This is a genomic window from Streptomyces sp. NPDC059649 (assembly GCF_042734445.1).
Lineage (GTDB): Bacteria > Actinomycetota > Actinomycetes > Streptomycetales > Streptomycetaceae > Streptomyces.
The window spans coordinates 1-109,891 of sequence record NZ_JBHWDV010000028.1; the positions used below are offsets into that span (position 1 = coordinate 1).

94 protein-coding genes, 3 pseudogenes and 1 riboswitch are annotated in these 109,891 nt (G+C 71.7%); of the genes and pseudogenes, 60 read left to right on the plus strand and 37 right to left on the minus strand.

Annotated elements, in window-relative coordinates; translation table 11 throughout:
- The 7 genes from ACFV1J_RS25580 to ACFV1J_RS25610 all read left to right on the plus strand — a co-directional run.
- A partial coding sequence (locus ACFV1J_RS25580; RefSeq protein WP_385861675.1) for an ATP/GTP-binding protein occupies positions 1 to 455 on the plus strand: 455 nt, incomplete at its 5' end.
- A 92-nt stretch (positions 456 to 547) separates the two neighbouring features.
- A complete protein-coding gene (locus ACFV1J_RS25585) occupies positions 548 to 1,168 on the plus strand; it encodes an L-threonylcarbamoyladenylate synthase (RefSeq protein WP_385861676.1) in 621 nt (206 codons plus the stop codon).
- Positions 1,169 to 1,253: 85 nt separating this feature from the next.
- Positions 1,254 to 2,075, plus strand: a complete 822-nt coding sequence (locus ACFV1J_RS25590; protein WP_385861678.1) for a VOC family protein — start codon at positions 1,254 to 1,256, stop codon at positions 2,073 to 2,075.
- Between the two features lie 132 nt (positions 2,076 to 2,207).
- On the plus strand, positions 2,208 to 3,764 hold the full coding sequence (locus ACFV1J_RS25595) for a GMC family oxidoreductase (protein ID WP_385861679.1): 1,557 nt from the start codon (positions 2,208 to 2,210) through the stop codon (positions 3,762 to 3,764).
- 202 nt (positions 3,765 to 3,966) lie between these two features.
- Positions 3,967 to 5,985, plus strand: coding sequence for a LodA/GoxA family CTQ-dependent oxidase (locus ACFV1J_RS25600; protein ID WP_385861681.1), 2,019 nt, complete (start codon positions 3,967 to 3,969; stop codon positions 5,983 to 5,985).
- Positions 5,982 to 7,145 carry an FAD-dependent monooxygenase gene (locus tag ACFV1J_RS25605; protein ID WP_385861683.1) on the plus strand — a complete coding sequence of 388 codons (1,164 nt, stop codon included), beginning with the start codon at positions 5,982 to 5,984 and terminating at the stop codon, positions 7,143 to 7,145. The genes ACFV1J_RS25600 and ACFV1J_RS25605 overlap by 4 nt, the downstream gene beginning before the upstream one ends.
- Entirely contained in the window at positions 7,142 to 7,861 is a 720-nt protein-coding gene (locus ACFV1J_RS25610) for a hypothetical protein (protein WP_385861685.1), read from the plus strand. Before ACFV1J_RS25605 ends, ACFV1J_RS25610 begins: the two co-directional genes overlap by 4 nt.
- 70 nt (positions 7,862 to 7,931) lie before the next feature.
- Here the strand turns inward: ACFV1J_RS25610 and eccCb are convergent, their stop codons facing one another.
- The 5 genes from eccCb to ACFV1J_RS25635 all read right to left on the minus strand — a co-directional run bounded on the left by eccCb (position 7,932) and on the right by ACFV1J_RS25635 (position 15,363).
- Positions 7,932 to 12,281 carry a type VII secretion protein EccCb gene (gene eccCb, locus ACFV1J_RS25615; RefSeq protein WP_385861687.1) on the minus strand — a complete coding sequence of 1,450 codons (4,350 nt, stop codon included), beginning with the start codon at positions 12,279 to 12,281 and terminating at the stop codon, positions 7,932 to 7,934.
- A gap of 51 nt (positions 12,282 to 12,332) precedes the next feature.
- Positions 12,333 to 12,824, minus strand: a complete 492-nt coding sequence (locus tag ACFV1J_RS25620; RefSeq protein WP_385861689.1) for a hypothetical protein — start codon at positions 12,822 to 12,824, stop codon at positions 12,333 to 12,335.
- Positions 12,825 to 12,851: 27 nt separating this feature from the next.
- A complete protein-coding gene (locus tag ACFV1J_RS25625) occupies positions 12,852 to 13,121 on the minus strand; it encodes a hypothetical protein (RefSeq protein WP_385861690.1) in 270 nt (89 codons plus the stop codon).
- A gap of 167 nt (positions 13,122 to 13,288) precedes the next feature.
- On the minus strand, positions 13,289 to 13,978 hold the full coding sequence (locus tag ACFV1J_RS25630) for an LPXTG cell wall anchor domain-containing protein (protein WP_385861692.1): 690 nt from the start codon (positions 13,976 to 13,978) through the stop codon (positions 13,289 to 13,291).
- Positions 13,979 to 14,391: 413 nt separating this feature from the next.
- Positions 14,392 to 15,363 carry a helix-turn-helix transcriptional regulator gene (locus tag ACFV1J_RS25635; RefSeq protein ID WP_385861694.1) on the minus strand — a complete coding sequence of 324 codons (972 nt, stop codon included), beginning with the start codon at positions 15,361 to 15,363 and terminating at the stop codon, positions 14,392 to 14,394.
- Between the two features lie 124 nt (positions 15,364 to 15,487).
- On the opposite strand from ACFV1J_RS25635, the gene ACFV1J_RS25640 reads away from it, so the two are divergent.
- On the plus strand, positions 15,488 to 15,895 hold the full coding sequence (locus ACFV1J_RS25640; RefSeq protein ID WP_385861696.1) for a DUF3224 domain-containing protein: 408 nt from the start codon (positions 15,488 to 15,490) through the stop codon (positions 15,893 to 15,895).
- A 272-nt stretch (positions 15,896 to 16,167) separates the two neighbouring features.
- The gene (locus ACFV1J_RS25645) at positions 16,168 to 17,094 is read left to right on the plus strand and encodes an SMP-30/gluconolactonase/LRE family protein (RefSeq protein ID WP_385861697.1); all 927 of its coding nucleotides are present in this window, start codon (positions 16,168 to 16,170) and stop codon (positions 17,092 to 17,094) included.
- 235 nt (positions 17,095 to 17,329) lie between these two features.
- Here ACFV1J_RS25645 and ACFV1J_RS25650 read toward each other — a convergent pair whose 3' ends face one another.
- Complete coding sequence (locus ACFV1J_RS25650) at positions 17,330 to 17,719, minus strand: DUF5997 family protein (RefSeq protein ID WP_385861699.1); 390 nt, start codon at positions 17,717 to 17,719, stop codon at positions 17,330 to 17,332.
- Between the two features lie 59 nt (positions 17,720 to 17,778).
- Here ACFV1J_RS25650 and ACFV1J_RS25655 point away from each other — a divergent pair, with 59 nt between their 5' ends.
- On the plus strand, positions 17,779 to 18,591 hold the full coding sequence (locus ACFV1J_RS25655; protein WP_385861701.1) for a LysR family transcriptional regulator substrate-binding protein: 813 nt from the start codon (positions 17,779 to 17,781) through the stop codon (positions 18,589 to 18,591).
- 204 nt (positions 18,592 to 18,795) lie between these two features.
- Positions 18,796 to 20,367 (plus strand): esterase/lipase family protein, encoded by a 1,572-nt coding sequence (locus ACFV1J_RS25660; RefSeq protein ID WP_385861703.1) that lies wholly within the window; start codon positions 18,796 to 18,798, stop codon positions 20,365 to 20,367.
- Here the strand turns inward: ACFV1J_RS25660 and ACFV1J_RS25665 are convergent.
- The 3 genes from ACFV1J_RS25665 to ACFV1J_RS25675 all read right to left on the minus strand — a co-directional run bounded on the left by ACFV1J_RS25665 (position 20,360) and on the right by ACFV1J_RS25675 (position 22,634).
- Positions 20,360 to 20,923 (minus strand): glycoside hydrolase family 25 protein, encoded by a 564-nt coding sequence (locus tag ACFV1J_RS25665; RefSeq protein WP_385861704.1) that lies wholly within the window; start codon positions 20,921 to 20,923, stop codon positions 20,360 to 20,362. The genes ACFV1J_RS25660 and ACFV1J_RS25665 overlap by 8 nt on opposite strands.
- Positions 20,924 to 21,008: 85 nt before the next feature.
- Positions 21,009 to 21,827 carry a DUF6424 family protein gene (locus tag ACFV1J_RS25670; protein WP_385861706.1) on the minus strand — a complete coding sequence of 273 codons (819 nt, stop codon included), beginning with the start codon at positions 21,825 to 21,827 and terminating at the stop codon, positions 21,009 to 21,011.
- A gap of 228 nt (positions 21,828 to 22,055) precedes the next feature.
- Positions 22,056 to 22,634 (minus strand): hypothetical protein, encoded by a 579-nt coding sequence (locus ACFV1J_RS25675; protein WP_385861708.1) that lies wholly within the window; start codon positions 22,632 to 22,634, stop codon positions 22,056 to 22,058.
- 326 nt (positions 22,635 to 22,960) lie between these two features.
- Between ACFV1J_RS25675 and ggt the strand changes: the two genes are divergently transcribed.
- Positions 22,961 to 24,847 carry a gamma-glutamyltransferase gene (ggt, locus tag ACFV1J_RS25680; RefSeq protein ID WP_385861709.1) on the plus strand — a complete coding sequence of 629 codons (1,887 nt, stop codon included), beginning with the start codon at positions 22,961 to 22,963 and terminating at the stop codon, positions 24,845 to 24,847.
- A 151-nt stretch (positions 24,848 to 24,998) separates the two neighbouring features.
- On the opposite strand, the gene ACFV1J_RS25685 is transcribed toward ggt, so the two are convergent.
- Positions 24,999 to 26,129: an NADH:flavin oxidoreductase gene (locus ACFV1J_RS25685; protein WP_385861711.1), complete on the minus strand. Its 1,131-nt coding sequence runs from the start codon at positions 26,127 to 26,129 to the stop codon at positions 24,999 to 25,001.
- A 322-nt stretch (positions 26,130 to 26,451) separates the two neighbouring features.
- On the opposite strand from ACFV1J_RS25685, the gene ACFV1J_RS25690 reads away from it, so the two are divergent.
- The 4 genes from ACFV1J_RS25690 (at position 26,452) to ACFV1J_RS25705 (ending at position 30,480) form a co-directional block, all read left to right on the plus strand.
- Positions 26,452 to 27,096: a Type-2Aa cytolytic delta-endotoxin gene (locus ACFV1J_RS25690; protein WP_385861713.1), complete on the plus strand. Its 645-nt coding sequence runs from the start codon at positions 26,452 to 26,454 to the stop codon at positions 27,094 to 27,096.
- A 221-nt stretch (positions 27,097 to 27,317) separates the two neighbouring features.
- Complete coding sequence (locus ACFV1J_RS25695) at positions 27,318 to 28,079, plus strand: MerR family transcriptional regulator (RefSeq protein ID WP_385861714.1); 762 nt, start codon at positions 27,318 to 27,320, stop codon at positions 28,077 to 28,079.
- A gap of 237 nt (positions 28,080 to 28,316) precedes the next feature.
- Complete coding sequence (locus tag ACFV1J_RS25700; protein WP_385861715.1) at positions 28,317 to 28,700, plus strand: hypothetical protein; 384 nt, start codon at positions 28,317 to 28,319, stop codon at positions 28,698 to 28,700.
- Positions 28,701 to 28,851: 151 nt separating this feature from the next.
- Positions 28,852 to 30,480, plus strand: coding sequence for an amidase (locus tag ACFV1J_RS25705; protein ID WP_385861717.1), 1,629 nt, complete (start codon positions 28,852 to 28,854; stop codon positions 30,478 to 30,480).
- On the opposite strand, the gene ACFV1J_RS25710 is transcribed toward ACFV1J_RS25705, so the two are convergent.
- The gene (locus ACFV1J_RS25710; RefSeq protein ID WP_385861718.1) at positions 30,441 to 30,929 is read right to left on the minus strand and encodes a hypothetical protein; all 489 of its coding nucleotides are present in this window, start codon (positions 30,927 to 30,929) and stop codon (positions 30,441 to 30,443) included. The two genes, ACFV1J_RS25705 and ACFV1J_RS25710, sit on opposite strands and share 40 nt — an antisense overlap.
- A gap of 117 nt (positions 30,930 to 31,046) precedes the next feature.
- On the opposite strand from ACFV1J_RS25710, the gene ACFV1J_RS25715 reads away from it, so the two are divergent.
- The 3 genes from ACFV1J_RS25715 to ACFV1J_RS25725 all read left to right on the plus strand — a co-directional run bounded on the left by ACFV1J_RS25715 (position 31,047) and on the right by ACFV1J_RS25725 (position 36,343).
- Positions 31,047 to 31,412, plus strand: coding sequence for a MerR family transcriptional regulator (locus tag ACFV1J_RS25715; protein ID WP_385861720.1), 366 nt, complete (start codon positions 31,047 to 31,049; stop codon positions 31,410 to 31,412).
- Positions 31,413 to 31,547: 135 nt separating this feature from the next.
- The gene (locus ACFV1J_RS25720) at positions 31,548 to 33,359 is read left to right on the plus strand and encodes an HSP90 family protein (protein WP_385861722.1); all 1,812 of its coding nucleotides are present in this window, start codon (positions 31,548 to 31,550) and stop codon (positions 33,357 to 33,359) included.
- Positions 33,356 to 36,343 carry a tetratricopeptide repeat protein gene (locus tag ACFV1J_RS25725; RefSeq protein ID WP_385861724.1) on the plus strand — a complete coding sequence of 996 codons (2,988 nt, stop codon included), beginning with the start codon at positions 33,356 to 33,358 and terminating at the stop codon, positions 36,341 to 36,343. Before ACFV1J_RS25720 ends, ACFV1J_RS25725 begins: the two co-directional genes overlap by 4 nt.
- Positions 36,344 to 36,356: 13 nt before the next feature.
- Here ACFV1J_RS25725 and ACFV1J_RS25730 read toward each other — a convergent pair whose 3' ends face one another.
- Positions 36,357 to 37,085: a hypothetical protein gene (locus ACFV1J_RS25730; RefSeq protein ID WP_385861726.1), complete on the minus strand. Its 729-nt coding sequence runs from the start codon at positions 37,083 to 37,085 to the stop codon at positions 36,357 to 36,359.
- A gap of 605 nt (positions 37,086 to 37,690) precedes the next feature.
- Between ACFV1J_RS25730 and ACFV1J_RS25735 the strand changes: the two are divergent.
- Positions 37,691 to 38,353, plus strand: a pseudogene (locus ACFV1J_RS25735) (ATP-binding protein); the annotation flags it as partial.
- On the opposite strand, the gene ACFV1J_RS25740 reads toward ACFV1J_RS25735, so the two are convergent.
- Complete coding sequence (locus ACFV1J_RS25740; protein WP_385861728.1) at positions 38,346 to 38,843, minus strand: hypothetical protein; 498 nt, start codon at positions 38,841 to 38,843, stop codon at positions 38,346 to 38,348. The pseudogene ACFV1J_RS25735 and the gene ACFV1J_RS25740 overlap by 8 nt on opposite strands.
- A gap of 143 nt (positions 38,844 to 38,986) precedes the next feature.
- Between ACFV1J_RS25740 and ACFV1J_RS25745 the strand changes: the two genes are divergently transcribed.
- The 3 genes from ACFV1J_RS25745 (at position 38,987) to ACFV1J_RS25755 (ending at position 42,227) form a co-directional block, all read left to right on the plus strand.
- A complete protein-coding gene (locus ACFV1J_RS25745; protein WP_385861729.1) occupies positions 38,987 to 39,565 on the plus strand; it encodes a PadR family transcriptional regulator in 579 nt (192 codons plus the stop codon).
- A gap of 40 nt (positions 39,566 to 39,605) precedes the next feature.
- Complete coding sequence (locus ACFV1J_RS25750) at positions 39,606 to 41,330, plus strand: acyl-CoA dehydrogenase family protein (protein ID WP_385861732.1); 1,725 nt, start codon at positions 39,606 to 39,608, stop codon at positions 41,328 to 41,330.
- A gap of 153 nt (positions 41,331 to 41,483) precedes the next feature.
- The gene (locus ACFV1J_RS25755) at positions 41,484 to 42,227 is read left to right on the plus strand and encodes a class I SAM-dependent methyltransferase (protein ID WP_385861734.1); all 744 of its coding nucleotides are present in this window, start codon (positions 41,484 to 41,486) and stop codon (positions 42,225 to 42,227) included.
- Here ACFV1J_RS25755 and ACFV1J_RS25760 read toward each other — a convergent pair.
- Complete coding sequence (locus tag ACFV1J_RS25760; RefSeq protein ID WP_385861736.1) at positions 42,221 to 42,787, minus strand: GNAT family N-acetyltransferase; 567 nt, start codon at positions 42,785 to 42,787, stop codon at positions 42,221 to 42,223. The two genes, ACFV1J_RS25755 and ACFV1J_RS25760, sit on opposite strands and share 7 nt — an antisense overlap.
- 109 nt (positions 42,788 to 42,896) lie before the next feature.
- On the minus strand, positions 42,897 to 44,024 hold the full coding sequence (locus ACFV1J_RS25765) for an isochorismate synthase MenF (RefSeq protein ID WP_385861738.1): 1,128 nt from the start codon (positions 44,022 to 44,024) through the stop codon (positions 42,897 to 42,899).
- A 250-nt stretch (positions 44,025 to 44,274) separates the two neighbouring features.
- On the opposite strand from ACFV1J_RS25765, the gene ACFV1J_RS25770 reads away from it, so the two are divergent.
- Positions 44,275 to 44,808, plus strand: a complete 534-nt coding sequence (locus ACFV1J_RS25770) for an isochorismatase family protein (RefSeq protein ID WP_385861741.1) — start codon at positions 44,275 to 44,277, stop codon at positions 44,806 to 44,808.
- A 28-nt stretch (positions 44,809 to 44,836) separates the two neighbouring features.
- Here the strand turns inward: ACFV1J_RS25770 and ACFV1J_RS25775 are convergent, their stop codons facing one another.
- The gene (locus ACFV1J_RS25775) at positions 44,837 to 48,961 is read right to left on the minus strand and encodes a CHAT domain-containing protein (RefSeq protein ID WP_385861745.1); all 4,125 of its coding nucleotides are present in this window, start codon (positions 48,959 to 48,961) and stop codon (positions 44,837 to 44,839) included.
- Positions 48,962 to 49,169: 208 nt separating this feature from the next.
- Between ACFV1J_RS25775 and ACFV1J_RS25780 the strand changes: the two genes are divergently transcribed.
- Both ACFV1J_RS25780 and ACFV1J_RS25785 read left to right on the plus strand, forming a co-directional pair.
- On the plus strand, positions 49,170 to 49,583 hold the full coding sequence (locus tag ACFV1J_RS25780) for a hypothetical protein (protein ID WP_385861748.1): 414 nt from the start codon (positions 49,170 to 49,172) through the stop codon (positions 49,581 to 49,583).
- Positions 49,584 to 49,585: 2 nt separating this feature from the next.
- Entirely contained in the window at positions 49,586 to 50,548 is a 963-nt protein-coding gene (locus ACFV1J_RS25785) for a hypothetical protein (RefSeq protein ID WP_385861749.1), read from the plus strand.
- Between the two features lie 48 nt (positions 50,549 to 50,596).
- On the opposite strand, the gene ACFV1J_RS25790 is transcribed toward ACFV1J_RS25785, so the two are convergent.
- Positions 50,597 to 52,108: a glycosyltransferase family 39 protein gene (locus ACFV1J_RS25790; protein ID WP_385861751.1), complete on the minus strand. Its 1,512-nt coding sequence runs from the start codon at positions 52,106 to 52,108 to the stop codon at positions 50,597 to 50,599.
- 309 nt (positions 52,109 to 52,417) lie between these two features.
- Here ACFV1J_RS25790 and ACFV1J_RS25795 point away from each other — a divergent pair, with 309 nt between their 5' ends.
- Both ACFV1J_RS25795 and ACFV1J_RS25800 read left to right on the plus strand, forming a co-directional pair.
- Positions 52,418 to 53,281, plus strand: a complete 864-nt coding sequence (locus tag ACFV1J_RS25795) for a DUF4190 domain-containing protein (RefSeq protein WP_385861752.1) — start codon at positions 52,418 to 52,420, stop codon at positions 53,279 to 53,281.
- 190 nt (positions 53,282 to 53,471) lie between these two features.
- A complete protein-coding gene (locus ACFV1J_RS25800) occupies positions 53,472 to 54,104 on the plus strand; it encodes a DUF1524 domain-containing protein (RefSeq protein WP_385861754.1) in 633 nt (210 codons plus the stop codon).
- A 103-nt stretch (positions 54,105 to 54,207) separates the two neighbouring features.
- Here ACFV1J_RS25800 and ACFV1J_RS25805 read toward each other — a convergent pair whose 3' ends face one another.
- On the minus strand, positions 54,208 to 54,621 hold the full coding sequence (locus tag ACFV1J_RS25805) for a MerR family transcriptional regulator (protein ID WP_385861844.1): 414 nt from the start codon (positions 54,619 to 54,621) through the stop codon (positions 54,208 to 54,210).
- 87 nt (positions 54,622 to 54,708) lie between these two features.
- Between ACFV1J_RS25805 and ACFV1J_RS25810 the strand changes: the two genes are divergently transcribed.
- Positions 54,709 to 55,656, plus strand: coding sequence for an SDR family NAD(P)-dependent oxidoreductase (locus tag ACFV1J_RS25810; RefSeq protein WP_385861756.1), 948 nt, complete (start codon positions 54,709 to 54,711; stop codon positions 55,654 to 55,656).
- 249 nt (positions 55,657 to 55,905) lie between these two features.
- On the plus strand, positions 55,906 to 56,916 hold the full coding sequence (locus ACFV1J_RS25815; protein WP_385861758.1) for a hypothetical protein: 1,011 nt from the start codon (positions 55,906 to 55,908) through the stop codon (positions 56,914 to 56,916).
- A 96-nt stretch (positions 56,917 to 57,012) separates the two neighbouring features.
- On the opposite strand, the gene ACFV1J_RS25820 is transcribed toward ACFV1J_RS25815, so the two are convergent.
- Positions 57,013 to 58,347 (minus strand): alpha/beta fold hydrolase, encoded by a 1,335-nt coding sequence (locus ACFV1J_RS25820; protein WP_385861760.1) that lies wholly within the window; start codon positions 58,345 to 58,347, stop codon positions 57,013 to 57,015.
- 119 nt (positions 58,348 to 58,466) lie between these two features.
- Between ACFV1J_RS25820 and ACFV1J_RS25825 the strand changes: the two genes are divergently transcribed.
- From ACFV1J_RS25825 to ACFV1J_RS25835, 3 genes are all read left to right on the plus strand, one after another.
- Positions 58,467 to 59,042, plus strand: a complete 576-nt coding sequence (locus ACFV1J_RS25825; protein WP_385861762.1) for a TetR-like C-terminal domain-containing protein — start codon at positions 58,467 to 58,469, stop codon at positions 59,040 to 59,042.
- A gap of 75 nt (positions 59,043 to 59,117) precedes the next feature.
- Positions 59,118 to 59,561: a helix-turn-helix transcriptional regulator gene (locus ACFV1J_RS25830; protein WP_385861765.1), complete on the plus strand. Its 444-nt coding sequence runs from the start codon at positions 59,118 to 59,120 to the stop codon at positions 59,559 to 59,561.
- A gap of 10 nt (positions 59,562 to 59,571) precedes the next feature.
- Positions 59,572 to 59,982 (plus strand): VOC family protein, encoded by a 411-nt coding sequence (locus ACFV1J_RS25835; protein WP_385861767.1) that lies wholly within the window; start codon positions 59,572 to 59,574, stop codon positions 59,980 to 59,982.
- 115 nt (positions 59,983 to 60,097) lie between these two features.
- On the opposite strand, the gene ACFV1J_RS25840 is transcribed toward ACFV1J_RS25835, so the two are convergent.
- The gene (locus ACFV1J_RS25840) at positions 60,098 to 61,207 is read right to left on the minus strand and encodes a HoxN/HupN/NixA family nickel/cobalt transporter (protein WP_385861846.1); all 1,110 of its coding nucleotides are present in this window, start codon (positions 61,205 to 61,207) and stop codon (positions 60,098 to 60,100) included.
- Between the two features lie 30 nt (positions 61,208 to 61,237).
- A riboswitch (cobalamin riboswitch) is annotated at positions 61,238 to 61,461 on the minus strand.
- 81 nt (positions 61,462 to 61,542) lie between these two features.
- Between ACFV1J_RS25840 and ACFV1J_RS25845 the strand changes: the two genes are divergently transcribed.
- Both ACFV1J_RS25845 and ACFV1J_RS25850 read left to right on the plus strand, forming a co-directional pair.
- A complete protein-coding gene (locus tag ACFV1J_RS25845) occupies positions 61,543 to 61,941 on the plus strand; it encodes an ArsR/SmtB family transcription factor (protein ID WP_385861768.1) in 399 nt (132 codons plus the stop codon).
- A 30-nt stretch (positions 61,942 to 61,971) separates the two neighbouring features.
- Positions 61,972 to 62,351, plus strand: a pseudogene (locus ACFV1J_RS25850) (transposase).
- Between the two features lie 15 nt (positions 62,352 to 62,366).
- Here the strand turns inward: ACFV1J_RS25850 and ACFV1J_RS25855 are convergent.
- Both ACFV1J_RS25855 and ACFV1J_RS25860 read right to left on the minus strand, forming a co-directional pair.
- Complete coding sequence (locus ACFV1J_RS25855) at positions 62,367 to 63,920, minus strand: DHA2 family efflux MFS transporter permease subunit (RefSeq protein WP_385861771.1); 1,554 nt, start codon at positions 63,918 to 63,920, stop codon at positions 62,367 to 62,369.
- A 29-nt stretch (positions 63,921 to 63,949) separates the two neighbouring features.
- Positions 63,950 to 64,546: an NADPH-dependent FMN reductase gene (locus ACFV1J_RS25860; protein WP_083109323.1), complete on the minus strand. Its 597-nt coding sequence runs from the start codon at positions 64,544 to 64,546 to the stop codon at positions 63,950 to 63,952.
- Positions 64,547 to 64,664: 118 nt separating this feature from the next.
- On the opposite strand from ACFV1J_RS25860, the gene ACFV1J_RS25865 reads away from it, so the two are divergent.
- Complete coding sequence (locus ACFV1J_RS25865; protein ID WP_385861773.1) at positions 64,665 to 65,399, plus strand: TetR/AcrR family transcriptional regulator; 735 nt, start codon at positions 64,665 to 64,667, stop codon at positions 65,397 to 65,399.
- 180 nt (positions 65,400 to 65,579) lie between these two features.
- Here the strand turns inward: ACFV1J_RS25865 and ACFV1J_RS25870 are convergent, their stop codons facing one another.
- The 5 genes from ACFV1J_RS25870 to ACFV1J_RS25890 all read right to left on the minus strand — a co-directional run bounded on the left by ACFV1J_RS25870 (position 65,580) and on the right by ACFV1J_RS25890 (position 72,525).
- Positions 65,580 to 66,458, minus strand: a complete 879-nt coding sequence (locus tag ACFV1J_RS25870; protein ID WP_385861776.1) for a carbohydrate ABC transporter permease — start codon at positions 66,456 to 66,458, stop codon at positions 65,580 to 65,582.
- Positions 66,455 to 67,861: an ABC transporter permease subunit gene (locus ACFV1J_RS25875; RefSeq protein ID WP_385861778.1), complete on the minus strand. Its 1,407-nt coding sequence runs from the start codon at positions 67,859 to 67,861 to the stop codon at positions 66,455 to 66,457. Before ACFV1J_RS25875 ends, ACFV1J_RS25870 begins: the two co-directional genes overlap by 4 nt.
- Before the next feature lie 17 nt (positions 67,862 to 67,878).
- Positions 67,879 to 69,213, minus strand: a complete 1,335-nt coding sequence (locus ACFV1J_RS25880) for an ABC transporter substrate-binding protein (RefSeq protein WP_385861780.1) — start codon at positions 69,211 to 69,213, stop codon at positions 67,879 to 67,881.
- 54 nt (positions 69,214 to 69,267) lie between these two features.
- The gene (locus ACFV1J_RS25885) at positions 69,268 to 71,040 is read right to left on the minus strand and encodes a glycoside hydrolase family 13 protein (protein ID WP_385861783.1); all 1,773 of its coding nucleotides are present in this window, start codon (positions 71,038 to 71,040) and stop codon (positions 69,268 to 69,270) included.
- A 213-nt stretch (positions 71,041 to 71,253) separates the two neighbouring features.
- The gene (locus ACFV1J_RS25890) at positions 71,254 to 72,525 is read right to left on the minus strand and encodes an ABC transporter substrate-binding protein (protein WP_385861784.1); all 1,272 of its coding nucleotides are present in this window, start codon (positions 72,523 to 72,525) and stop codon (positions 71,254 to 71,256) included.
- Between the two features lie 172 nt (positions 72,526 to 72,697).
- Here ACFV1J_RS25890 and ACFV1J_RS25895 point away from each other — a divergent pair.
- Positions 72,698 to 72,919: pseudogene (locus ACFV1J_RS25895) on the plus strand (PadR family transcriptional regulator); the annotation flags it as partial.
- Here ACFV1J_RS25895 and ACFV1J_RS25900 read toward each other — a convergent pair.
- On the minus strand, positions 72,898 to 72,987 hold the full coding sequence (locus tag ACFV1J_RS25900; RefSeq protein ID WP_385861848.1) for a hypothetical protein: 90 nt from the start codon (positions 72,985 to 72,987) through the stop codon (positions 72,898 to 72,900). The pseudogene ACFV1J_RS25895 and the gene ACFV1J_RS25900 sit on opposite strands and share 22 nt — an antisense overlap.
- On the opposite strand from ACFV1J_RS25900, the gene ACFV1J_RS25905 reads away from it, so the two are divergent.
- From ACFV1J_RS25905 to ACFV1J_RS25920, 4 genes are all read left to right on the plus strand, one after another.
- Positions 72,986 to 73,204, plus strand: a complete 219-nt coding sequence (locus ACFV1J_RS25905) for a hypothetical protein (protein ID WP_385861850.1) — start codon at positions 72,986 to 72,988, stop codon at positions 73,202 to 73,204. The genes ACFV1J_RS25900 and ACFV1J_RS25905 overlap by 2 nt on opposite strands.
- The gene (locus ACFV1J_RS25910; RefSeq protein ID WP_385861786.1) at positions 73,201 to 73,962 is read left to right on the plus strand and encodes an ABC transporter ATP-binding protein; all 762 of its coding nucleotides are present in this window, start codon (positions 73,201 to 73,203) and stop codon (positions 73,960 to 73,962) included. Before ACFV1J_RS25905 ends, ACFV1J_RS25910 begins: the two co-directional genes overlap by 4 nt.
- A 3-nt stretch (positions 73,963 to 73,965) precedes the next feature.
- On the plus strand, positions 73,966 to 76,287 hold the full coding sequence (locus ACFV1J_RS25915) for an ABC transporter permease (RefSeq protein ID WP_385861788.1): 2,322 nt from the start codon (positions 73,966 to 73,968) through the stop codon (positions 76,285 to 76,287).
- 102 nt (positions 76,288 to 76,389) lie between these two features.
- On the plus strand, positions 76,390 to 77,322 hold the full coding sequence (locus ACFV1J_RS25920; RefSeq protein ID WP_385861790.1) for a type II CAAX prenyl endopeptidase Rce1 family protein: 933 nt from the start codon (positions 76,390 to 76,392) through the stop codon (positions 77,320 to 77,322).
- Positions 77,323 to 77,572: 250 nt separating this feature from the next.
- Here ACFV1J_RS25920 and ACFV1J_RS25925 read toward each other — a convergent pair whose 3' ends face one another.
- Positions 77,573 to 78,154: a TetR family transcriptional regulator gene (locus ACFV1J_RS25925; protein WP_385861792.1), complete on the minus strand. Its 582-nt coding sequence runs from the start codon at positions 78,152 to 78,154 to the stop codon at positions 77,573 to 77,575.
- 133 nt (positions 78,155 to 78,287) lie between these two features.
- Between ACFV1J_RS25925 and ACFV1J_RS25930 the strand changes: the two genes are divergently transcribed.
- From ACFV1J_RS25930 to ACFV1J_RS25955, 6 genes are all read left to right on the plus strand, one after another.
- On the plus strand, positions 78,288 to 78,518 hold the full coding sequence (locus ACFV1J_RS25930; protein WP_385861793.1) for a hypothetical protein: 231 nt from the start codon (positions 78,288 to 78,290) through the stop codon (positions 78,516 to 78,518).
- A 488-nt stretch (positions 78,519 to 79,006) separates the two neighbouring features.
- Positions 79,007 to 79,894, plus strand: coding sequence for an alkaline phosphatase family protein (locus tag ACFV1J_RS25935; RefSeq protein WP_385861795.1), 888 nt, complete (start codon positions 79,007 to 79,009; stop codon positions 79,892 to 79,894).
- Positions 79,895 to 79,899: 5 nt separating this feature from the next.
- Positions 79,900 to 81,348 carry an MFS transporter gene (locus tag ACFV1J_RS25940; RefSeq protein ID WP_385861797.1) on the plus strand — a complete coding sequence of 483 codons (1,449 nt, stop codon included), beginning with the start codon at positions 79,900 to 79,902 and terminating at the stop codon, positions 81,346 to 81,348.
- Complete coding sequence (locus ACFV1J_RS25945; protein ID WP_385861799.1) at positions 81,345 to 82,376, plus strand: TolB-like translocation protein; 1,032 nt, start codon at positions 81,345 to 81,347, stop codon at positions 82,374 to 82,376. Before ACFV1J_RS25940 ends, ACFV1J_RS25945 begins: the two co-directional genes overlap by 4 nt.
- A 96-nt stretch (positions 82,377 to 82,472) precedes the next feature.
- The gene (locus ACFV1J_RS25950; RefSeq protein ID WP_385861800.1) at positions 82,473 to 83,192 is read left to right on the plus strand and encodes a TetR/AcrR family transcriptional regulator; all 720 of its coding nucleotides are present in this window, start codon (positions 82,473 to 82,475) and stop codon (positions 83,190 to 83,192) included.
- Positions 83,193 to 83,236: 44 nt separating this feature from the next.
- On the plus strand, positions 83,237 to 84,454 hold the full coding sequence (locus tag ACFV1J_RS25955) for an acyltransferase (protein WP_385861802.1): 1,218 nt from the start codon (positions 83,237 to 83,239) through the stop codon (positions 84,452 to 84,454).
- A 112-nt stretch (positions 84,455 to 84,566) separates the two neighbouring features.
- On the opposite strand, the gene ACFV1J_RS25960 is transcribed toward ACFV1J_RS25955, so the two are convergent.
- Positions 84,567 to 85,928 (minus strand): aldehyde dehydrogenase family protein, encoded by a 1,362-nt coding sequence (locus tag ACFV1J_RS25960; RefSeq protein ID WP_385861804.1) that lies wholly within the window; start codon positions 85,926 to 85,928, stop codon positions 84,567 to 84,569.
- 64 nt (positions 85,929 to 85,992) lie between these two features.
- Here ACFV1J_RS25960 and ACFV1J_RS25965 point away from each other — a divergent pair, with 64 nt between their 5' ends.
- A complete protein-coding gene (locus ACFV1J_RS25965) occupies positions 85,993 to 86,685 on the plus strand; it encodes a TetR/AcrR family transcriptional regulator (RefSeq protein ID WP_385861805.1) in 693 nt (230 codons plus the stop codon).
- 133 nt (positions 86,686 to 86,818) lie between these two features.
- Positions 86,819 to 87,622 carry a maleylpyruvate isomerase family mycothiol-dependent enzyme gene (locus ACFV1J_RS25970; RefSeq protein WP_385861807.1) on the plus strand — a complete coding sequence of 268 codons (804 nt, stop codon included), beginning with the start codon at positions 86,819 to 86,821 and terminating at the stop codon, positions 87,620 to 87,622.
- 88 nt (positions 87,623 to 87,710) lie between these two features.
- Here the strand turns inward: ACFV1J_RS25970 and ACFV1J_RS25975 are convergent, their stop codons facing one another.
- Both ACFV1J_RS25975 and ACFV1J_RS25980 read right to left on the minus strand, forming a co-directional pair.
- Positions 87,711 to 90,092, minus strand: coding sequence for a collagenase (locus tag ACFV1J_RS25975; RefSeq protein WP_385861808.1), 2,382 nt, complete (start codon positions 90,090 to 90,092; stop codon positions 87,711 to 87,713).
- Between the two features lie 203 nt (positions 90,093 to 90,295).
- The gene (locus ACFV1J_RS25980; RefSeq protein WP_385861810.1) at positions 90,296 to 91,261 is read right to left on the minus strand and encodes a LysR family transcriptional regulator; all 966 of its coding nucleotides are present in this window, start codon (positions 91,259 to 91,261) and stop codon (positions 90,296 to 90,298) included.
- Positions 91,262 to 91,365: 104 nt separating this feature from the next.
- On the opposite strand from ACFV1J_RS25980, the gene ACFV1J_RS25985 reads away from it, so the two are divergent.
- The gene (locus ACFV1J_RS25985) at positions 91,366 to 92,574 is read left to right on the plus strand and encodes a M6 family metalloprotease domain-containing protein (RefSeq protein WP_385861813.1); all 1,209 of its coding nucleotides are present in this window, start codon (positions 91,366 to 91,368) and stop codon (positions 92,572 to 92,574) included.
- A 73-nt stretch (positions 92,575 to 92,647) separates the two neighbouring features.
- On the opposite strand, the gene ACFV1J_RS25990 is transcribed toward ACFV1J_RS25985, so the two are convergent.
- The 5 genes from ACFV1J_RS25990 to ACFV1J_RS26010 form a co-directional block, all read right to left on the minus strand.
- Positions 92,648 to 93,676, minus strand: a complete 1,029-nt coding sequence (locus ACFV1J_RS25990) for an ABC transporter ATP-binding protein (protein WP_385861815.1) — start codon at positions 93,674 to 93,676, stop codon at positions 92,648 to 92,650.
- Positions 93,673 to 94,737, minus strand: coding sequence for an ABC transporter ATP-binding protein (locus ACFV1J_RS25995; protein ID WP_385861820.1), 1,065 nt, complete (start codon positions 94,735 to 94,737; stop codon positions 93,673 to 93,675). Before ACFV1J_RS25995 ends, ACFV1J_RS25990 begins: the two co-directional genes overlap by 4 nt.
- The gene (locus ACFV1J_RS26000) at positions 94,737 to 95,723 is read right to left on the minus strand and encodes an ABC transporter permease (RefSeq protein WP_385861821.1); all 987 of its coding nucleotides are present in this window, start codon (positions 95,721 to 95,723) and stop codon (positions 94,737 to 94,739) included. The genes ACFV1J_RS25995 and ACFV1J_RS26000 overlap by 1 nt, the downstream gene beginning before the upstream one ends.
- Positions 95,720 to 96,526 carry an ABC transporter permease gene (locus ACFV1J_RS26005; RefSeq protein WP_385861852.1) on the minus strand — a complete coding sequence of 269 codons (807 nt, stop codon included), beginning with the start codon at positions 96,524 to 96,526 and terminating at the stop codon, positions 95,720 to 95,722. The genes ACFV1J_RS26000 and ACFV1J_RS26005 overlap by 4 nt, the downstream gene beginning before the upstream one ends.
- Positions 96,527 to 96,690: 164 nt before the next feature.
- Complete coding sequence (locus tag ACFV1J_RS26010) at positions 96,691 to 98,436, minus strand: ABC transporter substrate-binding protein (RefSeq protein WP_385861823.1); 1,746 nt, start codon at positions 98,434 to 98,436, stop codon at positions 96,691 to 96,693.
- A 214-nt stretch (positions 98,437 to 98,650) separates the two neighbouring features.
- Here ACFV1J_RS26010 and ACFV1J_RS26015 point away from each other — a divergent pair, with 214 nt between their 5' ends.
- The 10 genes from ACFV1J_RS26015 to ACFV1J_RS26060 form a co-directional block, all read left to right on the plus strand.
- Entirely contained in the window at positions 98,651 to 100,021 is a 1,371-nt protein-coding gene (locus tag ACFV1J_RS26015; RefSeq protein WP_385861825.1) for an aminopeptidase P family protein, read from the plus strand.
- A gap of 101 nt (positions 100,022 to 100,122) precedes the next feature.
- Complete coding sequence (locus ACFV1J_RS26020) at positions 100,123 to 101,283, plus strand: NAD(P)/FAD-dependent oxidoreductase (protein ID WP_385861828.1); 1,161 nt, start codon at positions 100,123 to 100,125, stop codon at positions 101,281 to 101,283.
- 57 nt (positions 101,284 to 101,340) lie between these two features.
- Positions 101,341 to 101,661, plus strand: a complete 321-nt coding sequence (locus ACFV1J_RS26025; RefSeq protein WP_385861830.1) for a (2Fe-2S)-binding protein — start codon at positions 101,341 to 101,343, stop codon at positions 101,659 to 101,661.
- Positions 101,642 to 103,147 (plus strand): NAD(P)/FAD-dependent oxidoreductase, encoded by a 1,506-nt coding sequence (locus ACFV1J_RS26030; RefSeq protein ID WP_385861831.1) that lies wholly within the window; start codon positions 101,642 to 101,644, stop codon positions 103,145 to 103,147. Before ACFV1J_RS26025 ends, ACFV1J_RS26030 begins: the two co-directional genes overlap by 20 nt.
- Before the next feature lie 126 nt (positions 103,148 to 103,273).
- Positions 103,274 to 104,194: a dihydrodipicolinate synthase family protein gene (locus ACFV1J_RS26035; protein WP_385861834.1), complete on the plus strand. Its 921-nt coding sequence runs from the start codon at positions 103,274 to 103,276 to the stop codon at positions 104,192 to 104,194.
- Positions 104,195 to 104,206: 12 nt separating this feature from the next.
- Positions 104,207 to 105,211, plus strand: a complete 1,005-nt coding sequence (locus tag ACFV1J_RS26040; RefSeq protein ID WP_385861836.1) for a proline racemase family protein — start codon at positions 104,207 to 104,209, stop codon at positions 105,209 to 105,211.
- Positions 105,208 to 106,590, plus strand: coding sequence for an aldehyde dehydrogenase family protein (locus tag ACFV1J_RS26045; RefSeq protein WP_385861837.1), 1,383 nt, complete (start codon positions 105,208 to 105,210; stop codon positions 106,588 to 106,590). The genes ACFV1J_RS26040 and ACFV1J_RS26045 overlap by 4 nt, the downstream gene beginning before the upstream one ends.
- 83 nt (positions 106,591 to 106,673) lie before the next feature.
- Positions 106,674 to 107,390: a GntR family transcriptional regulator gene (locus ACFV1J_RS26050; RefSeq protein ID WP_385861839.1), complete on the plus strand. Its 717-nt coding sequence runs from the start codon at positions 106,674 to 106,676 to the stop codon at positions 107,388 to 107,390.
- Positions 107,391 to 107,560: 170 nt separating this feature from the next.
- Entirely contained in the window at positions 107,561 to 108,826 is a 1,266-nt protein-coding gene (locus ACFV1J_RS26055; protein WP_385861841.1) for an alpha/beta fold hydrolase, read from the plus strand.
- Between the two features lie 208 nt (positions 108,827 to 109,034).
- Positions 109,035 to 109,891: hypothetical protein (locus tag ACFV1J_RS26060; RefSeq protein WP_385861842.1), on the plus strand; the 857-nt coding region annotated here is incomplete at its 3' end.

Sequence of the window (109,891 nt, forward strand, 5' to 3'; positions counted from 1 at the left end):
CCGCCGCGGGCGTCGGCGTCGACGACCTCCACGGCATCGAGGACAAATCGGCGACCACCGTGGCGATGGACTTCGGCCGGATCACCCTCAGCGACGCCGGAGTGGTGCTCTACCTCTTCGGTACCCCGGGCCAGGAACGCTTCTGGTTCATGTGGGACGACCTGCTGGCGGGCGCGCTCGGGGCGATCGTCCTGGTCGACACCCGGCGGCTGGACCGCAGCTTCCCGGCCGTCGACTTCTTCGAGAACCGCGGACTGCCGTTCGTCGTGGGCGCCAACTGCTTCCACGGCGAGCAGCCGTACAGCGCCGAGCAGATCCGGGCGGCCCTGCACCTGAAGGATCCGGCCACGCCGCTCCTCATGCTCGACGCCCGCTCCCACGAGGACGTCCGCGGCGCCCTGCTGTCACTGCTGGACGTGCTCATCGCCGAAGCGGAACCGGCCCGGTCGGTCTGACACCACGGCGCGGGGCGGCCGGCCGTGACCCGGCCGCCCCGGCATCGCCCGGCCACCCCGGCGGCACGTCGCCGATCACCTAGACTCGGCGGATGGCGAAGTACTTCGATGTCCATCCCGAAAACCCCCAGCGACGCACCCTCACCACCATCGCGGACAGCATCCGCTCCGGCGCTCTCGTCGCCTATCCGACGGACTCCTGCTACGCGCTGGGATGCCAGCTGGGCAGTCGGGACGGCATGAGCCGGATCCGGTCGATCCGCAACCTCGACGAGCGCCACCACTTCACCCTGCTGTGCCAGAACTTCGCCCAGCTCGGGCAGTTCGTGCACGTCGACAATGACGTCTTCCGCGCCATCAAGGCCGCGACGCCCGGGAGTTACACCTTCATCCTCCCGGCGACCCGGGAGGTCCCGCGGCAGCTGCAGCACCCGAAGAAGAAGACCGTCGGGGTCCGGATCCCCGACCACGTCGTCGCCCAGTCGCTGCTCGCCGAACTCGGCGAACCCCTGCTCTCCAGCACCCTGCTGCTGCCCGACGAGGAGGAGCCGATGACGCAGGGCTGGGAGATCAAGGAACGCCTCGACCACGTGGTGGACGCCGTGGTCGACTCCGGCGACTGCGGCACCGAACCGACCACGGTCATCGACTTCTCCGGCGGCGAACCCGAGATCGTACGCCGCGGCGCGGGCGACACCACACGGTTCGAGTAACCACCCGGCGGGCGCCGCACTCCGTTCGGCGCGCGGACCTCCCCCCGCGCGCCTAGCGTGAAAGTCGGAAGGAGTGAGGCACACCATGAGTGATTTCCCCGAAGGCGCCCCCTGCTGGGCGGACGCCATGTGCAAGGACGTCGAAGGCGCCAAGAGCTTCTACGGCGAGGTCCTCGGCTGGACCTTCGGCGAGGCGGCCAGCGAGTTCGGCAATTACACCCAGGCGTATTCCGACGGCAAGGCGGTCGCGGCCGTGGTCCCGCCGATGCCCGGTGGCGACGACGTGCCGTCCGCCTGGTGCCTGTATTTCGCGGCCCCTGACGTGGCGCACACCGCAGAGAAGATCAAGGGCGCCGGCGGCACCCTCCTCATGGAGCCGATGCAGGTCGGCTCATTCGGCTCGATGGTGCTCGCCAAGGAGCCCAGCGGTGCCGTCTTCGGCGTCTGGCAGGCCGGCGAACACCACGGATTCGAGAAGGTCGCCGAACCCGGTGCGTACTGCTGGGCCGAGGTGTTCACCCGCGCCCCGGAAAAGGCCGACGCCTTCCTGACGGCGGTGTTCCCGTATTCCGCGAGGAAGATCGAACCCGGTGACGACCCCGAGGCCCAGGGCATGGACTTCAAGGTCTTCAGCCTCGGTGGTTCCGGAAATCCGGTACTCGGCCGGATGAAAATGGGTGACGAATTCCCGGCCGAGATCCCCTCCTACATCCAGGTCTATTTCGCCGTCCCGAACTGCGACGACGCGGTCGCCACGGCGAAGAGGCTCGGCGGCCGGCTGCACTTCGGCCCCATGGACACCCCCTTCGGCCGCTTCGCCGCCCTCACCGACCCCCAGGGCGCGGCCTTCGCCGTCATCGACACCACCACGAAGGCCGGCGAGATGCCGCGGATGAGCGACGCCTAGCGGACACCCCCCGGAGACGGACACCCCCGAAGACGGACACCCCGCCGGATATGGCCGGTTTCCCGGTGTGGAGGACCGGCCGATGCGGCTTGGGTGGGGGCTCCACCACCGCGTTGGGGAGGGGACGGGACGGTGTACGACTACATCATCGTGGGTGCCGGGTCGGCGGGGTGCGTACTGGCAGCCCGGCTCAGCGAGGACGAGGACGTCCGCGTCCTGCTCGTCGAGGCCGGGCCGCCGGACGACGCCCGGGAGATCCACGTACCGGCCGCGCTGGCCAAGCTGTTCCAGACGAAGTACGACTGGCGCTACCTCAGCGACTGCGAACCCGGACTGGACGGCCGCCGCCGGGTCCTCCCCAGGGGCCGCATGCTCGGCGGTTCCTCGTCCATGAACGCCATGGTCTACATCCGGGGCAACCGGCGCGACTACGACGCCTGGGCCGCCGCCGGCGCGGAGCAATGGGGCTGGGACGACGTCCTCCCGTACTTCCTGCGCGCCGAGGACTTCCAGGGGCCGCCCTCGCCCTGGCACGGCACCGGCGGGCCGCTCACGGTCAGCGAGGGCCGCTCCCGCCACCCCCTGATGGCCGCCTACGTGGCCGCCGCCCAGGAGGCCGGCCACCCCCTCAACCCCGACTTCAACGGCCCCGAACAGGACGGCGTCGGCCACTACCACCTCACCCAGCGCGACGGCCTGCGCTGCAGCACCGCCGTCGGCTACCTCCGGCCCGCCCTGACCCGGCCGAACCTCGACGTGCTCACCGGAGCCCAGTGCACCCGCGTGCTGTTCGACGGTGACCGCGCGACCGGCGTCGAGCTGGACCGCGGCGGCGAGCTGCTGCGGCGGCGGGCGGAACGCGAAGTGGTGCTCTGCGCGGGCGCGTACAACTCCCCGCAGCTGCTGATGCTGTCCGGGATCGGGCCGGCCGCCGAACTGGCGGCCCACGGCATCGGCGTCCGGGTCGACCTCCCGGTGGGGGAGAACCTCCAGGACCACCCGCACGTCGGCCTCATCTTCCTGACCGACACCCCGTCCCTGCTGTCCGCCGAAACCCCGGACAACGTAAGGGAGTTGGAGGACAACGGGACCGGTCCGCTCACCTCCAACGTCGGCGAGGCCGGCGGCTTCCACCGCACCCTCGACGGCCTCGAAGCACCCGACATCCAGGTGCACGCCACCCCGGTGATGTTCCACGAGGAGGGCCTCGGCGCGGTCACCGACCATGCCTTCATGGTGGGTGCCGCCCTGCTCACCCCCACCGGCCGGGGCAAGGTCTCGCTGCGTTCCGCGATCCCCAGCGCCCAGCCGCGCATCCTGCACAACTACCTGGTCACCGAGGAGGACCGGGCCACCATGGTCCGGGCGGTCAGGCTGCTGCTGGACCTCACCGACCGGCCCAGCCTGCGCAAGCACCGCAGGGCCGAATTCCGCCACCCGGCATCCCTGACGGACCAGGGCCTGCTGGACTTCGTCCGGCGCGAACTGCACACCCTGTACCACCCGGCGGGCAGCTGCGCCATCGGTACCGTCGTCGACCCGCGCCTGAGGGTGCACGGGGTGTCCGGACTGCGGGTGGTGGACGCGTCCGTGATGCCCACCGTCGTACGGGGCAACACCAACGCCCCCACCATCATGATCGCCGAAAAGGCGGCGGACCTGATCCGGGACCTTCCGGCGCCCGCCTGATCCGGCCCGACAAAGCCCCGTCGCCGGACCGCCCGCCGTCACGTGCCGTGAAGTGACGGCGGGCGAAATCGGCTCCGAGGCGGCCGATGAGGTGAACTCCTGCACTCATTGTGACGCCTTGCGGGCGCGCTCCGAACTGATGTGTTCCTACGGTTGAGTCACCGGTGGGCATTTGTGGCCCCACCCATAGGAAGGCTCTTCCATGGACAATGAGATCGTCCAAATAAAGATTCACCCTGCCATCGGCATAGCCCGGGTGGGCAACAGTGACCAGCAGCCCTTCATCGGCCCGGAATCACCGGATCAGCCGGCCCTGCCCCTCGAATCGTACAAGGACGGCTCGGGCAAGATCATCCGGCAGGCCGCCCGATTCCGGATCTACGGCTACAACGAGAAGGGGGAGGTCGTCAAGGAACTGAAGCAGGGCCAGGACGGCGTGACGGACATCAAATGGTCCGTACACCTCGCCAACAAGAAGGCCGCCTGGTACCAGTTCCACATTCCGCTCGACATCCCCGAAGCCACCGCCCTGCCGGACGCCCAGCGGCAGCGTCGCAATTTCGACGTCAAGGACGCGGACCGGAAGAAACTCGTCATCGACCCCGGCCGCAAGGAAATCCGCGCCGCCGCGCACGAGACCGCCACCTTCGACGGCAAGATCATGGACAAGCCGGTCTCCCTGGGGTCGATCTCCACCCAGCAGGACGGCCGCCTCCTGGTCGTCGGCGGCGTCGGCCGGTCGGCGTCCTGGGCCACCCCGGAGAAACCGATCACCGGCGTCACCAACAACGACACCTGGTACGACGACGTCTCCGACGGCCCCGTGACGGCGGAGGTCACGATCAACGGCGCGACGAAAGCCGCGACCCCCAGCTGGGTCGTGGTCGCGCCGCCGCACTACGCCCCCGGCGTGAAGACCGTCCGCACCCTCTACGACCTGCTCTACGACGTGTTCGTCACCGAGCAGACGATGCCCACCGTGCAGCAGGTGTCCTACCCGGACCACATCGAACCGCTGCTGGGCCGGTTCTGCGATCTGCAGTGGGTCAACCACGGCTTCGCCACCCAGTTCGGCTGGCAGGGACCGCACGACTTCCGCGACCCGGTCCTGCGCAAACGGCTCGCCGACCCGGGCGAGACCAGCCGCGAACTCCGCCGTCAGATCTACGTCCAGATGCGCGACTACGCCCGGGACGGCATCTCCCCCGTCCCCTGGCCGTGGATCTACGGCGACGCCATGGCCAGCAAGCCCAACTCCATCCGACAGCACATCACCCTCTCTCCCACCCAGGACCGGATGCTGGCGCTGTGGGCCGAGGGCCACTTCACCTCCGGCCCGCCCCGCACCGGCTACCCCGACGTCGACCAGGCGCCGGCCGCCGAGCAGCCGCGTCTGCTGGACCAGGGCGCGCTGGAGCACTGCGCCGCCGACGCCTTCCATCCCGGCTGCGAGGTCACCTGGCCGGTGCGGCACAAGACCATGTACTCCGAGCCGTTCCGCATCCTGCACCGCACGCCGGAGAACCCGGAACGCGACTACGGCGATGTGCTCAGCATCGCGGACGCCCTCGGCAAGAACGGCCCGCTGTACGCGCAGGGGCCCGGCGACCTCACCCGCTGGATGGCCGCCCCCTGGCAGTGCGACGCGGCGAGCTGCCGCTCCGGCTATGAAGTACGTGCCGGGCTCGGCCCCCGCTACAGCCCGTACGTGCCGACGTTCTGGCCCGCCCAGGTGCCCAACCACGTGCTCAAACAGGACGACTTCGACACCGTCAACACCAAGCCGGCCGGCAGCGACGACAGCGTCAGGGAGAAGGCCTTCGAGAACCGGGCGGTGTGGCTGCGCGGTCTGACGGGCACCGACTTCAACCTCCAGCGCCGCCAGATGATCGACGATTGGTACCTGTTCGGCGTCGTCCGGACCCAGGAATACAAGGTCGGCGACGGGAAGTTCCCGCGGTTCATGCAGGTGGAGTCCAAGCCCGGATATCAGCACGTCCCCGACCACGCCAACCTCATCAACATCCAGGTGCCCGAGGCGGGAGTGCCCCAACTGGCCGCCGCGGCCGACGCCTGGAGCGGCAGCATCCCGGCCGAGTCCGTCGAGGCGGACCTCGTGCGCCAGGCGGTCCAGGAGGTCAAGGAGGCCACCGGCTACGACGAGACGGCGATCGCCGCCGGATACCTGGAGAAGCTCGACCCCCTGCACGGCTCCCCGTGAGCCCCGCGCCCGCCTACGACGTGGTGGTGGCGGGCGGCGGTCCGGCAGGCTGCGCCGCCGCGCTCGCCCTCGTACGGGCCGGGCGCACGGTCCTGCTGGCCGACGCCGGCACCGGACCCCCCAAGGCCGGTGAGGCGCTGGTCTCCGTGGCGCGACTGCTCCTCGCCGACCTCGGCATCGAGCGGTCCGTCCTGGGCACCGGCCATCTGCCCTGTCACGGCAACCTGTCCGCCTGGGGCTCGGCCGAACTGCACGGCGTGGACTCCCTCCATGACCCGTACGGGCACGGCTGGCACCTCGACCGTGCGCTGTTCGACCGACGGCTGCGCGCCGCCGCCCGCGCGGCCGGCACCGACCTCGCCGAACGCACCACCGTACGGCGCCCCGCACGGCAACCGGACGGCACCTGGCGGCTCGCCCTGCGCGACCGCGCCCGCGGGGACGAGGAACGTACCGTCCGCTGCCGCTGGGTGGTGGACGCCACCGGGCGGGGCGCGGCGATCGCCGTCCGCGCCGGCGCCCGGCGGCGGACCGGAGACCGGCTGACCGCCCTCCACCTGACCCTGGACCCGGCCCCGCAGCACACCGCCGACGGCCGCTCACTGGTCGAGTCCGACCAGGACGGCTGGTGGTACACCGCCCTGCTGCCCTCCCGGCACCGGCTGGTCGCCTACTTCACCGACCCCGACCTGCCGGTCGCCGGCGGGCGCGGCGCGGAACGGTTCCGGGACCGGCTGCTGGCCACCCGGCACGTCTCCGACCGGGCGCGTCCGCACGGGATCGGCCACCTCCCACCACCCCGCCGGGCCGCCGCGCACACCGCCCATCTGGACCGGGTGCACGGCGACGGCTGGACGGCCGCCGGTGACGCGGCGGCCGCCTTCGACCCGCTCAGCTCCCAGGGCATCCTCACCGCCCTCTACACCGGGCTGAGCGCGGGCCGGGCGGTCGACGCCCGGCTCCGCGGCGACCGCACGGCACTGGCCGGTTACGCGGCACAGGTCGCCACGGCCCGCAGGGCCTACCGGCACGACCACCGGGTCGTGCACGCCCAGGAGACCCGCTGGCCCGACCGCCCCTTCTGGGCCCGACGGCAGCAGTCCCTCAAGGCCCCCATCCACCCCAACACCCCCCACACGAAAGGCGAGACCTCACCATGAGCACCACCCCCGAATCCGGCCACGCCGGACACGAGCACATCCACCGCTTCCTGATCCTCGGCAAGAAGAAGCAGTTCTTCTACCACCTGGCGCTGTACAACCCGCAGTCCGGCCACAACTACCAGGCGGTCTTCACCTTCTCCATCAAGGACAACGGTGAACTGCGGAACATGTACCTCAAGGACCTGGCGCAGCACGAGAACGAGCGGGTCTTCTACTCCCTGCGCTGTCCGCACCACTTCGAGCTCCCGGAGCTCCAGCAGGGCAAGGTCTTCAAGGTCCACCTGGAGCGGGTCGTCGTCGACGCTGCGGGCAACCGCGACTTCCAGCAGATGACGACGACCGAGACCGAGGTGGAGTGCAAGAAGGAGGACGTCCGCTACTTCCGCAAGCTCGGGGATCTCCCCTACCCGGAGTACCTCACCTACCTGATGTTCGGTGAGGGCGACGAGATCCACCTCGCGCACCAGCTCGCGGCCCGCCCGAACTGGGACGAGGCGGTCACCGTCAGCCCCGCGTCGGCCATCGACCCGGCGATCCTGAAGAAGGTCCCGACCTTCGTCATCGAGTCGATCAAGGACGCGCACGACAAGCTCATCGAGAGCCCGCTGAAGAAGGGCCAGCAGTACCAGGGCAAGCTCAACGGCAACGGCACGAATGTCGACTTCACCGTGGGCCGCCAGGGCTGGTGGAACCACACCAGCCTCAACAACTGACCGACCCCCCAGGTGCCCGGGCCGCGACCCCTCGCGGCCCGGGCACGAGGCCCCTGCTGCGGGCGCTGCCTCACCCGGGTGGGGACCAGGCAGTCTGGACCAGCCGTGGCTCCCGCTTGCGGTTGACGAACAGCGCCCGTCCCGGCGGGAGCGGGCGCGCGCGGTGGCTGCCGACCAGATGCCCCTCACCCGGGTCGCCGGACAACAGCAGTCCCTGCGCGCCCAGTTCGAGGGTGCGCTGCATCACCGGCTCGAACGACGCCCGGCCGGCGCCCGAGGAACTGCGGGCCAGGATCAGCCGCAGCCCCAGATCGCGGGCGAACGGCAGATACTCCAACAAGGGCTGCAGCGGATTGCCGCTGCTGGTCGCCACCAGGTCGTAGTCGTCGACGAGCACATACGCGTCCGGCAGGTCGTACCAGCTGCGGTTGCGCAACTGCTCGGGGGTGACGTCCGGACCGGGCATCCGGCGGCTCAGCGAACCGGCGAGGCCGGTGATCACCTCCTTCAACTGCGGGGCCACCCCGCAGTAGTGGGAGATATGACTGTCCGGGACGTCCCCCAGGAGGGACCGGCGGTAGTCGGCGACGACGAGCAGTGCCCGCTCCGGTGTGTGGCGCTCGGCGATCTGCCGGGCCAGCAGCCGCAGCAGCGACGACTTGCCCGATTCGCTCTCGCCGTAGACGACCAGCAGCGGATCGGTCTCGAAGTCGAGGTGCACCGGGGCGAGCGTCGCCTCGTCGAGGGCGAACGGGACACCGGTGGACGGGGCGTCGCCCGGCTTCGGCAACGAGTCGACCGCGAGCAGCGCCGGCAGCATGCGGACCTGCGGCGCGGCCGGCCCGTTCCAGTGCGTGCGCACCGCGCTCACCAGCTCCGACAGGGCCGCCCCGAGCGTGTCGGGGTCGGGGTGGCCGTCCAGCCGCGGCAGCGCGGCGAGGAAGTGGTCCCGGTCCGGCGAGAGGCCACGGCCGGGCCGGCCGATCGGCACGTTCTGGGCCTGCCGGCGGTCGGTCTCGGACTCCATCGGATCGCCCAGGCGCAGTTCCACCCGGTTGAGCAGCAGATCGCGCAGCGCGGGCCGGACCTCGGTGTACCGGTTGGCGCCGAGGAGGAGGTGGACGCCCAGGCCGAGACCACGGCCGGCGATGTCGAGGACGGCGGCCTCCAGCGCCTCGTGGTCGGACCGGAACGACGACCAGCCGTCGATCACCAGGAACACATCGCCCCACTCCTCCTCGGGGAAGTGCCCCGCGGCCCGGCGCCTCCGGTAGGTGGCCATGGAGTCGAGGGACCGGGCACGGAAGAACTCCTCACGGCGGTCGAGGATGCCCGCGACCTCGGAGATCGTCCGGCGCACCTTGTCGGCGTCCAGCCGGGAGGCGACCGTACCGACATGGGGCAGGCCGTCGACGTCGAGCATGCCGCCGCCACCGAAGTCGACGCAGTAGAACTGCACTTCCCTCGGAGTGTGGGTGAGGGCGAACGCGGCGATCACCGAGCGCAGCGCGGTCGACTTGCCCGACTGGGGGCCGCCGACGAACAGCCCGTGGCCGGCCGCACCGGAGAAGTCCAGATGGCGCACCTCACGCCGCTGCTCGTACGGCTTGTCCACCAACCCCGCGGGCACCACGAGCGCACCCGGGGCGAACGTCTCCGCGTGCAGGCCCCGTTCGGGCGTCACGACGAGCGGCGGCAGCAGCTGGTCGACCGTCGGCGACTCGTCCAGCGGCGGCAGCCACACCTGGTGCGCCGCCGGGCCCTGGCCGTCCATCCGCCGCACCAGCACGTCCAGAACGGTGTCGGCGAGCGCGTCCGGAGCCTCGGACGTCCCGCCGGGAGCCCGGTAGACGCCGGAGACGTACGCGGCCTTGAAGCGGTCCATGGCGTCGCCGTCGTGGCGGAGGATGCCGGACCCCGGGGAGCTCGGCAGGTGGTAGGCGTCCGGTACGCCGATCGCCGCCCGTGACTCCGCGGCGGAGAACGTCCGCAGCCCGATCCGGTACGACAGATGGGTGTCCAGCCCGCGCAGCCGGCCCTCCTCCAGCCGCTGCGAGGCGAGCAGCATATGGACGCCCAGGGAGCGGCCGATCCGGCCGATCTGGATGAACATCTCGATGAAGTCCGGCTTCGCCGTGAGCAGTTCGCTGAACTCGTCGACCACCAGGACGAGGGAGGGCAGCGGCATCAGATTCGCGCCGGCGGCCCGGGCGTTCTCGTAGTCGGTGATGTTGGCGTAGTTGCCCGCGTCCCGCAACAGCTCCTGGCGGCGCTGGAGTTCGCCGGTGATCGCGTCCCGCATCCGGTCGATCAGCGCGGTGTCGTCCCCGAGATTGGTGATCACCGCCGCCACGTGCGGCAGCATCGACATACCGGCGAAGGTGGCGCCGCCCTTGAAGTCCGCCAGGATGAAGTTGAGGTGCTCCGAGGAGTGGGTGACCGCGAGGGCCAGCACCAGGGTGCGCAGCAGCTCGGACTTGCCGGAGCCGGTCGAGCCCACGCACAGTCCGTGCGGGCCCATCCCGCCCTGCGCGGCCTCCTTGAGGTCCAGCACGGCCGGCTGCCCGTCCGGCCCGATGCCGATCGGCACCCGCAGCCGCTCCCGCGGGGTGCGCGGCCGCCACGCCCGCGCGGCGTCGAACGCCCCGGGGTCCCCGATCCCCATCAGCTGCGTGAAATCGAGCTGGTCCTGGGTGCGGGAAACGGGCGGTGCGATGTCGTCGGCCGCCGACCGCGACCAGCCGCCGCGGGCCCGTCGGCCCAGCGCGGCCGCCGCCGTCGCCAGATCGTCCACCGCGGTGACGCCGTCCGTCCGGGGCAGGGCGATATGCACGTACCGCTTCTCGGTACGGTCCGTGCACAGGGCCACCCCGGGGGTCGCCGGGGTCAGCCGCGCGGCCGGCTCCGGGTGGACGAGGGACTCGTCGGGGGAGCTGAGCGCCAGCTCGAAGCGGGTCAGCATCACGTCGAGCAGCGGCTTGGGCAGCGCCGACCAGTGCGGCGTGGTCACCGCGAGGTGCACACCGTGCCGTAGGCTCGTCGCCCCGATGCCGCGCAGCGCCACCGCGAGGTCCTGGAAGTTCTCCGCGAACTCCGACCAGCCGTCGATCACCAGGAACAGATCCCCCACCGGGTGGTCGGTGAGTTCGCCGCGGGCCCGCGCACCGCGGTACGCCTCGATGGAGTCGATCGACGGCAGGCGCTCGAAGGTGTTCTCCCGCAGGGAGTTGAGCCACACGGCGTGCGCCACCATGCGGTGCACCTCGTCGGGGTTCTGCCGGTGGGCGATGCCGCGGACGTGCGGCAGATGCGTCAGCCGGCGCAAGCCCCCGCCACCGAAGTCGATGCAGTGGAACTCGACCTCGTGCGGGGTGTGCGTCAGGGCCAGCGACGTCACCAGGGTCTGCAGCAGCAGCGTCTTGCCGCTGCGCGGACCGCCGGCGACCGCGACGTGCCCGGCGCCTCCGGACAGGTCCACACAGTGCGTGCGGACCCGGCGGCCCTCGGTGCGGTGCGACCGGCCGACCGGGGTGATCAGACGGCCGCTGTCCCGCCAGTCCACCGCCGACAGCCCGCGCTCCTCGGTCACCACCAGCGGCGGCAGCAACTGGTCCAGCGTCGTCAGGGGCGACGGGCCCGCGGTCTCCGTGAGGCCCGGGAACGGCCGGTGCGCGTGCGCGGCCGCCTTCGACAGCCGCAGCCGGCTGCCGCCCTGGATGTCGCTGCCGAAGAACGTGGGCTTCTGCTCGTGGGTACGGGCGACCACCTCGGCCACGTACTGGTACAGCTCCTGCGCCGTGACCCAGCCGTCCTCGTCGAGATCGGCCCGGCCCGTGGTGAGACCGTCGATCACCGCGCGGGTGAAGACCGAACTCCACTCGGCCGCACCGCCGCCCGGGGTCTCGTCCTCCAGGGCCTCCTGGACGGAGTTGGCGGCGGTGATCACATAGCTGCCGCGGTCGACGAACTGCCGGGGGATGTCCTCGGCGTCCGCCACGCCCTTGGACGCACCGAACGCACCGGAGAAACAGCAGTCCAGCAGGGCGATCTTCTGCTTGGCCCGGCTGTACTCCATCGACTCCTTGATGAACTCCGCCGAGACCGAGCTGGCCCGGACCATCTCTCGGCTGGACTTGACGGTCGCGAAGTGCAGCCGCCCCCGGCCGTCCTTCAGCCCGTGGCAGGACAGATAGACCAGGGCGAGATCGACCCCGCGGGACTGGAAGAGCCGCTCGACGGCCTCCTCGATGACCGCCTTCGACTCGTCGACCAGCACCTGCACCGCGTCGAACTGCCCGACGTCCGGGTCCTCCAGGAGCGCGGCCAGCTTCCGGGCGTCATGCACCGGCGAACGCAACTGGGGGAGCGAGTCGTCGAGATAGCGCTCGGTGGCGATGAGCAGCGCACGCCGTTCACCCACCCGAACCTCCCCCGCTCACCGCCGCCGGGCCGACGCCATGCCGACGAGCCATCAGGCCGCTCCCGCCGACCCCTCCAGAGCCGCCGGTGTCGACGGTTCCAACGGTGCGGACGGTTCCAACGGTGCCGACGGTGTCGCCGGGGGCGCGATAGCCGCGCCGGACGCATCATCGGCGGCCAGCGCCTGGATCCACGCCTCCACCACCGCCTCCTGCGTCTTCTTCGACACCCCTTCGATCTCCAGCCGCCGCTCCCCGCTGACCAGCACGGCCTTACGGGCCCCGCTGCGCTTGATCCAGTCCCGCACCACGAGCGTCACGGACCGCAGCACGGCGACCGAGAACCCGCCACTCACCACCAGCGTCGTGAGCGACGACAACACCCCGCTCTTGCCACCCACCGCCCCGGGCTCCTGCCCGCGTACGACGTCGGGCAGATCCAGCGCCAGCAACTCCTCCAGGAGTCCCTGCGTCAGTTCGTCCAGTTCCTGCGCATCGGCGTCCGCGTCGTGCACGACGACGGTGACGTCCCCCGTGATCGTCATGAGCCACCCTTCCCGTTGCTGCGGATTCTAGAGGCAGCGGCAGCGTCGTGTGAGACGCCTGAGCGACCCAACGCGGTTGCAGGTCAGGGCGGTTGAGGGATACGGGGCGGCGGATCGGCGACCGTCGGTGTGGTCCGTCCAGTGGCGCAGCCAGTCGGTGGTCTCCTGGGCGGACGGGAACGCGGCGTACGGCTCGAAGTCGACGCCCGTGTCGTCGTCGCCGAAGTCGAACTCGACCTCGGCCACTTCGGCGAGCGCGGGCGGGAAGTGACGGTCGTCGCCGGGCATTTCGTTCATGGTCACAAGCTAACCGCTGCCACTGACAACGCCGGCCGGGCTCCGCCGGCCGTTCCCCCTGACCACGCCGGCCAGGGGCCCGGGGAGGCACCGACGGAGATCAGATCAGTGCTCCATCAGTGCTGCATCATGCAGTGCCGCACGATGCAGTGCTGCATCATGCTGCCTCAGTGCTGCTGTGCCTTGCGGCGGCGGAACACCAGGTAGCCGCCGCCCGCGACCAGCAGGGCCGCGGCGGTCGACAGCAGGCCGACGGGCGCGCCGTTACCGGTCTCGGCCAGGTCGCCGGCCTGCGCGGAACGCGCCGGCGACGGCGCGGCGGACGCGGCCGCCGAGGACGTCGCGGCGGTGCCCGCGGGGGCCGACGAGGTCGGCGAGGCGCCCGGCTTGGCAGCCGGACCGCCCGCGGTGGCGGACGCCGACGGCTTGCCGCCGCCCGGTCCGCCGGCGTCCTTGCAGTCGGTCCAGAAGACCTTCTGCTTGGCCCGGCCGTGCTCGCCGGCGAAGTTCCAGAACAGCTTGTAGTGACCGTCGGGCAGGGACAGGTCCTGCGTCCGGCCGTGGCCCTCGGCGTCCAGGGTCAGGGAACCGGACGACACCGTCTCCCCCTTGGCGTGGGCGGTCGGGGCCCAGGCCTCGATGTGCCACTCGACCTTCTGGGTGCCGTCGAAGCCGAAGGAGTCGAGGTAGAAGGTGCAGACGTGGGGCTCGTTCTTGCGGAGGTCCACACCGGTCGTGGCGTCGTGGATCTTCACGGTGCCGTTGTCGCCGGGGGCAGCGGCGTAAGCGGAAGGGGCAATCAGCAGGGCCGCGGCCACGGCGGCCGTGAGCGAGCCTGCGGAAACAAGCGGGCGCATGGGCATTCCAACGGTGGAAGGGGAACGTTTCCGTGGGGGGCTGCCGTGGGGGGCGGCTCAGCTTCCTGGGGACCTCAGGAACCCGTCAAGGAGCCTCCGGCCGCATATGCCACCCGGTGTCTCACTCATCCCATTGGTCCTGCATAACGATTGGGTATGGGCGGGCGGGGCGAGCCGGGGAAGCGAGGGGGAATGGTCGGGGGGAGGCGGCCTGTTGGGGGTTCGGCCCCGCCCCGGTGCCTGGCGCCCGGACCCCGGGCCCGGAGCCCGGTGCTGGTGCCCGCTGGCCCGGAGCCCGGTGCTGGTGCCCGCTGGGTGGCGCCTGGGGCCCGGGGCCCGGGGCCCGCTGGTTGGCGTCTGGTGCCTGGTGTCTTGGTGCCTGGTGCCCGGTGTCTGCTGGTCGGTGCCTGGGCTCAGGACGCTGTGGAGTAGCGCTCCGCCAGTACGGCCACCGCCCGGGCCATCGCCTGCCGCAGCGCGGGCGGGCCCAACACCTCCGCCTCCGCGCCCAACCGGAGCAGATCGCCCACCGCGACGGCCTCCCCCTCGACCGCCATCTCCACCTCGACCCAGCCGTCCCCGTCGGGCGGCCCGGCGCTCTCCAGGGCCCGGGTGCCGAGCGCACCGAACTGCATGGGCAGCAGCCGCTGCGCCCGAGGGGAGATCCGCAGCCGGGCCGTGCCCTGGTGGAGCGCGGCCGCCAGTCGCCGGGAGGACTCCTCCCAATAGGCGGCCAGTTCGAACCCGTCCGGCCGCTCGAAGACCTCGTCGGTGAGTTCCGCCGCCAGGATCCGCGACACCCGGTACGTCCGTACCGTCCCTTCCGCCCGCGCCACCAGGTACCAGAGCCCGCCCTTGAGGACGATGCCGAGCGGGTGCAGCTCCCGGTGCACCTCACCGCCCCAACGCCGGTAGTGCGTACGGAGCGTGCGCTGTTCCCACACCGCCTGGGCGACCGGCGCCAGATGCGGCACCGGATCGGCGTCCCGGAACCAGGCCGGTGCGTCCAGGTGGAACCGGTCCTGGATGCGCCGGGTGCTGTCCGCCGCCTCGGCCGGGAGCGCGGCCTGCAGCTTCAGCTGAGCGGTCGCCAGCACCGCGCCGAGGCCCAGATCGCGCGCCGGACCCGGGACTCCGGCGAGGAACAGCGCGCCCGCCTCGGCATCGGTGAGCCCGGTCAGCCGGGTGCGGTACCCGTCCATCAGGCGGTACCCGCCGGCCGGCCCGCGGTCGACGCACACCGGAACCCCCGAGGCGATCAGCGCCTCGACGTCCCGGTAGACCGTACGGACCGACACCTCCAGCTCCGCGGCGAGCGCGGGAGCGGTCATCCGCCCGCGGTTCTGGAGCAGCAACAGCAGGGAGAGAAGCCGGTCGGCGCGCATGGGGGCATTCTTCCGTGGTGCTCCGCCGTACCTGACAGAAGGTGTCAGGTACGGGTCCGATGCTGGTCACCCACCGCGCGAACGAACCGTCGCGCGGCGGACCGAGCAGACCGAGAGGACCACCATGCCCACGCAGACCACCGGCCACTTCACCTTCGCCAACTGGGAGGAGCGCACGGTCGGCCGGAGCGAGACGACCCCGAAGCTCGCGCACGCCTCCGTCATCAACGCCTTCTCCGGCGGCATCGAGGCCGCCGACACCGCCTGTGAGTACACCATCGTCTACCTCACGGAGAAGACCGGCACCTTCACCGGCATGCAGGTCCTGGCCGGCCGGCTCGACGGGCGTGAGGGCACCTTCGTGGTCGAGGAGCGCGGTTCGTTCGAGCCCGACGGGACCGTGCACTGCACCTTCGAGGTCGTACCGGGCGCGGCCACCGGCGAGTTGACCGGACTGAGCGGAACCGGCACCTACACCGCCAAGCCGGGCGCGCCCTCCGTCGCGTACACCTTCCGCTACGACCTGAGCTGACCGAGGGCCGCCGGGGCCGGTCCGGGCCAGGCCGGGCCACCGCACCGCTGGTTACCGGACATCACGATGAGCCGGAAACCTCCTCCCCAACTCCCCACGCACCCAACAGACTTGCACCAAGCACCAAGCACCAAGCACAAAGCACAAAGCGCGACAAGCGACACGAACAACAAGCGACACGAGCAACAAGCGACACGAGCAACAAGCGACAAGGGACGAGTGGCGAGCGGGAGGCAGTGCGGATGGTGCGTCGGGGGAGTGCGGCGGCTGCGGTGACGGTGCTGTTGTCCGCGCTGCTGCTCGGCGGTGCGCAACCGCCGGTGGCGGCGGCATCCGGGCGGCCCGCGGCCGGAGCCACGACCGTGCGGCCGTGCGGCGCGCGGACGCATGTCGAGGTGTTCCGGCCGGGCGGCATCCCGCTTGTGGACTGGCGGGAGAACCTGGCCTTCGACGGGCACGGCACCCTCTGGGTCTCCCACGTCACCGGACACCGGGTCGAGGGCTATGCCCCCGACGGCACGCTCAAGATCACCCTCCCGGTCAACGGCCCCGGCGGCATCCGGCGCGGACCGGACGGCCTCATGTACGTCAACTACGGCGTGAACCCCCTGACCACGGGCCTGGGCAGCGGCATCCTGCGCTTCGACCCGGCCGCCGCCCACCCGAGGCCCGAGAAGGTCGTGGACGGGCTGTCCGGCATCAACGGCCTGGCCATCGATGCCGCCGGCAACCTCTACGTCAGCCGTGAGCTGACCACCGGTGTCCTGAAGTTCCGCCCGGACGGCACCGAGGACGTGCGGTGGACGCGGGCCGCCTCCGTCTTCGGCACCAACGGCCTGGAGATCGTCGGCGACCAGCTGTACGCGTCCGTCCTGACCAGTTCCGCGTCGCCGATCGTCCGCATCCCCCTGAAGGACCCGGCCCGCCACACCACGGTCACCGAGCTCAGCCCCCACCCCTTTGACGCCAAGCTCCTCGACGACCTCACGGCGTTCCGGGGCGACCTGGTCGTCGCGTCGTTCCGCGCCGGGGAACTCCTCCGTGTGGACCCGGCCACCGGCCGGTCCTGCGTCCTGGTGACCGGGCTGCGGATGCCCACCAGCGTCCGGGTGCCCGTGGGCTTCGGTGCGCACGATCCACACCGCGAACTGTTCGTCGTCGAGGCCTCCGGCCGCATCGTCACGGTGCGGGTCGGCTGACCGGACCCGGTCGCCGAGGCGGCCATCGGCCGGCCCACCGCCGTCGCGAACGACGCCGAAGGAACGCAGGAGCGCAGGGAGGCAGGAACGCAGGAAGACAGGAACGCGGGAAGGCAGGAACGCAGAACCGCACCCGCTCCGTCACGGACGCCGTGCGGGGCATCCTGCGGACCGGGTGCGGACAGATAGCTCGGGCGACCCCGCGAAAGCGCAGGTCAGAAGCTACGGGCAGGCCTCAGGCCGACTTCTCCTCCTTGAGGCGCTTCTCCTTGAGGCGCTGCGCTTCCTTGCGGACCTCGGCCTGGGTGGCGCGCTCCCGCTCCAGCCACTCGGGGCCCTCCTGCTTCAGCGCCTCGATCTGCTCCGTGGTGAGCGCCTCGGTGATGCCGCCACGGGCGAGACCCGAGATCGAGATGCCCAGCTTCGCGGCGACCACCGGCCGGGGGTGCGGGCCGTTGCGCCGCAGCTCCCGCAGCCACTCGGGCGGATCGGCCTGCAGGGCGTTCAGCTCGGCGCGCGAGACGACGCCCTCCTGGAACTCGGCGGGGGTGGCCTCGAGGTACACACCCAGCTTCTTCGCCGCGGTGGCGGGCTTCATGGTCTGGGTGGTTTGGTGCGACGTCATGCCGCCAAGGATATCGAGCGTATGCGCTACCGCCGACCACGACCGGTTACCCTGGCGGCGTGACAGGCTCGGAAGCATCCCCTTCGTTCCGGCTCGCCTACGTCCCGGGAGTGACCCCCACGAAGTGGGTGCGGATCTGGAACGAGCGGCTGCCCGACATTCCCCTCACCCTCGTCCAGGTGCCCGCCACCGACGCCTTCGACGTGCTGCGCAGCGGCGAGGCCGACGCGGGTTTCGTGCGTCTGCCGGTCGACCGGACGGACCTGGCCGCGATCCCCCTCTACACCGAGACGACGGTGGTCGTGGTCCCCAAGGACCACCTCGTGGCGGCGGTCGACGAGGTCGGCCCGGAGGACCTCGCCGACGAGATCCTGTTGCACCCCCTCGACGACACCCTTGACTGGGAGCGTCCGCCAGGCCTGCCCGCGTACGAGCGGCCCGCCACTACGGCGGACGCCATCGAGCTGGTGGCGGCAGGGGTGGGGCTCCTCGTCGTCCCGCAGTCCCTCGCCCGCCTGCACCACCGCAAGGACCTCACCTACCGGCCGGTGTCGGACACCCCCACGTCGCAGATCGCCCTGTCATGGCCGCAGGACGCCACCACCGACATGGTGGAGGACTTCATCGGGATCGTGCGCGGGCGCACGGTCAACAGCACCCGCGGCCGGCGCCCGGCGGCCGCCCCCGAACAGTCGCCGAAGGACAGGCGCGCCGAATCGGGCGGCACCCGGCGCAAGCCCGCGGCCGGTGCGTCGGCCGGGAAGACGGGCGGCAAGTCGGCCGGCACCGGTCGGCGCCGTGGCACCGGCGGCCCCCAAGGCGGCAAGAGCGGCAGAAGCGCCAGGAGCGGCAAACCGCGCCGTCGCTCCTAGGGAGCCCCGCACCTCCCCGCACCTCCCCGTACGCGGCCGCTGGGGCCCGTACGACCCGGCTGGCCCCGCCGGGCTGGCGCGTGCCGCGCTCGGCCCGGAAGCTGGCCTGGTCAGCGGTTCACCGCGGGCCGGCCGGAGCAGGAGGCCAGGTGCCTCCCCAGGACGTGCGCCTCGGTAGGAATGTGCCCGGGAAGGTGTTCTCCCATGGCGGAGCGATCGCCCCTCATCTATCTGCGTGGGTACGCCGGTCCGCCCAGTGGGGTGGACAAGCAGGTCGACGACCCGTTCTACGGCCTCAACAGCGGTGCCACCCACATCCGCGTGGACGGGGACGGTGCACCGTGCTTCTACCAGTTCGAGGGGCCGCTGCTGCGGCTGATGATCGACGAGGACTACGAGCTCCTGGTGCGCGGCGATCAGCATGCGTATCTCGAAGCGCAGGACGACGGCACCGTCCCGGCCGAGTCCGTCTGGGTGTTCCGTTTCTACGATTACGCCGCTTCCACCTTCGGCACCTCCGTGACGGCGACTCCGGAGGAATTCGATCTGGAAAGGGCGGCGGAGCGGCTGTACGACTTCGTGCTACTCGTCCGCCGGAAGACCGGCGCCGCCAAGGTGCACCTGATCGCCCATTCCATGGGGGGCCTGGTGGCCCGCTGCATGATCCAGAAGGTGTCCCACACCGCCGATCCGAGCTCGGGCACGCCGCGCGTTCCCGGCGCCGATCTGGTGGACAAATTCTTCACCTACGGCACTCCGCACGGCGGTATTTCCTTCGACGTCGGCGGGGGACTGGTCGACTGGGCGATGGAGACGTTCGGGCCGGCCGGGTCGGAAATCTTCGCCCCGGACCGGATGTACCGCTATCTCACGCCCGGGGCGTCCGACGGCGATGAACCCCCGGCAGGCTGGAGCCCGCAGGACGTCCCGGAATCCGCTTTCGACGTGCGGCGGGTGTTCTGTCTCGTCGGCACCAACGCCGCCGATTACGGGCTGGTCGAGAAGGCGGTCGGCCCGCGGAGCGACGGCCTGGTGCACATCGACAATGCGTATGTGCACCAGGCACATCGGGCGTACGTCCACCGCTCCCACTCGGGGCGCTACGGACTGGTCAACTCCGAAGAGGGGTACCAGAATCTGCGCCGATTCCTCTTCGGGAAGTACCAGGTACGGGTCGACCTGTGCGGCCTCGCCCTGCGCCGGCACCCCGGCGAATCGGAGACGGTCCGGCAGGCGGAGGTACGGCTGTCGATCCGCGGCCTGCCGGTGGTGCTGCACGAACAGAGCGCGGCGCACTACTGCCCGGTTCAACTGAATCAGGAAGCCGCCCAGCACCGGGATGCGGACGGACAGGCCGCCCCGGTCCCGCTGGCCACCGCGTTCCTCCTCGACCCGGAGCGCGCCCGCGCACGCAGCGACAACCGATCGCCGAACCGCTCGCGCTACACCTTGGTGCTGCGGGTGTTCCACCTCGTCGAAAGGAACGGCCGGTTCTTCTGGGAGGACCACCTGGAGCAGGTCGCCGACTGGGAGGACACGCTGATCATGGACGTCGGCCACCCCGATCAGGCGCCGGATGCGGGACTGCAGGCCTGGGCCGCGTGGAATTCGGAGGTCGCGGGCGAGGTCGACCGCGTCGATCCGATCAAGCCGGACCCGTGCCCCCTGACCGCCGAGGACGGACAACTGCACACCGACATCCCGTTGCCCGAGCTGGCCCGTCCTCTTCTGGGCGCCGAGTCCCGTCTCCGGCTCACCGTCAGCCGCGTCAGCTGAGCTCGACGAGGGACGAGGACCACTGCTTCAGCGCTGCCTTGTCGTGGAAGTTCCCCAGGTTCGTGTCGATGGGGTGATCGGTGAATTGGTGGAAGACCCACGGGTGCTGGATATCGGGTTTACCGGGCTTTCCGTTGTACTGCGCGATCCACAGCCCGTCACCGGCGAACGCGGACTTGTCGCGGTGCAGCCAGAAATCCAGGTTGCAGTAAAGGATCACCTTGTGGCCGGCGGCGCGCTGTCGGGCCTCCTTGAGCCAGCTGTCCTTCCAGGCGCTCGACGTGCGCGGATCCTCCCAGTCGAGGACCAGGATGTCTCCCGGCGCGAGGTTGATTTTGGAGAGGAAGAAATCGACCTGGGCCGAGACGGAGCCGGGGCGTCCGAAATGGTAGAACCCGGTCACCAGCCCCGCATCACGGGCGGTCTTGCGCTGCGCGACCCATTTCTTGTTGGTGAAGCTGGTCCCTTCGGTGATCTTGATGAACACGAAGTCGGAGCCGGCGGTCCGGTAGTTCTCCGGCTGGAATGCCGAGACATCGATTCCTTTGATGGTCATGATCGGTTCCCTGTGAGGGCCCATGGCGAGGGCGCATGGTGAGGGTCATGGTGGGGGCGGGGGTGGGGCGCCGGTCGCGGGACCGTCAGCCCTTCTGCCGGCGGAACGCCTGCCGGGACAGGGCGTCGTCGGCGGGAAGTACGGCGCCCTTCCACTCCTCGTCCCGCGCTTCCGGCTCCGCGTCCGCGGCGGCGGAACGGGGCGCGGCGGCCGGGGCCGGAGTGACCAGGGACTCCGCGTAGGCCGAGCGGGGATGGGCGGCGAGGACGCGCACCCGGCCGTCGCCGGAGCCCCGCGGCGAGACCGGTACGACCGCCACCGAGAAGCCCTTCTCGTCGGTGACGAACAGCTCGAAGTCGTCATGGCGGAAATGGTCGATGTCCACGATCGGCTTCGGGTAATGGTGGTATCCGGCCGCTTTCGGGAGCACCCCGGAGTGCGCACCGGCGGGCAGCGGTACCGAGGCGTTGAATATCGAGTCCGTCCACTCGGCCACCTGCTCGGCATTCTCTATGGGCGTGTTCAACAGCCGTTCGCCGTCGTCGTAGCCGAAGCCCGTATAGCCGGGCAGGGTGTCCGGGAACGCGCCGACCACCCGTGCCGCGCACTGGCGAATGCGGTCCACCTTCGCGGGGTCCGCGCAGAATTGCGCCGACCACTCGATGCCGAGCGGGAGGAACAGGCAGATCCAGCCTTCGCCGTCCTTGACCCAGACCCCGCCGCCGTGGTGGTCCTGGTACGGCCCGGGCGCGAACGTCCAGTCATCCGTGGTGCCGACGAGCTCCCGCATCAATTTTCGGCTCGCCTGGTACTGCGAACTCTCGGTGCGGGGCGGATGGTCCGCGACGGATATGGTCCACGGAAAGTCCTCGTGCTCCGGGTGTGACCGCGCCGGGCTGTTCATGACGATCTTTCTCCTGCGTCGAAGGTCCCATTTGTTTGGGGCTTCAACAACACCCGTAATACCCGCAGTCCCGCTACGAGGGCTGACTCAGCTCACTTCGACGAGGCTGAAGTTGAAGCCGCTGGCGCCTCGAACTCCTCGATCTGACGGTGCCTCCGCATTCCCGTCCCTACGGGCGATGCTACCCCCGGCCTCGTGCCTCCGCGCGGGGAAGGGGCGTGTGTACTGTCAGTGCTGGTACTGCCGGTATGCCGCGAGGTACTTTTCTCCGGCCGGCCGGATGCGGGCGTAATCCTTGAGATCGAAAAACGTGTCCTGCTTACCGTGCCGCAGCCATTCCTGCCCGGGCCCGGCCCAGAGGGAATCCCTTATCCTGCGGCGAGGATCGCTCTGGTCGGTCGACTCGATATTTTCCATGTTCTCCAGTCGGTCAAGTTCATCGACGAGCGTCTCTCGGAACTCCACGATCGCCTCTCCCGGCCCGGCCAGCGCCTCCAGGTGCAGACGCTCCGGCACGGTCCGCAAGCCGGTGACGGCCACGCCCAGCATGTCGAGGTCCCGTTTCAACTCCGCCATTTCGACGGTCAGTCCATGATTGCTGAGTCCCACGTTCTTGAACCGGTATCCACGTGCGGTGAGGAGGGAAATGACGCTCACCGCGACGAGGAGTGCGACCGTGGCCGTGATGGCGGCTTCGGAAGGGTGCACGGCCACCAAGGCGACGGCGGCCGCGAGCAGCGCGACGGCGAGGATGCCGGACAGTGTTTCCGGTGAGATGCGCCTGAGTGGGAAGAGATGGTGAGCCATTCCGTCTCGCCCGGTTTCTTATACGCTTCCTTCATCCATTACCATCTGCCACTTTTCCATTTTTGTCGGGCATGTCAACTGACCGTTCAACCACCCGTTCAACCACCCACCGGCCGGCCGGAGGCGCCGCGCTGCTCGCTCCCCGTGACGTAGTCGCGCAGTGGTCGGTGCCGTCGATGTCGTGATGCACGTGGCGTAGTTGGTGTGGTTACCGGGCGGGAACCTCAGAAGAAGCGCAATTATTGCCCTCAGGCGTTGCTGTGCTGATCACCTGCTGTCAGGGTTTCGGCCATCTCAACCCTCGTCGAGAGATCCCCGGAGGCGTCTTGCCTGTCCGTCGTCGTGTCGTGGTCGCCGCCACATCCGTTGTCGCGGTCGCCGTTCCCCTTGTCTTCTCCCTCAGCGCGGGCGCCCAGCCGGGCCCTGGGTCCGCGCCCGGCGCCGCGTCGGCCGGCGGACTCAAGCCGCCTGCCAAGGAGTCCGTCGCCACCGGCAGTGGTGGCGCCGTCTCCAGCGTCAACCCCTACGCCTCCCGGGCCGGCATCGAAGTGCTGCGGCACGGCGGCAACGCCGCCGACGCCGCGGTCGCCACCGCCGCGGCCCTGGGTGTCGTCGAGCCGTACTCGGCCGGCATCGGGGGCGGCGGCTACTTCACGTACTACAACGCCCGTACCGGCAAGGTCAGCACCATCGACGGCCGGGAGACCGCGCCGGCCCGGATGAAGTCGGACGCGTTCCTCGACCCGTCGACGGGCAAGCCGATTCCGTTCCCGGAAGCCGTCAACTCCGGTCTGTCCGTGGGCGTTCCGGGAACGCCGGCGACCTGGCGGAAGGCGCTGCGCGACTGGGGAACGCTCTCCCCGGCCAAGGCCCTGCGGCCGGCGACGCGGCTCGCCGAGGACGGTTTCGTCGTCAACGACGAATTCCGCGCCCAGACCGAGATGAACGAGAAGCGCTTCCGGAACATCTCCTCCACCGCGAAGCTCTTCCTCCCGCACGGCCAACTCCCGGTCGTCGGCTCGCGTTTCCGCAACCCCGACCTCGCCCGTACGTACCGGCAACTCGCCCACGAGGGCATGGACGCGCTCTACAAGGGCGCCATCGGCCGCGACATCGTCCGGACCGTCCAGCACCCGCCGGTGGCACCGGGCGCCGACGCGAAGGTACGCCCCGGCCTGATGGCGGCCGGCGACCTCGCGAAGTACACCGCACTGCGCCGCGAGCCGACCCACACCACCTACCGCGGCCTCGACGTCTACTCCATGGCGCCCTCGTCGTCCGGCGGCACCACCGTCGGCGAGGCGCTCAACATCCTGGAGAACTTCCACCTCTCCGCGGCCGACCGGGTCCAGGCATTCCACCACTACCTCGAAGCCAGCCGGATCGCGTTCGCCGACCGTAACCGCTGGGTGGGCGACCCGGCCTTCTCCGACGTGCCCACCAAGGAGCTGATGGCGAAGACGTTCGCGAAGGAACGGGCCTGCCTGATCAAGCCGACCAGCACCCTGACCAGTCCGGTCGCGCCCGCGGACCCGCGGCATCCGGGCAACGGCTGCACGAAGGGCTCCGGCAACCACGAGCCGTACGAAGGCCCCTCGACCACCCACCTGGTGGCGTCCGACCGCTGGGGCAACGTGGTGTCGTACACCCTCACCATCGAGCAGACCGGCGGCTCGGCGATCACCGTGCCCGGACGCGGTTTCCTGCTCAACAACGAACTGACCGACTTCGACTTCACACCGCTCGCCAAGGACGTGCCCGACCCGAACCTCCCCGGGCCCGGTAAGCGGCCGCGCAGCAGCATGTCCCCGGTGATCGTCCTGAAGGACGGCAAGCCGCGCTACGCCGTCGGTTCGCCCGGAGGCGCCACGATCATCACGACCGTGCTGCAGACCCTGGTCAATCGCGTCGACCTGGGCATGACCCTGCCCGAAGCGGTCGCCGCACCGCGGATCTCCCAGCGCAACCGCCCGGACACCGAGGCGGAACCGGCGTTCCTCAAGTCCCCTGAGCGCGCGGCCCTGGAGCAGCTCGGTCAGCACTTCGTCGAGGCGCCGAAGACGTTCACCCCGTCACCGGAGATCGGTGCCGTCGCCGCCCTGGAGTTCCTCCGCGACGGCCGGACCCAGGCGGTCGCCGAACCGAAGCGCCGGGGTGGCGGGTCCGCGATGGTGCTCCACAAGACGGAGGGGGCGACGGAGGCCGCCCACTAGGGCCCGGCCCCGACCACCTCGGGGACCGACCGTCCTTTTCCTGCCCTCGGGCCCGCGGCGTTCACCGGCCGCGGGCCCGACGGCCGTTTCGAGAGGACACCGATCGGTTGAGCGTCCGGTCGGTTGAACGTAAGGTCGGTTGCGCGTTCGGTCAGTTGAGCGTCCGCAGCGCCGCCGGATCGTACGCGGCGAGCTCGCCGAACCGTCCCTCCAGCACCTTCGCCGCCCACTCCGGGTCCTGGAGCAGCGCACGGCCCACGGCCACCAGGTCGAACTCCTCGCGTTCCAGGCGGTCGAGGAGGTCGTCGAGGTCCTTGACCGCGGCGCCCTCGCCCTGGAAGCCGCGGATGAACTCGCCGTCCAGGCCGACCGAGCCGACCGTGATGGCGGGCCTGCCGGTGAGCTTCTTCGTCCAGCCGGCGAGGTTGAGGTCGGAACCGTCGAACGCCGGGAGCCAGTAGCGGCGCGTCGAGGCGTGGAAGGCGTCCACCCCGGCCTCGGCCAGCGGAGTCAGGAGCGCCGCCAACGCCTCGGGCGTAGCGGCGAGTTGTGCGTCGTACGCTTCCATCTTCCACTGCGAGTAGCGGAAGATCACCGGGAACGAGGGCGAGACCGCCGCGCGCACCGCGGCCACGATCTCCGCCGCGAACTTCGTACGGGAGACCGGGTCACCGCCGTACGCGTCGGTGCGCCGGTTCGTCTTCTGCCACAGGAACTGGTCGATGAGGTAGCCGTGGGCGCCGTGCAGTTCGACCCCGTCGAAGCCGATGCGCTCCGCGGCGGCCGCGGCCTCGGCGAACGCGGCTATCACGTCGTCGATGTCCTGCAGCGTCATGGCCCTTCCGGGGTCGCCGCTGCCGTCGACGACACGGATACCGGACGGGCCGACCGTCGGGGCCTCTGGGAACGGGGGCCGGCCGGCGCCGCGGACCATGCCGATGTGCCAGAGCTGCGGCACGATCGTGCCGCCCGCCAGGTGCACGGCCTCGGCGACCTTCGCCCAGCCCGCCAGCTGCTCCGCACCGTGGAAGCGGGGAACCCGGTCGCTCTCACCGGCCGACTCATGGCCCACGTAGGTGCCTTCGGTGACGATCAGGCCGACGCCGGCGGCGGCTCGGCGGGCGTAGTAGGCCGCCACCTCCGCACCCGGAATCCCGCCCGGGGAGAACTGACGGGTCATGGGCGCCATCACGATCCGGTTCGGCAGGGTCAGACCGTTGAGCGAGACCGGCCGGGAGAGGATCTGAGCCGCACGGTCGGCGGGCAGGGCGGGGGTGGTCACTTCGGGGCTCCTGAAGAGCAGTTGGGCCGGACATACACGGACAGCTGCGTGCAGACACGGACAGGTGCAGACGGAGGCGTGCGCCGTCGGGTGTGTGCGATGCGGTGCGGTGTGGTGGTGTGTCGTCCGATCAACTGCTGCGCGGGCCAGGACATTCCTTTACCGGGTGCCGAAGGGGTGGCGACGGCTGGGTTGGCCGATGGACACGGACGGACGGAGGGACGGGCGGACGGACGGACGGGCAGGCGGGTCGGCCGGTGGGCCCGGTTGGCATACTTGCCCGTCGGCGCGACGTGTTCATTCCCGCAGATGAGGAGCAGTCATGGCCGACCAGCCCACCACCGGGAAGACCACCTTCCGGACGGTCTTCGAAGTGGGCCCCGACGCCCTGGCACAGACACAGCGCATCGCCGACACCTTCCAGCGAGCGCTCGCCGACGAGGCGACCGTGGGTCAGGACTTCGGCGCGATCAGCCGCGCGGCGGGGACGCTCCCCGACAGCGCGATCGTCAAGATCATCCCTGGCTGGGGACTCCAGGAGACCGCTCCGGTCGGCGTCATGGTGCTCTCCCTCAGGGAGACCGTCCGCCAGGCGCTGGGGCAGACCTTCGGCAACCCGGCCTTCTGGGAAAAGGCCGAGGCGGCACTCGCCGATGCCTTCGTCGGCCTCGACGAACAGGAGGGCGGCCACATCCGGTTCCACAAAGCAGACGCCACCCTCGGCGAGCAGGGCAGCGCCTCAGGCGGTGGGCGGGCCACCGACAGCACCAGCTACTCCTACCGCCTGCTGTTCGCGCTCCAGGACGAGGAGACCGCGGGCTTCGTCCACGCCGTCGCCCTCTGTGCCGACGTGACCCTCGCGCTGGCCGCCGAGCAGGCCCGCGCGCTGACCCTCGACGACACGGCGCGTTTCGCCATCCGGCTGAATGCCCTCGGGGTGCGCCAGGCCCCCCGGTCCTGCGGCTGATCACCGTCCGTCCCCGGCCCCCCGACCGGCCCACCGCCATGGGCCGGGGTGCGGCACCGCAGCCCGGCCCATGGCGCGGTGCGGCCCCACGTCCAGGGCTACCCCGAGGCCTGAAAAGGCAATCGACCTTGCGGACTTGAAGCTGCCGCAGCGGCAGCTTCTACCGTTCCGACCAGGGCCGGACGGACCGGCCCGGTGAAGCACCCGGGAGGGAGGCGGCGATGGCCTGGCCGACCGCGCAGGTGGCCCGGATGTCGGGCGTGACGGCCCGGAGGCTACGGCACTACGACGAGATCGGCCTGCTGCCGCCGGCCTGGATCGGCGCGAACGGCCACCGCTATTACGAGGAGCGCCAGTTGCTGCGGTTGCAGCAGATCCTCGTGCTGCGGGCGCTGGGCCTGGGCCTGACCGAGATCGGCCGGATCCTGGCCGAGCAGGTCGACGAGCTTGAGGCGCTGCGCGGTCACCACCGCCGGCTGCTCGCCGAGCGCGACCGGCTCGACGCCCTGGCCGGCACCGTCGCCCGCACGATCACCGAACTGGAGCAGTCCGGAACGGACGGTGGCCCCATGACCCGTATCAACCGACCGGAGAACCTCTTCGAGGGCGTCCGGCCCGACCAGTACGGAGCGAACCTGCGGGAGTTCCCGGAGCTGGCCGCGGAGGTCGAGCGACGCACCGCCACGATGACCGGGGCCGAGATCGAGGCCGGGCACCGCGCGCGTACGGCGCAGATGATCCGGCTGGCCGAGCTGATGGCCGCCGGTGAGCCCGTCGACTCGGACGCGGTCCAGGCACATATCGACGCCCAGTACCGGACCCTGGCCGAGATCCGTGCGGTCCCGCCGGAGGAGCACCGGGCGATCGGGCGTGCCTGTGTGGAGAACGGGCAGTGGCGCGCCGCCTACGAGGCGATCGCGCCGGGCCTGGCCGCGTACCAGCGCGACGCCATCGAGGTGTACGCCGCCGCCCGGGACAACTGAGCCGAAGAGGGCTGACGTGGTGGGCAGCGCGCACCCACGACGGCGGCCCTGGCCGGCCCGTCGCGAACTACCACAAGCCACCCCCTTCCCGCCCCCGATTTCGCCCCAGATCGAAGAGATGGTGCGATCGCGGCATCTGGTGAAAAATCGCTGCTGCGACCGCCGTTGGGCACTTCGCGCCCGGTAGGGCCGGATTCCTGTGCGGCGGCCAGGCAGACCGGACCACCAGGGGGAACCATGCGAAAGATCACCAAAGCCGCCGCGCTGGCATGCGCCGTCGGCGCACTGACCACGATCGGTGCGACCGGCGCCCACGCCGCCCAGGCCGCCCAGGCCGCGGGCAGCCTGCACGGCTGTCCGTCCGGGGCCGTCTGTGTCTACCCGCAGAACGCCGGGTGGAACGGCGACCGTCCGTCCCTCGCCTTCTACAGCTACGGCCCGCACAACCTCAGCAACCAGGTGGGGCAGCACTACGTCCTGAACAACCAGACCGGCGGCGCGACGGCCCGCACCTGCACCGGCTACAACGGGACGGGGGACTGCCAGGGTTACCTCTGGGCCGGCTACTACATCGACAAGGACCTGACGCCGATCAACTCGATCCTCCTCGTCCGGCCGTAACCACCACCGGACCAACTACCTGTACTGGCAAGGAAGTTGTACCGGGCCGGGCTTCGCCGTGGAGGCCCGGCCCGGGTGCCGTTCCACGGTACGGGAGGGATGGCCCGGCCCCCTCTTGCGGCCACCTGCCGGATGTAGTCCGCTACCCCTCATGGGAAAGCCACCCTTCAGGGGAAACCGGAACATTGTCACGCTGATCGCCGCGGCCCTGGGCGCGGGAGCCCTGGTCGCGGCGGGCGCACCCGATCCACGCGCCGACGCCGCAGTCGCCGCACACGCCGCCAACTCGGTGCGCTCACAGGCAGGTTCGTCCGCACTGCCGGGTATCGATCTCCGCACCGTGACGATCCCGGAGTTACAGGCGCGGATGGCGGACGGTTCGCTGACCTCGTCCGCGCTGACCCGGGCCTATCTGCGGCGGATCGCCACCGTCGACCCCACGATCCACGCGGTGCTGCGTACCGATCCGACGGCGCTGCGCCAGGCGGCGGCCAGTGACGCCAGGCACCGACACGGCACCACCCGTGGCCCGCTCGACGGCATTCCCGTCCTGCTCAAGGACAACGTGGACACCCATGACCTGCCGACGACGGCCGGCTCGCTGGCGCTCGCCGGCAGCCCGCCGGACCGCGACGCCGCCCTGGTGACCCGGCTGCGGGACGCGGGCGCGGTGATCCTCGGCAAGACCAACCTCTCCGAGTGGGCCAACTTCCGCGCCGAGAAGCCGACGTCGGGGTGGTCGGCGGTGGGCGGGCAGACCCACAACCCGTACGTACTGGACCGGAATCCGTGCGGTTCTTCCGCCGGTTCGGCCGCCGCGCTCGCCGCGTCGTTGTCGCAGGTGGCGATCGGCACCGAAACGGACGGCTCGATCGTCTGCCCCGCCGGGATGAACGGGGTGGTCGGCCACAAGCCCAGCCTCGGGCTGGTCAGCCGGTCCGGCGTGGTGCCGATCTCCGCCGAGCAGGACACCGCCGGGCCCATGGCCCGCAATGTGACCGATGTCGCGCTCACCCTTGCGGTGCTCAGCGGCGACCACAGCGTTCGTAGCGAGGGACCAGACCGTCCCGGCGGCTCCAACCGTCTGCGCGGAAAGCGGATCGGCCTGTGGCGGCTGCCCCCGCTCGGGCCGAGGGTCGACGCCCTGATGACCCGTACGGCGGAGAAACTGCGCACCGCGGGTGCCGAAGTCGTCGAGGTGACGCTCCCGTACCAGGACCGGCTGGCCGAGCTCGAATTCCCGGCCCTGCTCAGCGAATTCCACCGGGACATCGACGCCTACCTCGCCACCCGCCACGGGCCGCGGAACCTCGCCCGGCTCATCGACTTCCACCGCACCCACCCGGCGGAACGCACCTGCTTCGCCGGGCAGGAACTGTTCGAGCGGGCGCTCACCGCGCCGCCCACCACCGACCCCGGATACCGGGCCCGCCGCGCCGAGTTGACGGATCTGGCCCGGCGTTCCCTCGACGAGACGCTGGCCGCCCAGCATCTCGACGCCATCGCCGCGCCGACGAACCCGCCCGCCTGGACGACCGATTGCGCGCGCGGGGACAACGACGTGATCCCGTCCTCCACCCCCGCGGCGGTGGCCGGCTACCCGTCCCTGTCGGTGCCCGCCGGGTTCGTCGACGAGCTGCCGGTCGGTCTGCTCCTGATGGCCGGCGACCACCGGGACGCCCAACTGCTCTCCCTCGGGGCCGCGGTGGAGCACCGCCTGCACGCCTGGCGGGCGCCGCGCTACCTGCCGTCGGTGGGCCCGGAGAGCTCCCGGCGGTGAGCGGCCCGAGGGCGCCGGTCCGGCGCGGTGACGGCAGGGCGGTTCCGCCACCACGGCACGAGCTGGACCACACCGAACGCCACCTCGACGAGGAAGAACGGCCACAGCACCCGCGGGGCCCCGTGGGCCAGCGCGTACGCCTGCCAGGAAGCGAACAGCCCCCGCGCGGCGGCGTCGAACAGTCCGTGCACCGGCAGCGTCCGCACGACCCGCAGCAGGGCCCACACGACCACGACCGAACCCATCAGATTCGCGAACAGGGTCTGCATGGGTTCGCGGGCCGGCATGGCGCCCAGCCCGAGCGCACCACCCCACGACGACAGCGCGCCGTGCACCAGCGCGTACGTCCACGGGGTCGCGAACCCCGCCGTGACGACGAGGTCGTACCAGGCACTCGCGCGCACCACGCGCAGATAGGACGGGCGGGAAGGGGCGACAAGGCGTACCACGGGGCGACTCCTGTTGTTCTGCCGAACTGGCTTGAGGACGCGGTCTCATGACGGCGTCGCCGCACGCTAAAGGGTGGAGTAGGCTCCAAGGTCAAGCCCACGACCGGACGGGGAGTCATGCTCATCGGCGAACTGGCCGCGCAAGCGGGCATGACCAAGGACACCATCCGCTTCTACGAGAGGCTCGGGCTCGTCACCGGCCGGCGGCTGCCCAACGGCTATCGCGACTTCCCGCCCGAGACCGTGGCCTGGCTGCTCTACGTCCGCACCGCGCAGACGCTCGGCTTCTCCCTCGCCGAGATCGCCCGGCTCGGCGAGGAACTGCGCGACGCACCGGACTCCGCCGAGAGACTGTCCGCGCTGTTCGAGGAGAAGATCACCCTCATCGATGCCCGGATGGCCGAACTCGCCGCCCTGCGCGCCGAGCTCGACACCCGCGTCGGTACCGGCTGCCCCCTCCGGGCAGCCCGCCCGGCCGGCTGAGCGCCCGCAGCCAAATTCCATGGTCGACTCCGGACCCCGGCTCCTATGATGGCCGGACCTGACCACTGACGGCCGACTGCCGTCCTATCCGCGCCGTCGGACGCACGCACCGCCCGTCCGGCCACGCTCCGGTGAATGACTTCCGATCACATACCGCACACCTTCCAGGTCGATCTCCGCGGCCTGGTGGATCTGCTCTCCCACCACCTCTACTCCAGCCCCAGGGTCTATCTGCGCGAACTGCTGCAGAACGCCGTGGACGCCATCACCGCCCGCCGCGCCGAGCAGCCCGATGCCCCCACCCGCGTGCGCCTGTACGCGGACGAACCGGGCCTGCTGCGCGTGGACGACTCCGGGATCGGCCTGACCGAGGCCGATGTGCACCATCTGCTGGCCACCATCGGGCGCAGCTCCAAACGCGACGGCCTGGAGTCGGCCCGGGCCGGATTCCTCGGCCAGTTCGGCATCGGTCTGCTGGCGTGTTTCGTCGTCGCGGACGAGATCCGTGTGGTCAGCCGGTCGGCGCGGGACACCACTGCCCCGCCCGTGGAGTGGACGGCCCGCGACGACGGCTCGTACACCGTGCGTACGCTGCCCGACGGCGCGCGCCCGGAGCCCGGCACCACCGTGCACCTCACCGCCCGGCCCGGCGCCGCCGAATGGCTCACCGAGGCCCGGGTCACCGCCCTGGCGAAGGAATTCGGCTCGCTGCTGCCCTATGACGTACGGGTCGGCGACGCACCGGTCACCGACCGCCCGGCCGTCTGGGAGCGCCACCACCCCCACCCGGCCGCGCGGCGGGTCGCCCTCGCCCGCCACTGCCACCAGCAGTTCGGCTTCACCCCGCTCGACTCCATCGACCTCGACCTGCCGGTCGCGGGGGTACGCGGGGTCGCCTACGTCCTGCCCTCCGCCGTCAGCCCCGCACAGCGCGCCGGGCACCGGGTGCACCTCAAGGGCATGCTGCTGACCGACCGCGCCGACGAGCTGCTGCCCGACTGGGCGTTCTTCGTCCGCTGCGTCATCGACACCGACAGCCTGCGCCCCACCGCCTCCCGCGAGAGCCTGTACGCCGACGAGACCCTCGCGGCGGTCCGTGACGCCCTCGGCGCCCGCATCAAGGACTGGTTCACCGGACTCGCCGGCGGGGATCCCGAGCGGCTCGCGCAGTTCCTCTCGGTGCACCACCTGGGCGTGAAGTCGCTGGCCCGGCACGACCGGGACGTGCTGACCACCATGCTGCCGTGGTTGCCGTTCGAGACCACGGACGGACCACTGCCCCTGGAGGAGTTCGCCCGCCGGCACCCGGTGGTGCACTTCACCCGGACCGTCGAGGAGTACCGGCAGGTCGCCGCCATCGCCGCCGCCCAGGGCATCGGCGTGGTCAACGGCGGCTACACGTACGACACCGAGCTCATCGAGCTGCTGCCGGCGGTACGGCCCGGCACGAGCGTCGCCGAGCTCGACGCCGACACCGTCGCCGCCCATCTCGACCCGGTCGACCCCGCCGAGGAACTGGCGGTGTCCGGATTCCTCGCCGCCGCCCGCAGCAAACTCGACCCGCTCGGCTGTGACGTGGTGCTGCGCACCTTCCACCCGGTGTCCGTCCCCGCGCTCCACCTCGACGACCGCTCGGCCCGCCAGGAACGGGCCCGGGCCGAGGAGGAGGCACAGGCGGACGAGTTGTGGGCCGGCATCCTCGGCAGTCTGCGCGGCAGCGCACCCCGCGCCCGGCTCGTCCTCAACCACCACAACCCACTGGTCCGCGCCATCGCCCGGATCGCGGAACCGGAACTCGCCGGCACCGCCGCCGAGGCGCTGTACGGCCAGGCCCTGCTGATGGCCCAACGCCCGCTCCGTCCCGCCGATTCGGCGCTGCTCAACCGGGCGTTTTTGGACCTGCTGCGCTGGGCCACGCACCAGGACGGACAGGGGGAGGCCCGATGAACGATGACGTCCGGAGGCTCAGCGAGATCGCGGACATCCGCCGGGGACTGGCGGACAACCTGGAGGCACCCAACGGCCCGGTCCGCAACGGCCGCGCCGAGGAACTCGTGGCCCGGTCCGAGGGGACCGGTGACCGGCGGCTGCTCCTCGACGCGCTCTTCGGGCTGATCAGCGGCTACCAGTTCAGCGCGGAGAGCGACAGGATGTTCGTGCCGTTCGCCCGACTGCTGCGCATGTGGGACGAGGACCCCGGGGACTTCGACGGCTACGCCGTCCACCGGCTCCACTGGCGCTTCAAGTGGGTCAGCAGCGGCATGATCGACTACCCCGGCATTCCGCTGGACGCCATCCGCCGCTGGCTCACCGAGATGGCCCACCGCTACCGCACGGCCGGGTACACGCTGCGTGCGGTCCGCGCCGCCGAGTTCCGCCTCGCCGACCACCTGGGCGACGACGCCCTCGCCGGCCGGCTGCTGGAGGAGTGGATCGCCGCCGACCGCGACGAGATGAGCAACTGCCACGCCTGTGAACGCAATGCGCAGGGCGCCTGGTACGCCGACCACGGTGACGACGAACGGGCCCTCGCCCTCTGGGCGCCCGTACTGAACGGTGACCTCAGCTGCCGGGAGGAACCGCACCGCGTCCTCTCCCGGTCCCTGCTGCCCCTGGTACGGCTCGGGCAGTACGACGAGGCCCGCCGCCACCACCTGCGCGGCTACGCCATGGCACGCGGCAACGAGAGCCTCGTGGCGACCGTCGGCCGGCACATCGAATTCTGCGCACTGACCGGCAACGAGGCACGCGGCCTGGAGATCCTGGCCGAGCACACGGCACACCTCGCGGGCGACGGCGAAACGCTCGACCGGCTGGATCTGCTCGCCCCGACGGCCCTGCTGCTGCGGAGGCTGGTGGCACTGGGCCACGGCGACCGGCCGGTGCCCGCACCGGGCGGCAGCACCCTCACCGCCGACCGACTCCTGACGCGTACCGAAGCCGCGGTCACCGGCCTGGCCAGGCGTTTCGACGAGCGGAACGGCACCGATGCGGTCAGCAGCGGGGTGGCCCGGCGGATGGTCGGCACACCGCTCACCGACCGGCTCCCGCTCGGCGTCCGCGCCGCCCGGCTCGTCCCGCCCGCCACCGCCCGTCCGCAGGCCGCCGCTCCGGATCCCGCTCCGGTGGCAGCGGCCGGATCCGACGACGTCGCCGCGCTGCTGGCCGAGGCCCGCCGCCTCACCCAGGCGCAGCACCCGGAGGCCCACGCCGCCTGGAGTGCCGTCGCCGACGCCGCGGAACGCACCGGCACCGCACTGGACGCGCGCGCCCGCGCGGAGGTGACGGACCAGGCGGCCGGGGACGCCTTCGACGACCCGGACACGGCGATACCCCTGTTCCGTACGGCCGCCGAGCAGTTCGAGGCCGCCGGTGACCCCGGTGCGGCCGCCCTCTGCCGGGTGCGCGCCGCTTCGTGCGCCGCGGTCTCCGGCCGTCCGGAGGAGGGCCTCGCCGAACTCGACGCGGCCTGCGGGGAGTTGCGTGCGCTGCACGCCGAAGGCCGGGCCACCGCACGCCAGTTGACCGAGGCGACGAACACCGCGGTCCGGACCCGCCTGGGTACGCTCCACGCGGCCCCGGACCCGGCCGCGTCCGCGGCGGCCCTGGAGGACGAGCTGTGCGCGCTGCTCGCCTTCGCCGAGCGGCACCGCGGCGAGGAGCGGATGCTGTCCGGCCTCGCCGACGCCACCTGCCTGCTGGGCAGCGTGGTCGAGGGACGCGGCGACGCACCGCGGGCCGTCGAGCTGTTCCGCCGGGCGGCGGAGCTGTTCCACGAGGCCGCCGTGCCCTGGTTCGCCACCGAGGCCGAGGCCCAGCTGGCCGAGCTGTCCTTCCAGGAGGGAGATCCGGAAACCGCCGCGAAGTCCGCCCGGGCCGCCCTCGCACACGGCGGTGAGCTGCTCAACCCCGTCGGCGCCGCCCGCCTCCATCTCCTCCTCGCCGAGGCCCTGGCGGCCCTGGAGGGTGACGACTCCGAGGCGGCCGCCCATGCGCTCGACGCCACGCACTGGGCGGACGAGGCCGGCGACAGCGCCGGGCTCGGCGCATCGGCGCGGCTGGTGCTCGGCGGCACCCTCCTCCGACTCCGGCGCTTCGACGAGGCGGCGTCCGTTCTGGAGAGCGCCCTCCCCGACCTCCAGGCGCGGCACTCCGAGGACCGGGTCGTGCGGGCCCGCCGGTGGCTGGGCGCATGCCTCGACGCGCTCGGCGATCCGCGGGGGGCGAGCGCACAGTTCCTGCTCGCCGCCGACCTGGCCAAGGGCCGGGACGACCAGCGCGACCATGCCGTCCTCGCCCATCTCGCCGGTGACGCCCTCGACCGCTCCGGGCTGTCCGAGCAGGCCGCCGCTGCCTACGGGCGTGCCGAGGAACTCTGGTACGCCCTCGGGCAGCCGCACCATGCTGCCCGCGCCGTACGGGCCCGCGCCTGGCTCGCCCTGCGCGACGCGGAGAGCGGCCCGCAGGCCGCCCGGGACCTGATGGCCACGGCCGAGCGGCTGCTCACCGAGGCGCTCGCCGAGCGGACGGACGACGACCGTCGGACCCGGCTGCGGCGCGAACTCGCCGACACCCACCGCCAGACCGCCGAACTGCTGGTGCGTGCCCGCGCGTCCGAGCCCGGCGACGAGGACGACGACGGCACCGCACGGCGTGCGTACGAAGAGGCCCTCGGCCATGCGGAGAAGGCCGTCGCGGGCTACGCCGCCCTCGGCGGGGCCGGCCGGCACGACCACAACGCCGCCCAGCTGACGGCCGGTTGGCTGGAGGCCCGCCTAGGCCGCCGCTCCGCCGCCGGCGCCCGGGCCCGTACCGTCCTGGACGACTACGGCGACACGGACGGCACGGCGGAGGAGGACGCGGGCGGGGAGCGGGAGACCGTGCAGCGGCGCCGGGCGGCGGCCCGGGCCCTGCTCGACCGGGTCGCCTAGGCCGCCGCGCCGGCTACTTCGCCTTCTGTGCCTTCTGCGCCTTCGCCACGATCTTCTTGGTCAGGTCGAGGCCGGCGGCGCCCATGTCGTCGGACTGGACGTTGTAGAAGGTGGTGATCACGACGTTGCCGACCCGGGAGGCCACCAGCGTGGTGCCGCCTTCCCACTCGGGGGCGGAGAGGACGGCCTTGAGGGTCTGGTCGCCCACCTTCGGCACCGTGGTGGTCTTGATCGTCACCGCGGCGCTGGTGCCGTTGGACTTGTCCGTGAAGTGCGCACAGTGCTTGAGCACCTGGCCCAGGCGCAGCATGACCGTTTGCGCGTCCCCGCCCCGGAAGCTGTCGGCCTCCTGATTGAACTCCTCCTGGGCGGCGTTCGCGAAGTCGCCCTGGGCGAAGGCGGCGCCTTCCATGCCGGCGGTCTGGATCCAGGCGCTGGCCTCCAGCTTCGGGCAGGCGTCGGCCAGCTTGAGCGGCGCCTTCGACGAGGCGGGCGCGAGGGCGGCCCCCGAGTCACGGGTGGCCTTCGGGTCGGCCTTGTAGCCCTTGGGCAGTTCGCCGACCGGAAGCAGCAGGGCCTTCAGGCGGGTGCCGTTGAGCAGACCGGCGTTCGGGCCGGCAGCGTCCGAGGCCTTCTTGTGGCCCGCCGACGCGTCGGACGACGGCTGGTCGGAGCAGGCGGTGACGGCGAGCGGCAGCACGGCGGTCGCGGCGACCGCCGTCAAGGCACGACGAAGCTTCATGAAGCCTTCTTCTGGATCAAGAAAGGAAGTGAGGAACACGACGAGCCGTCGCGGTATGGGGGTACGCGGTGCGGCAGGCGCTGATCGTAAGGCTGAGCAGGGATGACGCCCAGCGATCCGCCGCTGCCGGGCATTCGGCGGCCGGACAACCGGAGGGGAAGATTCCCGTTAAACCGGGCAGTTGCCCTTGATTTTCGAGAATTTCCTATGGTGAATGTCACGCCGGGGAGGCGTTCCGCTGCCTCGGTGGGGCCCGGGGCGCAGGCGCCGGGGGAGATGCGGCGCGCGGCGGTCGCCCGGGCGCCCGGGGTCGCCGAGGTGCCGGACCTGGGTCCTCGGCTCGTCGGGCGAGCGCGGTGCGCACGCGGCGGAGACAGATTTGACCGTTTTTCAGTCACATATGGATACATGTAACACGGAGTACGTGACGCGCGATGTCGGCCATCGTGATCGTGCTGGTCGCGGCCGCGGGCGCGGTGCAGGTGCTGCAGGCCCGACGTGCGATCGCGGTGCGCAGCCGGCCCATGGTGGCGGCGGCGTGCAGTCCGTGGCCCACCACGGTGGGATCGGGAGAGCGCAACGCCGCTGCCGTACCGGGCGCATGCGCCGACAACGAGGAGACCACCGTCACCGGAGCCACCGTCCTGTACGCGGTCCACGACTCGGTCTCCGGGCACCACCTGCCCGAAGGCACCCGGATCGTCCTCTACACCGACGGCCTGATCCGCAGCCGCGAGCGCACCCTCGACACCGGCCTGACCCTGCTGCGCCGCGCCCTCACCGGCGCCGGGGACCGGAACGTCGACCAGATCTGCGAGGACGCCTGCCGCACCCTGCTCCCGGCCGAGCAGGGGGACGACATGGTGCTGCTCGTCGCCCGCACCCGACGACTGCCCGCGGCCCAGGTCGCCCGCTGGGACGTGCCCCACGAGCCCTCCGCGGTCGCGCCGGTCCGCACCGCCGTCAGCGAGAAACTCGCCGAATGGGGCCTCGCGGAGACCGCCTTCACCACCGAACTCATCCTCAGCGAACTCGTCACCAACGCCATCCGCTACGGCACCCCACCGGTCGCCGTCCGTCTCCTCCGCGACCGCACACTGACCTGCGAGGTCTCCGACGGCAGCAGCACCGCGCCGCACCTGCGCTACGCCGCCACCACGGACGAGGGCGGCCGCGGCCTGTACCTGGTCGCCCACCTCGCCGACCTCTGGGGCACCCGCTACACCCCCGAAGGAAAGATCATCTGGACCCAGCAACAGCTCACGTGAGGAGCCGGATGCCTGGTGCCTGCTCGCTGGTGGCCAGCGGGTGAGCGCAGTGGCCGCAGGAGTCCCGTACCGGCCTGACCATGTTGGTCTGCATGCTGAATCCTCCGGACTCGCCGGCCTGCGGGCAGTAGTACCCCAGGAACAGACGGACCCACGGCGCACGCGTCAGCGCGGTCGACGCCCGGTCCCGCTTCACGTCGTGGAACGGCGCCCACCAGTAGTCGACGACGGCCCGCAGCGCCGTCCGGTGCCGCTCGCCGGTGACGTCGAAGGCAGCGATCCGGGCGGCGGCGGGATGCGGCGGGTGCTCGTCGTCGGCCGAGCAGAGCGCGTGCTCCTGCCCGTACTCGAAGGCGGTGGTGCGCCCGGTGCGCCCGCAGATGAAGCAATCCAGGCTCAGCTCCAGTTTCTTCTGCCAGTGCAGGTTGTGGGAGCCCTCGTCGCGTGGGGGGTTGGTCAGTTCGGCGGTGATCTCAACACTTCGCAGCACCTGGCGATCATGACAGAACGCCGGGGCGGCGGCCTCAATGATGGCGCGGCCGGGGACCGTTCCGGGGTGCCGTCAGGGTGAGCCGGGTCTCACCCGGCCGGTACCTCTTGTTTATGCAACGAGTTGCATAGAAGGATCGGGGCATGGCGCTCGACCACGCGATCCTCGTCTCGCTGCTGGAGCGGCCGGGCTCCGGCTATGAGTTGTCCCGGCGCTTCGAGCGGTCCATCGGATACTTCTGGACCGCCACCCACCAGCAGATCTACCGCGTGCTCAAGCGCATGGAGAGCGACGGCTGGATCGACGTCCGCGAGGTGCCGCAGCAGGGGCGGCCGGACAAGAAGGAGTACTCCGTCGCCGCCCGCGGCCGGGCCGCCCTCTCCGCGTGGCTGCACGAGCCGATCGAACCGGAAAGCGTCCGGCACGACCTCGCGGTGAAGATCCGCGGCGCGGCCTTCGACGATCCCGCCGCGCTGATCCGCGAGGTCGAACGGCACCACCGGGCACACACCGACCGGCTCGCGCACTACCTCGCGGGCGAGCGGCGGGACTTCACCGGACCCGACGCCCCCACCGCACCCGACGCCGGACAGCAGCTCCAGCACGTGGTGCTGCGCGGCGGCATCGCCTACGAGCGGATGACGCTCGACTGGCTCGACGACGTCCTCGCCACCCTCCGCCGGCTCGGCGCGACACCATCGTCCGCCGACCCGGCCCCGTAACCGGACCACCTCAACCACCGACCCCGGAAGGCGACCCTCCATGGCCGACCAGCTGCTGTTCAACCCGCGCACCTACGACCCGGCGCACTTCGACCCCGAGACCCGCAGGCTGCTGCGCGCCACCGTCGACTGGTTCGAGACCCGCGGCAAGCGCAAGCTGATCGAGGACTACCGCTCCCGTGCCTGGCTGGCGGACTTCCTCGAATTCTCCGCCAAGGAAGGGCTGTTCGCGACCTTCCTCACCCCGGCCTCGGCCGCCGGCGAGGAGCCCGGGGACAAGCGCTGGGACACCGCCCGCATCGCCGCCCTCAACGAGATCTTCGGCTTCTACGGGCTCGACTACTGGTACGCCTGGCAGGTCACCATCCTCGGCCTCGGCCCGGTCTGGCAGAGCGACAACGCCACCGCCCGCGCCCGCGCCGCCGAACTCCTCGACCAGGGCGAGGTGTTCGCCTTCGGCCTGTCCGAGAAGGCGCACGGCGCCGACATCTACTCCACCGACATGCTCCTGGAGCCCGACGGCGCCGACGGCTTCCGCGCCACCGGCTCCAAGTACTACATAGGCAACGGCAACGCCGCCGGCCTGGTCTCCGTCTTCGGCCGCCGCACCGACATCGAGGGCCCGGACGGCTATGTCTTCTTCGCCGCCGACAGCCGCCACGAGGCGTACCAGCTGGTGAAGAACGTCGTCGACTCCTCCAAGTACGTCAGCGAGTTCCGCCTGGAGAACTACCCGGTCGGCCCCGACGACATCCTGCACACCGGCCGCGCCGCCTTCGACGCCGCCCTCAACACGGTCAACGTCGGCAAGTTCAACCTCTGCACCGGCGCCATCGGCATCTGCGAACACGCGATGTACGAGGCCGTCACCCACGCCCAGAACCGCATCCTCTACGGCCGCCCGGTCACCGCCTTCCCGCACGTACGCCGTGAGCTGACCGACGCCTACGTCCGTCTCATCGGCATGAAGCTGTTCAGCGACCGCGCCGTCGACTACTTCCGTTCCGCCGGCCCCGACGACCGCCGCTACCTGCTCTTCAACCCCATGACGAAGATGAAGGTGACCACCGAGGGCGAGAAGGTCATCGACCTGATGTGGGACGTGATCGCCGCCAAGGGCTTCGAGAAGGACACCTACTTCGCCCAGGCCGCCACCGAGATCCGCGGCCTGCCGAAGCTGGAGGGCACGGTCCACGTCAACCTGGCGCTGATCCTCAAGTTCATGGGCAACCACCTGCTCGCCCCGGCCGAGTACCCGCCCGTGCCCACCCGCCTCGACGCCGCCGACGACGCGTTCCTCTTCCGCCAGGGACCGGCCCGCGGCCTGGGCGCCATCCGCTTCCACGACTGGCGCGCCGCCTACGACGCCTACGCCCACCTCCCCAACGTCGCCCGCTTCCGCGAACAGGCCGACGCGCTCTGCGAGTTCGTCACCACCGCCGCCCCCGACGAGAAGCAGAGCCGCGACCTGGACCTGCTCCTCGCCGTCGGCCAGCTCTTCGCCCTGGTCGTGCACGGCCAGCTGATCCTGGAACAGGCGCAGCTCACCACCCTCGACGAGGACGTGCTGGACGAACTCTTCGCCGTCCTCGTACGCGACTTCTCCGCCCACGCCGTCGAACTGCACGGCAAGGACTCCGCCACCGAGGCACAGCAGACCTGGGCCCTGGCCGCGGTCCGCCGCCCGGCCACCGACGACGCCCGCTCGACCCGCGTCTGGGAGCGGGTGGAGTCGCTGGCCGGGGCTTACGAGATGGCCCCGTAACCCAAGTAGCCCTCACCACGTGGGGTAGTTGATGGAACGTCAGACCCGGCCGGGGTGTGCGGACGCCGGCCGGGCCTGACGGGGGGAGCGAACCCCAGCCCTCCGGGGTGCCCCGATGCCCCCGGCCCGCCGGCCGTCCGCATACTGAGGGCCATGGCCATCTACGACACGCTCGGGGCGACATACGGACGGACCCGGCGGCCCGACCCGCGGATCGGGGCGCGGATCCACGCCGCGCTCGGGGACGCGGCGGACGTGATCAACGTGGGAGCGGGCACCGGTTCCTACGAGACACCGCACACCGTCCTCGCGGTCGAGCCCAGCCAGGTCATGGTCGGCCAGCGCCCGCCCGGTTCCGCGCCCGCCGTGCGCGCGGTCGCCGAGCGCCTTCCGCTGCGCGACGACGCCGCGGACGCCGTCATGGCGCTGCTGACCCTCCACCACTGGACCGACCTGGCGGCCGGGATCGCCGAACTGCGCCGGGTCGCCCGCCGTCGCATCGTCATCCTGACCTGGGACCAGCAGGTCTTCCGCGAACGGTTCTGGCTCGTCCGGGACTACCTCCCGCAGGCCGCCGCCTTCGACGACGCCCGCGCCATCCCGATCGACGACCTGGCCGCCCTGCTCGGCGGCGCGGACATGGAGCCGGTCCCGGTCCCGTACGACTGCACGGACGGGTTCGGCGCCGCGTACTGGCGGCGCCCCCACGCCTACCTCGACCCCCAGGTGCGCGCCGGCATCTCGCTGCTCGCCCAGACCGGGGAGGACGCCCTCGCACCGGGCCTGGCGGCGCTCACCGACGACCTGGCGACCGGCCGCTGGCAGGACCGCTACGCCGATCTGCTCGCCCGCGACGCCCTCGACGTCGGCTACCGGCTCCTGGTGGCCGACTACTGACGCTCCGTCAACTCCCAGTCGGCCTTGGTCAGGGCGTATTCGACCTCACCGTGCTCGGCGCCGGGGATGGGTTCGGGCCAGTCGGCGAAGTAGGTGCGGACGTAGCGCAGGCCCGCCTTCTCCATCACACGCCGGGAGGCGACGTTCACGGCCATCGTGTTCGCGGTCACCCGCTGGACGCCGAGCTCGGTGAATCCCTTACGGATCAACGCTCGTGCGCCCTCGGTGGCATAGCCCTGGCCCCAGGCGGCCCGGCGCAGCCGGTAGCCGAGCTCGACGACGGCCGGGCTGTCCTCCTCGACCGGCCGGAACTCGAACCAGCCGAGGAACGCCCGGGTGTCGTTGGCCTCGGCGGCCCAGTAGCCGACGGTTCCGGTCGCCGGGAAACGGCGCAGCAGGCGCGGCAGGTTCTCGGTGCGGATCGTCTCGCGCGGCGTCGGCCGGCCGCCGTTGAGGTACCGCATCACCTCGGGATCGGCGTCGAGGTCGACCAGTCGGTCCACGTCTCCTGCGGTGAACGGGCGCAGTGCCATCCGCGCGGTCTCCAGGAAGGTGCTCATACGGCTCCTCATGCGGCTGTTCGTTCGGCTGCTCATGCGGCTCTGATACGGAGATGATCAACGCCGGCGGCCCGTTGCGCCACCTCGGCCGGCGGTCCGACCGGCACCGTCATCCGCGGGTGGGTGCGGGCAGGGCCGGGCTCAGTGCGGCGAGCAGGGTCGACAACTTGGCGTCGGTCTCGGCGAGTTCGCCATCCGGGGTCGAGTCGGCGACCACCCCGGCGCCGGCGTACAGGCGAAGGCCCCGGTCGGAGAGTTCCGCGCAGCGCAGTGCGATGACCCACTGGCCGTCGCCATGGCCGTCCATCCATCCGACGAGTCCGGTGTAGTAGTCCCGCGGGCCGGCCTCCAGCTCCTCGATGAGCTGCCGGGCCGTGCCGCGCGGCAGTCCGCACACGGCGGGGGTGGGGTGCAGCGCGGCGGCCAGCTCCAGGGCGTCGGGTGCCGGGTGGCGGAGGCGGGCGCGGAGGGTGGTGGACAGGTGCCACAACTGGCCGGTCGCCCGCAACGACGGAACCGCGGGCACATCGAGCCGGGTGCACAACGGACCCAGCCGGCGGGCGACTTCGGCGACGACGACGGCGTGTTCCCCGCGGTCCTTCCGGGAGGCGAGCAGGGCGCGTGCGGCGGCCCGGTCACGTACCCGGTCAGGGTGGCGGACCGCACTGCCGGCCAGGGGGTTGAGCAGGACCCGGTCACCGTGGCGCACCAGCAGCAGCTCGGGTGAGGCCCCGAACAGCAGCCGCGGGGGCCCGGGGAGACCGGGGGCGAGCTCGACACGGAAGACGTAGGCGGTGGGCTGCTGGCACCGCAGGCGGCCGAGGACCGCGGGGAGCCGATCGGGGCCGGGGCCGGGGAGCAGCAGACTCCGGGCCAGTACCACTTTGCCGAGGGTCCCTTCGCGACAGTGCGCGACCGCGGTGGCGACGGCCTCCCCGTAGGCCGGATCGCCGCAGGGCGGGGCAGTGGGGAGCGGCGGCCCGATGCAGGTGTGGGCCGGGCGCCGCCGGGTGCGTATCCGGGTCAGGGTCAGTGCCGCGGGCGTGCGTTCGTCGAAGGGAAGGGCGCCGACCACCGCCTGGCCGTCCGCGGCCCGCCGCAGTTCCTCGCGTGCTCGCCGGGCGAGCCGGGCGAACTGGCCCGGGCCCGGGTCGGCGGCCACCGTTTGCCCGGGGCCGGCCGTACGGACGGTGCGCGGCGTGCTGAGCATCCAGCTGCCGAGGTCGCCGCTCTCCACCGTGGTTGGCCCTCCCTCACCCCGCTCGGTCGGAGTGCCAGTCCACTCCGGCAACTGCCGCAACGGCAGGGCGTGCGCGGGTACGGCGGGGGCGCACGGGGCGCACGGCGGGTCAGGACGCCGGCACCGGGGCAGCCATCGGCCATGAGTCTGCCGCGGATCGCCCCCTATCCACCGCCCGACCGGCAGTGCCTGGAGCACAACCGGCTGCCCTGGCGGCCGGTTCCGTCCCGGGCCGTGCTCCTCGTCCATGACATGCAGCACTACTTCCTGCGCCCCTACGCCCGCGCCGCCCCCGCCCGCCGGCATTTCCCGCCTGACCCGGGCCGCACACCGCGCCGGGGTACCGGTCGTCTACACCCGGCAGCCACCCCGCCAGCGCCCACAGCAGCGCGGTCTCCTCGCCGATCTGTGGGGCCCCGGCCCGGGCGGCCGCCCGGACGACGCCGACATCGTCCCCGAACTCGCCCCCAGCCCACAGGACTTGCTCCTCACCAAGCACCGCTACAGCGCCTTCCACGGCACCGGCCTGGCCGACCGGATGACGGACCTGGGCCGTGACCAACTGATCGTCACCGGCGTCTACGCCCACCTCGGCTGCCTGCTCACCTGCGCCGACGCCTTCATGCACGACATCCAGACCTTCCTGGTCGCCGACGCCACCGCCGACTTCGACGCCGAACACCACCACTGGGCCCTGCGCTACGGCGCGACCCGCTGCGCCGTCGTCACCATGGCCGCGGACACCGCGGAGGCGCTCGACGGCCTCGGCCCCGGCCACTGACCGCACGGCCGGGCACGTCTTCCTGCGGCTACGCTCCGGCGTGAAGGTAGCTCGCCCACAAGGACGGGGTGGCCGGGAAGCGGTCGCGTACGGCGCGGAGGGCCTGGTGGAGGGCGGTCGCGGCACGGTCGGGGGCGAGGCTTCCCGGGGAGCCGGTGTGCAGATGGGTGTAGAAGGACTCCGCGACCTCGGCGGCCAGACGGTCGTCGATCGGCCACAGGGTGCCGATGACCTGGGGGAATCCGGCCAGCTGGAAGGCGCTGGTGAGATGGATGGCCTCGTCGAGGAGGCGAAGGCCGCCGGGTGCCGCCGCATTGCAGGCGGACAGATAGGCCAGCCGTGCGTGGTCGAGGTCGACCCGGGCCAGCGCGGAGACCGTCAAGGGTGTCGTGGCGTGGTCGTGCAGCAGCAGTCGGCTCTGCGACGGGTCGGCAGGGTCGCTCGCGCCGTGGCAGGCGAAGTGGGCCACCTCGCACCCGGGGAGACGGGCGAGCACGGTCGCCGTGGTGGGGGTGTCGGTGTCGGCAGGGGGTGGCAGGTTCGGGCCGTCGTCGGCGACGGGCGGTTCGGTGAGGTGGACCGGGTGGGGGAGGAGCGGCCGGATCCGGCGCACTTCCTCGGGGACGTAGCGCAAGGGGCGCTGCCCGGGAGTGGTCGGCATGGCGACGATCAGCGCCCGGGACCGGTCCGCGGCCCGAGCCTGCCGTCCACGGGCGTGCCGCAGCGCGCGCACGGTGGGCGTGTACGAGGAGATCACCCGGTCCATCGCCGTGCGGGACGCCGGCCCCCGCGCACGGTCGGTGTGGAACCCGGCGGCGTGCAGGGGCAGCAGCCCCAGCGGTCCGCCTGGTGTCCACCACACCCGGGGCAGCGCCCGGCCGCCGTGCTCCGCGGGCACCTCCTCTCCCAGGGACACTGCCTCGCCCCTCGCGGCGAGGGCGGACAGGGCCGGCTCGACCGCGGCCTCCCAGAGCCACTCCAGCGTGCGGCGCAGGGTCTGCTGCGCGCCAATACGGTCGCCGTCCGGCGCGGTCGCCCCGGCCAGCGCGCGGTAGAAGACGTCGACCCGGTCGAGGACGGTGTCATGGCCCAGCCGCGGCAACGGACAGGAGCTGACGCCCTGACGGGTGAGCAGGATCGCGTCGCTGCGGTAGCGGCTGATGTTGAACGTCACCACCGGGCCGTGCGCGGCCTCCGCCATGAGCTCTTCGAGGCTCGGCGGCAGGCCGAAGGCGGCGAAACCCTGGCACGCCCGGATGCGGCCCAGCACGTCATCGAGCTCCGCCGCGAGCCGATGGCGCTCGGCGCCGCTTCCTCCGCTTCCCCCGGCGCCTCCGGTGCGGCTCCCGCAATTCCCGGCGGGGGCACCAGCGAGGTCGAGGTCCTGGTTGAGGAGCTCGCGGAGCTCGCCGAACCGGCGGGCGAGTCGGGGATGCCGCTCGGTGAGCTCGGTCAAGTCATCGCGGACGTCGAGGGATTGGGACAGCAGCACGCCTCGTCCGGCCTCGCACAGCCGCAGTGCGCGGGTGGCACGTTCCGACGCTGTGCCGCCCTCGGGATCGGCCAGTGCCAGGGCCGCCGCGTCAGCGGCCAGACCCTCGGCATGGGCGCCGAGAGCATGCTGCTGGTCACCGCGCCGTAGTCGGCGCGGCGCCACCTCGGGCAGCATCAGCACCGCCTGTTCCAGGAAGGCGGCCGCCCGACCCGGAGCCGAAGCCGCCACCAGTTCCGCCGCGAGACGGGCCGACCGGACGCGTACCCATGGCGCACCCGCCGTCGTGGCGGCCGACCGGTCCAAGGCGGCCAGCGCTTCGTCACGGTCCCGGTCAGCACCGGAACGCTCGCCTCGCCTCGCCAGGGCGTTGCCCAGGTTGGCCAGGTATGCGGCGCGGTGGGCGTGGTCGTGAGGGGTGGCCCGGACCGCCTCTCGTGCCAGTCCGACCGCTTCGTCCAGGTCGGCGGGCGCACCACCGCACTCGAAACGCTCCCGCAGGGCGATGCCGAGGTTGTTGACGTACAGGGCATGGTCCGGGTGGTCGTCCGGAGTGGCCCGATGGGCCGCTCGGCCGGCCTCCACGGCCTCGTCCAGGTAGCGGAGTTGGCCCGTCCGCGCGAAGCACTGCTGCAGGGTCAGCGCGAGGCTGGTCAGATGCGCGGCCAGGTGCGGGTGAGCGTTGAGGTGGTCGGGGTGGTCGGCGTGCTCCTCGGGACGGCCGGGCTGATCCGGAGGGGCGTCGGGGAGGGCGCGGACCGCCGCCCGTCCCGCCTCGACCGCCTCCGCCAGGTCGTCCGGTGCGCCGTTGCGGTCGGCACGCATCCGCAGGACGATGCCCAGGTTGGCCAGGTGACGCGCATGACCGATGCGGTCGTCCGGGGTGAGCCGGACCGCCAGGCGTGCTGCCTCTACGGCCTCGTCGACGTCGGCCAGTTGCCCCGTCCGGTCGAACCGGGTCCGCAGGACGAGGCAGAGGGTGTGCAGGCACCTGGCACGTTCTGGATGGTCGGCGGGCAGGGCCCGGACCGCTTCCCGTGCTGCCTCGACCGCTTCGTCCAGATCGGCGAGTGCGCCGCCGCGGGAGAACCGGAACCACAGCGCGAGGCCGAGGTTGGACAGGAACGTCGGTCTGCCCGGATCACCGTCCGGTGTGCCCCGGACGCCGGCGCGGACCGCGTCCACCGCGTCGTCCAGGCCCGTGGAGTCGCGGGTGTGCTCGATGCGCACCAGCAGCGTGACCCCCAGGTTGCCCCGGTGGGTGGCGTTGTGGGGGTGCGCGTCCGCCGTTCCTTCGACGGCCGCCCTCCCCGCCGCCACGGCTTCGTCCATATCCGCGGGCACCCGGCTGCGCTCGAACCGCATCCGCAGGGCGATGCCCAGGTTGGAGAGATGGTCGGCACGGCCGAGGTGTGCGCGGGGAGTGACCCGGACGGCCTCCCGTCCTGCCTCGACCGCCTCGTCCAAGTCAGCGACCGCGCCGGCCCGTTCGTACCGCAGCTGCAGCCGGATGCCGAGGTTGTTGAGGTGAACGGCGCGCTGGAGCGGATCGGCCGGGCCGTCCCGCACCGCCGTCCGGGCCACCTCCACCGCCTCGTCCAGATCCGCGCGGTCCCCGGAACGCTCGAAGCGCTGTTGCAGTACGACACCGAGCTCATGGAGGCAACGGGCCCGCTCGGGGTCCTGACCGTCGGTACTCCGGACGGCCTCGCGCGCCCGTTCCACGGCCTCGTCCGCATCCGCCGCGGCCCCGGTGCGCTCGAACCGGGTCCGCAAGGCGTGCACCAGGGTGTTCAGATACCCGGCCCGATGGGGGTGGCCGTCTGCCGTGGCGGCACGCACCGCCGCACGGCCCCATTCCACGGCTTCGTCCAGATCCGCCGCCGTGCCGGTCCGGTCGAAACGGTCCCGCAGGACGGAAGCGAGGGTGTGCAGATGCATCGCCCGGTGCGGGCTGTCCTCGGGGGTGGCGCGGACGGCCGCCCGCGCCGTTTCCACCGCATCGTCCTGGTCCTCCGGCGCGCCCCCGCACGTGAACCGCCGCTGCAGGGCGACGGCCAGGTCCGACAGCAGCATGGGGTAGTAGGGATGACCGTCGGGGGTGGCGCGGACGGCCGCGGCTGTCGCGGTCACCGCCTCGTCCGCGTCCGCTGCCTCCCCGAGGTGTTCGAACCGTCGCTGCAAGGCGGTACCGAGGTTCGCCAGGGCCCCGGGCCACTCCGGGGCGTCGGCGGGGGTGTGCGCCGCGATGCGCCGCCACAGGGCGACGAGCGAGGTCAGGAACTCCGGGTCCACGTCTGTCCGCGCCGCGTGCGCGAGCCCGTCCAGCCCGGCCGGGACGGCCCGTTCGGCCAGCGCGGTGAGCAGTGGACGGGGCAGGTCCGCGTCCCGGCCCGCGATGAAGCACGGCGTGAAGCAGCGGAGTGCGGCCGCCAGGTCCGGTCCGGCCAGCGCTTCGGGGAGGGCCTCGGCACGCGTGTGGTGCAGCCGGCCCAGGGTGTACGCGGCCTCGACATCAAGGGGATCGCCGGCGACGATCGCCGCCAGCCGGTCGCCCTCCGCGCGCGCCGCCGCCGCGAGGACGACGGACGCATCCCCTGTCGTAGCCACCCGGTCGACCCGCGCCCGTACCGCCGCCAGGAGTTCGTCACGCTGTCCCACGGGGCCTCCCCGTCGTCACCGGTATCTCCCGCCAATTGGGCACAATAGAACGTCAGTTGACGGAACGGGACGCAAGGCGGAAACACCGCGCCGAGGGCTCGCAGCCCGGCCGCGGCCGCTGAACCGACGGCGGAGGGCGAAGGGGGCGGCAGCGATGCGCGGAGGCGGCGGAAACGGCGGCGGAAACGGTGGCGGTGACGAAAGTGGGGTGACCTGCCGCAGCGGTGGCGGTGGCGAAGGGCGGGACGAAGGGGCCGCGCGCGAGGACCTCGCCTACGTCTGCGACCAGTTGGACCGCATCCGGGCGACCCTGGAGGAGTACGGTTCCGACGGCGCGGCTCCCCTGGAGCGGTTACTGGTGGCGCTGCGCGACGGGGGAGACCCGGACCTCGGACCATCCCTCGATGTCCTCCACGAGGCTCTGCTGGCCGCCGGCGACGCCGCGGGCGTCAACGGCCGCGCCCGCGGGCTGACCCCCCTCGGCATCAACCCCCCAGCCCCTGAGGAGTGGGTCCTGCTGTGCCCGACCGGACTGTGCGCACGCCACGCCTGGCCCGGTGAGCGCGAGGAGACCCCGCGCTGCCGCATCAGCGAACGGCCCCTGCGCACGGAACGGCTGTAGCGGTGGGCGGCGTCCTCAATGCCCTGGGGCAGAAACTCGCCGAGCGCTGGCTGACCCTCCTGGTCCTGCCCGGCGCACTCTTCCTGGCCACCGCCACCGCGGCCGCGACCCTCGGCCAGGCCCACGCCCTGGACCCGCACCGCCTCACCGACCGGATCACCCACTGGATCCAGGCCCCCGCCGCCACCACCGCCGGCGGCCAGGTCGTGCTGCTGGGCGCGGTCCTCGCTGCCTCCGCGGCGGCCGGGCTGATGGCCCAGGGCCTGGGCGTACTGGTCCAACGCGGCACGCTGGCCCCCGACTGGGAGACCTGGCCCCGCCCGCTACGGCAGGGGGCCCGGGCCCGCGTCGCCGTCCGCCGCACCCGCTGGAACGCCGCGGCGCACCGCTACCGTCAGCAGCTGGACGCCGACGCCCGCGCCCTCGCCCGCGACGGAGTCCGGGCCGACCGGGCCGCACGCCGGGCCGCCCACGAGGCGTGGCGACGCCTCGCCGCCGAGGAACCCGCCCGGCCCACATGGAGCGGCGACCGGATCCACGCCGTCTCCGTACGTCTGGCACGCGACCACCACCTCGACCTGTCCGTACTGTGGCCGCACCTGTGGCTCGTCCTGCCCGACACCACCCGCGCCGAGATCACCACCGCCGAGCAGGCCCTCACCCGGGCCGTCACCCTGGCGGGGTGGGCCGTGCTGTACGCCCCGCTGACCGTGTGGTGGTGGCCCGCCGCCCCGCTCGCCGCGGCCCTCGTGCTGACCGCCAGGTACCGCATCCACACCGCCGTCGACACCTACGCCCAGCTGCTCGAAGCCGCCGCCCGACTGCACGTCGTCGACCTGGCCGCCTCGCTCGCCATCGACCACACGGGCCCGGTGACCCCCGCCCTCGGCGACGCCCTCATGCAACAGCTCCGCCCCCGAACCCCGCTGGCTGCGCAGCACGGCGGGGGACGGACGGAACGGTGAGACGACGCCACGACGCCACGACAACACGACGCCACGACAACACGACGCCTACGGCCGGGCGTCGGCGAGTGACTGGCCTGCGCTGCGGGCGTCCGGCCGTCCCGCACGGTGACACGTCCCGCGTGCGTAGAGGCTCACTTGGCGGCCCCGTACGACGCTGGCCGAGCAGCGCACGAAGTGGGCGTCCAGCACCCGCTGCTTGGTGAGGTCGCGGACGGTGTCGGCCTGGCGCGGCCCGGGATCGGTGACGAGCACGATGCGCCGTGCGCGCAGCATGGCGCGCTCTATGTCATGGGGGCCGGCCTCTATGCCCTTCAGCGTGCCTGACTCCACCGGCCCCTGGGCCAGGGCCAGATCCCGCAGCCCGGCGAACGCCTGTGGCGACACGAGAGCGGTGTCGCGGCGCGCGGCGGGAATGTAGAGGACGCCGTCGGCGGTGTCGCGCAGCTGGCCGACCCTGGCCGCCGCGCTCAGTACGTCGTCGATACGGCTCTGTTCGGTACGCAGCCGGAGTTCGATCGGGAGCAGCGCCAGGAGGGCCAGGGTGAGGGCGAGAGGGAGCAGCACACGGGCGTCCGCCGTGAGACGTGCGGCGATCGCGGCGAGCAGGACGCCGATCAGGAGCGCGAGACCTATGTAGGCGAACAGCACATAGCGGGTGACGTAGAGGGGTTTGACGACGGAGATCAACGCCAGGCCGACCTGGGGCACCGCACAGAGCGGGAGCGCGACGACCGCGAGGTTCAGGCGTGCCCGCGGCGCGTCCTCCCGCGCGGTCGCCGACCCGCGTGCCTGCGGCAGGCGCGTGCAGAGGGCCGCGATCGCCACGGTGATCAGCACCCCGAGTACCGTCGACCAGCCGAGCGGCTTGATCCAGGAGACCTGCGACGCCTGGGCCCGGCTGGTCAGGATCACCGGCAGGGCTGCGGCAACGGCCGCCGAGGCGGCAAGTAGCCACCCGACAAGGCGAGTTCGGCCGGGCCGGGCGGCCACCACGGTGACGCCGTGCGCGACGAGCGCGAACAGCGAGAACCAGTTGAGCCACGCGGCGATCAGCGTGGCCGCCGCATACCCGGCCCACCGCCGGCCGCCCGGCCGTTCCAGTGCCCTGACCAGCAACCAGGTGGCGAGTGCGACGAAAGCGAGCACGAGGGCGTACGACCGCCCCTCCTGCGCGTGTTCCTGCACTGCCGGGACGACCGCCAGGGCCAGTCCGCCGGCCGCCCCCGCCACGCGGGTGGAGAGTCGGGCGCCGACCAGCGCGGTCAGCGCGCATGCGGTGGCGGTGGCGAGCACCGAGGGCAGCCGCAGGGCGACCAGACTGTCGCCGAAGAGGGCGAAGACGGTGTGCATCACCGCGTAGTACAAGCCGTGGACGACGTCGACCTGGCCGACCATGTGCGCTATCTCGCTCAGCGGCCGGTGTGCCGCTTGCCAGGTCGCTGCCTCGTCCCGCCACATGCTGTGCTCGCGCGTGATGCCCCACAGTCCGAGCCCGAGCGCGAGCGCGGCCGGACCGGCGCAGATGGATATGCGGCCGTGCCGCACGGTGCCCCCCAAAAAAACCTGAATACGCGAACGCCTGCTGGCGCGTGCGTTCCGCCAAACCCGAAGGAGGGAGCCGTCATTCGGCTCGATGATCTCCCCGTCGCCCGGAATCTACGGGACGGGAGCACCTTTCTTTGCCGAGAGGTCGCCTCAAGGTGCAGGTTCCGACGAAGATCACATCAAGATGTGGCCCATTGCAGATAAATGCCCATCTAGCAGCATCTGCGCCCACTACGGGGGTCCGTCAGCGGCGGCGTGAGGCAATAAAATCGAAAACTACTCGGGCAGGTCCGAGTGCCTTGTGTGCCCGAAGGGATTCGCATGACCACGCCCACCTCTTCCGACGGCTCCTCGTCCTCGGGGAGACCGTCGCCGGACCACGATCCGTGGGCCCCGCCGACGTCCGCGGCGGGTGAGGTACCCCGCCTGCCGTACCCGGTGCAGACCGCTCAACAGCCCCGTAACGGCATGGGCATCACGGCTCTGGTGCTCGGCCTCGTCGGCATCGGCCTCGGCGTGCTCATCATCCTGTTCTGGATTTCCTGGCTGCCGGCCCTGCTGGCCCTGGTCTTCGGCTCCATAGGACTGAGCCACGCACGCAAGGGCCTGGCCACCAACCGGGCCATGGCCCTCACCGGTGTCGTCATGGGCATCATCGGCCTGCTGATCGCGGCCGGCAGTGCGGCCTTCACCGTCGTGACGGTGAAGCACGTCGTCGACCACGCCCGGGCGAAGGTCAAGGAGGCCAAGAAGGAGAAGGAGGCGGCGGCAGCCGAGGAAAAGGCTCGGCATCTGCCCTTCGGTAAGTCGTACACCTTCGGCAACGGACTGAAGGTCACCGTGGACAGGCCGACGCCGTTCGTCCCGGACGCCTTCGCCCACGGCCACGCCAAGGGGAACAAGGCCGTTCAGGTCACGGTCACGGTGGTCAACACCGGAAAGGAACGGGTCTCGATCGAGACCGGGCTGCCCGACGTCAATGACGCCGACGGCGCCTCGGCGGAACTGGTGATCGACGGAAGCGGCCGGCAGAAGGTCCTCACCGGATACCTCCTGCCCGGCAGGAAGGCCGTCGGCAAGTACGCCTTCTCGCTGCCGCCCGCCGCCGCCGACCGGGCCGAGGTCGAGTTCAGCCCCGACGTGTTGCGATGGGACGACGCCTACTGGAGCGGTACCACCCGTTGAGCTCCTGACCCCCGCCCGGCGTTCCCGCCGACGACGGCTCGCCGACGGGAGCGCCGGGGGGAGGTTTCCCAACGCGTAGGTAATGAACGGGGAATGAGCGTGTCATGTTCATTCAACGCGCGTAGCGCCCGGCCCTCCTTGTGCGGTTCCCTGAAGTGTCTCTCCCACCCCCCACACTTCTGGAGACCCCATGCGTCGTGCCGTTCTCGGCCTGTCCGCCGCTTCCGTCACCCTCATCGGCCTGGCCGCCGCACCCGCGCTGGCGGAACCGCCCGCCCCGCCCTCGACGTCCACCGCCCGCGCCGAACTCGCCGCCCTCACCGTCGCGCCCCCGCACTCCATGGACGGCTACGCCCGCGACAAGTTCGACATATGGGCCAAGCAGCCCGACGGCTGCACCACCCGCCAGGACGTCTTGGCCCGCGACGGCAAGGACGTCGTCGATGAATCCGGCAAGTGCCAGCCGACCAGCGGCAGTTGGTACTCCGTCTACGACGACACCACGGTCACCGACGTCGCCCAGGCGACCATCGACCACATGGTCCCGCTCGCCGAAGCCTGGCGCTCCGGCGCCGACACCTGGAGCGCCGACCAGCGCAAGGCCTTCGGCAACGACCTCAAGGACCCCCAGCTCCTGATCGCCTCGGAATCCTCCAACAGCTCCAAGAGCGACAGCGGGCCGGCGGACTGGAAGCCCACCAACCACGCCTTCTGGTGCACCTACGCCAAGGACTACACCCACATCAAGTCCGTCTGGAAGCTCACCACCACCGACAACGAGAAGACCGCCCTGTCGGCCATGCTCGACACCTGCACCAACTGACCCGCGTCCAGCGGGAATTGAGCGCCCGCTGGCCTCACGGCTCTCGTACGCGCACATGTCGCGGTGCCCGGCCGGCCACCCCGCCGGCCGGGCACCGGGCGCGTTACGGCGTAGGGGCCCACACCCCCACGGCCGTTCCGTCGCGGAGGTGCTGCTCGTACGTCACGACCTTGGTGTGGATGACGTCCAGGCATGCCTGGAGATCCGCCATCTTCGCTTCCACATTGCGCTCGTGCTCGCGCAGCAATGCCAGCCGGTCGACTTCATTGCCCGGACCGGAGCGGACGAGGTCGGCGAACTTCCTGATCCTGGCGATCGGCATGCCGGAGGCGCGCAGCCGGTCGCACAGCGCGAGCCAGTCCACATCCGCCTGCGCGTAGACGCGCTGTCCGCCGGCGGTGCGCGGGATCTCCCGCAGGAACAGCCCTTCGCGTTCGAAGAACCGCAACGCGTGCACGCTCATCCCGGTCAACTCGGCGACCCTGCCTATGGACATGCCGTTCGCCGTCTCATCCATTCCGTTCACCCAGCTCACCCCTCCATCCTTTCCGGCAGCGAACCGTATCTTGACCTAGCGCGCACTCAAGCTTCTAGCGTCCTCCGCATGATCATGAAGCAGCAGAAGATCGGTACCGGATTCGGCGCGCAGAGCACGGCCGACGACGTTCTCGCCGGTATCGACCTGACCGGCAGCACCGCGCTGGTCACCGGCGGATATTCGGGACTCGGCCTGGAAGCGACGCGCGCCCTGGCCCGTGCCGGAGCCCGCGTCATCGTCCCCGCACGACGGGTGGCCGTCGCCGAGGGAGCCCTGCGGGACGTCCCCGGGGCCGAAGTCCGGGCGCTCGATCTGGCCGACCTGGAAAGCGTGCGGAGCTTCTCCGACCGCTTCCTCCGGACCGGGCGCACCCTCGACCTCGTCATCAACAACGCGGGCATCATGGCCTGCCCGGAGACCCGCATCGGCCCCGGCTGGGAGGCCCACTTCGCCATCAACCACCTCGGGCACTTCGCGCTCGTCAACCGCCTCCGCCCCTGTCTCGCCCCCGGCTCCCGGGTGGTGGCCGTGGCCTCCTCCGGGCACTTCCTGTCCGACATCCGCTGGGACGACCTCCACTTCCGTACCGGCTACGACCGCTGGCTCGCCTACGCCCAGTCCAAGACCGCCAACGCCCTCTTCGCCCGCCATCTCGACCGCCTCGGCGCGGCGAACGGACCGCGTGCCTTCGCCGTGCACCCGGGCAGCATCCTCACTCCGCTGCAACGCCACGTCCCCCGCGAAGAGTGGCTCGCGCACGGGTGGGTGACCCCCGACGGCCGGCCCGCCGACGGCTTCAAGACACCCCAACAGGGCGCAGCCACCGCGGTCTGGGCCGCGACCTCCCCGCTCCTCGATGCGTACGGCGGCGCCTACTGCCAGGACTGTGACATCGCGGACCCGGCCGCGACCGACGACATGCTCGTCGGCGGCGTCAAACCCTGGGCCACGGACCCCGAAGCCGCCGCCCGGCTCTGGGCACTCTCCAGCGAACTCACGGGGACGGATTTCTGAGTTCTGAGGCCGGCCGAACCGGCCGGCCTCAGGCCGCATCGCCGATGATGTCCGCTCGCCGCCGGCCGCCGCATGCCCAGGTGGGGAGGTGCGGTGGCCCCGCGGTGGTGGTCGAGCTGCCTGCCGGCCCCAGGCGTCGTACGGTGGAACTGCGCCCGTGGGCCCCGTGTCCGAATGGGGCACCAGGAGCGCGAGGTCATGAGTTCACTCCTCGACGCCGTGCGCGCCGCCGGATGAGGGAAATCGGCCATGCCATGGGGACTGCATGAGGCGGTCGGCCTCACGAACGCGGGCACCCAGTGCCCCAACCACGCCTCCGATCAGCAGGAGGTCGCCGAACTCCTGGATGCCGTCGGCCTGCCCGCCGGTGGGACCTCACTGGACGAGCTCCCACCGATCGAGGAGGGGAACGCCTCGAACCAGCTCTCCGAGGCGATCCGCACCTTCCAGACGGTCCAGGACGGCCTGATCGCCGACGCCCGGGTGGACGTGGGCGCGGCCACCTGGAACCGTCTGATGGAGCTGGTCGATCCGGGCCACGCCCCCTTCGGAGAAGGCGTCCCCTTGCTCCTCTCCGTTTCGGATTTCGAGGTCACCGAACTGCCGGAGAGCGTCGGCCCCTCGCCGTCCCTGATCTACACGCTCCAGGGACAGGTCGCGGAATGGGACGGCCCCGGCATCCGCGTGGAGCTCTGGGTCAACGGGCCCCTGAAGGTCTCCTGGAGCCAGCAGGCGTACGACCTGGGCTGTGAGGTCTCCCCCGACTTCAAGGCACTGGATGCGGCGGTCGCCTCCGGCACCGCCCGGGCCATCGGGGGCGTGGCCCTGGACCAGCTCTGCTCCCGGTTGCGGTCGGAGTCCAGGGCCGCGATCGGGTCGCTGTACGAGTCGGTCAGCCTGCGCGTCGATCTGGACGGAAGCCCCAGGATCGGCGGGACCATCGGCGACGAAACGGCTTTCCTCCGGGTGGAGTTCGACCCCGCGGAACGGGCGCTGATCTACACCGGGAGCATGCGCGTCTTCAAGTCCCAGCCGGTGACCGAGGGCGAGGCACAGGTGTCCGGGGACCTCCGGGTGCAGCTGAAGGTCATCACCCACCAGGACGACTTCGCGGCCAGCGTGGGGGCGGCCGTCGCCGTCCTGGCGACCGGGGCGGTGTTCCTGGCCCCTACGGCGGCGTGGGTGGGCGGCGCGCTCGTCTCCGGCCTGGGCGCGGGCGTCCGGGAAATCCTGGTCCGTATCCCCGTCAGGGCGTTCTAGCGGTGCGAACCGGCTCTGGTGGTGGGTGAACCGGCTTCAGCGGTAGGGGAGTTCGACGCGACTTCCGTGACCCCGTCGCCGGCAGCCCACCCACCCTCACCTGTGTTCGCGAAGGAAGGCCGGGATGTCGTCGCGGGTCGGGTAGTTGGGGAGGGGGGCCGGTTTGTTCTGGAGGAATGCGGTGAGGGCGGCGTAGGCCCGTTCGCTGTTGGCGTCGAGGCCGTTCCACATGTGGTGTCCGACGCCGGGCAGGTACTGCGTGCGTTGGACGGCGGGGTCGTTGGCGAGGACGGCGGTCTCCCACTGGCGGACCTGGGAGGAACACTCGGCGATCATGAGCATGGCGGGGGTCCGGGAGCGCCGCAGCTGCGCGGTGAGGGAGGGCGAGTCCCTGACCGTCCGCTGGATGCGGAGGCTGGCGGCGGGACTGAAGGAGAAGTTCCGTGCGGTGTCCTCTACGGGGATGCGGTGGGCGTCCCGCGCGCAGTAGGCGGACGCGGTGTCGTCGCCGAGGTCGGCGGCGGTGAACGCGTTGTCGCCCTCGGCCTGTCCGACCAGCCCGTTCTCCGGGGTGAGGAGCCCGAGTTGCAGGAGGCCGAAGGCGACGGCGTAGCGGGGGACATGCGTGGAGCGCGGTCCGGTCAGGGCCGGCGCGAGGCCGCGCGCGGACTTCCGTCCCTTGTGGCCGGCGATCCGGGCGGTGGGGCCGTCCATCGGCCCGGGTTCGGCGATGACCGCCCGGTGGACCCGTGCGGCGATGTGCGGGTCGGCCAGGGCCCGGGTGAGCACGGCGCCGCCCGAGGAGAACCCGAGGACGTCGACCCGGCCGCGGCCCAGACGGTCGAGGAAGGCGCCGAGGTCACGGACCGACCTGGAGATCGTGTACTGCTCCATGGGGAGCAGGTCGCTGCGTCCGCCGCCGGCCTGCTCATAGGCGTGGACGTCGTAGCCCCGGCGCGCCAGCAACTGGAGGAACCGGTGGTCGAGGAGCGAAATGCTGCGAACCGGGCCGCCGTTGAGGTAGACGAGGGGAACGGGCCGTCGGGTGGCGGCCTTTGCGGGCGGATAGTGGTACACCGCGACCCGGCTGCCCGTGGCCAGGCGCCAGTGCTGCGTGGCCACGAACGGCAGGGCGGACGGGTAGCGCCGCGCCGAGGGCACGGTCGGGAGACAGACCGACGCCGTCAATGCCGCCGCGACGACCACCGGCACGAACGGCACCAGCCGCGCCGGCCGGGTACGGCGCCGGCCCCGCCACAGCGCGAGGACCGTCGCGACTGCCAGGGTCGTCAGCCAGGCGGCGAGGCCGGAGCCGGCGCCGTCCGTGAGGACGAGCAGCGCGAGAAAGACGACGACCAGGCCCGCGACGGCAGCCAGAGCCAGCAGCAGGCGCCCTGCGGCGCGGAGGAAACGTATGACGGACGGTGGCATGGCGATGACGACCCCGTTTCTTGGTCCGGTGCGAGGGGTGAGCTCCCGACCGGCTTGCGGAACAGTGTTTCAGAACAGCGTTTCAAAACGACGTTATCAGAGCTGGGTAGGTTGGTCCCGTGGGTAGGCCGAAAACGAACGACGACACCGTCAAAGAGCGGCTCGTGGCATGCGCGACCGAGATGTTCGCCACCCGTCCGCGCGAGCTGGTGACGGTCCGCGCCCTGGCCACGGCCGCCGGGACGTCGACGACGGCGGTGTACTCGCTGTTCGACGGCAAGGACGGGCTGATCGGTGAGGTGCGCGACAGAGCGGTCGCCGGCCTGTACCAGGACCTGTCCGCGGTACCGACCTCCGACGACCCGCTCGCCGACCTCTTCGCGCTGGCCGTCGCGTACCGGCGATGGGGACGCGAACACAGCCACCTCTACACGGTGTTGTTCGGCGGGGTGCAGTCCTTCGATCCGTCGGGCGCCGTCGGTACCGCCGACCCGGTCCGGCCGCTCCTCGCGGCGATCGACCGTGCCTTGGCGGAGTCCCTCCTCGCCGGCGAGGCGACCTCGATCGCCCTCTCGTTCTGGGTGACCCTGCACGGGCTCGTGACCCTCGAACTGGCCGGGGCCCTCGACGCGGCCACCGCCGAGAGCAGCCTCCGGACCACGATCCACGCCACCCTGCGCGGCTGGCGGAAGTAACCGGCGGCCCCCCGGCGCCCTCGCGGGAACCGGCGACGCTGGGCAACCCCGGCGGGACATGGCACGATCACGCAGGTGACCAGCAGATCCAGCACCGCGCCATCCCTGCGCGACCTCGCGCTGCTGCGCCGCGTCCGCGACCGGATCGACCGGGAGTACGCGCAGCCGCTGAACGTCGAGGCGCTCGCCCGTGGCGTGAACATGTCGGCCGGGCACCTCAGCCGGCAGTTCCGGCTCGCGTACGGCGAGTCGCCCTACGCCTATCTGATGACGCGGCGCATCGAGCGCGCGATGGCGCTACTGCGCCGGGGCGACCTCAGCGTCACCGAGGTCTGTTTCGAGGTCGGCTGCTCCTCGCTGGGCACCTTCAGCACGCGCTTCACCGAGCTGGTCGGGATGCCGCCCAGTGCCTACCGGCGCCAGGCGGCGCTCGCACCGGCGGAGCTGCCGCCGTGCGTGGCGAAACAGGTGACCCGACCGATCAGGAATCGAGAAGCGCAGGTCACCGATGGCCTCTAGCGTGAGAGCCATGGACATCACCATTCACACCAGCTTCCTCCCGCACGACGACCCGGAGGCCTCCCTGGCCTTCTACCGCGACACCCTCGGCTTCGAGGTCCGCAACGACGTCGGGAAGGGAAAGATGCGCTGGATCACGGTCGGTCCCGCCGGCCAGCCCGACACGTCGATCCTCCTGGCGCCGCCGGCCGCCGACCCCGGCATCACCGACGACGAGCGTCGCACCATCGTCGAGATGATGGCCAAGGGCACCTATGGCTGGATCCTGCTGGCCACCAAGGACCTCGACGGCACCTTCGAGCGCGTGCAGGCCGGCGATGCGGAGGTCGTCCAGGAGCCGACCGAGCAGCCGTACGGCGTCCGCGACTGCGCCTTCCGCGATCCGGCCGGCAACCTGATCCGCATCCAGGAAGTGCGCTGAGCCTCCGGAGGGGCCGGGCCGCGGCGCTCCGACGGCTCGTCCCCTCCGCCTGCCGAAGGATTCGCGGCCCCGGGAACGCGAAGTGCCCCAGCGCCGGCTGGTGGACCCGCCCGCCTCAGCCGTTGCCCGCCGAGCGCGCCGCCCAGCGCTTCTCGACGCCGGCCAGGCGCCAGTACGCCAGCGCCGCGGCCCACACCACCACGAACAGGCCGACGATGAGGAAGCCGACGTTGTCGAGGTCGAGGCCGGAGATCCAGCCGGTCACCGGGTCGCTCAGGCCCAGCTTGTCGTGGAGCACGGTCACCAGCTCGATGGTGCCGATGAAGAGGGCGACGGCGATGGACAGGCCGGTGATGGTGAGGTTGTAGTAGACCTTCCGGACCGGGTTGGAGAACGCCCACTGGTAGGCGAAGTTCATGAAGGTGCCGTCGAGGGTGTCGAACAGGCTCATGCCGGCGGCGAAGAGCAGCGGCAGGCACAGGACCGCGTACCAGGGCAGGCCGGCCGCGGCGCCGCTGCCCGCCATCACCATCAGCGTGACCTCGGTCGCGGTGTCGAAGCCGATCCCGAAGAGGAAGCCGAGCGGGAACATCTGGCCGGGGCGGGAGATGGAGCGGGTGAACCGACCCAGGAAGCGGTTCATGAAGCCCCGGGAATCCAGCTGCTGCTCCAACTCGGCCTCGTCGTAACGTCCTTCGCGCATCCCGCGGAAGACCCGCCAGATCCCGGTCAGCGCGATGAGGTTGAGGGCGGCGATGAGGTAGAGGAACGTGCCCGAGACCGTGGTGCCGATGGTGCCCAGGATCTGGTGGGTACGGGATTCATCGTTGAGGAGGGCGCCGGCGAGCTGGGCGCCCCCGGCGACGAGGGCCGCCATGACGACCACGACGCTGGAGTGGCCGAGGGCGAACCAGAAGCCCACCGACACCGGACGCTTGCCGTCGGCCATCAGCTTGCGGGTGGTGTTGTCGATCGCGGCGATGTGGTCGGCGTCGAAGGCGTGCCGCATGCCCAGGGTGTAGGCGGTGATGCCGAGTCCGACGCCGAAGACCTGGCTGCCGACGGAGTAGTGGTGGGGGACCACGAGCAGGAACAGCACGCCGAAGGCGACGACATGCAGGCCGGCTATGACGGCCATCAGGCCCGCGGTGCGGACGGTGTCCTGCCGGCGCCAGCGGAACGTGGCGGGGGCAGGGGTGGTCGGGGTATCGGTGGACAGGGCCATCCGGCGGTCACGCTCCAGCACCTCGTGGATCACTTCGTGAGATGCCGTGGCCGGTCTCCTGGCTTACGGGTTCGCTGCCGCTCGTGCCCGTCCCTGCCTTCCCAACCGCGGGCTGCGGCCAGTGGCTCCGTCCACCCAGCAAGGTGCACGAAACGGGACGAGAACTCCCCGATCACAGTGGCGAGGGCCGCTCCGGACTGGGACCACGAGGTCCGTCACCGGTCTTCCCGAGCACCACGGCGCGCCAACCCTACGGGTCGCCCGGCGATGTCTTCAAGCCTGCACAACTGTGCAGGTATCGAAGATCACACTCTGCGACCTGCGAAGATGTCCTCATGCATCTCGTCCCGGCCGAGCGCGCCGACCACCGCACCATCGACGGCCACCGCGTCTGCGACGCCATCGCCGCCATCGGTGAGCCGGGCGAGGTCCGGGCCTGGGCCGACCGCTTCGCGCTGCTCGCCGATCCCGGGCGCCTCGCCCTGCTGCTCGCCCTCCACCGGGCCGGTCCCATCGCCGTCTCCGACCTGGCGGTCGCCACCGGCATGAAGGACACCGCGGTCTCCCAGGCGCTGCGTCTGCTACGGGCCGCCGGCGTGGTCGAGGGCGCGAAGGACGGCCGGGTGGTGCGCTACCGCGTGGTCGATGACGCGACCGCGGCACTGCTGACGCACTGCACGACCGGGGAACCCCACCGCGCGCGGGCTCAGGGCCTGTCCGACGGGTCGGTGTGACTGACCTGTCAGCTGATCGTTCCGGTCAGCATGGGGCGGGGTGATGCATCCGATGAGGAATGGGCTCGCTTGGAGCCGCACTTACCCGAGAACGTGGGACGAGGTGGCCGTTGGAAGAGCCACCGCAGAGTGATCAACGGCATCCTCTTCCGGCAGCGGACCGGCCTTCCATGGCGGGACCTGCCGGCACGGTTCGGGAGGTGGAAGACCTGCCAGGACAATGCAGAGGCAGCAGGGGGGGCCGGCCCGCCGGCTTCGACAAGATGCTCCACAAGCGTCGCAACGAAGTGGAACGAACCACCAATCGACTCACGAACTTCCGGGCGGTGGCGACGCGTTACGACAAGAGGGCCTACATCTTCCACGGCACTGTGACCGTCGCCGCGATCTGGCTGTGGCCTCGCCCCTGACCCGCCAGACCCTGCCTAGTCCGCCGCCCCCGGGGCCGTCCGCAGCGGCACCTCGCGGATCAGCCAGGCGGCCGCGAAGGCGACGGCACACAGCGCGGCCGTGCCGATCATGACGCTGTGCAGTCCGCCGGTGACCCCGGCACGGAAGGCGTCCCGCACCCCGTCGGGCAGCCCGAGCAACACCGCGGGGGTCACTTCGTGGCCGCCGGCGAGCCGCTCCCCGTCCCCGCCGAGCCGGTCCGTGAGAGTGGCGGCCATGCGGCCGGTGTAGAGGGAGCCGAGCACGGCGACGCCGAGCGAGCCACCGATGGTCCGTAGCAGCGTGGTGGTGCCGCTGGCCGCGCCCATGTCGCGGGGCTCCGCGCTGTTCATGGTGATGAGCATCGCGGGCTGCATCAGACAGCCGAGGCCCAGGCCGAGGACGAGCGTCAGCGCGGAGGCCACCGCCGTGGCGGTGTCCGCGCCGACCATGAGCAGGGCCAGGGCGCCCGCCGTGGCGACCGCGCCGCCCGCGATGGGGTACCCGCGGTACCCGCCGCCGTTGGCCACCGCCCGCCCGATGAACAGCTGCGCGCCCATCATGCCGAGCATCAGTGGGAGCAGCAGCAGCCCACTTTCCGTCGACGACATGCCCCGTACGAACTGCATGTACTGCGGCAGATAGCTCGCCGCGGCCAGCATCGCCGCGCCCACCAGGAAGCTCAGCACCTGGGCGAGCGTGAAGTTGCGGTCGCGGAACAGGCGCGGCGGGATGATGGGTTCGGGTGCTCGTCGCTCCACGTGGACGAACCAGCCGAGGGCGCCCACCGAGAGTGCGGCGAGCCCCGCGATCTGCGGTGAGAGCCAGTCGTACGCCGCGCCGGCCCAGGTCCCGATCAGGGTGAGCGCCAGAACGCCCGCCGTGAGGAGTGCGGCGCCCAGGAAGTCGATGCGGGCCGGGCCGCGCTCGCCGCGCAGTCGGATGCAGAGCCCGACGATCAGGAGTGCGGCGGCGCCGACGGGCACGTTGACGTAGAAGACCCAGCGCCAGTCCAGCTGGTCGGTGAGGAAGCCGCCGAGCAGCGGGCCGCCGATCATGGCGACCGGCAGCAGTACGCCGATCATCGACTGGGAGCGGCCCGCCTGCGCGGGCGGCAGGAGCGTCCCGAGGAGGGAGAGCGCACCCACGAAGAGGCCGCCCGCGCCGAGTCCCTGGAGTGCCCGGAAAGCGATCAACTGCCCCATGTCCTGGGCGAGTCCGCAGAGCACCGACCCGACGAGGAAGACCGCGATCGAGGTCAGGTAGCTGCCCTTGCGGCCGTACAGGTCGCCGGCCTTTCCCCAGATCGGGGTGGAGACGGCAGTGGTGAGCAGATAGGCAGTCACCACCCAGGAGAAGTGGTCCAGGCCGCCCAGGTCGCCGACGATCGTGGGCAGGGCGGTACCGACGATCGTGCCGTCGAGTGTCGCCAGGATGATGCCGAGCAGCAGTCCCAGGATGGCGAGGCGCGACGGTGGCGCCATGGCCGGCGACTGGTCGGCACCGGGCTCCGCCGTCTTGGGCGCGGTTTCTCCCATACGCTGATTCATGGTTTTCCCCCAGTGTTGTTGACGCGGCATCAGGCGGTGTAGGGGCGGGCGTTCCTGGCGTCCCGCAGTGCCTGGGCCCACCAGGCGAGTTGGTCGAGCATCGTCTTGGCCGCGGCGTCGCTCTGCGTGTCCTTCATCGCGTACTCCTCGTCGAACAGGCCCCAGGCGTTGTGCAGGCTGACCGTGTTGCGGATGGTGGTCGCGTGCAACTCCGCCATGACGAGCCGGAGTTGCTCGACCGCGCGCAGGCCGCCCGAGATGCCGCCGTAGGAGACGAAGCCGATCGGCTTGGCGTGCCACTGCTCGTTGTGCCAGTCGATGGCGTTCTTCAGGGACGCCGGGAAGCTGTGGTTGTACTCCGGCGTGACGAACACGAACGCGTCGGCGGCCGCCAGGCGCGGTGAGACCTCGGCGAGGGCCTCTTCGGTGCCGGGCGCGGGCGGCTGACCGAAGGCCGGGAAGACGGTGGGCAGTGGGGTCTCGGCCAGGTCGACGACGTCGACGCTCATGTCGTCGCGCTGGTCGAGGTGGCTCTTGATCCACCGCGTGACGACGGGTGCGAAGCGGCCCTCCCGGGTGCTGCCGACGACGACCGCTACGCGGAGCTGCTGCGGCTGCTCGCTCATGGGAAATCCCCCCTGATGTGTACGACGTATTGGGATGCGTACAACGTACACGTCGCTGTGTACGCCGTCTACTGGCGATACGCTGTACACGAACGGTCGGCCGGAGAGGAGCCCACTCGTGGCAGCCCAGAAGAAGAGCAGAGATGCGGATGCGTCCGTGCTGTGGGAACGCATGGAGCGCCCCGCCGCCGCGCCCCGCGCCTCACTGACGCCGCAGAAGATCGCCGCGGTGGCAGTGCAGGTCGCCGACGCCGAGGGCTTCGCCGCCGTCACCATGCGCCGCCTCGCCACCGAGCTGGGCGTCGCACCCATGGCCGCGTACCGCCATGTCTCGAGCAAGGACGACCTGTGGGCGCTGATGGTCGACCAGGTCACTGAGGAACTCGCCGTACCCGACGAGCTGACCGGCTGGCGCGACATCCTGCGCGCCTACGCACTGGCCAGTCGCGCCATGATGCTGCGGCATCCCTGGCTGGCCCAGCTGCCCACACCGCACTTCGTGCTGACGCCGAACCGGATGGCGGTCGCGGAACGCCAGCTTGCCGCGCTCGACGGCCACGGCATGGACACCGACTCGATGATGGCCGCCTTCCGCGCGGTCAACGCCTATGTGCACGGCGCGGCGCAGTCCGAGGTGGCGCTACGCCAGTACATGGAGGACAACGGCTGGGCCAGCGGCGACGAAACACGCCGCGCGCTCGCACCCCAGATGACCTATCTGATGGAGACCGGCCGCTACCCGACCTACCGGCGCTACGCCCTCGGGGCCGGGCGCAAGGACGACGCGGCCTGGCAGTTCGAGACGGGACTCGACTTCGTACTCGACGGCATCGCGGTCAGGATCGACAGCTAGGGGCTGTCCGCCGGGTCATGGGTATGCCGCCCAACCGACCGCCGGGCACGGCTCAGCAGATCGGGACGACAACCGGCCCCGGCGCACCGGGCCACTGCTTGGCGCGCGCACGGACACGCGCAAGGGCCCGCTGTGCTGGACAGCGGGCCCTTGCGCGTCGGGCGGGGGAGGCGCCCGGGACTACTTGACCGAACCGGCCATGATCCCCTGGACGAAGTGCCGTTGGAACACGAAGAACACGATCAGCGGCACGATCAGGGACAGGAAGGCGCCGGGCGCCAGCACGCCGATGTTGCTGCCGAACTGCCGCATCTGCGACTGCAGGGCGACCGTCAGCGGCTGCGACTCGTTGTCCGCGAACAGCAGGGCGACCAGCATGTCGTTCCAGACCCACAGGAACTGGAAGATGGCCAGGCTGGCGATGGCCGGGCGGCCCAGCGGCAGGATCAGCTGGGAGAAGATCCGCCACTCCCCGCCGCCGTCCATCCGCGCGGCCTCCAGCATCTCCTTGGGGATCTCCGCGAAGTAGTTGCGCAGCAGGAAGATGGCGAACGGCAGACCGTACGCGGTGTGGAAGAGGATGACGCCGGGGATGGAGCCGAACAGGCCGAGCGCACCGAACAGTTTGGCCACCGGCAACAGGCCGATCTGGACCGGCACCACCAGCATGGCGACCACGACCAGGAAGATCCAGTCCCGGCCGGGGAAGTCCATCCAGGCGAAGGCGTAGCCGGCCAGCGCGGCGATCACCACGACGGCGATCGTGGTGGGCACCGAGATCAGCACGGTGTTCCAGAAGGCCTGGACGATGCCCGAATCCTTCAGCAGCGCCGCGTAGTTGTCGAGCGACAGCCGGCTGGGCGCGGTCAGCGCCGTCCACCATCCGCTGTTGGCGTTCGCCTCCTCCGAACGCAGCGAGGAGACGAACAGACCGGCGGCCGGGGTGAGCCAGATCAGCCCGACGACGAGCAGGAACAGCTGGATCACGGCACGGCTGATCCGCTTCGCCGGGCGGGCCGACCGCCTGCGCGGCGTGACGGTTTGCTGGACGGTGGTCATGACTGGCTCCTGCGGAAGCGACGGATGTTGAGGGCCATGGCCGGCACCACCAGGAGCAGCAGCAGGACGCCGAGGGCGCTGCCCAGTCCCTGGTTGTTGCCACCGCCGAAGGAGACCAGCCACATCTGCAGGGCCAGGACGTTGGCGTCCTGCTGTACGGGTCCGGGCGCGATGATGTAGACGAGGTCGAAGACCTTCATCACGTTGATCACCATCGTCACGAACACCACGCCCAGGACGGGGCCGAGCAGCGGCACGGTGATCCGGCGGAAGACCTGCCACTCGTTCGCGCCGTCCATCCGCGCGGCCTCCAGCACGTCCCGCGGCATCGCGGAGAGCCCGGCGCCGATGAGGACCAGGGCGAAACCGGTCCAGATCCACATGTAGGCGCCGATGATGGCGGGGGTGATGAGGGTCGGGCCGAGCCAGGCGATGCCCTCGTACGGCGGGGCGAAGTCCTTCCCGGGCAGCTGCAGGGCGTACGAGCCCGGAGCCAGCCCGGTCAGCCGGTAGGAGCCGTCGGCCGCGGTGGTCGCCGTGCCCGCCACCTTCCCCCGGGAGTCGACGGCCTCGACGGTGAGCTTCGGCAGCCCGCGTTCCGTGCGGTCCACGGTGCCGGGCTTGCCGCCACCGCCGGGGGTGAAGTCGAGGTAGACCACCCCGCGCAGTTCACCGTGGCCGGCCGGGGACTTGGCGGCCCCGGCCGCGGGGCGCGCCGCGTGCGGCATGTCCTTCGGCGCCACCCCGACCAGGCCGAGGTTGACGATGTGCCCGGGGTCGGTGCGCCGCGCCGTGCGGTAACCGCCGTCCGGGCCCTTGGTCAGCTGCTTGTCGCCGATCCGCGCCTTGGCCGTCGGGAACGAAGTGGAGTCGCCCTGGAAGGAGTTGTGGATGCCGACGGTGACCGCGTTGAGCACACCGCGCTGCGGGTCCTGCTCGTAGGCGAGCCGGAAGATGATGCCGGCGGCGAGGAAGGAGATCGCCATCGGCATGAACATCAGCAGCTTGAACGCCGTCTTCCAGCGGATCTTCTCGGTCAGCACGGCCAGGACGAGACCGAGTCCGGTCAGCAGCGCGGGGGCGAAGACGACCCAGATCGCGCTGTTGCGGATGGCCCGGAGCGTGGCCGGGTCCTGGAACATCTGGGTGTAGTTGCCGACCCCGACGAAGGTGTCACCCGAGGCGTCGTACATGCTGCGGATGACCGAGAACACGATGGGGTACGCGACCAGCGCCCCCAGCAGCAACAGCGCGGGGAAGAGGAACACCGCGGCGATCCGGCGGCGCCGCCGGACGGCGCGCCGCGCGGGGGCGGCGGCCGTCCGGCGGGCGGTGCCGCCAGGGGGGAGGGGCGGGCCGCCGCGCGTGGTGGCGGGCGGCACCGCAGAAGTGGTGGCAGGCATGGCTGGAGCCTCGGTCCTTACTTTCCGTACGCCTTGGCCGCGGCCGCTTCGAGCTTCTGGGCCGTGCCCTTGGGGTCCGACGGGTCGCGCAGGAAGTCCTGCAGCAGCTTCCACTCGCCGGCGCCCTGGGTGCCGCCGAACGCCGCCGGTGCCTGGTCGGACATGTCGAAGCGGACGGAATTCCCGGCTCCGGTCAGCGACTTGGCCGCATCGCGGGTGACCTCGTCGTGGTAGGCGGACGCCGGCACCTTCTTGTTGGGCGAGATGTAGCCGCCGGCCTTGGCCCAGATCGCCGACGCCTCGGGCGTGGCCAGGTACTTGACCAGGTCCATCGCGGCCTTCTTGTTCTTGCCGGCCTTGAGCACCACCGCGGCGTCACCACCGCTCACCACCGGCGCCTTGCCGCCGTCGACCGACGGGAAGGGGAAGAACTTGGCGTCCTCGCCGACCTTCTTGTGCAGTTCGTCGGTGACCAGGGCGCTGACGAAGTCGCCCTCGTAGACCATGGCGGCCTTCTGCTCGGGGCCGAAGACCTGCTGGACGGACTCGGGGAAGTCGGTGCGCAGTGCGCCCGAACCGCCGCCGGCCACCAGGTTCTTGTCGCTGAAGAGCTTGCCGAGCGTGGTCAGCGCCTTGACCACGGAGGCGTCGGTCCACGGGAGCTTGTGGGCGGCCAGCTGGTCGTACTTCTCCTGTCCGGCCTGGGAGAGGTAGATGTTCTCGAACCAGTCGGTGAGCGGCCAGCCGGCCTCACCGGCGACCGAGAAGGCCGGCACACCGGAGTCGGAGAGGGTGCGGCCCGACTTCAGCATCTCCTGGTACGTCTTCGCGGGCTTCACCCCGGCCTGCGAGAAGGCCTCCGGGCTGTACCAGACCGTCGACTTGTGCGAGGCCTTGAAGTACAGGCCGTAGTACGTCTTGTCGACCGTGCCGTAGTCCGTCCAGACCTGCGCGAAGTTCCGCTTGGCCTCGGCGCTGATCTCCGACGAGAGCGGCGCCAGCCAGCCCTTCTTGGCGAACTGCTGCAACACGCCGACCTGGGGGACCATCACCACGTCGGGGGCGTTGCCGCCCTCGATCTGGCTGCCGACGACGGTCGAGACGTTGTCGCCGGTGGAGGAGAAGACCACCTTGGCGCCGGTCTTCTCGGAGAACCCGTCCAGCACCTTCTTGAAGTTCTGCTGTTCCACGCCGGTCCAGACGCCGGCGACGGTGATGGTCTGGCCGCTGAGTTCCTGCTTGCCGCCACCGGCGGAGGCGCCGCCGCCGCAGGCGGTGGCGGACAGCGCCAGGCCGAGCACGGCCGCGCCGGAGAGGGCGGCTCGGGTGTGTCGTACGGAGGGTCGTCTCATGATGGTTTTCCCTTCGGGAGGACTGGCGGGGCGTCGGGGGAGGGGGGTGTGGGGCTATCGGGGGGCGGGTACGGACGCGGACCCGGGGGCGTGCATCCACCAGGCGGCGGTGGAGCCGGGCAGCGTCCCCGTGGGGCAGTCACCGCTGGCCAGCAGCGGGGCGCCGGGGGCGGGGGCGGCCACCGGTTCGGTGCCGAAGTTGATGGCACAGACCAGACCGTCGCCGCGTTCGAAGGCCAGGACCTGGGGCGGGGAGGGGAGCCAGCGCAGCGTTCCCTCGCCGAGCTGCGGGAGGCTGCGGCGCAGCTGCAGCCCGTCGCGGTACAGGTGCCAGAACGAGCGGGTGTCGGACAGTGCCCGGTCCGTGGCGTGTTCGGCGAACCACTCCGGCTGCGGCAGCCAGGGCTGCGCCGCGTCGGTACCCGAGGTGAAGCCGAACGGGGAGGCGTGCCCGGACCAGGGGAGCGGCACCCGGCAGCCGTCGCGGATGTGCTGCCGGCTGCCCGTGCGGTGGAAGATCGGGTCGGTGAGGACCTCGTCCGGCAGGTCGACGACCTCCGGCAGGCCCAGCTCCTCGCCCTGGTAGATGTACGCCGCGCCGGGCAGCGCCAGCATCAGCAGGGCGGCGGCACGGGCCCGCGCCGGGCCCAGGGTGGTGTCCCCGGGCAGGTCGCCGGGTTCGGTCGCGTACCGGGTGACGGTCCGGACCTGGTCGTGGTTGTTGAGGACCCAGGTGACCGTGGAGCCGGTGCCCGCGATGTCGGTCAGCGCCTCGGATATCACCGTGCGGAAGGTGTCGACGTCCCAGCGCGCGGTCAGCAGGTGGAAGAAGAACGCCTGGTGCAGCTCGTCGGGCCGGACGTAGGCGGCCTGCTCGCTCGGGGTGCGGACCGAGACCTCGCCGACCAGCAGCCGGTCGCGGCCGTCGCGGGCGGTGTACTCCTCGCACAGCGCACGCCAGTCGCGCCACACCTGGTGCACCTCGGGCTGGTTCCAGGCCAGCGGGTTGACCGAGTCGCGGGTCCGCTCGTCGGCCGACGGGTCGGGGGAGTCGGGGAGTTCGGGGTGCTTGTAGAGCCCGGCGGCCACGTCGATCCGGAAGCCGTCGACGCCGCGGTCGAGCCAGAAGCGCAGCACCTTGTCGAAGTCGGCGGGCACCGCGGGGTTGCGCCAGTTCAGATCGGGCTGCTCGGGCGTGAACATGTGGAGGTACCACTGGCCGGCGGTCCCGTCCGCCTCGGTGACCCGGGACCAGGCGGGGCCGCCGAACATCGCCCGCCAGTTGTTGGGCGGCAGTTCACCGTCCGCCCCGCGGCCGTCGGCGAAGTGGAACAGCGCCCGGGCCTCGCTGCCCGGCCCGTCCTCCAGGGCGGCGCGGAACCACGGGTGCTCGCTGGAGCAGTGGTTGGGGACGATGTCCAGCAGGACCTTCAGCCCCAGCCGGTGCGCGTCGGCCACCAGCAGGTCGAACTCGGCGAGGTCGCCGTAGACCGGGTCGACATCGCGGTAGTCGGCGACGTCGTAGCCGTGGTCGTGCTGCGGGGAGGGGTAGAACGGGCTGAGCCAGATGCCGTCCACCCCGAGCTTCTTCAGGTACGGCAACCCCGTGCGGACACCGGCCAGATCGCCGATGCCGTCACCGGTGCTGTCGAGGAAGCTGCGGACGTAGACCTGGTAGATCACCGCATCGCGCCACCAGCGCTGAGCCGTGTCCGGGGACGTGGTGGTCCCGGTGGCCGACCCGACCGCGGGGGCGGCCGGGCCGGTGAGGGAGAGGGAGGGCGCGTCTTCGGCCGGGGAGCCGTTGTCTGCGGTGGCAATGAGCATCTGCCGTGATCCCGTTCTTGCATGAGCATGCCGTGCGGCCTGCCGGGGTCGCTGTTATGCATGCATGTTAAGTAGCCATGTCTTTTCGGTGTCAACGAAAAGACAGAAACTACTGGGAAGGTGCCCCGATTTGTCCCGGCTTCTGGCGCGCTTTGAGGCGTGTCCGTTACTTAACAAGTAACTAGAGCGAGAGGAGAGGGGGTGAGGCGATGGTCAGCCGCGGCTGACGATGGCGCGCAGTTCGCGCTCCAGACGCGCGACCGTGGCGTCCGTGCTCAGCCGGTGCACCAGCGCGTCGTGCATGACGGCCTGCACCGCCAGGCTCACCTGGTCGTAGCGCGGGCTCTTCAGTCGCGGCCGGGCGGTCAGCACGGCCCGCTTGAGCGTCGGCAGATACGGGAACCGCCGAACCAGCCGCGGATCCGTATACAGGTCCGCCCACACCGGCGGCAGCGCACCCTCGGTCAGCACCCGGCGCTGCACCGGCTCGGACGTCAGATAGGAGATCAGCTCGGCGGCCGTCTCCGGATGCCGCGAATGCGCGTTGACGGCCAGATTGGAGCCGCCCAGCGCGCTGGCACCCGGCCCGTCGGGACCCGGCAGCGGCACCGCGCCGAACTTCCCCGCCACCTTCGAGGACGGGCCGCCGGCCAACGCGTACGCGTACGGCCAGTTCCGCAGGAACAGCAGATGGCCGTCCTGGAAGGACCTGCGGGACTCCTCCTCCTTGTACGCCAGCGCGCGCCGGGGGATCCACCCCTCGCGCACCCCGTCGAGCAGGAACGACAGACCCCGCCGGGCCGCGGGGGAGTCCACGGTCACCCGCGTGCCCTCACCGGCGAGCACCGAACCGCCCGCCGACTGCACCGCCTCGACGACATTGGCGGTCAGCCCCTCGTACGGCAGGAACTGGCCCGCATAGCCGTCCAGTCCGTACTTGGGCGCGACCGTCTTCGCCAGCTGCGCCAACTCGGCCCAGGTGCGCGGCGGTCGGGCGCCCTCCCGGTCGAGCACGTCCTTGCGGTAGTAGAGCAGCCCGGCATTGGTCACGTACGGAACCGCGTAGAGCCGGCCCCGGAAGGTGGCGGTGTCCACCACGGGAGGCAGGAACCGCTTCAGCGGGAACCGTCCGCCGTCCACCGGCTTGATCCAGCCCGCGGCCGCGAACTCCGACGTCCAGGCCACGTCGATGTTCAACACGTCGAAGCGGGCGCTGCGGGAGCGCAGCTCGGTGACCATCTGGGCCCGGACCTCGTCGGCCGCGTCCGGCAGCTCGACCAGCGTCACCTTCTCGCGCGGATGCCGGTCGTTCCAGCCGGCGAGGACGCCGCGCAGATAGCCGGTGAGGTCGCCGCCCGTCACGAGCGTGATCGGACCGCGGCCGTCCGGATCGCCGAGCGGCTCGCCGGCCCGGGCACCCGCACTCCCCGCCAACAGCAGCGAAAAAACCAGCAGAGCCCTGGCAGCGGCACGCTTCCACCGCATGGGCTCCTCCTTGAACCAGGCGTCGACGGGACACTGGACCGACAGCCCGCCCCATGTATACCTGTTAGCCATGCGGGATACTAGATGTCGCAGGGAGATACGACGACCGACCGGCTCACACCCGGATGAGTTCACATAACCGGCATGTAGGGCGGGGAGGGAGAGGAAGAGCGTGCGGCTGCCACTCCTGGCTTTGTTGGTCAGCGGACCCGCACACGGCTACGAACTCAAGCAGGCTCTTGAGAACCTCCTCGGCGCGGCATACCCTCAGCCGAACGTCGGCCAGATCTACGTCACCCTGAGCAGGCTGGAGAAGGCAGGCCTGATCGAGGGAGAGGACGTCGAGCAGTCGGACCGGCCCAACAAGCGCATCTACCGGATCACCGCCGCGGGGCGGGAATCGGTGGACGCATGGTTCGACGAGGCGACCGCCGAGCCGCGGGTCCGGGACGAATTCTTCATGAAGCTCGCCGTCGCCTCGCAAACCGGGACCGCGGACCGGATCACCCTGATCAACAAGCAGCGCCGCCAGTACCTCAACACCATGCGGGACCTGTCGAAACTCGCGGCGGTGGAGGACCGGGGCAATCCGATCGCCCAGCTGCTGATCGAGGGCGCGATGCTGCATCTCCAGGCGGATCTGGACTGGCTGGAGCGTTGTCAGGAGGAGTTGGAATGAACCGGGACGAGCCGTCCGGCCCGATAGTGAGGGCAGCCGGCCTGGTCAAGACCCACCGGCCGGAAGGTGCCGCCCCCGTACACGCCGTACGGGGCGTCGACCTGACCGTCGAGCGCGGGGAATTCGTCGCCGTCACCGGTCCCTCGGGAGCGGGCAAGTCCACCCTGCTGCACCTTCTCGGCGGCCTCGACCGCCCCGACAGCGGCTCCCTGTGGCTCGACGGCCGCCAGGTCGACGGCTACCGCGAGGCCCGCTGGGCGGAACTGCGCCGCAACCACATCGGCATCGTCTTCCAGTTCTTCAACCTGGTCTCCAACCTCTCCGTCGCCGACAATGTCGAGCTGCCCGCGCTGCTGGCCGGCCGCTCCCCCCGGCAGGCCCGTACCGCCCGCACCGAGCTGCTCGACGAGCTCGGCCTGGCCGGCAAGGAGAACTGCACGCCCGGTGAGCTCTCCGGCGGCGAACAGCAGCGGGTCGCCCTGGCCCGCGCCCTGGTCAACGCCCCCAGCCTGCTGCTCGCCGACGAACCCGCCGGCAGCCTGGACAGCAAGGGCACCCGGGAGGTGCTGCGGCTGCTCGCCCGCTTCCACCGGCGCGGCCAGACCATCCTCCTGGTCACCCACGACGCCAGGATCGCCAGTGCCGCGGACCGGGTGATCAGCTTCTTCGACGGCCAGGTCGTCGACGACGCACACCTCGGCAGTGAACCGGGCCGCCCGGCGACCGGCGTGTCCGACGTGTTGAAGCTCCGGGGCTGACCCGTGCGAGCGGCAGCACGCTGGACCCAGGCACATCTGAGAGCGCACCGCCCCGCGGCCGTGCTCATCGTGCTGGCCACCGCCGGGATCACCATCTCCCTGCTGCTGGCCACCGCCCTGTTCTCCTACTCCACCGACCCCTGGCAGCGGATCTTCACCCAGTCCTCCGGTGCCCATGTCTGGATCCACGCCCAGGCCGGGGCCCGCGCCGGCTCGCTCGCCGCGCTGGACGAGGTGCGGGACGCCGCCGGCCCGTACCCCACGGTGCGTACCACCGCGAGCCTCCAGCCCGGCGGCGCCAGGGCGGCCCTCGAACTGCGCGGCGTCCGGGGACGTCCGGCGACCGCCGTCCCGCAGACCGTCGCGGGCCGCTGGCTCGACCCGCGCACCGATGCGGGAGCCACCCGGGGCATCGTGCTGGACAGCTCGGTAGCCCGGGCGATCTGGGCCAAACCGGGCGATTCTCTTGCGTTGGGCGGCTTCCCGGCGCCCCTGCACGTGGTGGGCATCGCCGACACCGCCGAAGCCCCCTTCCGGGCCGGCGAGACCCCGGGCGTGGCCTGGGTCCTCCCGGGGACCCTCGCCGCCTCCGACGCGGGCGCCGACCAGCGCGGCCGCACCATCGGCCTCCGGCTCACCCACCCCGAGGACACCGACTACGTCGTCCAGCGGGCGGTCACCCAGCTCGGCGCCGACCAGATCACCGGCGTCTCCACCTGGCGGCAGGCCAAGGCCGAGGCCGCCGGCGACAACAGTCTGCTCGCGCGGCTGCTCGGCCTCTTCGGCCTCGGTGCCCTGCTCGCCGCCGCGCTCGCCGTCGGCGGCGCGATCAGCACCAGGATCCGCGGCCACCTCCGCGACATCTCCGTCCTCAAGGCCATCGGCTTCACCCCGGGCCAGGTGGTCCGGATGTTCCTCGTCCTGCACCTCGGCTTCGCGCTGCTGGGCGTCACCCTCGGAGCCCTGGTCACCCAGCTGCTCGGCCCCCTCATTCCCGGCCGGATCGGCGAGGCGACGGCCCTGTGGGCGCAACTCCCCGAACACACCTGGCTGCCCTTCGCCGTGTGCGGGGGCGTGGTGGCCTTCATCGGCGCGGCCACCTGCCTGACCGCATGGCGCGCGGGCCGGGTGCCCCCGGTGCCGGTCGCCCGCGCCGCCACACCCACCGCCGGCGGCGGATCCGGCCTGACCCGGCGCGCCCTCGGCCTCAAGATCCCGCCGGCCCTGGTCCTCGGCTGGCGCGGCGCCTTCCACCGCCCGCTGCGCTCCTGGGCGGCCGTGGCGCGCCTGGCCGTTCCCCTGCTCCTCATCACCATCGCCCTGGGCGCCTGGACCACCCTGGACCGCTTCACCACCCGCCCGGAAAGCGTCGGCCTGGCCGCGTCCCTCACCGTCCGCTCGGACTCGCTCAGCGACCAACAGCTACGTCAACTCCTCGACAAGCAGGGCCAGTTGTCGCGCTACCCGGGCACCGAGGTGCAGGCACTGGTCCCCGGCCAGACCGGCACGATCACCCTGCGCGGCCTCGGTACCGACGCCCACCCCTACCCCTTCGCCCTCGCGGAGGGCCGGGCCGCGCACGGCCCGGACGAGGCGGTCGCCGGCGCCGGCCTGCTGGAACTCCTCGACGCACACGTCGGCGACTGGGTCCGGATGACCGTCGCCGGCCGCCCGCACGTCCTGCACCTCGTCGGCCGCAGCATCGAGACCGAGGACGCCGGCCGGGTCATCTCCACCACCCTCGACACCCTGCGCGACGACGGCCCCGGCGCCCCGGCGGCCCGCCCCGACTTCTACAACCTGGTCCTGCCCCACGGCGCCGACCCCGCCGCCGTACGCGACGCGCTCACCAAGGCCTCCGCGGGCCGCCTCGAAGTACGTCAGATCCCCAACCCCGCCGACCAGCTCTCCGCGATCCGCGGCGTCGCCGCCGGACTCATCGCGGTACTCACCCTGATCGGACTCGCGGAACTGGCGACCACCGTCGGCGCCGCCGTGCGCGACCGCAGCCGCGACCTGCTCGCCCTGCGGGCCGTCGGCCTCACCCCCCGCCAGATCACCGCCGTCATCGTCTCGGCCACCGCCTTCATCACCCTGGCCGCCGCGCTCGTCGGCACCGGGTGCGGTCTGCTCGCCTCCCAGTGGCTCATCGACCTCCAGGGCGAAACGAGCGGCTGGGGAACGGGCATCGCCCAACTCCCGCCCGCCGGCACCCTGGCCCTGGTCATCGTCCTCGCCGTGACGATCTCCGCGGCGGCCTCCGCTCTCCCGGCCACCCGCACGGCACACCGCCGCCTGGCCGACTCGGCGGCAGAGGTGCTGTAACGGGACGAGGGCCTCTTCCTCCAAGGGTGGGGAAATCCTCAGGGCCGGTGGTGGGGCCAGCCGCATTCTCCCGGCCGGACGGCGGCTCATAGCGTCGGCGCCATGACGACTTCTCTCCGTGTACCGGCGCCGTTACCACCCCCTCGTCGTGGACTGCTGGTGTTCCTCGGCGTCGCCTATCTGGGCATGTGGGTAGCCATGTCGCCACTCCTGGCGGGCGGTTTCCGACGGGAGGACGGCCGGGCGGAGACCGGGGCCCTGGAGCAGGTGTGCATCGCGGTGGCGATGGTGGTGCCGGCCCTCGCCGCTGTCCTCGTCGTCCGGTACGTCGAGCCGGCCGGCCGGGGGCGGGTACGTGACCTCCTCGCCCTCCGGTGGCCCGTGCCCCGGGGACGTGGTGTGCGGGCCTGCCTGCTGGCCGTTGCCGTCCCTGTCGTCCTTACCGTCGCGGCCCTCTGCATCGGCAGTGCGGCCGGTGTCTACTCCTGGGGCGCGCTCGACCGGCGCGGACTCGGTACCTGGGCAGCAGGGATGCTGCTGCAGTTGCTGGTGTCGCTGCCGCTGTTCTTCGGTGAGGAACTGGGCTGGCAGGGGTACCTGTTCCCCCGCCTGGCGCGGGACGGGCGGGGCATGCGACTGGTAGCGGCGTACGTGGCCACCGGCATCGCGTTCGCCCTGTGGCATCTGCCCACGCTGCTGATGGGCGGGCAGTACCCGGGGCGGCCCTGGTACGTGTCGGTACCCGCGATGCTGGTGAGTTGTACCCTCGCGCTGCCGATCTTCACCTGGCTGCGGCTGCGTTCCGGGTCGGTGATCCCCACGGTCGTCGGACACGCCTGCGTCAGCACGATCAGCGTGCGCATGGTCAAGGAATGCGCCGACCGCAACCTCACACTGGACCCCCTGCACATGGGACTCTTCGGCTGGCCCGGCTGGATCGCCATGGCCGCCTTCGTCACCTTCCTCGCCCTGACCGGACGGCTCCGCCTCCCGCCGGACCTCACGCCGCCACGGCCACTTCGCTCCGGTGGGTGAGGCGCCGCCGGAGCCGTGGGGAGCGGCCGGTGGACGAGCCGTCAGTCTGTGGCGGGGCCGAGTTGGACGCAGCTCGCCTACCGCTACGGGGTGAGGGTCGCCGCTGGCCTGGACCGCCTTCGGGCTGCTCGTACCCGTGGCCCTGCTCGGCTTCACGATGCTGGCCCGCTGGATCCCCGTCCACCGGGCCCGCGCCACCGCCCATGCGACCGCCGCCGTGCGTCGTCCGGGCCGGAGTGGACGGCCCCGGTCAGACGGTCAGTCGGCGCACCAAGCCGACCAGGCTCTCGCGCTGCGCTGCCGGCCCGGCCTGTACGACCCCGGGCATGAGCATGCAGGCCAGCTGAGGCAACGTGAACCAGGAGGCCGCCAGCGCGATCACCGCGTGCATCAACTCCCCTGCGGTGACCGCGTCATTGAGGGCCCCGCTCTCCTGGGCCCGGGCTACCGCGGCGACCTTCTCGGCGTAGTGGTCGGTGCGCTCGGACTCGGCGACCACCCGGTCCTGGTACTGCAGGCCTTCCCAGGCGAGCAGCCGCACGAAATGCGGGTGCTCGCGGTGGTAGTCGAAGACCCGGCCCGCATAGTCGCCCAGGTCCTGGGCCTGCTCGGCGGTGAGGGGCACCGCGGCCGCGATCTTCTGCAGTTCGGATTCCAGCACCGCGACGAACAGCTTCTCCTTGCTGCCGAAGTACTGGTAGATCCGCTCCTTGTTGACGGCCGCCCGGGTCGCCACTCGCGCCACCCGGGCGCCTTCGGGGCCGAACTCGGCGAACTCCTCCACCGCCGCGTCGAGCAGGAGCTGTTTCGTACGTGCTGTGTCCCAGGCCATGCCGCCACCCTAAACCATCTCCAACCAAAGGGTTGGACTTTGTTGCCGGGGCCGTGCCAGACTCCAGGCGTAATTCCAACCCAACGGTTGGAGATCGGACCGGTTTCCACCCCCACCTGCCCGGGAGAAGTCCATGGCCACGAGCACGCCCGCCGCCGTCCCGTCCGTCCACCGCCGGGCACTGATCACCTGGCTCGCCGTCTATCCCACGATCACGGTCGTCCTCGGCCTGCTTGGCCCGGCCACCGCCCGACTGCCGCTGATGCTGCGGACTCTGATACTCACCGCGATCGTCGTCCCCGTCGCCGCCTACGCACTCGTCCCGCTGCTGATGAAGGCCAACGCCGCGCTCGTCCGCCGCTGAACCGACCCGTCCCGGCCCGCCCTCGCCGCTCTCGATGTGCGACCGTACGCACCTCGGCTCCCCCCGGCTCAACGCCTCGGCGGCCCCTCGCGGCATCACGTGCTTGACCTGTGTGTGGTCGAGCAGGCCGGTGAGGGAGAGGTCCCTGCCGTGGCCGGAGTGACGGACGCCGCCGTGGCATCTCCGAGAGTGACGACCGGGCCGAACACCTCGCTCTGGACGATCTCGTCCTGTTTGGGCCGCGCTCGGCCTGCCGGACACCGTGCCGACGGGCTGAGCTCCCCGGCGCGCCGGTGCCCCGGCGCGCCGACCACGAGCGGCGGATCCGGTACGCCCCGGCAGCGGAACCCGGCCTTCAACTGTTCCGTTGCACTTCACTTTTGAAGTTCTGACAACTTCACGACGGCCCTCCTACGGTTGCCTCGCTTCAACGAGAAACGCCACTCCCCGCACCGTTCACGGCTCTTTCTCGGAGGTCCGCTGTGTCCATGCTCTCCCGTATACGACGACCGCGCCGGTCCGTCTCGATCTTCGGTGCCACCAGCCTCGTGGCCGCCTCGCTCGGGCTGTGGGGCAGCGCCCCCGGCGTCGCGCAGGCCGCGGCGCTGCCGACCCCCGACCACGTCGTGGTCGTGGTGTTCGAGAACCACGCCTACGAGCAGGTCATCGGCAGTTCCAGCGCTCCGTACCTGAACAACACGCTCAAGGCAGGTGGCGCCAACCTCACCAACTCCTTCGCGCTGACCCACCCCAGCCAGCCCAACTACCTCCAGCTGTTCTCCGGTGCCACGCAGGGCGTCACGGACGACAGCTGCTACACCCCGCAGTCCAGCGGCGCCGCCAACCTGGGATCCGAGCTGATCGCCGCCGGGAAGACCTGGGGCAGCTACAACGAGGGCCTGCCCTCCGAGGGCTCCACGGTCTGCACCAACAGCGCGACCAAGTACGCCCGGAAGCACAACCCCTGGTTCAAGTTCAGCAACGTGCCGCTGAACACCGCCCACACGTTCAGCCAGTTCCCGACCGACTTCGCCACGCTGCCGAAGGTCTCGTTCGTCGTGCCGAACCTGTGCAACGACATGCACGACTGCTCGATCACCACCGGCGACAACTGGCTGAAGAACAACCTCGACGCCTACGCCCAGTGGGCCAAGAACAACAACAGCCAGCTCATCGTCACCTTCGACGAGGACGACCGGGCCCACAACAACCACGTCGCCACCGTGCTGTACGGAGCGCACGTCACCCCGGGCAGCTCGTCCACCGCGACCTACAACCACTACAACGTCCTCCGGACCGTCGAGGACCTGGCCGGCCTGACCACCCACGCCGGCAACGCCGCCACCGCCTCCGACATCACCGGCATCTGGAACTGACTGCCGTGTACGTAGCGGACAGCCGCACCACCCCTGCTCCGGCCGACCCGGGTACCCGCCCGGGCGGCCGGGGCAGGGCCCTGCCGCACGCCAACGCCGCGACCGCGCTGCGGGCCGTGCCCCGGACCGTGTTCGTGCTCGGCACGGTCAGCCTCATCACCGACATCTCCTCCGAGATGGTCACCGCCGTCCTCCCGCTCTACCTGGTCACCGCGCTGGGCCTGTCCCCGCTGGGCTTCGGCCTGTTGGACGGGGTCTACAACGGCGTCAGCGCACTCGTCCGGCTGGTCGGCGGCCACCTCGCCGACCGCGGTGGGCGGCACAAGGCCGCTGCCGCCGCCGGGTACGGCCTCTCCGCACTGTGCAAACCGTTGCTGCTGCTCGTCCACAGCGTGCCGCTGATCAGCCTGGTGCTCGCCGCCGACCGCACGGGCAAGGGGCTGCGTACGGCACCGCGCGACGCGATGATCTCGCTGGCCTCCCCGGCACGGACGCAGGGACGTTCGTTCGGTGTGCACCGGGCGATGGACACCGCCGGAGCCCTGCTGGGCCCGCTCACCGCCTTCGCCCTGCTGCGGGTGGCGGCCGGGGGGTACGACGCCGTGTTCACGGTGAGCTTCTGCGTGGCCGTGACGGGTGTGCTGGTCCTGCTGCTCTTCGTGCCGGGCCGCACCCCGACGGCCGGGACCTCGGCACCCACCGTGCGGGTCTCGATGGCCGCGGCGGTCGGTCTGCTGCGCCGGGCCGAGCTCCGACGGCTGACCCTCTGCGCACTGCTGCTGGGGCTGGCCACGGTCTCCGACTCCTTCCTCTACCTGCTGCTGCAACGGCGCCTGGACCTGGCCCAGGAGTGGTTCCCGCTGCTGCCGATCGCCACCGCGGGCTCCTTCCTGTTGCTGGCCGTCCCGCTGGGCAAGGCCGCCGACCGCTGGGGCCGGTGGCGCACCTTCCTGGCCGGACACCTGGGCCTCCTGGTCGCGTACGGACTGGTGCTGGCGCCGGTCCCCGCGCCCGTGTTGCCGGTGGTGGCCGTGGTGCTCGTCCTGCACGGCGCCTTCTACGCCGCGACCGACGGGGTGCTGATGGCGGCGGCCGCCGGCGTGACACCGCCCGAGCTGCGCTCCAGCGGTCTGGCCCTGGTCCAGACCGGACAGGCCGGGGCCCGTTTCGCCTGCTCCGTGCTCTTCGGCGCGGCCTGGACGGCGTGGGGGGACCGGACCGCACTGTCCGCGGCCGCGCTGGCGCTGGCGGCGAGCGCGGGGGTGTGCGCGCTGCTGCGGCCGTTGCGTACGACGACGTCGTGTACGACGACGCCGTGTACGACGACGTCGCCTACGACGACGGAGCGCACCGCGGCCGATTCCGCGCGGACGACCGACTCCGCCCCCGCTGCCGCCGCTGCGCCCAGGACCGACTCTCCCGACTCTGCGCCCCCGACGGAGGCCGCTGGATGAACACCCGTACCCGCATCGTCGTGCTGCTCGTCGCCGTGCTCGTCCTCGGCGGCGTCGCCGCGGGCTCCGTGCTGCGGGCCGCCGATCAGGCGAGCCGCAAGGACCGGCAGCAGACCACCGGTCCGCGGGTGACCGCGGGGCGGGTGGCACTCGCCGGAGCGGCCTCGGCACGCCGGCCCCGGCTGGTCTTCCGCAGCACGCTGTGGGGTCCGCACCGCGACGAGCTGGTGTCCGTACCGGCCTCGGACCCCTCCGGCCCCCGTACCGCGTCCGGCCTCCGCTGTCTGCGGTTCTCCACCGCCGCTGGCACCGGCAGTTGTCTGCGCGCGGTGCCCGGCGCCCTGGCCGGCCACTACGAAGCCGTCGTGCTGGACTCCCGGCTGCGGCCCCGCAGGCACGTCCGCCTGGTCGGCAGCCCCACCCGGACCCGGGTCTCACCCAGCGGGCGGATGGTGGCATGGACCGTGTTCGTCAGCGGAGAGTCGTACACCGGCCTCAACTTCTCCACCCGCACCTCGATCCTCGACACCCGCACCGGAAAGCTCCAGCCCAACTTGGAGAACTACCGCGTCCTCAAGGACGGGCGGCCGTACCGGAGTCCCGACATCAACTTCTGGGGCGTGACGTTCGCCGACGACGGGCACTTCTACGCCACGCTCGCCACGCATGGGACCGCCTACCTGGTGCGCGGCGACATAGCCGAACGCACCGTGACCGTCCTCCGCAGCAACGTCGAATGCCCCTCGCTCTCCCCGGACGGGACCCGGCTGGCGTTCAAGAAGCGGGTGCCGGGCCTTTCCGCGGACGCGCCCTGGCGTCTGTACGTGCTGGACCTGCACAGCATGCGTGAGCACCCGCTCGCCGAGCCCCGCAGCGCCGACGACCAGGCCGTCTGGCTGGACGACCACACCGTCGCCTACGCCCTGCCCGGAGACTTCGAGACCGATGCCTGGACCGTCCCGGCCGACGGCACCGGCCACCCGCACCGTCTGATGCCCGCCGCCCAGGCCCCGTCCGCGGTCCGCTGACCTCCGACCGCGGTAGGCGGGAGGCGAAGGCACCGCACAGCAGCTCCAACCCACCTCGATTGGACGGCGGTTGGCCGAGCGTCTAAGGTTTTGGCCATGCGGTCAGAAAATCAACCGGGCGGCCAGAGAGTCTTCGCCTCGGCGGGCGCCGGCGAGGCGAAGACTCAGGAGCGCGAACGGTCCTTCATCGAGAAGGCGCGGCGCGCACAGATCATGGATGCCGCCGTCGAGACCATCGCGGTACGGGGGTTCGCGAAGGCCTCGCTGGCGCAGATCGCCGAGCGGGCGGGAGTCAGCAAGGGGGTGATCTCCTACCACTTCGCCGGGAAGAGCGAGTTGATCGAGCGGCTCGTCGAGCAGATCTACGAGGGGATCGGCGCCTTCGTCGAGGCCCGGCTGGACAAGGAGGCCGGAGCGACGGCCTGGCTGCGGGTCTATGTGGAGTCGGTGGCCGCCTACATGCAGGACCACCGGTCCCAACTCATGGCGCTCGGCGAGATCTTCAGCAACTTCCGCACCGATGACGGGGCGCTGCGCTACGGCGTCGCTTCGAGCGAGCCGCTGTACGTCGGGCTGGAGCAGGTCTTTCTGGAGGGGCAGCGCAGCGGTGAGTTCCGCGCCTTCGACGTCCGCGTCATGGCGGTCAGCCTCCAGGCCGGGATCGACCACATGTTCGCGTACTGGAGCGCCCATCCCGAGCACGACCTGGCAGCACACGCCCGCCAACTCGCCAGCATCTTCGAGCACGCCACCCGCGCGGAGACGGCGGCGGAGACGGCGCAGAAACCGGCCGGACCGACGGCCGAACAGCGCTGAAGCGCACCGACAGCAGTGAACTGCGTTCAACGGGGAGAGTTTTCATGACGGAAGATCTGCGCCGCCCTGCCGCGACGGTGGGGCCCGCGCCGGATACCGGGCGGCCGAAAGCCGCCGCCCGGCTGCTCTACGTCGACAACCTGCGCATCGTGCTGACGGCGCTGGTGGTGCTGCACCACACCGCCGTCACCTACGGCAACATCCCCGCCTGGTACTACACCGAGCCCGCCAAGGACGGATCCGGGCTGCTCCTGGATGTCTTCGTGATGTTCAACCAGGCGTTCTTCATGGGGTTCTTCTTCATGATCGCCGGTTACTTCACCCCGCCCTCCTACGGCCGCAAGGGCACCCGGCCCTTCCTCCGGGACCGTCTCAAGCGGCTGGGCATTCCGCTCCTCGCCTTCCTCCTGCTGATACGTCCGCTGGCGAACTTCAGCGGCTACGGCGCGCTGCGGGCGGAATTCGCCGAGCAGGGCAAGGACCTTCCCTACTGGCTGTACTACGGCTTGAGTTGGGATGCGGGGCCGATGTGGTTCGTCGAGGTGCTCCTGGTGTTCTCCCTGTTCTACGCCCTCGTACGGCACCGGCGGGCACGCCACCTCGAGGGCCCGGGCGGCGCAGCCCTCGCGGCCGGGCGTGTGCCTGAGCGGGAACCGCGGCCGCTGCGGCCGTTCGCCATCGTCGGCTTCACCCTCGGCCTGGCCCTCGCGACGTACCTGTGGCGCATCGTCGTACCGAGCGGCAGCTATCTGCCCTTCCTGGGCCTGCCCACCCCGAGCTTCATGCCGCAGTACGCGAGCTTCTTCGTCATCGGCGTGCTGGCCCACCGACATGGCTGGCCGCAGACCCTCTCCCGGCGGACGGGGCGGGTGGGTTTCGCCGTCGCCACCGTCGCGACGCTCGCGTACCTGCCCGTCGTCATCACCGCCGGGGACGGTGCGCTCGACGGGCACGGAAGCTGGCAGTCGCTGGCCGGGGCGGCGTGGGAGTCGACGTTCGCCGTCGGCGTCGTCCTGGGGCTGACCGTCCTGTTCCGGGAACGTTTCCCCCGGCAGGGCCCCGTCGGCGGCTTCCTCTCCCGCCATGCCTTCGCGGTCTACCTCACCCATGCGGCCGTGCTCGTCGGCCTCGGGTACGCCTTCCGCTGGCTGCACGCCCCGGCGGCCGTCAAGTTCGCCCTGGTCGCCGCCCTGGCCCTGCCGCTGTGCTGGGCCGTCGCCTACGCCGTCCGCCGCCTGCCCCGCGCGGACCGGGTGCTGTGACGGCGTAGCGGAATCCGTCGGCGGGTGGTGGCCACTCGCTGCCGACACCGGCCCCTGCAACCGGCCCGAGCCGGGAGCAGGGGCCGTCACCATGCCTGCGTCGCCCGTGCGTTCAGCCCAGCGGCTTGTCCAGGACTGCCTTGGTGTGGCTGAACGTCTCCAGCGAGTACTCACCGTGGTAACGCCCCATGCCGCTCTCGCCGACGCCGCCGAACGGCAGGCCGGGCGCGGTGAGATGGGCGACCGGCAGGCCGAAGGTGAGCGCGCCGGAGGAGGTCTCGGTCAGGAGACGGTGCTTGGTGAGGTCGGAGTCGGTGAACCCGTAGAGCGCCAGCGGCTTGTCCCGGTCGTTGATGAAGGCGATCGCCGCGTCCAGGTCGGGCACCGGCACGATCGGGAGGATCGGGCCGAAGATCTCCTCCTGCATCACCGGGTCGTCGGCGCGGACGTCGGCGAGGACGGTGGGGGCCAGGTAGCGGTCGGCGCGGTCGTGGGTGCCGCCGACGACAGTCCGGCCGCTGTCGAGGAGGGCGGTCAGCCGGTCGAAGTGGCGCGTGGTGACGATCCGTCCGTACTCGGCAGCGGTGGCCGGGTCCGCTCCGTAGGTCTCGCGCAGCGCCTCGACGAGGTGCGGTTCGATGTCCCGTGCGGTGTCGCCGATGGCCAGGACGTAGTCGGGGGCGACGCAGGTCTGGCCGGCGTTGAGGAACTTGCCGGTGACCAGCCGCCGGGCCGCCGCGGCCAGATCCGTACCGGCGTCGAGGACGACGGGGCTCTTGCCGCCCAGTTCCAGCGTGACCGGCGTCAGGTGCCGGGCGGCGGCGGCCATCACGATCCGGCCGACGGTGCCGTTGCCGGTGTAGAAGATGTGGTCGAAGCGCTGGGCCAGCAGTGCGGTGGTCTCCGGGACGGCGCCCTCGACGACGGCCACCGCATCGGCGTCCAGATAGCGCGGCAGCAGCCGGGCGAGCGCGGCCGAGGTCGCCGGGGCGAGTTCGCTGGGCTTGACGACGGCGCAGTTGCCCGCGGCGAGCGCGCCGACGAGCGGGGCGAGCGCGAGCTGCAGCGGGTAGTTCCAGGGCGCGATCACCAGGACGACGCCGAGCGGTTCGCGGACGACCTGCGCGGTCGCCGGCAGCAGCCATGCGGGCAGTTCGGCGGGCCGGGGTGCCAGCCAGTCGTCGAGCCGGTCGAGGGTGTGGTCTATCTCGTTGAGGGTGAAGCCGATCTCGGTGCGGTACGCCTCCTCCGGGCCCTTGCCGAGGTCCGCGGCCAGCGCGGCGAGGAGGTCGTCGCTGTGGTCGGTGAGCAGCGTGCGCAGGGCCGTGAGCTGGCCGCGGCGCCAGTCGGTGGCGGTGGTGCGGTGGGTGGCGAAGGTGGTGCGGAGCCGGTCGACAACGGCGGCCGCGTCCAGGTCGGCCGTGTCCTGGTCGGGCGTGGAGGGCAGCTCACGGGTGGCGGGGTGGGAGGTCATGTCGCCGAGGCTACACGAAACGAAAACTTTTCGTTTCGTAATGGCGGGTAGGTAGACTCGCGGTGTGGGCGAACGTACCGAGAGCAACCAGACCGCCGCGGGCGAGCGGGGGCCCGCCCGTGGCCGCCCGCGGGACGCCGAACGCGACCGGGCCCTCCTGGAGGCCACCGTCCAGGTCCTCCAGGAGAGCGGCTACGGCGGGCTGACCACGGCCGCCGTGGCCAAACGGGCCGGGGTCTCCACCGCGACCCTCTACCGTCGCTGGCGTTCCAAGGAAGACCTGGTCGTGGGCACCGCCGTGCGCTGGGCCAGCGACCTCGGCCCGCAGCCGGACACCGGCAGTCTCGAAGGCGACCTGGCCGCCCTGCTCCGGGACAAGGCCGAGACGCTGGAGGGCCCCGGCGGCCGGCTGCTGCACGTCCTGATCGGCGAGTCCGCGCACAACGAAGCGCTGGCCCGGGTACTGGACACGGCGATCATCGATCCGGTCCGCGACCGGGCCGCCACGGTCGTCCGCCGCGCCGTCGACCGCGGCGACATCCCGCCGCTGGAGAACGCCCATGTGCTGGCCGACCTGGTCGTCGGCTCGATGGTCAGCCGGCTCTTCCTGACCCCGGACGCGGCACACCGGGCCACCACGGACGGCCCGTCCTCCGGCGAGGCGGCGATCCGCGAACTCCTCCCGTTCCTGCTGCGCGCCCTGGGCGCACGGACAGGCCCGACCGGGCACGGAGCGCCCGTACCGCCGAACCGCTGATCCTCCTGGCCGGCCTACCGACGGTGCGGCCCGGATCCCTCGCCCGTCCCCGGCCGGATTTGCCTTGGAGTGGACTCCAACCTCCACACTGATCGCGACGGCAGCCCGTGCCGTGGACGGAAAGGCGGCAGCAATGGAGACGACGAACGGGACGGGGCACCCGCTGCCCTACGACACCTACCGGCAGGCGATCGAGCGGGAGACCCTGCGCTTCGCCGAGGTGGTCCGCGGCGCCGACCCGGCGACCCCCGTGCCGTCCTGCCCCGACTGGACGCTGGCCGACCTCACCCGGCACGTGGGATCGCTGCAGCGCTGGTTCTCCGCGCTGCTGACCCAGCTCGTGCAGGAGCCTCCGCGCAGCCGTGACGTGGAGCTGGGCCTGCCGGAACGCGCCGAGGAGTATCCCGACTGGGTGGCCGCGGGCGTGCCCGCCGTCGCCGCCGTGCTGCGGGCCACGGACCCCCGGGCGGCCATGTGGGCCTGGGGAGAGGACCAGCACGCGCGGTTCTGGGCCCGCCGGATGCTGTACGAAACGCTCGTGCACCGGGTGGACGCCGAGCGCGCCGTCGGCCAGGAATCGGACATCGACCCCGCGCTGGCGGCGGACGGGGTGGACGAATTCCTCGTCAACCTGCCCTACGCGGGTCTCTTCGCCCCGGCGGTGAAGAAGCTGCGGGGCGACGGCGAGGTCATCGCCTTCCACTGCACGGACTCCGGCAGCGGCACCGGCGAGGAGTGGCGGGTGCGGCTGGACCCGGACGGCTTCCGTCCGGCCGGGTCGGCTCCGGTGCCGGCCGACGCGCAGGCGAAGGTGCGCGGACGAGCGGCGGACCTCCTGTTGCTGCTCTACGGGCGGCGGTCCTACCAGGACCCCGCCTTCGAGGTGTCGGGCGGGACCACGGCACTCGACCGCTGGTTCGCCCACACGGCCTTCTGAGCCGGGACGCCCGTGCGCGCCGGGTTGGGGAGGCGGCGCGCACGGGCGGCATGGCGGTGGCGGTTCCGGGGGCCGGTGCCGTGCCGGGTCAGCCGCGCAAGGGGCCTTCGCAGTGGTAGTCGGCCGTGCCGGCGCGCCGGTCGGACCAGATGTCGACCTCGCCGAACGAGCAGTTCATGTCGGTGAGGTTGTTGTCGCCCTGGGCGGCCCGGTCCAGGAGGAAGTAGTCGACCGTCTCGGACATGTCCTTGAAGACGCGGCCCGGGTCGCCCGCGTCGGACAGGTTCGCCGTGATGCGGCCCACGCAGCTGAACCGCGGTCGCTCCTGCGCCCCGGTGGCGCGGCAGTCGGGCGTCGCGCCGGTGGTGGCCCGGAAGGAGTCGCGCACCTGCTCGGCCGTACTGTCGCGCAGCCTGCCGACGGGCACGTACCGGGTGTCGGGCACCAACAGGTCGTCGACGTGCGCGATCTGCCGGTCGAGGAAGGCGTCGTACGCGCGTTGCAGACCGCCGTCCTTGCCGAGCCGGTCGCGCCAGGCGTCGAAGGCGCGCGGGTCGTCGGCCCGCAGGTACCGGTACATCTCGCGCAGCAGCGCCGGACGCTCGGCCCACAGGAACTCGAAGAAGGTGCCCGCGTAGTTGTAGAAGCGGAAGCCGTCCCCGGCGTAGGTGGCGTGCAGGAGGTGGTCCACGGTCATGCGGGGGCCGCCGTTCGCGGTGTCGGCGATGATGCCCTTCACCAGGGACTTGCGGACCCTGATGCCGTCGTCACGGGTGCCGCCGTCGAAGAACTCCGCGGTGCCCTCGTCCATGGCCGTGGTCCGGTCGCCCTCGTACCAGGGGCCCTCGCCGAAGGAGCCGGGCACCGCCCAGCGGCCGTTGAGGTAGTGCGTGTACTCGTGCCGGAACAGCTCCTCCAGCGTCAGCGAGGAGTCCTGCGGGACGCGCCGCTGGTAGGTGTAGAAGGTCGCGCCCTTCTCGATGTAGACGCCGCCGTTGTTGGTGTCCATGCCGGTCAGGAGCGGATGGAAGTTCTCGTAGTCGGCGCGCGACGCGTAAAGGACCGTCGTCAGCGTGGAGTTGGGGTCACCGGCGAGCGGCTCCTCGGTGCCGACGACCCGGTGGAACTGCGCCTTGACCTGCTTGCTCGCGTAGTAGAGCTGGTCGACGGTGTTGCGGTCGAGGGCGGTGCGCACCCGCATGCCGTCCTTCGTGCCGCCCTTGTCGTACGTGTAGGTCCTCGGGAAGAGGCGGCGCTCGATGTCGTCGCGGCAGACCTTGTACGGGGCGCAGGCGTCGAACTCGACCAGCCAGCCGGCGGCCTTGGCCCAGGGCGCGCTACCGTCGCCGAACGTGCGGGCCGTGGTGCCCAGGAGCGCGCCGAGGCCGCTGACGGTCTCGCCGCGCAGCGAGTCGATCTGACCGAACCGCCCGTACTCGCTCACCGCGTCGCGCGCCACCCAGGCGTTCGGCTTGTCCTTGAGGTGGCCGTAGCCGCCGAACGCCTTGAAGGCGGCGCGGTAGCCGGGGTCGGCGGCGACCGCGGTGCGGAAGGCGGTGTCCTGGTTGCCGGGGTAGACGCCCAGGTAGTTCAGGGACAGTGCGGCGAGCGCCGCGCCGGCCCAGGAGGTGTTCTGGGCGGTGTCGGGGTGCCGGTCGTCCATCGTGGCCAACACCCGTCGAACCAGCGCGAGTTGATGCTGACGTAGCCCGGGGGCGCTCGACGCGTACAGGGCCTCACGCAGGGTCTCGGCGTTGCTGCGGGTCACGTCGAAGGTGCGGGCGGCCGAGCCGAAGGCGGCGGTGGCGCGGCGCATGGCCTCCACCGTCGGCGGGTCGGTGACGTCGATCTCGTCGTGCGAGAAGTCGTGGTAGACGACCGCGTGCAAGTACGTGAACATCTCCAGGAGATGCGTGCTGTTCTTGCCGTCGTGCGCGGCGGCGAGCCGCTCGATGCGGCGCGCGACGGCCTGGACGTGGGCGTCCGACATCACGGGCACGAGGCGCCGGTCCCAGGTCCAGATCAGGGTGCGCAGACAGCCGTCCGCGGTGACCTCGGGGTCGGCGAGGAAATCGGTGAACCGTTCCGGGGACAGGCCCGTGATGCCGTCGAGGGTGCACGGGACGGCGGCCTTGCCGATCCTGGCGTGGGGTGCGGCGGCCTTCGTCGTGGCCGTCGCCTTGGCCTTCGACGTGAGCGGGCCGGGGACGCGGCCGGTGCCGAGCCCGCCGGGGCCCGCTATCCGGAGTGCCGGGGCCTTGGGCGCCTTGGCCAGGTGGTCGACCCTGTCGTGCGGGGTGGCCGTGGGAGCGTTCGGGCCGGAGAAGGCGGCCGGGTGGAGGGCCGCGGTGGTGGCGCGCGGGGCGGCGGAGGGGGTGGCCGGGTATCCGGTGCCGGCCGCCGTGACGCAGAGCGTCACCGCTGTCGCGGCCGTGAGCAGGGGTCTGCGAAGGGTCCTTGAAGGAAACACGGAGCTCTCCTGTGGGGGCAGGTGAATCGTGCGCGCGGGCCGCGGTGTTCGCGGTCCTGTGAATGCCTCGGGGTGCCGACGTGAAAGGCATGCGCACGTCATGTGATGTGTAACGTAGTAATGTGAAATTGCACTGGCAAGACCCATGCGGGATGCATTCCACGGAAATCCCGCTTTCTGCCGCCTAGTTCAGACCGCTCGGTTCAGACCAAGGGCTGCGCCGCGGTCGGATGCCGTTGCCGCCAGCGTGCGTACGCCGGGCTGTCGGCGCAGGCGCTCAGGTAGCCGTCGCGCACCCGCCGCAGGACCGCCTCGCCGGGCCGGGCCAGCGGGCCGTCGCGGTGCCAGGCCAGCACATGGCGGTACCACAGGGGGTTGCCGGCCAGCGGACGCACGGCCACCCCCGGTACCTCGATGAAGGTGGCCTGACAGAGGCTCACCGCCAGGCCGGCACGGACGAGCTCGATCAGCTGCCGCCCCTCGGCCTCGTACGGCACCCGGGGCTGACGGTCGGCCAGTGCGAAGACCGACGACCAGTACTCACGGGTGCGGTCGCTGTCCGGGCGGGGTGCGGCCCAGTCCTCGGCGGCGAGCCCGGAAAGGCTCACCTCCTCCTGGTCCGCCAGGGGGTGGCCGGCGGGCAGCAGGGCGAAGACCGGTTCCGTGACGAGCGGGTGCAGCAGCACACCGTCGCGGGGCGGCGGCTCCTGACCGGGATGGTCGCCGAGCACGGCGGCCTCCAGGCGGCCGGCGCAGAGATCGTCCAGCAGCGGGGCGGGCGCGTACCCACAGCGGGCGGTCACCTCCGCCGCCGGCAGCAACTCCCTTACGGCCAGCAGGAGATGACCGAGCAGCGGGGCACCGACCGAGCCGACGCGGAGCCGGGCGGGTGCCGCGGCGTGCCGGGTGGCCCGGTCGGTGTCGGCGAGGAGCTGGTCGACGCCCGGCAGGATGGCGCGGGCGCGGGCCAGCACCAGATCGCCCAGCGGGGTGGGCGCGGAGCCCGCCCGCCGCCGCTCGAACAGTGCGCCGCCCAGCAGGGTTTCGATACGCCGCAGCTGGGCGCTCAGGCCCGGCTGGGTCATCCCCAGCGAGGCGGCGGCCCGGGTGAGGCTGCCGGCCTCGGCGATCGCGCACACCACCCGCAGATGCCGTATCTCCAGATCCATGGCGCGGATGTTATGGAGCGTCGGGAGGTTCCCGACAGGGTGCGGCATCCCTCACTGTCATGTGACATCGCACACCACACCCCCCGATGGAAGGTGCCACGAACATGAAGGCGCTGCACCCTGCCCGCCGGAGGCCCGCACCGCTGCTCGCGGCAGCGCTCGCCGGTCTCCTCCTGCCCCTCACCGGAGCCCCGCACGCCGAGGCCTCCCACGTGCGCAAGCCGGCGGACCACGCCACGGACTGCGCGCTGCCGGGCACCACCGGATGGACGGACGAAGGCCATGGCACCGACCACTCCGTGTTCCAGCGGTCCTCCGGGACCCGCAAGGTCGGCATGATCTTCGTGGACTTCCCGGACGCCCCCGCCACCGAGTCCCCGGCCGACGACGCCGCCCGGATCACGCCCGGCGCGGACTGGCTGTGGCAGGCGTCGCACGGCAAGGTGTGGCTCGCCATCAGCCAGCACCGGCGCTGGGTACGGATGCCCCACAACTCCACCGACTACGGCTTCGCACGCGGACTCAGCCACGAGGCGCACGAGGCGTACATCAAGGACGCCATCACCGCCGCCGACCCGGACGTGGACTTCTCCGCGTACGACATGGTCTACATCGTCCCGACGAAGAACGCCTCGGCGATCTCCTTCACCCCCACCTACATCTACGAGCCGGGCACGACCGGTGTCGTCGCCGACGGCAAGCGCCTCAAGTGGGCCGTCACCTTCGGCCAGGACATGTGGCACTGGGGGCCCAAGCTGGTCGGCCACGAGACCGCGCACACCTTCGGACTGCCCGACCTGTACGCCTTCGACCCGGGCAACGACACGCACCGCTTCGTCGGCGGCTGGGACGTCATGGGCCTGATCAGCGGGGCCGGACCGCAGTACGTCGGCTGGGAGTCCTGGAAGCTCGGCTGGACCGCGGACCGGCAGGTGGCCTGCCGGGCCTCGGCGGGCAGCGACACGGTACGGCTCACCGCCGTCGAGTACGGCGGCGGCACCAAGATGGCCGTCCTGCGCACCGGCCCGACCTCGGCGTATGTGGTGGAGTCCCGGCGGGCGGTCCGCGCGGACACCGGCCTGTGCGCGACCGGCGCGCTCGTCTACAAGGTCGACTCGTCCGTCGAGACCGGCAAGGGCCCCGTCCAGGTCATGGACGCCAAGCCCGACGCCACCCCGGCCCAAGGCTGCCGGCCCCTGGACGACGCTCCGTACGGGGCCGGTGAGTCGTTCACCGACGCGGCCGCGGGGGTGCGCATCGACGTGCTGAAGGCGGGCACCTACGGGGACACGGTGCGCCTCACCAAGTCATAACTCCCTTACCAGCGAGGCGGGTTGGGCCCTGGCGCCGAGTGCGGCGCCAGGGCACAGCCGTGTGTGAGGACGGTCAGACCGCCTCCGGGAAGTGGCAGGCGACCTGGCGCGCGCTCCCGGACGGCCCGGGACCGCTCAGGACCGGGGCCTCGGTCCGGCAGACGGCCTGTGCCTTGGGGCAGCGCGGATGGAAGGTGCAGCCGGGCGGGGGCGCCGCCGGGCTCGGAGGATCGCCGAGCAGGGTGATGCGCTCCCGGACCCGTTCGGCGACCGGGTCGGGCAGCGGTACGGCGGACAGCAGCGCCCGGGTGTAGGGGTGCGCGGGAGCCGCGTAGACCCGTTCCTTCGGGCCGATCTCGACGATGCGGCCCAGGTACATCACGGCGACCCGGTCGCAGACCCGTTTGACCACGGACAGATCGTGCGCGATGAAGAGGTAGGCCAGCCCGAGTTCGCGCTGCAGGCGCTCCATGAGGTTGACGATCTGCGCCTGTACGGAGACGTCGAGCGCCGAGACCGGTTCGTCCGCGACGACCAGGCGCGGACTGGTGGCCAACGCCCGGGCGATGCCGATGCGTTGGGCCTGACCGCCGGAGAACTCGTGCGGATAGCGGTCGAGGTGCTCGGGGATCAGCCCGACCAGCTGCATCAGTTCGGCGGCCCGGTGCCGGGCGTCGACCGCCGAACCGCCCTGTGCCAGAAGGGGTTCGGCGATGATCCTGGCCACGGTCTGACGCGGGTTGAGGGAGGCGTGCGGGTCCTGGAAGACCATCTGGAGGTGGCGGCGCAGCGGGTGCAGTTCCCGCTGGCCGAGGTGGCTGATGTCGCGGCCGTCGAAGGTGATCGAGCCGCTCGTCGGCTCCAGGAGCCGCACGATCATCCGGCCGGTGGTGGACTTGCCGCAGCCCGACTCCCCGACCAGCCCGAGGGTTTCCCCCGCCGCCACCTCGAAGCTGACGCCGTCGACGGCCCGGACCGGGGCCGAGCGCCCCCGCTTGCCCGGGAAGGTCCGGGTCACCTCGCGTACGGACAAGAGCGGGGCCACCGCCCGGGAGGGCGAGCCGCCGGCGGCCGGGGGCGGGGACGTGCGGGGCGTCGTCATGGGGTGACCTTTCGGATCCGGTCCGGGCCCTCGGGCCGCGGGTGTTCCGGGGCGCCGGGTGCGGCGGCCGGGCCGAGCGACAGATGGCAGGCCACCGCGTGGCCGCCGGAGGAGACCAGGTGGGGCCGGTGCCGTGTGCAGCGCTCCCGGCTGTCCCAGTCGGCCGCCGCCGCCCGCGGGCAGCGGGGCGCGAACGCGCAGCCCGGTGTGGGGCTGAGCAGCGAGGGCGGACTGCCGGGGATCGCGCGCAACGGGGCGTCGTCGGCGTCGTCGAGCCGGGGCAGGGAATCGAGCAGGCCGCGCGTATAGGGGTGGGCGGGGGCGGCGAACAGGGCCTCCACCGGCGCCTGTTCGGCCGCCCGGCCGCCGTACATGACCAGGACCTCGTGGGCGACGCGGGCGACGACGCCGAGGTCATGGGTGATCATGACGATGGCGAGCGAGCGTTCCTCCTGGAGCCGGGCGAGCAGCTCCAGGATCTGGGCCTGGACGGTGACGTCCAGGGCGGTGGTGGGCTCGTCCGCGATGAGCAGTTCGGGCTCGCAGGCGAGGGCCATGGCGATCATCACCCGCTGCCGCATACCACCGGAGAACTGGTGCGGGTACTCGCCCGCCCGGCGCTCCGGCTCCGGGATCCCGACCTCGGCGAGCATCTCCACGGCCCGCCGTCGGGCGGCGGCGCGGCGGGAGCCGAAGTGCACCCGGTGGTGCTCGGCGATCTGCTCGCCGACCGTGTAGTAGGGGTGGAGGCTGGAGAGCGGGTCCTGGAAGACCATCGCCATCCTGCGGCCGCGGAGCCGGCTCAGCGCGCGTTCGGAGAGCCCGACCAGCTCCCGGCCCTCCAGGACGATCGAGCCGCTGACCTCGGCCCCGGTGTGCAGACCCAGCACGGCCATCGAGGTGACGGACTTGCCGGAGCCGGACTCGCCGACGATGCCGAGGGTACGGCCGCGGCGGACGTCGAAGGAGAGCGAGTCGACGGCGCGTACGGGGCCGTCCTTGGTGGTGAACGTCACCGCCAAGTCCCTTACGGACAGCAGGGGTTCGGTGTCGGTGGCCATCACAGCCTCACTCGGGGGTCGACGACGGCGTACAGGAGGTCGACGGCCAGGTTGGCGACGACGATGAAGGTGGCGGCGAGCAGGGTCACGCCGAGGATCACCGGCTGGTCACCGGTGGTCAGGGCGCCGTAGAAGAGCCGTCCGATGCCCGGGAGGCCGAAGAGCGACTCGGTGATCACCGCGCCGGCGAGCAGCCCGCCCAGGTCCATGCCGAAGAGCGTGAGCAGGGGCGTCATCCCCGCCCGCAGGCCGTGCTTGACGACCACGGAGCGGCGCGGCAGGCCCTTGGCGCGGGCCGTGCGGATGTACGGCTCCGCCATCGTCTCGATCATCGAACTGCGGCTCTGGCGTGCGTACATGGCCGCGTACAGGATGGCGAGCGCCAACCAGGGCAGCAGCAGGTTCGACGCCCAGTGCGCGGGGTCGTCGGCGAAGGACACGTAACGGGGGTACGGGAGCAGGCCGGCGACCCGGATGAGGCCGTAGATCAGCATCATCGACGTGAAGTAGACCGGCAGCGAGGCGGCGCCGACCGCCCCGACCATCAGGGCGCGGTCGACGAGGGTGTCCTTGCGGAGGGCCGCGACCACCCCGGCGCTCAGGCCGAGCACCAGCCACAGCACCGCCGCGCCCAGGGCGAGGGACGCGGACACCGGCAGCCGGTCCACCAGCAGGTCCCAGACGGCCTCGCTGTTCTCGTACGAGTAGCCCAGGCAGGGGAAGTGGCAGTGCAGGGTGTACCGGCCGCTGCCCATCGTGCGGCCGGTGAAGATTCCGGAGACGAAGTCCCAGAACTGCCGCCACACGGGCTCGTCGAGCCCCATGTGCGCCCGGATCGCCTCCAGGCGCTCGGCGCTGCACGACTTGCCGCAGGCCGCGGCCGCCGGGTCGGAGGGCAGGACGTAGAAGAGGGTGAAGGTGACCGCGGCGACGGCGATCAGCACTCCGACGACGGCGACCAGCCGCCGCAGGGTGTAGCGGATCATATGCGGCTTCCCCTCGGGTCGAGCACGTCGCGCAGGGCGTCGCCGAGCAGCGTGAACGCGAGCACGGTCAGGAACAGGCAGGCGCTCGGGATGACGAAGTACAGGGGATCGGTGTCGTAGAAGGAGACGCTCTCGGCGATCATCTGGCCCCAGGAGGGGGTGGGCGGCCGCACCCCGACGCCGAGGTAGCTCAGGGCCGCCTCGGTGGCGATCATCCCGGGGATGATCAGGGTGGTGTACGCGATGACGGGCCCGGCGACGCCCGGGAGGACGTCGCGGGTGAGGATCCGCCAGGGGCGGGAGCCGCCGACGCGGGCGGCGTCGACGTACTCGCGGTGCTTGAGGGAGAGGGTCTGGCCGCGCACCACACGGGCGACGCCGGGCCAGCCGAAGAGGCCGATGACGGCCGTCATCAGCAGGATCCGGTTGACGTCCTTGGCGACCGACATCATCGCGATCATGAAGATGAGGGAGGGAAAGGACATCGTGAGGTCCATCAGGCGGGAGAGCAGGGCGTCGGTACGGCCGCCGAAGTAGCCGGCCGCGATCCCGGCCGCCGTCCCGGTGACCACGACGATCGCGGTGGCCGTGAGGGCGATGAGCAGCGAGACCTGCGCGCCGTGCACGACCCGGGCGAACAGGTCGCGCCCGGTGACCGGTTCGACGCCCAGCCAGTGTTCGGCGGAGATCCCGCCGAGCGGTCCGAGGGGCGTGCCGCCGAGGTACGGATCGACGGCGGACTTGTCGAACGCCTCGGGCGACCAGCCGCCGAGTGCGCTGAGCAGCGGGGCCGCGGCCGCCATGAACAGGAACAGCCCGATGATGACGAGGGAGACCTTCACGGAGGCGCGGCGGCGCAGTTCGCGGCGGACCAGCTGCCCGGGGCGGCCGGGCGCGGTGGACCGGACGGCCGCCTCCGGGGCGAGCGGCTCGGGTGCGGGGGAGGACATGAGGGGTCTTCCTCTCCTCAAGACCGGCTCTTGGCGGGGTCTTTGAGACCGACGGAGGCGTAGTCCAGCTGGCCGCCGAAGGAGGTCTGGCCGTAGGCGCCGGCGATGTTGCCGCCGAGCACCAGGGGCCAGCGGCGCACCAGGACCGGGGCGGCGGGGGCCTTCGCCAGGATCTCGCCGTCGAGTTGACGCCATGCCCGGTCGGCCCGCCGGGCGTCGGTCATCGCGGCGATCTCGTCCATCCGCCGCATGGTCGGCCGGTCGCGGAAGAGCGAGTGGTTGCCGGAGTTGCCCTTCTCCTTGATGTACCGGCCGTCGAAGACGAACGGGAGGAACGTCGAGCCGGAGGGGTAGTCGGGGCACCATCCGGTGAGGACCAGATCGGTGCGGTTCCTGGTGTCGCCGATGGTGGCGTAGAACGCGGACGGGTCGACGGTGTTGATGGCGACCTTGATGCCGGCCCTGGCCAGGGACTGCTGGACGGCCTCGGCACGTCCCTTGTCGCCGGAGGACACGGTGATCTCCGTCGAGAAGCCGTCCGGCTTGCCCGCCTCCTTCAGCAGCTGCTTGGCCTTGGCCACGTCGCCGGTGGCCGGGATCTTCAGGGTGTCGGGCTGCTTGCCGCCGAAGAGCGAGGCGGGCATGTAGGCGGTGGACAGGTCGTTGAAGGCCGGGCCGCCGGAAGCGGTCAGCACCGAGTCCTTGTCGAGGGCGTACTGCACCGCCTGACGCACCCGCACGTCGGTGAAGGGCGCCCGCCCGGTGTGCATCTGGACCATGTCCGTGCAGTTCGTCGACTCCGCCAGCAGGCGGGCCCGGACATCCGCGCGCGGCAGCGCCTTGGCCGCGCTCTCCGGCCGCAGTGCGTACCAGGGGACGGCGGAGGCGTCCGGGCCCTGACCGGCGATGAGCCGGTCGTCGATCTGGTTGGCCTTCAGGCCCATCTCCACGACCAGCCGGTCCGGGTACGCCTTGCGCACCGGGTCGGTCGTGGCGTCCCAGTGCGGATTGCGGACCAGCACCAGCCGCTTGCCCCGCCCGTACGACTCGATCTTGTACGGCCCCGAGGAGAACGGCCGGTTGTCGTAGCGCGGTCCGTCGTCGCGGGCCGGGGGAACGGGCGCGAAGGTCGGCATCACGGTGACGTTGGGGAATTCCGCGAACGGTTTGCGCAGTGCGAAGACGATCGTGTGGTCGTCCGGCGTCGTGATCGACGCGAGGTGTCTGCCGTCCGCGGGGCCCTTGTACCCCTCCGCGCCGGCGAGGTAGCGGGCCGCGTAGTCGGCGCCGCCGGGCAGGTCGGGTGAGAAGGACCGCTCCACGTTGTACTTGATGTCCCGCGCGGTGACGGGTGTGCCGTCCTCGTACCGGACGCCCTTCTTGAGGTGGAAGGTCCAGGTCCGGGCGCCGTGGGACGGGGTGCCGAGGTCGGTGGCGAGGTCGGGGACGAGGGTGCCGCCCGCGGGGCCGGGCGCCGCCTTGTAGGTCACCAGGGTGCGGTAGAGCAGGCGGGTCCCGAAGTCCATGTCGCTCATGACCCAGTTGCGGGCCGGGTCGAGGTGGGTGAAGTCCTGGTTGGACAGGACGGTGAGGGTGCCGCCGCGCTTCGGGGTGCCGCCGACGACCTTTCCCTGGTTGACCAGGGCGGGGTTCTTGCCGCGGCTCCTGCCGTCCGCGGAGTCCTTGCCGCCGGTACAGCCGGTCGTGCCGAGGGCGAGGGCCGCCGCCAGTGTCAGGGCGGCGGTACGGGTGCGCTGGTTCATCAGTGGTCACTCCGTGAACAGTCGGACAGCCGTCGGGCTGGAAGGTGACCTGTAAAATAGTAATGTGAAATTGCACTGACAAGGTGTCGGCCGCCTCGTTACCCAGCTGTGCCCGAGGCGGACTGCCGCCGGGGGCGGCGCGTTTGCCCCGCAACCCGCTCTGCCCCTCTGCCACTCGCTCTGCGACCCGCACCGCAACCGAGGAGGAGAACCCATGACGGAAGCAGTTCCCACCGCTCCGCGGACCGTCAGCCATGACCTGCCCGTCACACCGGAGTTGGAACGGTTCCTGGCGAGCGGCTGGGCGGCGAGTCCGCTGCCGGAGGCCATCCGGCTGTCCGCCGCCGAGGTCACCCCGGCCCGCCGGCAGCGCCTCTCCGCCCGCTTCCCCGGCGAACGGCTGATCGTCCCCGCCGGTGAACTCACCGTCCGCTCCAACGACTGCGACCACCGCTTCCGGCCGCACAGCGCCTATGCCTGGCTCACCGGGCTGACCGGTGAGGACCAGGCCGGGCACGTCCTGGTCCTGGAGCCGGACGGACCGCACCGGCACGAAGCGGTGCTGTACGTTCGCCCCCGCTCACCGCGCACCGACAGCGGCTTCTGCCGGGACCGGCGCTACGGAGAGTTCTGGGTAGGCCGCCGCCCCGACCTCGCCGAGGCCGAGCGCATGACCGGCATCCGCTGCGCCCACCTGGACGGCCTCGCCGCCCTGCCACCGGGCCGTAACGCCACCGCTGACGCCGAACTGTCCTCCGCGCTCAGCGAGTTGCGGCTCGTCAAGGACGCCTGGGAGGTCGCGCAACTGCAGCTCGCCGTCGACCACACGACCACCGGGTTCGAGGACGTCGTCCGCAGCCTGCCGCGCGCCCTCGCCCACCCGCGCGGCGAGCGCTGGATCGAGGGCGTCTTCGGGCTGCGGGCCCGCGCGGAGGGCAACGGCACCGGCTACGAGACCATCGCGGCCAGCGGCGCCCACGCCTGTGTCCTGCACTGGATACGCAACGACGGCCCCCTGGACGCCCGCCAGTTGCTCCTGCTGGACGCCGGCGTGGAGACCGACACCCTCTACACCGCCGACATCACCCGCACCCTGCCGCTCTCCGGACGCTTCTCCCCGGTGCAGCGGCAGGTGTACGACCTGGTGCTCGCCGCCCAGGAGGCGGGTATCGGCGCGCTGAGGCCGGGTGCGCGGTTCCGTGACTTCCACCGCGCGGCGATGCGGGTGATCGCGGAGGGGCTCACCGAATGGGGCGTCCTGAAGAACCCGGAAGGCGACCTCCATCGCCGCTACACCCTCTGCAGCAGCGGGCACATGCTCGGGCTCGATGTGCACGACTGCGCCCAGGCGCGGGCCGAGGCCTATCTCGACGGGGTACTGACGGAAGGTCAGGTGCTCACGGTCGAACCGGGGCTCTACCTCCAGCCGGACGACGAGACGCTCCCGCCCGAACTGCGCGGCATCGGGGTACGGATCGAGGACGACCTGGTGATCACGGCGGACGGGGCGCGGCTGATGTCGGGCGCCCTGCCGCGGACACCGGATGCGGTGGAGGCCTGGATGGGGGAGCTGTTGGAGGGCTGAGGCCACCGGCCGTGCGAGGCCGTCCGGGCCGCAGGCAAGGGAAGGGGCGCGGAGGCGGGAGATCTCTTGGCAACGGCGGTGCAATGTGAAATATTACTGACGTGCCCACGAGAAACTCTCCGGATCTCATCGTCATCGGGGCGGGCGTGGTCGGCGCCGCCTGCGCCCACTACGCGGCCCGGCGGGGCCTGAGCGTCACCGTGCTCGACCGCGGCTCCGTCGCCGGCGGCACCACGGGCGCCGGCGAAGGCAACCTCCTGGTCTCCGACAAGGAACCCGGCCCCGAACTCGAACTCGCCCAGTACTCCACACAGTTGTGGCGCGAACTCGCCGAGGCGCTGCCGGCACGGATCGAGTACGAGGCCAAGGGCGGCCTGGTCGTCGCCTCCGACGACAACGGCCTGGCCGCCCTGCAGCGATTCGCCGCACGGCAGGCGGCGGCCGGCGTCACGACGGACGTCGTGCCGGGCGGGCGGCTCCGAGAGCTGGAGCCGCACCTCGCCCCCGGCCTCGCGGGCGGCGTCCACTACCCGCAGGACGCCCAGGTGCAGCCCGCCGTCGCCGCCGCCCACCTGCTGCGCGCGGCCGGCGACCGGGTGCGGCTCAGGCTCGGCGAGGAGGTCACCGACATCCTCACCGGCGCCCACGGCGAGGTGCGGGGCGTACGGACGCCGTCCGGTGAGCTGCATGCCCCGTACGTCGTGAACGCGGCGGGGACCTGGGGCGGTGAACTGGCCCGGCTCGCCGGCGTGGCGCTGCCGGTGCGGCCCCGGCGCGGCTTCGTGCTGGTCACCGAGCCGCTGCCGCGTCTGGTGCGGCGCAAGGTGTACGCCGCGGACTACGTCGCCGACGTCGCCAGCGACTCGGCCGCCCTGCAGACCTCCGCCGTCGTCGAGGGCACCCCGGCGGGCCCGGTCCTGATCGGCGCGAGCCGGGAACGGGTCGGATTCGACCGCTCGCTGTCCGTGGCCGCCCTGCGCCGCCTCGCCGGGCAGGCGGTACGGCTCTTCCCGGCCCTCGCCACGGTGCGGGCCGTACGGACGTACCCGGGCTTCCGCCCCTACCTGCCCGACCATCTGCCCGCGATCGGGTCCGACCCGCGCCGACCGGGGCTGCTGCACGCCTGCGGCCACGAAGGAGCGGGCATCGGCCTCGCCCCGGCCACCGGACGGATCATCGCGGAGATCCTGACCGACGGCGAACTCCCCCTGGACATCACACCGTTCAGGCCCGAGCGGTTCGACGGGGGAGAGGCGCCATGACCACCTCACCCGCCCCGCGTCGACCCCGCACCGACCTCCCGCGAAAGGAGCCGCGTCATGGCGCGTGACCGCAGCCCCGCCGAGCTCGTCGGCGCGGTGCCCGACACCGCCTTCGAGATCACCTTCGACGGCCGCCCGATCACCGCGCTGCCCGGCCAGTCCCTGGCCGCCGCGCTGTGGGCCGCCGGCATCCTCACCTGGCGCACCACCCGCGTCGGCGGCCGACCGCGCGGTGCCTTCTGCGGCATCGGGCACTGCTTCGACTGCCTCGCCACCATCAACGGGGAACCCAACCGCCGGGCCTGCCTGGTCCCGGCCCGGCCCGGCGACGCCGTCACGACCCAGGAGGGACACGGCCGTGCCGAACTCGCCGTCTGAGCACCCCCAGTACGATCTCGCGGTGATCGGGGCCGGCGCCGCGGGCCTCGCCGGTGCCGTCACCGCCGCCGAACTCGGCCTGTCCGTCGCCCTGCTGGACACCTCCGCACATCTCGGCGGGCAGTTCTACCGGCACCCCGCCCCGGCCCTCGGCGCCACCCGCCCCGAGGCCCTGCACCACGACTGGTCCACCTTCACCGGCCTGCGCCGCCGGCTGGCCGACAGCAGCGTGACCCACCTCGCCGGTCACCACGTCTGGACCGTCGTCCGCGCGGAGACCACGGACCTGTGGGACGTGCACGCCGTCACCGGAGCGGACGGCGACGGGGAGCGCCCGGTCCGGGTGCGGGCCCGTGCGGTGCTGCTCGCGACCGGTGCGTACGAGCGGCAACTACCCTTTCCCGGCTGGACGTTGCCGGGCGTGGTGGGTGCCGGGGGAGCGCAGGCGATGCTGAAGTCCGGCCTGGTGCTGCCCGGGCGGCACGTCGTGGTGGCGGGCAGCGGTCCACTGCTGCTGGCCGTCGCCGCCTCGCTCGCCAAGGCGGGGGCCCACGTTCCGGCGGTGGTGGAGGCGTCCGGCTACCTCGGCTACGCCCGTCACCCCCGTGTCCTCGCCGCCAACGCACACAAGATGGCGGAGGCGGCGGTGCACGGCACGGCGCTGCTGCGGCACGGGGTGCGGCTGCGCACCCGCAGCGCGGTGACCCAGGTGCACGGGTCCGACCGGGTGGAGGCCGTCACGGTCTCCCGGCTCGACCACGACTGGCGGCCGGTACGGGGGTCCGGCCGCCGCATCGTCTGCGACGCCCTGGCGGTCGGCTTCGGCCTCGTCCCGCAGCTCGAACTCGCCACCGGCCTGGGCTGTGCCACCCGGCGCACCCAGGACGGCAGCCACGCCCTCGCCCTGGACGCACAGCAGGAGACCTCGGTACCCGGCGTGTGGGCGGCGGGCGAGACGGGCGGCATCGGCGGCGTACAACTCGCCGGTGTGGAAGGCGAGTTGGCGGGCATCGCGATCGCGGCCCGGCTGGGCGGGCGGCCCGCGCTCACCGGAAGCGGGCGGGTGCGTGCACTGCGCCGCCGGCGCGACCGGATGCGGGCCTTCGCGTCCGTGATGGCCGCGGCCCACGCCCCCGGCCGCGGCTGGAGCCGGTGGCTCGACGACACCACGAACGTCTGCCGCTGCGAGGAGGTCGGCGCGGGTCGCATCCGCGAGGCGGTCACCGATTACGGCGCCCGGGACGCCCGCACCGTCAAGCTCCTCACCCGCGCCGGGATGGGCTGGTGCCAGGGCCGGATGTGCGGCACGGCCGTGGCCTGCCTGGCCGCGGAGGGCGAGGGGGCACAGCTGCCGCCGTCCCCGGAGCGCCGCCCACTGGCCGTACCGGTCCGGCTGGAGGCGCTCGCCGCCCTCGCCGAACCGGCCGCACCGGAAGCCGGCGATCCGGCGGACGGCGCCGATCCGGAACAGCGAGCCGGCGACTGACGGACGCCCCGCGCCCGCGACACCGCGCACCACCTCGTACCAGCCCCACCCGCCACAGAACCCGTCCACACGGAACCCGTCCACACGGAACCCGTCCACCGAGACCCACCACAGAAGGGCTCCCGCATGACCACCGCCTCCTCCGCCACGACCTGGAGCGCCGAACGCCCCTGGCGCGGCATCATGGTCGCCACCGCCCTCCCCCTGCGCGCCGACCGGTCCGTCGACCACGACGCGTACGCCGCACACGTCCGCTGGCTCCTCGACAACGGCTGCGACGGCGTCGTCCCCAACGGCTCCCTGGGCGAGTACCAGACCCTGACCGACGAGGAACGCGCCCGGGTGGTGCGCACCGCCGTCGCGGCCGCCGGCGACGGTGCCCGGGTGATGCCCGGAGTGTCCGCTTACGGCAGTGCCGAGGCGCGCCGCTGGGCCGAGCACGCCGCCGAAGAGGGCTGCGGCAGCGTCCTGTTGCTGCCGCCCAACGCCTACCGCGCCGACGAGTCCGCCGTACGGGACCACTACGCCGAGGTCGCACGGGCCGGCCTGCCGATCGTGGGCTACAACAACCCCATCGACACCAAGGTCGACCTGACCCCCGCGCTCCTCGCCCGCCTCCACGGCGAGGGCAGCATCGTCGCGGTCAAGGAGTTCACCGGCGATGTCCGCCGGGCCTACGAACTGGCCGAACTCGCCCCGGAGTTGGACCTGTTGATCGGCGCGGACGACGTGCTCCTGGAGCTCGCGCTGGCCGGCGCCGTCGGCTGGATCGCCGGCTACCCCAACGCCTTCCCCACCGCCTGCGCCGAGCTCTACCGTGCCGCCGTGGCCCACGACCTGGACACCGCCCTGCCGCTGTACCGGTCCCTGCACGCCCTGCTGCGCTGGGACTCCAAGACCGAGTTCGTACAGGCCATCAAGCTGTCCATGGACCTCGTCGGCCGCCCCGGAGGCCCCACCCGGCCGCCGCGCATGCCGCTGTCCACCACCGTCGAGACCGAGGTGCGGGCCGCCACCGAGAAGGCCCTCGCCGCCGGCCACCGCTGACCGGAGGAGACCATGCGCACCCGCCACGTCTTCCACGCCGTCGACTCCCACACCGAAGGCATGCCCACCCGCGTGATCACCGGCGGCGTCGGGGTGATCCCCGGCACCACCATGGCCGAGCGCCGGCTGCACTTCATCGAGCACCTGGACCACCTGCGCACCCTGCTCATGTACGAACCGCGGGGTCACGCCTCCATGAGCGGCGCCATCCTGCAGCCCCCGACCCGGCCCGACGCCGACTACGGCGTGCTGTTCATCGAGGTCTCCGGCCTCCTGCCGATGTGCGGACACGGCACCATCGGGGTCGCCACCGTCCTCGTCGAGACCGGCATGGTCGAGGTCACCGAGCCCGTGACCACCGTCCGCCTCGACACCCCCGCCGGCCTGATCAGCGTCGATGTGCAGGTCGAGGACGGCCGGGCGGAGGCCGTCACGCTCACCAACGTGCCCGCCTTCTGCGTCGGCCTCGACCTCACGACGGACGTACCGGGCCACGGCACGGTGACGTACGACCTCGCCTTCGGCGGGAACTTCTACGCCTTCGTCGACCTCGACGCCCTGGGGCTGCCGTTCGACCGCGCCCGCAAGGACGATCTGCTCGCCGCCGGGCTCGCCCTCATGGACGCGATCAACGCCTCGCCCCACCGGCCCGTCCACCCGACCCGGCCGGAGATCGCGGGCGTCAAACACGTCTACCTCGCCGCCCCGGGCGCGGACGCCCACCACTCCCGGCACGCCATGGCCATCCACCCGGGCTGGTTCGACCGCTCGCCGTGCGGCACCGGCACCAGTGCGCGGATGGCCCAGCTGCACGCCCGCGGCGCGCTGCCCCTGCACCGCGACTTCGTCAACGAGTCCTTCATCGGCACCCGGTTCACCGGGCGGCTCATCGAGGAGACGGAGATCGGCGGGGTGCCCGCCGTCGTACCGCGCATCACCGGGCGGGCCTGGATCACCGGCACCGCCCAGTACTTCCTGGACCCCGACGACCCCTTCCCCGGAGGTTTCCTCCTGTGAGCACCGCCCTGGCCCCGGTTGTCTCCCGCAATCCCGCCGACCCCTCCGACGTGGTCGTGGAGACCCCCGCGACCGGCGCGTTCGCCGCCGCCGACGCCGTCGAACGCGCCCGCACCGCACAGCCCGGCTGGCTGCTCGGCGGCGCGGCCGCCCGCTCGGCCGCCCTCGGCGCGATCGCCGCGGCCGTCGAGGCGGCCGCGGACGAACTGACCGCGCTCGCCGTACGCGAGGTGGGCAAACCCGTCACCGAAGCCCGCGCCGAGGTGGCCCGCACCGCCGCGATCTGGCGCTACTACGCCCAGGCCCCGTACGACCCCACCGGCGCCGTCCACGAGCCGGCCGCCGGCCCCGGACTGCTGCTCACCCGCCGCCGTCCGCACGGCGTCGCCGGCCTGATCACCCCCTGGAACTTCCCGTTCGCGATCCCCACCTGGAAGGCGGCTCCCGCGCTCGCGGCCGGCAACGCGGTCGTCCTGAAACCCGCGCCCGAAGCCACCGCCTGCGCGCTGCGCCTGGCCGAACTCGTCCAACAGGCCCTGCCCGCCGGGGTGTTCACGGTGCTGCCCGGCGGTGCCACCGAGGGTGACGCCGTCGTCTCGGCCGCCGACGTCCTCTCCTTCACCGGCTCCACCGCGGTCGGCCGGGCCGTCGCACAAACCGCCACCGCCCGAGGTGTCCCCGTACAGGCGGAGATGGGCGGGCTGAACGCGGCGATCGTCCTGCCGGACGCCGACATGGACACCGCGGCCGCACACCTCGCCGCCGCGATCGCCGGATACGCCGGCCAGAAGTGCACCGCCACCAGCCGGGTGATCGCCGTCGGCGCGGCCCTCGCGCCGCTGCGCGAGGCACTGGCCGCACACCTACGGGCCCTGCCGGTCGGCGCCCCCACCGACCCCGCCACCGTCTGCGGCCCCCTCATCACCGAGCAGGCCCGCAGCCGCGTGGTCGAGGCCCGCCGGGGCCTGTCCGCACTCGTGGGCACCCCCGGGCCCGTCCCGGACGACGGCTGGTACGCGGCGCCGGCCCTGCTGGAGAACGTCCCCGCCGACCACCCGCTCCTGCGGGAAGAGACCTTCGGCCCGGTCGCCGTACTGCTCGGCGCCGACGACCTGGACGGGGCGGTGCGGATGACCAACTCCGTTCCGTACGGCCTGGTCACCTCGGTGCACACGGCGTCCCTCGACACCGCACTGCACGGACTCGACCGGCTCGACACCGGCATGATCCGGATCAACGCCCCTTCCACCGGCGTCGACTTCCACCTGCCGTTCGGCGGCACCAAGGCATCCAGCCACGGACCACGCGAACAGGGCCGCGCCGCCCTGGACTTCTACACCTCGACCCGCACCTACACCCTCGCCCCCACACACCCGTAGCCACCTGCGAAAACAACGTGACATTGTACGCTGGTGATCCGCTCGGCCACGAGGGACAAGGGCACGAAGGGAAACACCACGACATGGGCCACCTCACGCAGCGCAATCTCAACACCACCAGGGAGCGCCTGCGCGACCAGGTCGCCCACCACCTGCGGGCAGCCCTGATCTCGGGCGAACTCCGCCCCGGCGAGGTCTACTCGGCACCCGGCCTCGCGGAGGACTTCGGCATCTCCGCGACGCCGGTGCGCGAGGCGATGCTCGACCTGGCCCGCGAAGGTCTGGTCGAGCCCGTCCGCAACAAGGGATTCCGGGTCACCGAGGTCAACGAGCGCGACCTCGACCAGTACACCGAGATCCGCACCCTCATCGAGGTCCCCATGATCGGCCGCATCACCCGCAGCGCGTCCCGCGAGGAGCTGGAGGCGCTGCGCCCGGTCGCCGAGGAGATCGTGCGCGCCGCCCGCGACCACGACCTCATCGGCTACCTCGACGCCGACCGCCAGTTCCACCTCTCCCTCCTCGCGCTCACCGGGAACGACCGGCTCGTGGAGACCGTCGGCGACCTGCGCAAGCGCTCCCGCCTGTACGGCCTGACCGCCCTGGACGAACGCGACCAGCTGCTCCCCTCGGCCGAGGAGCACATCGAACTCCTCGACCTGATGGTGGCCGGGAACGCCAAGGCCGCCGAGAAGTGCATGGCCCGCCATCTGAGCCATGTGCGCTCCCTGTGGGCGGAGAGCGCCCAGGAGCACACCCCCGCCCGGCGCGGCCGCACCGCCCGCCTGAACTCCCGCTGACGACAGGGACGACGACAGGGACGACGCCCGGGGCGTGCCGGGCGGTGCACAACACGGTGTGATGACCGAGCGGGAGTTCCCCCGGCGCGGCGGCGACCACAGACTGTCCCAGGTCCGTCACACCACACCAGACCGCACCGCACCCCACCCACGCGCCCGGGAAGGGCTTCATGAACCCTGCACACACCACCGTCGACCACACCTTCACCGTCCCCCTGGACCACGCCGACCCCGGCGGCGAGACCCTCCGCATCTTCGCCCGCGAGATCACCGACCGCTCCCGCGCCGGCGAGCAACTGCCCTGGCTGCTGTATCTGCAGGGCGGCCCCGGGGGCAAGTCCCCACGCCCGTCGGGTACCTCGCCCGGCTGGCTGGCCCACGCGCTGACCACACACCGCGTCCTCCTCCTCGACCAGAGGGGCACCGGCCGCTCCAGCCCGGTCACCGCACGGGCCGCCGCGCGCTTCCGTGATGCGGCCCAACTCGCCGCGTATCTGGGCAACTTCAGGGCGGACTCGATCGTCGCCGACGCCGAGCTGATCCGCCACACACTGTGCGGCGGGGAGCCCTGGGAGACACTCGGCCAGAGCTACGGCGGCTTCCTCACCCTCACCTACCTCTCCCAGGCCCCCGAAGGCCTCCGGGCCTGCTACGTCGCCGGCGGCCTTCCCGGCCTCACGGCCACCGCCGACGACGTGTACGCCCGTACCTATCCACGGGTCCGCGAGCGGGTCCACGAGTTCTACGCCCGCTACCCGGACGACGCCCGATGCCTGCGCCAGGTGGCCGATCTGCTCACCGCACAGGACATCCGCCTGCCCGACGGCGACCGGCTCACCGTCCGCCGGCTGCGCACCCTCGGCCTGCTGCTCGGCATGGGCGACGGCTTCGAGCGCCTGCACTGGCTGCTCGACGAAGCGCTGGACGGCGACGGCGGACTGACCGACACCTTCCGGTACCAGGTGATGGCCCTGACCGGCTTCACCGACAACCCGCTCTACGCCGTCCTCCAGGAAACCCTGTACGGCCAGGGCGCCGGCCCCACCGGCTGGGCGGCCTCCCGTACCCTCGCCGACTTCCCCGAATTCACCGAGGCCGCGGACCCCCTGCTGCTCACCGGCGAGATGATCTACCCCTGGATGTTCGACGACATCCGCGGGCTCCGTCCCTTCGCGCAGGCCGCCGACCTGCTCGCCCGGCGCACCGACTGGCCGCCCCTGTACGACCCGGACCGCCTCGCCGCCAACCGGGTCCCGCTCGCCGCGGTCGTCTACCACGACGACATGTACGTGGATGCGGGCCTGTCCCTGGACACCGCCCGCACCATCGGCGCCGCACGTGCCTGGGTCACCAACGAGTGGGAACACGACGGCCTCACCGCCTCCGGCGACCGGGTCCTCGCCCGCCTGATGGACCTGGCCGCGGGCCGCGCCTGACCTCGCCCCTCCGGGCCCTCTGTCTTTCGGCAGAGGCGGGTCGCCCTCCCCAACCAGGGAGCGGAGGCCACCCGCCGACGACCCTGCGTCGATGCTCTGACCACGCTGCGAAGTACCGCCCCCGTGACGGAACCGCGGCGTTGGTCGGATCATCTCACTGGACGTCCCGATAGAGGACTTCTGGGTAATAAACGCGATTGGTTCAGTTATGCGGGAATTCAGCCGAAGGGGCATGCTCGGCCTCGGAGTGGGCGCGGCAGCGGCGCTGTCCGTTGCGGGCTGCTCCTCCGCCGGGTCGTCGGTATACAGCCACGAGAACGCCGAGCCCGGGCAGGGCAGCCGGGGGAAGCCGATAGGCGACGGGTCCACCGCCCACACCGGAAAGCAGCCGAAGCAGCCGCCCAGGCCGGAGCGGCTGGAGCCGGGGCAGAAGCCTCCGCAGTTCGTCGTCTTCTCCTGGGACGGAGCAGGCGAGGTCGGCAACGGTCTCTTCCCCCGGTTCCGCAAACTCGCCCGGGATCACAATGCCTCGATGACGTTCTTCCTTTCCGGGCTGTATCTGTTGCCCGAGTCGAAGAAGCGCCTGTACCGGCCGCCGAACAATCCGGTCGGGGCCTCCGCCATCGGCTATCTCGCCGATGACCACATCCGGGCGACGTTGAAGAATGTGCGGGCGGCGTGGCTGGAGGGCCATGAGATAGGCACGCACTTCAATGGGCATTTCTGCGGTGAGAGCAGCGGCTCGGTGAAGCACTGGACGCCCGCGCAGTGGGACGACGAGATCGAGCAGGCGGTGTCGTTCGTCACCAAGTGGCGTACGAATACCGGCTTCACCGATCTGGAGCCGCTGCCCTTCGATTACGGCAAGGAGCTGGTCGGCGGCCGTACGCCGTGTCTGCTGGGCCAGGACAATCTGCTGCCGACGGCGCGCAAGCGCGGCTGGCGGTACGACGCCAGCTCGCCCGGCGGCCTCCAGGTCTGGCCGGACAAGAAGCAGGGTCTGTGGAACTTCCCCCTCCAGCAGATGCCGTTCCCCGGCCACTCCTTCGAGGTGCTCTCGATGGA

Coding starts and splice junctions, on each gene's coding strand:
- ACFV1J_RS25585 (WP_385861676.1), top strand. CDS start 548: ATGGCGAAGTACTTCGATGTCCATCCCGAAAACCCCCAGCGACGCACC.
- ACFV1J_RS25590 (WP_385861678.1), top strand. CDS start 1,254: ATGAGTGATTTCCCCGAAGGCGCCCCCTGCTGGGCGGACGCCATGTGC.
- ACFV1J_RS25600 (WP_385861681.1), top strand. CDS start 3,967: ATGGACAATGAGATCGTCCAAATAAAGATTCACCCTGCCATCGGCATA.
- ACFV1J_RS25610 (WP_385861685.1), top strand. CDS start 7,142: ATGAGCACCACCCCCGAATCCGGCCACGCCGGACACGAGCACATCCAC.
- ACFV1J_RS25620 (WP_385861689.1), bottom strand. CDS start 12,824: ATGACGATCACGGGGGACGTCACCGTCGTCGTGCACGACGCGGACGCC.
- ACFV1J_RS25625 (WP_385861690.1), bottom strand. CDS start 13,121: ATGAACGAAATGCCCGGCGACGACCGTCACTTCCCGCCCGCGCTCGCC.
- ACFV1J_RS25630 (WP_385861692.1), bottom strand. CDS start 13,978: ATGCGCCCGCTTGTTTCCGCAGGCTCGCTCACGGCCGCCGTGGCCGCG.
- ACFV1J_RS25635 (WP_385861694.1), bottom strand. CDS start 15,363: ATGCGCGCCGACCGGCTTCTCTCCCTGCTGTTGCTGCTCCAGAACCGC.
- ACFV1J_RS25640 (WP_385861696.1), top strand. CDS start 15,488: ATGCCCACGCAGACCACCGGCCACTTCACCTTCGCCAACTGGGAGGAG.
- ACFV1J_RS25650 (WP_385861699.1), bottom strand. CDS start 17,719: ATGACGTCGCACCAAACCACCCAGACCATGAAGCCCGCCACCGCGGCG.
- ACFV1J_RS25660 (WP_385861703.1), top strand. CDS start 18,796: ATGGCGGAGCGATCGCCCCTCATCTATCTGCGTGGGTACGCCGGTCCG.
- ACFV1J_RS25665 (WP_385861704.1), bottom strand. CDS start 20,923: ATGACCATCAAAGGAATCGATGTCTCGGCATTCCAGCCGGAGAACTAC.
- ACFV1J_RS25670 (WP_385861706.1), bottom strand. CDS start 21,827: ATGAACAGCCCGGCGCGGTCACACCCGGAGCACGAGGACTTTCCGTGG.
- ACFV1J_RS25675 (WP_385861708.1), bottom strand. CDS start 22,634: ATGGCTCACCATCTCTTCCCACTCAGGCGCATCTCACCGGAAACACTG.
- ACFV1J_RS25690 (WP_385861713.1), top strand. CDS start 26,452: ATGGCCGACCAGCCCACCACCGGGAAGACCACCTTCCGGACGGTCTTC.
- ACFV1J_RS25695 (WP_385861714.1), top strand. CDS start 27,318: ATGGCCTGGCCGACCGCGCAGGTGGCCCGGATGTCGGGCGTGACGGCC.
- ACFV1J_RS25700 (WP_385861715.1), top strand. CDS start 28,317: ATGCGAAAGATCACCAAAGCCGCCGCGCTGGCATGCGCCGTCGGCGCA.
- ACFV1J_RS25705 (WP_385861717.1), top strand. CDS start 28,852: ATGGGAAAGCCACCCTTCAGGGGAAACCGGAACATTGTCACGCTGATC.
- ACFV1J_RS25715 (WP_385861720.1), top strand. CDS start 31,047: ATGCTCATCGGCGAACTGGCCGCGCAAGCGGGCATGACCAAGGACACC.
- ACFV1J_RS25720 (WP_385861722.1), top strand. CDS start 31,548: ATGACTTCCGATCACATACCGCACACCTTCCAGGTCGATCTCCGCGGC.
- ACFV1J_RS25725 (WP_385861724.1), top strand. CDS start 33,356: ATGAACGATGACGTCCGGAGGCTCAGCGAGATCGCGGACATCCGCCGG.
- ACFV1J_RS25730 (WP_385861726.1), bottom strand. CDS start 37,085: ATGAAGCTTCGTCGTGCCTTGACGGCGGTCGCCGCGACCGCCGTGCTG.
- ACFV1J_RS25745 (WP_385861729.1), top strand. CDS start 38,987: ATGGCGCTCGACCACGCGATCCTCGTCTCGCTGCTGGAGCGGCCGGGC.
- ACFV1J_RS25750 (WP_385861732.1), top strand. CDS start 39,606: ATGGCCGACCAGCTGCTGTTCAACCCGCGCACCTACGACCCGGCGCAC.
- ACFV1J_RS25755 (WP_385861734.1), top strand. CDS start 41,484: ATGGCCATCTACGACACGCTCGGGGCGACATACGGACGGACCCGGCGG.
- ACFV1J_RS25760 (WP_385861736.1), bottom strand. CDS start 42,787: ATGAGCACCTTCCTGGAGACCGCGCGGATGGCACTGCGCCCGTTCACC.
- ACFV1J_RS25770 (WP_385861741.1), top strand. CDS start 44,275: ATGACATGCAGCACTACTTCCTGCGCCCCTACGCCCGCGCCGCCCCCG.
- ACFV1J_RS25795 (WP_385861752.1), top strand. CDS start 52,418: ATGACCACGCCCACCTCTTCCGACGGCTCCTCGTCCTCGGGGAGACCG.
- ACFV1J_RS25800 (WP_385861754.1), top strand. CDS start 53,472: ATGCGTCGTGCCGTTCTCGGCCTGTCCGCCGCTTCCGTCACCCTCATC.
- ACFV1J_RS25805 (WP_385861844.1), bottom strand. CDS start 54,621: ATGGATGAGACGGCGAACGGCATGTCCATAGGCAGGGTCGCCGAGTTG.
- ACFV1J_RS25810 (WP_385861756.1), top strand. CDS start 54,709: ATGATCATGAAGCAGCAGAAGATCGGTACCGGATTCGGCGCGCAGAGC.
- ACFV1J_RS25815 (WP_385861758.1), top strand. CDS start 55,906: ATGCCATGGGGACTGCATGAGGCGGTCGGCCTCACGAACGCGGGCACC.
- ACFV1J_RS25820 (WP_385861760.1), bottom strand. CDS start 58,347: ATGCCACCGTCCGTCATACGTTTCCTCCGCGCCGCAGGGCGCCTGCTG.
- ACFV1J_RS25835 (WP_385861767.1), top strand. CDS start 59,572: ATGGACATCACCATTCACACCAGCTTCCTCCCGCACGACGACCCGGAG.
- ACFV1J_RS25840 (WP_385861846.1), bottom strand. CDS start 61,207: ATGGCCCTGTCCACCGATACCCCGACCACCCCTGCCCCCGCCACGTTC.
- ACFV1J_RS25845 (WP_385861768.1), top strand. CDS start 61,543: ATGCATCTCGTCCCGGCCGAGCGCGCCGACCACCGCACCATCGACGGC.
- ACFV1J_RS25855 (WP_385861771.1), bottom strand. CDS start 63,920: ATGAATCAGCGTATGGGAGAAACCGCGCCCAAGACGGCGGAGCCCGGT.
- ACFV1J_RS25860 (WP_083109323.1), bottom strand. CDS start 64,546: ATGAGCGAGCAGCCGCAGCAGCTCCGCGTAGCGGTCGTCGTCGGCAGC.
- ACFV1J_RS25870 (WP_385861776.1), bottom strand. CDS start 66,458: ATGACCACCGTCCAGCAAACCGTCACGCCGCGCAGGCGGTCGGCCCGC.
- ACFV1J_RS25875 (WP_385861778.1), bottom strand. CDS start 67,861: ATGCCTGCCACCACTTCTGCGGTGCCGCCCGCCACCACGCGCGGCGGC.
- ACFV1J_RS25880 (WP_385861780.1), bottom strand. CDS start 69,213: ATGAGACGACCCTCCGTACGACACACCCGAGCCGCCCTCTCCGGCGCG.
- ACFV1J_RS25885 (WP_385861783.1), bottom strand. CDS start 71,040: ATGCTCATTGCCACCGCAGACAACGGCTCCCCGGCCGAAGACGCGCCC.
- ACFV1J_RS25890 (WP_385861784.1), bottom strand. CDS start 72,525: ATGCGGTGGAAGCGTGCCGCTGCCAGGGCTCTGCTGGTTTTTTCGCTG.
- ACFV1J_RS25905 (WP_385861850.1), top strand. CDS start 72,986: ATGAAGCTCGCCGTCGCCTCGCAAACCGGGACCGCGGACCGGATCACC.
- ACFV1J_RS25900 (WP_385861848.1), bottom strand. CDS start 72,987: ATGAAGAATTCGTCCCGGACCCGCGGCTCGGCGGTCGCCTCGTCGAAC.
- ACFV1J_RS25910 (WP_385861786.1), top strand. CDS start 73,201: ATGAACCGGGACGAGCCGTCCGGCCCGATAGTGAGGGCAGCCGGCCTG.
- ACFV1J_RS25920 (WP_385861790.1), top strand. CDS start 76,390: ATGACGACTTCTCTCCGTGTACCGGCGCCGTTACCACCCCCTCGTCGT.
- ACFV1J_RS25925 (WP_385861792.1), bottom strand. CDS start 78,154: ATGGCCTGGGACACAGCACGTACGAAACAGCTCCTGCTCGACGCGGCG.
- ACFV1J_RS25930 (WP_385861793.1), top strand. CDS start 78,288: ATGGCCACGAGCACGCCCGCCGCCGTCCCGTCCGTCCACCGCCGGGCA.
- ACFV1J_RS25935 (WP_385861795.1), top strand. CDS start 79,007: ATGCTCTCCCGTATACGACGACCGCGCCGGTCCGTCTCGATCTTCGGT.
- ACFV1J_RS25945 (WP_385861799.1), top strand. CDS start 81,345: ATGAACACCCGTACCCGCATCGTCGTGCTGCTCGTCGCCGTGCTCGTC.
- ACFV1J_RS25950 (WP_385861800.1), top strand. CDS start 82,473: ATGCGGTCAGAAAATCAACCGGGCGGCCAGAGAGTCTTCGCCTCGGCG.
- ACFV1J_RS25955 (WP_385861802.1), top strand. CDS start 83,237: ATGACGGAAGATCTGCGCCGCCCTGCCGCGACGGTGGGGCCCGCGCCG.
- ACFV1J_RS25960 (WP_385861804.1), bottom strand. CDS start 85,928: ATGACCTCCCACCCCGCCACCCGTGAGCTGCCCTCCACGCCCGACCAG.
- ACFV1J_RS25970 (WP_385861807.1), top strand. CDS start 86,819: ATGGAGACGACGAACGGGACGGGGCACCCGCTGCCCTACGACACCTAC.
- ACFV1J_RS25980 (WP_385861810.1), bottom strand. CDS start 91,261: ATGGATCTGGAGATACGGCATCTGCGGGTGGTGTGCGCGATCGCCGAG.
- ACFV1J_RS25985 (WP_385861813.1), top strand. CDS start 91,366: ATGAAGGCGCTGCACCCTGCCCGCCGGAGGCCCGCACCGCTGCTCGCG.
- ACFV1J_RS25990 (WP_385861815.1), bottom strand. CDS start 93,676: ATGACGACGCCCCGCACGTCCCCGCCCCCGGCCGCCGGCGGCTCGCCC.
- ACFV1J_RS25995 (WP_385861820.1), bottom strand. CDS start 94,737: ATGGCCACCGACACCGAACCCCTGCTGTCCGTAAGGGACTTGGCGGTG.
- ACFV1J_RS26000 (WP_385861821.1), bottom strand. CDS start 95,723: ATGATCCGCTACACCCTGCGGCGGCTGGTCGCCGTCGTCGGAGTGCTG.
- ACFV1J_RS26005 (WP_385861852.1), bottom strand. CDS start 96,526: ATGGCGGCCGCGGCCCCGCTGCTCAGCGCACTCGGCGGCTGGTCGCCC.
- ACFV1J_RS26010 (WP_385861823.1), bottom strand. CDS start 98,436: ATGAACCAGCGCACCCGTACCGCCGCCCTGACACTGGCGGCGGCCCTC.
- ACFV1J_RS26015 (WP_385861825.1), top strand. CDS start 98,651: ATGACGGAAGCAGTTCCCACCGCTCCGCGGACCGTCAGCCATGACCTG.
- ACFV1J_RS26025 (WP_385861830.1), top strand. CDS start 101,341: ATGGCGCGTGACCGCAGCCCCGCCGAGCTCGTCGGCGCGGTGCCCGAC.
- ACFV1J_RS26035 (WP_385861834.1), top strand. CDS start 103,274: ATGACCACCGCCTCCTCCGCCACGACCTGGAGCGCCGAACGCCCCTGG.
- ACFV1J_RS26040 (WP_385861836.1), top strand. CDS start 104,207: ATGCGCACCCGCCACGTCTTCCACGCCGTCGACTCCCACACCGAAGGC.
- ACFV1J_RS26050 (WP_385861839.1), top strand. CDS start 106,674: ATGGGCCACCTCACGCAGCGCAATCTCAACACCACCAGGGAGCGCCTG.
- ACFV1J_RS26055 (WP_385861841.1), top strand. CDS start 107,561: ATGAACCCTGCACACACCACCGTCGACCACACCTTCACCGTCCCCCTG.